The following is a 111,215-nucleotide window of genomic DNA, read 5'->3' as shown; positions in this document are numbered from 1 at the left end:
TTGAGTTGCCTTAGCGACTCAAGGGAAGCGAATCTTACGCTTTCCTGTGTTTTTGTCAACACTTAATTTTAAACTTTATAAAAATCTAAACCTAAGTTTCACTCGACTCACTAATGTGGTTTGCTTGGCTCGCTAAGCGTTGCCTGCTCTGCCGTCTCAGTGGGGTCGCATTATAGGGAGATCCAAAAACAGATCAACCCTTTTTTGAAGAAAACTTGAAAAAATATGCTGTTCGCACGTATTTTAATCGAAACGATTACTTTAAACACTAAAAAGGCCCGCAAGGGCCTTTTTACTTAATGAACGACTAGCTTCCAACCAAGTTTACTTTGCTGTTTAGACTCTTGCTGTAGCTCACTAGCCATTAATGGATGTTCTTTTAACCAGTTATTTTCGAATGTTAGTGTTAAAACTTCATTTTTAGCAGTTAATTCAAAGTTTGGCAGGACATCATCTTGTCGTCTCATTGACAAAATAACAGATACCCGCAGTAATCTTACGATGTACTGCGCAAGAAGGTTGTTTGCACCTAACGTACTAAAGCTGTCTTTTGGTATATCAGAGCGATGCGCATCGGCTACTGCCACAATTAACCTGTGCTCTGATTGCGAAAAACCAGGCATGTCGGTATTTTCTAGAATATACGCTGTATGCTTATGATACTGCTTATACTCTATTAGTAAGCCGATTTCATGTAACTGCGCAACGGCTTTTAACAGGGGTAAGCCATTTAAGTGATTAATTGGCCAATCTTCATTAATGCTTTGTGCGAGTTCAATAGCTAAACTAGAAACTCGTGATGCTTGTTTTTGGTCAACATGGTAGCGACTCATAAACCCATCAACTGTTCGCTTTCTTATATCGCTATTATGAAACTCTGGCACCATGCTATATAAAACACCTTCACGAAGTGCACCGCCTGCAAGCCCCATTTTTTCAATATTTAATGATTCAAACAAAGCAATCAAAATAGCAAGACCCGATACAAAGACTAATCGACGGTCTTCGCTTAAACCTGGAAGGTCTAACGCAGCAATGGTTTTAAATGCAATTGATTGCTCTTTTATTGAATTTAGTTTTTCTAAAGTAAGAAGGTCATCAAGGTTTTGTGCCACCATTATTTCTTGAATAGCCTGCACTGTACCTGATGCGCCTGATGCAATTTGCCACCCTGCGGCTTTGTATTCAGGTGCTATATTATCGATAACAGCTCGAGCGGCCTTTATAGCGGTATTGAAATTACTATGTGTTAATAAGCAATCTTTAAAATAACGCTCAAGGTAAGTAACACACCCCATGTTGAGGCTCTTGTATAAAAGGGCATCAAATTCTTTACCAATCACTACTTCGGTACTTGCACCACCAATGTCAATAACGAGCTGTTTGCCGGTACATGCTGAAGTGTGCGCTACACCTTTGTATATGGTACGCGCCTCTAGTTCACCACTAATAACGTTGATTTTATGGCCAAGAATTTTTTCAGCTTGCGCTTTAAACACTTCAGCATTAGTTGCCAAGCGTAATGTAGCTGTAGCTACTATGGTAATATTTTGATTTGGAATATCTTGTAAACGCTCAGCAAAAAGCGCGAGGCATTCCCAGCCTCGCTGCATAGCCTCGGTGCTTAATACATTATCTTTATCAAGCCCGGCGGCTAGCCTAACCTTGCGTTTTACGCGACCAATCGTTTGTAAACCGCCAGCCACTGATTTGGCAATAAGCATATGAAAGCTATTTGATCCCAAATCAATAACTGCGTATACATTTTTTTGCGGTATAAGTTGCCCCACCGTTCAAAAACCTCTAGTTACTACTACTTATGCAAACGGTTTATTACGACCGTCCTTTTTGGTAACTATTATTTGGGCGACGTCCGTTGTTATTACTACGATTACGAGGACCATTTGAATAGTTGCGCTTTCTTTGAATAATAGGCTTAGTTAGGTCGTCTAACAAAGCGGCTTTATCGTAATGAGATAAAGGAATGCTGTGCTCTATATATTCTTCAATTTCATGTAGGTTATAAGCATATTGTTCACATGCAAAGCTTATTGCATGCCCTGATGCACCCGCACGACCTGTTCTACCAATGCGGTGAACATAATCTTCACAGTCATCAGGTAAGTCAAAGTTAAATACATGACTTACTTCTGGTATATGCAAACCACGCGCGGCAACATCGGTTGCAACTAAAAAGTCTAATTCGCCTTTGCTAAATTGCGCTAAGATGCTTTGACGTTTTTTCTGATTTACATCACCTGTTAGCATACCAACACGATGGCCATCAGCTTTTAACCACGCATACACGGTTTCACAACTGTGCTTAGTGTTTGCAAATACAATGGCTTTATCTGGCCATTCTTCTTCGATCAAAGTTAATAAAAGCTTAATTTTATCTTCTTGCGATGGGTGAAACAGCTCTTCTTTTATGCGTTTACCAGTTTTTACGTCAGGCTCAATTTGTACATGTTCTGGGTTGGTCATGTGTTCAAACGCAAGCTCTTGTACGCGGTACGATAAAGTCGCAGAAAATAATAAGTTTAATCTCTTTGATGTATCTGGCATACGATCAAACATATAACGTATATCTTTTATGAAGCCTAAATCGAACATACGATCGGCTTCGTCAAGCACGACAACCTCTATTTCATTAAGGGTGTAACAGCCTTGCTTGTACAAATCGATTAAACGACCTGTCGTACCAATTAAAATATCTACGCCTTTTTCTAATTGTGCACGTTGTTTTTCGTAATCTTCGCCACCATATACTAAACCTAAGTTAAGATTACAGTGTGGCGCTAAAATTTTTGCATCTTTGTGTATCTGAATCGCAAGCTCCCGAGTAGGGGCCATGATCAGGGCTCTTGGATGTTTACTAGGTGCTTTGCTAGATTGTAATAACCGATGGCACGTGGCAGTTAAAAATGCCAACGTTTTGCCAGTACCCGTTTGTGCTTGGCCCGCAATATCGCGTCCGTCACAAATAAAAGGTAGGCATTTTGCTTGAATAGGTGTGCAGTATTCAAACCCATTCTCGGTTAGACCGGCAACCACTTCCGGTGCGATAGCAAAGTCTGAAAACTTTTTATCGGTTAAATGTGTCTTAGTCATAGCGTTTAAGCATAACGTTTAAACTTGCAATAAGAAACAAGAGTGTTTAAATACGCACTAAATATTTCGCCTAACTAAATCGGAGAGCGCAATGAGCGAGAAAATAATCCAAATTACTGACGATAGCTTTGAAGCTGACGTATTACAATCAGACAAGCCTGTACTAGTAGACTTCTGGGCTGAATGGTGCGGACCTTGTAAAATGATCGCCCCTATTCTTAACGAAGTTGCTGATGAATACGACGGTCGTGTTGCTGTTGCTAAACTTAATATTGACCAAAATGCTGGCACTCCGCCTAAATTTGGTATTCGTGGCATCCCTACTTTGCTTCTTTTTAAAGATGGCCAAGTTGCTGCAACTAAAGTTGGTGCACTTTCAAAAACACAACTTATCGAGTTTTTAGATAACAACATCTAATAGACTAGAACTAAAAAAAGGGCTTTTGCCCTTTTTTTGAATTTATTTTGTATAAACACTGGACGCTATGCCAGTGAACTGCTAGTTTATAAAGCCAACTAATCCTTAGTTATATTCAACCAACCTCACTCAACGATCAAAGCGACTTTGAGTATGACAATTGTAATAAAGAACCCACCAATATGCATTTACGCGAATTAAAAGACAAGTCTATAAAAGAACTTGTAAACTTAGCTGAGTCCATGGGGCTCGAAAACGTAGCCCGCTTAAGAAAGCAAGATATCATTTTTACCATATTAAAATCCCATGCCAAAGGCGGAGAAAATATCTTCGGCGGCGGTGTGCTTGAGATTTTGCAAGATGGTTTTGGCTTTTTAAGATCATCAGAAGCTTCTTACTTAGCTGGCCCAGATGACATTTATGTATCACCGAGCCAAATTCGCCGTTTCAGTATGCGTACTGGCGACTCAATTTCAGGCCTTATTCGTCCACCAAAAGACGGCGAACGTTACTTTGCATTACTTAAAGTAAACGAAGTTAACTTTGATAAACCTGAAAATTCTCGTACTAAAATTCTTTTTGAAAACTTAACCCCATTACATGCAAACGAACGTTTCCGCATGGAACGTGGTAACGGTAGTAAAGAAGACATTACTGCTCGTGTACTTGATTTAGCATCACCAATTGGCCGCGGTCAACGTGGTTTATTAGTAGCACCGCCAAAAGCGGGTAAAACAATGCTACTGCAAAACATTGCACAATCAATCACACATAACCATCCTGACGTTACATTAATGGTTTTACTTATTGATGAACGCCCGGAAGAAGTAACTGAAATGCAACGCCTTGTTAAAGGTGAGGTAATTGCATCAACGTTTGACGAACCTGCGTCTCGTCACGTCCAAGTTGCCGAAATGGTTATCGAAAAAGCAAAACGTTTAGTTGAGCATAAAAAAGACGTTGTTATTTTACTTGATTCAATCACGCGTTTAGCGCGTGCTTATAACACGGTGATCCCTTCATCAGGTAAAGTACTTACCGGTGGTGTTGATGCTAATGCACTTCACAAACCTAAGCGTTTCTTTGGTGCAGCACGTAATGTTGAAGAAGGTGGTAGCTTAACAATTATAGCCACTGCGCTTATCGATACTGGCTCAAAAATGGATGAAGTAATCTACGAAGAGTTTAAAGGTACTGGTAACATGGAATTACACCTTAACCGTAAAATTGCGGAAAGACGTGTATTCCCAGCTATCGACTTTAACCGCTCTGGTACTCGCCGTGAAGAACTACTTACTAAGCCAGATGAGCTTCAAAAGCTATGGATTTTACGTAAAATCGTTCATGAAATGTCAGAGATTGACGCCATGGAATTTTTAATCGATAAACTATCAATGAGTAAAACCAATGATGAGTTTTTTGATTCGATGAAACGTCAATAAACGCATTTAAGTAATACAAAAAAAGCGCCCTGGGCGCTTTTTTTATATTTGTTATAATGTGTACTTACGTTTCATTATATTTGTGTAATACAGCCTGGAGCTCTGACACAAGCTGATTAATATATTTCATATCTTTTTCGCCTTTTTGCAATAAGGCGCTGTCTAAATTTTTCGCAGCTGAAGCTATTTCCTCTAAGGCAAACATTTGTGCCGCACCTAATATTCGGTGGCTATCTTTTTGCAAAGCGTCAAAGTCTTCACTTAAAAAATGCTGTGTAATGTTGTCGCTTTCTAAGCTGAAACTTTGTTTAAAGCTTATTACTAAGTCACTGATATCTATGTCACTTGATACATTAGGTCCGTCTGAATGCACTTGGTCTAAATTTTCTGACAAGGTTTTATAAAATAAGTCTTTATCCAATGGCTTTGCAAGGTAACCAGTAAACCCTAATGTAAGGTAGTCGTCTATTTCGTGACTCATTGCGTTTGCAGTGAGCGCAAATATTGGCCGTTGAAAACCACATTTTTTCAATAACTCAAAGGCAGCTCGCCCATCCATTATTGGCATTTGAATATCAAGAAGTACAAGGTCTGGGTATATTTGTAAGCATTGCTCTACAGCTTGCTCGCCGTTTTCGACTGCAATTACATCAAGCCCTAAAGAGCGCAAATAACGGCTAATGAATCTGCGGTTATCTGCGTGATCCTCTGCAAGAAGCACAGTACCGCTTAGCTGCTTTTTATTTTGCTCTATTTGCCCAATATCACTGTGTTCACTGGATACTTGCGCACAAGGTAAAAAGAACGAGAATTGACTTCCTTTTTTATATTCACTTTGTACGCTTATATATCCGCCCATCATAGAAGCGAGCTGCTGCGATAAACTAAGCCCTAAACCTGTACCACCAAACCGCCGACTAATGCTGTTATCTGCTTGGCTAAAGTATTCAAAAATGAGTTTTAATTGTGAGGAGTTCATACCTATACCGGTATCTTTAACAATAAAAACAATACCTTGCTCTGATTTATTTAATACAATTACCACCTGTCCTGATTGAGTGAACTTGATTGCATTAGCACACAAATTGATAAGAATTTGTTTTACTCGCATTAAATCAAGGCGGGTGTAAAACTCATCGCCCACCTTATTTTCAAGCACAAGCCGAAGGGTTTTTGCTTTTGCCTGAGGACTGAACATAGCGTGCACATCATTTACCAGTTGCACCATGTCGAAACACGAAACATTAAGCTCTAATCTATTCGCCTCTATTTTACTTAAATCGAGTACATCGTTTATCAAGCTTTTTAGATGATTACTGTGCCGCTGAATAATAGCTAACTCATCTTTTAGCTGTTCAGGCTCGTATAAACCATTCATTAAGTCGTCTGTTTGTCCGAGAATCGCCGTTAATGGTGTTCTTATTTCATGGCTAACATTAGCCAAAAATTGACTTTTAACATCATTAGCTGCTCTCAACTCTTGGGCAACACCTTGAAGCTCTGCTGTGCGTTGCGCCACCTGTTCAGCTAAATATTGTTTTGCCCGTTTTTCTGCGCCGCGTCGATATAAAGCAACCCCTGTCACTATGACTAAAAATAACAGTACAAAAATAAACACCGTTAACTGCGAACGCTGCTTCATTTTTAACTCTTGTAATTTACGGTCTTGTTTCAGCTCTTTAATTTCTTGATTCAATTGTGTGGCTTTAAATTGTTTTTCTAGCACGGCTAAGGCTTTAACAATAGAGTCACTTCTTAATTTGCGTAGTTCGTTATTGTACTTTTCATGCAACTGCATTGCATTTTCGTAGTTCCCCCTACTTGCCTCAATCAAAGCATGGGTGCCAAGTCCATCTCGCATAATGCGATCATTACTATGCTCTTTGAGTAATTCAAAAACGCGTTCAATATTCGTTTTTGCCTCATCTAACATTCCCCTTACAAGCTGGACTTTTGCGAGAGTTTGCAGTGCAGTGAGCTCTAAGTTTTTATTATCAATTTTAAGTGAGTACTCTATCGCTAATTGCGCTTGCTCATACGCTAATTCCACTTTATTAAGAATAATATTAACGTTTGCAATGTTAGTGTACTGAGTCGCTAACTTATTCATATTGTTGACGGATAGGTAATAGCGGGTTGCTAATTGGTAGTAATGCATCGCTAAATCTAGCTGGTTGCTTTCAAAATAAACCACCCCCATATTATTATGCACCATAGCAATACCCAAATTATCATCTAACTTGCGAAAAATTTTTAACACGTCTTGATAAATACTCATGGCATTTTCATAACGAGATAAGCGTATATACACGCCCGCTATGTTAATTAAAATATCGCCTTTATCCTGTTCACTACCCACTTTTTCGTAAATCTCTTTTGCTTTTAGGTAGTAATCAAGCGTTGCTACTAATTTATGCATATTAAAATAAGCTAAACCAATATTATTCAATAAGTTTGCTTGCTCTAATGGTTGGTTATTAATTTTTGCAATATCAAGTGCGCGGGTATATTGAGTAATTGCTTGTTTAAACAAGCCTTGATAAAAAAGTGCAACACCTTGCATTTTAATCGCACGAAAGTGCTCGCTAGGAAAAAGTGATCCAGAAGTTTCTTGCTCTAATAATTTAAAGTAATTAAAAGCATCACTATAGTGGCCGCTCGACAGCGCAGTATCGGCAAGGCCTGCATATATTTCAGCACGACTTTGAGCTGTAATACGTTGGTTATTAAGTAAGGCGTTACCCAATTCAAGCTTTGCATCCCATTGTTGTTGTTGTTTAAACTCTTCTAATAATGGTTCTGATTGTTGAGCATAACTTGGCAAATAGAACAAACTGCATACAATGAATAAGAGGCACTTGAGCTTGCCATGCATAATTTTAATCCTTCAAATTGTTACGTGTAACAATGTAATCTGTACTGAAGATACACTAAATACTAGGACCTAAACAATGCTTAACCCACTGATTGACCGAATATTTGACTTAATATTAACCCAAAAAGTGTGGCAAGTTCATATCCTAGCAGCTGAGCTTATTAATTGTGGTACAATTAAGCCACTTGATAAAAACCCTGAACGTGATTTATTTAAGCGTAATTTTTTAATTATGAATGCATTGTATCAACTACAGGAACAACTTCACCCTAAAAGTCTCTTAATATCAACACTTCATATAGAGTTCATTGAAACGGATATAGAAAACCCAGCAACGCTTAAATCTAACTTAAAAGATTATTATTTAGACTGGGGGAATTACGAAGCAAGCGAAGAGCAAATTAATGAGCTACTCACAAGTTTTTGGCAAAAGTTTAAGAGGGTAAATAGCGCGCCAGCTTTAACAGAAGATCACTTTGACACACTTTTGGCAAAGTGGCAGCTAACAAATGATTTTTCACTTAAAGAATTACAAAAACGTTGGCGACAGCTTGCACTGGCGAACCACCCAGACAAACCTACTGGCTGCGAGAATGCATTTAAGCAAATAAAAGTAGAGTACGAGCAGCTTAAACCGGCTGCTCGCTCATAACTTGATTAACGCGTTAGGCGACGAGCACGAATTTTGCGCCCTTTTATATTACCTTCGGTTAATTTACGAAGTGCCGGTTTAGACGCATTACGTTCAACAGCTACAAATGCGACGTTATCAAGAACATTGATTTTACCTACTTGACGCCCAGCAATACCGTCTTTACCCGTTAACGCACCTAAAATATCACCAGCACGCACTTTTTGCTTTTTACCTGAGTCTATCATCAGAGTGACCATGTCTGGTTTATACGGTGGTTTATCCAACAAATTATATGAAGGCATTGGTTCAGGCTCAAAGTCGCGTTCATAATGATCACCAATTTGCGCTACTTTAAATTGCTCCGCATCACCATAAATTGAGCAAGCAATCCCTTTTTTACCCGCGCGACCCGTTCGCCCGACACGGTGAACGTGTGTTTGCGGGTCATGCGCTAAATGGTAGTTGATTACCATATCCATATCGTCAATATCTAAACCACGTGCTGCAACGTCTGTCGCAACTAAAATAGACGCACTTTTATTAGCAAAATGAATCAGAGTGCGCTCTCGGTCACGTTGTTCTAAATCACCATGCAATGCCACAGCGCTGAAGCCTTCATCGGCTAAATCGTCGCACACTTGCTGCGTTTCTACCTTGGTATTACAAAACACAACACAGCTTTGTGGTGTAAATTTAAGTAATAGTAATTTAAGTGTTGGATAGCGCTGTTTGTTATTATCCATTTTGTAGAAGTACTGTTTTATTGTGCTTTTTTCTTGCTCTTCTTCTACTTTAATCATTTCAGGGTTACTAAGTACACGCTTTGCTATCGCTTCGATTGCGCGTGGAAAAGTAGCACTAAATAAAAGCGTTTGGCGGTTTTGTGGAATGCATTCAATAATCGCATCAAGGGTATCTTGAAAACCCATATCAAGCATTTGATCGGCTTCGTCTAGTACTAATGTTTCTACATCATCTAACCGTAATGTCCCTTTGCGAATATGGTCATCTACACGCCCTGGTGTACCAACAATGATATGTGCACCGTGTTCAAGCGACCCAATTTGTGGGCCAATTGATACACCACCACATAGCGTTAATATTTTAATATTATGAATACCGCGAGCAAGTTTACGCATTTCAACAGCTACTTGTTCGGCAAGCTCACGTGTTGGGCATAATACTAACGATTGAATACGAAAACGTTTTACGTTTAATTTAGCAAGCACACCTAAACTGAACGCAGCCGTTTTACCTGAACCCGTTTTTGCCTGAGCAATGATGTCTTTACCTTCAAGTACAGGAGGCAAACTTTGTGCCTGTACAGGTGTCATGTGGGCGTAGCCAAGCGTCGATAAATTATCAACAAGTCCAGCTGGTAAAGCCAAAGATGAAAAAGCAGTTGAAGTCACAGTAAATTCCATAGCAGTAAAAATAACGCGGGAAAAGTCCCACTAAATATGTCGCTAATAATAGCAGAATTCGTTATTGGCAACCATTAGCAAACACATTATAAAATATTGTTAATAAAAACATATTGCAAATGATATTTATTTTCATTAAGATTGCGCTTCACTTTTTATTTAAATACTGAGCTGGAAGCATCAAATGAAACTGAGTTCCCTTTACATCGCACTATTGGCAACAATAACAACAAATACATATGCAAATTCTACCGACCTTGAACATATAGAAGTCAAAGGAAGTTACTTTAATGACTACAAAGTAGATAACGCAAATGGTGCAATGAGAACGTCAACTTCATTACTCGATACAGCTCAATCAGTGACTGTAATTGGCGACATTATTATCAACGAACAACTTGCAACAACATTAGGTGAAGTACTTTCAAACGATGCAAGCTTAACGGCCGGTTCAAAACAACGTAACCGTGAAGTATTTAACTTACGTGGATTCGAACTCAGCTCATCAACCGGTTATTTACGCGACGGGCATCAGCATTGGTCGCACTATCAACAACCCATTGAAATTTTACAACAAGTAGAGGTTATTAAAGGCCCATCAAGCATTTTATATGGTCAATCAGGTCCTGGTGGCCTAATTAATATGGTCACTAAAAAGCCGACAGCACACACATTATTTAATGCCAGTGCCGATGTAGATCAGCATGGTTCAACACGCTTTATGATAGATGCTGCAGGCGCTTTAACGGATGCAGAAGATTTACGTGCACGCGGTATTTTAGTTAAGCAAGATGTTGATTACTGGCGCGAATACCAAAACGGTGAAAACCGCGAGCGTGACCGCTTTTTAGGTGCGTTGATTGTTGATTACGATATTAGCGACAATGCTCTTGTTCGAGTTCATTATGACCGCACAGACGACGAAGCAGGTTTAGACACAGGTGCATGGATAGACGACAACGCCAACGTTATTGGCGACGATAAAACTATTCGCGATATGTCTTGGGCGTTTACCGACATAACGGTAGAAAATGCGGGCATTGATTTTCAAGTATTTTTAAACGATAACTGGCAAGTAAAGCTGGGTTATAACGAACAAACATTTGAACGCCAACGTTTTGAGTCAGCTCCACGTAAGCCGAGTAATTTTGTTGAAGGCGACAGCTATGAGTCTCGCCCTTACGACCGATTTGACGACTGGCAATTTAAAACCGCATTTATCGACTTTATCGGTGAATTTGAAACAGCAGGCGTTCATCATCAATTACTCATTGGTGCTAACTCGCTTGATTATTATTATGGACAGCGTCGCACCTCAGCTGATTCATTTAATTTTATATCTGGTCAAACAGAGCCAAGTCGCCCAACTGTCAGCTATAAAACAGATGATACTATCAGCGAAACAGAATACGACTACTACGGTATTTATGTTCAAGACTTAATCACGTTTTCGCCACAGTGGCAGCTATCGCTTGGTGGCCGCTACGATAAACAAACACGTGAAGATGCCAATAATGAATCGTTTGTGCCAAAAATAGGTGTGCTTTATCATCCTAATGCATCAGCGACGGTATACGCGAGTTACTCTGAAGGTTTTGAACCTCAAGGCAGTGATACTCTTGTAAACGAAGACGATATAAATAATGGGATGAAGCTAGATGCCGTTACCTCTGAGCAAAAAGAAATTGGTATTAAGTGGCAGTTATTTGATGATCGCTTAATGCTAAGTGGTGCGCTTTTCGATATAAGTAAAAATGGCACACTAGTTACAGAAACGCTTGAAGTACCAGTGGGTGATCTAACTTCTGAAACAAACCAAATTGGTGAACAACGCCATAAAGGGATTGAACTAACAGCACAAGGTGCGGCAACCGACCGTTTATTTATAATGGCATCGACTATGTACCTAGATGCAAATTACGAACGTGACGAAGAGTTAGAAGGTAAGCGCCCTACCGATGCCCCTAAATGGTCTGCATCACTTTGGACTCGTTACGAATTTAACGACGCGATTGCATTTAATGCCGGTGCATTTTACGAAGGTGAGCGTTTTGCAGATAGTGACAACACGATTATTAAAGATGCCTACACACGCGTAGATGTAGGTGCAACTTACAAACTTAAAGTAAGCAAAACCGATGTTAACTTACGCCTAAACATAGAAAACTTATTTGACGAAGAATACCTAGCCGGTGGTGGAACAAATAACGTAACAATAGGTGAAGGCACTAACGTAAGACTAGCTGCACAGTTTAGCTTTTAATTAAGCGCTTTAATTACCAGCCCGCGCTTAAAATACGCGGGCTTTTTTGATCACTTAAAGCAGCTCATTCATCTCATCTATTTTTTTACGTCTTTATTACATGTTTTAATAGCCGCAATCATAAATAAGGCTAATTACCATGAAAAATCTCATCACCGCACTACTCCTTACCAGTAGTATGGCAGCTACTGCCAGCAGCAACGAATTTACAAGCAATCAATTACAACAAGTAGATAAAGTGCGTACCACAGCCCTTAATAGCCACTTAAGCTATGAGCTATTAGAGTCACTAACAACCGAAGTTGGCCCGCGTTTACCTGGCACCGAAAACGATAAAAAAGCCGTTGCTTGGGCGCAAGCTAAATTTAAAGAACTGGGCTTTGATAAAGTATGGCTTGAAGAAGCGACCTTTCCAGAATGGCGCCGCTACAGCGAAAGTGGAAAAATATTAACACCTAGCGAACAACCCCTTCATTTAACTGCACTAGGTAATAGCATAAGCACACCTAAAGGAGGTATCAGCGCACCGATTAAATTATTCGAAACACTTGATGAACTAAAAGCAGCACCGGCTAATAGTTTAAAAGGCAAAATTGCTTACATTAACTACAGAATGAATCGCGATATAGACGGCAATGGTTATGGACCCGCTGTAAAAGCACGTGCCACCGGAGCAATTGAAGCATCTAAAAAAGGGGCTGTTGCCTACATGATGCGGTCAGTAAGTACAGGTCATCACCGTTTTGCCCACACCGGCGGAAGCTATTATAAAGAAGGCGTTAAAAAAATACCTAACGTAACCATTGCTAACCCCGATGCCGATCAAATTGCTCGCTTAGTCGCTTTAGGCAAAGATGTATCGGTCAATATAAATGTACAAACCGAAAACCTTGGCGAAGGCACTAGTTACAATGTTATAGGCCAATTTAACGGTACCGAAAACCCAGAGCAATACGTATTAATTGGCGGGCATTTAGACTCATGGGATTTAGGCACAGGCGCACTTGATGACGGTGCCGGCGTTGCATTGACTATGGCGGCTGCTAAACATATTAGCGATGTAAAACGCCCTAAACGCAGTATTCGCGTTGTCCTTTTTGCCGCTGAAGAGCTTGGTTTATGGGGTGCAAAAGCGTACTTTGCGAAACATAAAAACAATTTACACAATATTGTCGCTGCTGCAGAGTCTGATTTTGGCGCTGATGTAGTTTACGGTTTTGAATCAAATGTAGATGCAGCGTCACTGCCTGTAGTACGTGCTATCGCAAAAGAGCTTGCCCCTTTAAATGTTGAGTACATTGGTAAAAACCAAGCTAACGGCGGACCTGATCTCATTCCATTTAAAAATGCGGTGTCGGCACCTATTTTTGAGCTGGCCCAAGATGGTACAGACTACTTTGATTATCACCACACCGCTGACGACACGCTTGATAAAGTAACGCCAGCAAAGCTTCGTCAAAATACAGCAACCTATGCGGTATTTGCGCTTATGGCAGCAGACGCAAAAACAACAATTAAACCAAAAATAACAACAAAAGAGTAACAGACATACTTACTTACAGTTTGTTGCTTTAAAAAATATGCCCCTTGTTTTACTTTAATAGAAATTAAAACTCGGGGCATTATTGCATGCTGCTTTTCAACACCGGTCAGTCTTTTCCTCATTTTTCACAAACGCAGTCCTGCCCAAGCTGCCAAAGCGATAGCTATCACTTAGTAAACCATAGCCGCTACTTACGTTTTACGATTATTCCTATCGTACCATTAAAGCTAAATTACAAGCGCGAATGCTACCAATGTGGCCATAACGAAGCCATTAATATAAAAAAACTCCCCTTAATTGAAAAACTAAGCCTGCCAAAATACGGGATTGGCTTAATTTTATTATTGTGGGTAATAGTGTATTTTTTCCAACAATACACCGACAACCAAGCAATCAAATACAACTACTTAAGTAACCCACAGGCATTTGATACATATTTAGTTCACGCTGATAAATTTACTCACGAACCATGGACGCTAACAAATTTAAAAGTGGCCCAAGTACTCAGCTTTGACGAGCAATTTATTACTTTTCAAGTAAGCAATTACAGCTATAAACGCAACCGAGGCATAACCACGGCAATGCGCACCAGTTTATTAGTACAACGCGATTATTTTTCAACAAGCACAATTACCTTACCCCGTGATGAGGTAAAGCGCTTATATAATAATGACGTGATTTACGATGTGCTGCGCCCACACGCTAATAGCTTGTATGGTGGGTTTGTGATGTTTCCGCCTAAACCTAAGCCTTTATACAAAGGTTTAAAGCTAGATAAAAACAACCAGCAAGGCATTATGTACTTTAAAGATGGGCAATTTGAAGAAGCCTTAGAAAGCTTTAAACTTGCTGCAGAGTCAGGCTCTCAATGGGGGCAGCTTAACCTTGCACAAATGTACCGAGACGGCCAAGGTGCAGACAAAAACACACAACAAGCTATTTACTGGTATAAAAAAGCAATTGCTCAAGGTAATAGTAAAGCAACCTACGAACTTGAGCAGTTGTGTAAATTTATAACATGTGAATCAATTATGTAGGGCAGAAAGCACGGCTCTACTTATTTGTTTTAAATAACCTTGTATAAACCACATTGCAAAGCACAATAACTAGCCCTGCAACAACCCCTAGCACTCCATCAAAGACTAGCGGGGCTAATAGCTCACCTATATTGCCTAGTATTGACTGCGCATAACTAATCACATTAAGTTGTGCATGATGTAATAACTCAATACCATGAGATAAAATACCGCCTCCCACCAAAAACATGGCCACAGTACCTGCAAAAGCTAAAAACTGCATAAGTCGTGGTGCTGCCGCAAGCAAGCTTTTACCCAGAAACTCTTTAACCGCACTGCCAGACACTTTAGATTGATTTACCAAATACAAGCCTGCATCGTCAAGTTTTACAATTGCAGCTACAAGTCCATAAACACCAATAGTCATAACAATCGCTATTACACAAAGAACTAAGGATTGATTGAGTAATGTTTGGCCCGCGACAGTACCAAGCGTAATAACAATGATCTCGGCCGATAGAATAAAGTCTGTCCGTATCGCACCTTTTATTTTTTGTTTTTCATATTCAACTAAATCAAGTGTTTTTTCGCCATCTGCAATCTCATCATGATGAGGTAAAAATCGCGCAAATATTTTTTCAGCTCCTTCAAAACATAAAAACAACCCACCTAAAATTAAAAGTGGTGTAATGAGCCATGGAAGCCAAACACTGATCATCAACGCCGCAGGAACAAGGATTGCTTTATTTAAAAATGATCCTTTTGCTACCGCCCATACAACGGGCAGCTCTCTGTCGGCTGACACACCCATTACTTGCTGTGCATTCAGCGCTAAATCGTCTCCTAAAACACCTGCTGTTTTTTTTGTCGCTATTTTACTCATGGTTGCAATGTCATCGAGTAAAGCCGTTATGTCATCTAATAATGTTAAAAGGTTAGTGCCTGCCATTTTGCTTCCTTGGGTCTGTTGTTCTTTCAATGTTAAATTTGCAGCAGCCTGTTTGGTATTTAGGCAAGGCAGAGCCGATGCAGTGTGGTTATTCCCCATAAATTGGCGATAACGTAGCATTAATACCAAACAGGCGCTGCCCGATGGGTTCTTCCTAGGGGCTACTTACTTTTTGTTGCTCGGCTTTTACTTAGTCCACTAGGTTACAAACCTCGCGCCACGATTAAATAGCCCCTAGTTTGAACAAATTTCAATCCGAAAAGATCAACAGACCCTAGCTTATAAATAATTTAATCAACATAACGTAAAGCGCGCCTTTCACCAACGGTTAATTTTGCCCTGTTATTCTTAAGTAAAATAGCGGGTAAAATATATTAAGGAAGGGAAAATGAAAGCAACACTTGTTTTAATGGCTTGCTTACTCAGTTTAATTGGATGTAGTAAAAAAACAACAAGCACACACTACGTATGTAATAACAAGAAAGCAGTACTGAGTACGTTAAAAAACCAAGAAGCAGAGCTCACCTTCAATAATAAAATATACAACCTTTCTCATGAAGAAAGCGCGTCTGGAAATAAGTATATAAATAAAAAAGTACTTTTTTGGGGAAAAGGCGCTGAAGCGATGCTTATAATTTTAGGCAAAAAATATCACTGCACCTTAAAACAACAAGCTACTAACAACAAATTAAAAAACTTGCTACACTAAAAAAAGTCTTAATTTTGTTGATGAAGTTATGCGTTCTATTGCCATTAAACATAAAATAATTTTAGCCTTTTGTGCTATAGGTCTATTAATGCTTATCAGTAGCTTATTTTTTTACTGGTCCTTAAATAAAATAAGCACGACTACCTCACGAATAGAGAACCTTGCTGTTCCAGCTCAACAAGTCAGTAAAGACTTAAGATTATCGCTTCTCTCTATAACCAAATTCAATGCACTAGCTTATAGTCAAACAAAACCTGATTTATTACTGACCAATAAAAAAGAAGCGCTTAGCGAGCAACAAGAATTCAGTAATATGCTCAATGCACTTAAGCCACAATTGACAGGTCAGCAAAACATGCAAACTTTGCTAGTTGACGCTTCAAAAAACTTTGAGCAACTAAGCAAAACAAGCGCAAACATGTTTAATGCCAAAGAACAGCGTTTTACGGCGCAGTCGGCTGCTACCTCACTAATTAAAGAGTTTGGTGATGAGCTAAGTAACCTCAGTAATGCCTTACTCGATATAGAACTCATAGAGATAAATGCAAAGCAGCAGTCGTTACTAAACTCTGTATTTGGCACAGCAACACGCATTGACGACTTACTCTTTAATTTAAGCAACAATATTAAAAGTATTACGCAAACGACCAGTGTCAGCGACTTAAACGTCCACCAACAAGATACCCAATTTTTACTTGATAATATCCAGCCAAACTTTGTGTATTTAGAGCAGCAAGCCACTCCCTTAGGTGAGCGTTTAAACGCGGCTCAATTTACCGAGCAATTTAATAACTTAAGAACACGATTGAATGGGCCCGACGGTATTTACGCCCAGCAAAATAAAGCGCTTGAAAACACCCAAATGGCACAGCAAAGTTTTGAGCGTTTTCAACAAGAGTTTATAGACACAGAAAGCCAATTATTACAGCTTAATAAACTGGCTGACGAGCGTTTTAAAACTCTGCAAAGCAGTGCTAAGTCGGCAATTAATATGGGTTCTAGCTCTGTCATTATAATTGCGATTGTACTTATTGGTTTACTTATTGTTATTTCAATTTTTACAACTAATGCCATGCTAAAACCACTTAAAAAAGTAAATAGCGATTTAGCACGTATTGCCTCAGGTGATTTTTCTAAACGCAGCCAACCGCGTAGCAAAGATGAATTTGGCACTTTACTTAACAACATCAATAAGCTCAGCGATGATTTGACCCACCTTATAAAAGCGATTAGTAATGATGCTCACGAGCTTGATAAATCGGCCATTCAAACAAGTGAAAAGGGCCAACAGATGACCATTGTTGCTCAGCAGCAATTAGAACGAAGCGCACAAGCCACAGAGCTTGCGCATAGCATGCTAAACAATTCGCAAGCGGTCTATGAGCAGGCCGATAATGCATCTAACGAAATTACCAACGCCTCTCAGTTTGCTAACGACGTAAACCAAATAGCCAACGACAACAGTTTAAGTATTGAAGCACTCTTAAATCGATTAGATAAAGCGGTAAGTAGCACAGAAGAGCTGGCCGAATTTACAGATTTAATTGGCGCAATTGTAAATACTATTAGCAGCATTGCAGAGCAAACTAATCTACTTGCATTAAATGCAGCTATAGAAGCGGCAAGAGCCGGAGAAAATGGCCGAGGCTTCGCTGTGGTTGCTGACGAGGTTCGCTCATTAGCGGCACGTACACAGAGCTCCACAAGCGAAATTCACACCATGATCCAAACGCTGCAGCAACACACAAAAACAACGCAGAAAGAAATTAACGATGGCCAACAACAAGCTAAACAGTGTGTTGAAAACAGTGCTGAACTAAATAAAGCGGTTGAGCGTATAAAAGGGACGTTACTGTCAATTAACCAAATGAGTGAGCAAATTGCTACAGCTTCTCATGAACAGTTAACAAACAGTGATGATATTCAAAAAATAATGGCTAAGGTGACCGAACATGCCACTTTAAATGCCAATAACGCAACCACCCTAGCAAGCGAAAGTGAAGACGTAAATCAACTTGCACACTCTTTAACAAGTGCCGTAGAGCGCTTTAAGTTTTAAGTGCAGGTGTAATGACTTGCTTTGCATGAAATGGGTATAATAGTTCAACTCTTTTGCTTAATAGCGGCCCATAATGAAATATAAAGATCTGCGCGATTTTATCAATTTACTTGAAAAAAAAGGTGAGCTTAAACGCATCACCCAAGAAATTGACCCGTATCTTGAAATGACCGAAATTTCTGACCGCACACTGCGTGCAAAAGGTCCTGCCTTATTATTCGAAAACCCAAAAGGGCACAGCATGCCGGTGCTTACCAATTTATTTGGAACACCGAAGCGAGTGGCTATGGGTATGGGCCAAACAGACGTAAATGAACTTCGTGAGGTGGGTAAACTACTCGCGTTTTTAAAAGAGCCCGAGCCCCCAAAAGGCATTAAAGAAGCACTTGGATCTATTCCTGTATTTAAAAAAGTGCTGAACATGCCCGCTAAAGAAATCAAAAAAGCATCTTGTCAGCAAGTGATTTTACAAGGTGATGACGTCGACTTAACAAAACTACCTATTCAACACTGCTGGCCAGGTGATGCAGCCCCTTTGATTACATGGGGTTTAACCGTCACAAAAGGGCCATACAAGAAACGTCAAAATCTGGGTATTTATCGCCAACAATTATTAGGTAAAAATAAAATAATTATGCGCTGGTTGTCGCACCGCGGCGGCGCGCTCGACTTTCAAGAGTGGTGTAAAGAAAACCCTGGTCAGCCTTATCCAGTATCGGTGGCGTTAGGCGCCGATCCAGCGACCATTTTAGGTGCAGTAACTCCTGTACCAGATACGCTTAGCGAATATGCATTTGCAGGGCTATTGCGTGGAAGCCGAACTGAAGTGGTAAAGTCAATTTCAAACGACTTACAAGTGCCTGCCAGTGCCGAAATCGTACTTGAAGGCCATATTATGCCTGGCGAAATGGCGCCAGAAGGCCCCTATGGCGACCATACAGGTTACTACAACGAAGTTGATGACTTCCCTGTTATGACCGTAACTCACATTACACACCGTAAAGATCCTATTTATCACAGCACATTTACTGGCCGTCCGCCTGATGAACCCGCTATTTTAGGTGTTGCACTTAATGAAGTATTTGTACCAATATTACAAAAACAGTTTCCCGAAATTGTGGACTTTTATTTGCCGCCTGAAGGTTGCTCGTACCGCATGGCGGTAGTCACAATGAAAAAACAATACCCTGGTCACGCTAAGCGCGTAATGATGGGAGTATGGTCGTTTTTGCGCCAGTTTATGTATACCAAGTTCGTAATTGTGTGCGATGACGATATAAATGCTCGCGACTGGGAAGATGTTATTTGGGCCATCACAACGCGCATGGATCCAGCGCGTGATACAACGTTGATTGAAAACACTCCAATAGATTACCTAGATTTTGCCTCTCCGGTATCGGGCCTTGGATCTAAAATGGGTATGGACGCGACTAATAAATGGGTAGGCGAAACCGACCGTGAATGGGGTGAACCAATAGTAATGGATAAAGCCACCAAAGAACGTGTTGACGATATTTGGGATAGCCTTAAAATTCTTTAGCAACTAAACAAACCCAGCGATGGTCAATAATTTATTCACCATCGTTCGGGTAAGCTATAAACAGGCTATAAAATAATCCTATAGGTATGCTAGAATCGATCCATTCAATTGCGTATCTGCTATCAAAAGCGCTGCTAAAAGGTAAAAAATGCAAACATTAAAAGCTGAAGTTGTAGCTATCAGCCCACTAACAGAATTTGTTAACAAAGTAACTTTAAAGCCACAAGAGCCTGTGACCTTTGAAGCGGGCCAATACATGCAACTGGTGTTAAGTGAAAAAGACAAACGCGCTTTTTCTATTGCTAGCCGGCCATCACAATGTGATGAAATAGAGCTGCACATTGGTGCCTCTGGTGCAGACTCATACGCAATGCAATCGCTTGAACATTTACGTAATGCGCATTCAAACAAAACAATGGTTGATATAGAGGCTGGATTAGGTGTTTCCCAACTTCGTTTGCAATGTAACCGACCTATTATTTTACTTGCAGGTGGCACTGGCTTTTCGTATGTAAAATCAATGGCTGATCACCTAGCTGAAATAAACTGTGATCGCCCTGTGCTATTTTACTGGGGTGTTAAAGAAGAGTCGGCATTATATGCACATGAAGAAATGAAATTATGGGCAGAAAGCCACGAGCATTTTGAATTTATTCCTGTCGTCGAAAACCCATCAGCTAATTGGCAAGGTCACACGGGTTTTGTGCACAAAGCAGTAATGCAAGACATCGTATCACTAGAACCTTACGACATTTACATGGCAGGTCGTTTTGACATGATAGGGATTGTACGTGATGATTTTATAGCTCATGGCGCTATTCGTGAAAACATGTACGCCGATGCATTTGCATTTATAAAGTAAACTCATCGCATCATTTAATGATAAGCACCTATGGGTGCTTTTTTTTATGACTTTAAAGTTTTAATAGCTTAAACCTATCAAACACATCAATATAAACAATTTCCTAAAATCCAATCTATAAACCATACTTTGTACAGAACATCAGCGGGAGAGACCCAAATGCTAAATACAAAAGTAAAAGATTTTATGCAACGCAAGTTGCCAAACATAACACCAGACACTGAAATGACAACTGCCATAGCCGAGTTACAAAAATTTAAATTACTTGGTGCGCCTGTATTCGATAACGAAAAATGCCTAGTCGGATTTATTTCAGAACAAGAGCTATTAAAGCCTTTAATGCAAAGTAGTTATTTTTGCGAAGGGGTTGTAAAAGTGTCGCAGCTTATGCAGACCAATGTAGTCACAGTGAGTAGCGATTTAAACATTATTGAACTAGCTGAACAAATGCAGCCAGGTAAGCCAAAAAACTACCCTGTAGTAGAAGGCGTAAAAGTGGTGGGGATGATAAATCGTGCCGACGTACTCAAAGCGCTTTACGATAACTACCTTAGCTGCCAAGAGCACTAATTTAAAACCTGAGCGTTAGTAAATCTCTTAACTATCGCTCAAGTTAAATCTATAAATATGCAGCTTTAAAGCCGCATATTTATTTGCATTACTTAACGTGCACTCACTTGTGCTAGTAGTGCTTTTTTATCGCCGTCACTTAAAAATGCAATTTCTAAGGCATTAGCTTGGGCTTTTTCTATATCAGCCTGAGATAGGCCTGCTTTGGGTGCTGCAATGGTATATTCATGCTCTATTTCAATACCTTCAACAGCCGGGTCATCTGTATTAAGACAAGCAAGAATACCATGATCTAAAAACTGTTTAAGTGGATGCGTAGCTAGGTCGGTAACTGTACTGGTTTGAATATTACTGGTTAAACACGATTCAATACCAATGCGGTTATCACGCAGGTAATCCATTAATCCTGGATCTTCAATTGCTTTTACACCATGGCCAATTCTACTTGCACCTAATTCATTAATTGCTTGCCAAATACTTGGAGCGCCAAGTGCTTCGCCAGCATGAATTGTTGACGCTAAATACGCATCACGCACTTGCTTAAAGTGCTCAATAAATAATTCACCCGGAAAGCCAATTTCATCGCCCGCTAAATCAACCGCCACTAAGTCATTTTTAAACGCAAGTAATGCATCAAGCTCATACTGGCACGTTTTAACACCATAAGTACGCGACAAAATACCAATTAAGTTTGCTTTAATATTGGTATTCTTTGTTGCTGATTTAATACCATCAACCACAGCTTCTACAACACCTTGTGGGTGTAAACCTTGGCTTTGCGACATGTAGTAAGGGCTAAAACGAAGTTCAACGTAGTCAAGGCCTTGCGCTTGCGCATCTTCAATATTTTCAATAGCAATACGGCGGCATGCATCGTAATCGCCAAGTACCGTTACGCCCCAGTCTAGCTTTTGTAAAAAAGCCACTAGGTTTGGCTCTGGATCTATAACTTGAACATGAGGAATTAATTGTTCAACGTTATCTGCGGGTAAATCAATATTAAACTGACGACCAAGTTCTAGTATGGTTTGCGCGCGAACATTACCATCTAAATGACGGTGAATATCTAGCAAAGGTAGTTTTCTATTGATCATAGTAGCACCCAGTTTAATTAAATTTTTGCGCATAATACGCAGATAGAGGTATTTTTCAAGTCTATACGCTTTGTAATATTATTAAGCGGTCATATGTCTGCTTTTTGTGCAAAATATTCACGCACTTAACAATAATCTGTATAAAAATAGTATCGCCTTACTTTTTTATTGTTTCGCTAAATTTAAAAAATACCTATAAAAAAGCACAGGTAAAGCATTTATAAAACGCCTATAACCTGTGCCTAAAATATATAACTAATCAGCTAGTAAACTTATTTGTTATATAAAACGAGTGCCTTTTCAGCCTGTGCCGTGTTTTTATAACTCAAGGCTGCTTGGTCTGCAAATTGGTGTTTATTATCACCATTAAGCGCTTTATCAAATACACGTGCCGCTAAGTCATAATCACTTTGTGCATTAGCAAGACATGCCAGCGACAACAGCAGCGCTGTATTGGTGTCGTCTTTTTTAAGGCGATCTTGGATACTGGCTTGTAACTTGTGCGCTTCACCATGGTTTGCATTATTTAAAATAGCAGCAAGCTCATCATGTTGGCTGGCTTGCTTAACCATTTTAGTTAAATCGCCCTCAATAACGGCAAGCTGACCTGTTGCAGCCATTTGAGTTAAATATGCAGTCTGTGCATGAGTGTGTAGTTTTCGTGGTAATTGTTTGTATTTATTTGTTAATTCATCAGCTGATTGGGCCGTAAAATAGGCAGAAAATACACGCGTCCACTGCTCACTAGAAAACACTTTTTTACGCAGTAGCTTGGGTAAAAACTCTTCAAGTGCACTAAAGTGCTGCTGTTGTACTAATACCTCAGTGTACAGTTTAAGTTCAAGGGCGGTGGCTTTTTTAGCTTCTGCATTCACACGCAACTGCGATTCAATCGCACTGCTATCGCCACTTGCCAACCATAGCTTTGCTACTTTTAATTGCTGCTCTGGGCTTATTTCAAATAATCGCTCAAGCGCTTTATCTGCCTCGTTGTTAGCAAGTGCTGCTTTAGCTAAAAGCGCTAAACGAATATCGTCAAATTTTTCTGGCACACTGTTACCAGAAAGTGCGCGCTCTACCTGTTCGTAATCGTCGTTTATAGCACTGAAAAGGGCTTGTTCAATTGCGGCGAATTTACGCTCTTCACTGCGGGCAAAAAAACCATGCTTGGTATTTCTATAAATTGATAATAAATAACGTATTAGTTTGTAACTAAAATATAAAACTGCCGCAGACAATGCAGCCATAATACAAAACGAAACAATGGTGCCTTCAATGGTCGTATTATTGAACGAAATTAGCACATAACCTTTTTCGTCAAGTACAAAAGGGGTAACCGCAATTACAACAACAACAGCTACAATTAAAATAATTAGCCCTATCATTGCGCCCACTCCTTAACCATTTGTGTGCTTTGCAGTGTGACCTCTTGGCTGAAATTAAGTGGTTCTTTTTCTAATTTAGATAGCGTATTTAGTGTTGATTTAGTCGCTGCATCATCTTGCTTAAAGTATTCACCAATTAAGCGCTTTGCTTCGCTTAATGCATTAAAATATATACTGGCTTGTTTACTTAGTAGCGCATCTTGCGCCTGCGCTATATTAAGCTTAATTCGCTGGTTAATTAAATTGCGCTCTTGATCAGTTAGTAATGGTTCAACAGCTATACCTTCATGGCGCCTAATTTTAATAAAACTATCAACAATTTTATTCCAACTGTTACTGATATTTTGCTGCCAATCGTTAATATCTTCGCTGAGTGCATTTTCATCAACTTCCCGTGGTTCCTCTGGTAAATTGACCGCGTTAAACACCAGTTCATCAATTCGGTTAAGAACACTATTTAGCTGCAAATAAATAGCCTCGGTAGCAACCGGTTTTAAACTATCAAGCGTTTGTATGTCTTGCATAATAGATTGGCGAAGTTCAATTGTACCAGGGTGCTCACTTAACAGTCCGTCTAAACGCTTTAGTACAGCGCTTGCGCCTTGGTAGTCTTTTTCTGCCCACAGTTTAAATTCAGCCATACGCTGCAAACTAGTTACTTCTTGTGGGTTTAAAGATGAGCCTTGTTGCTGCGCTTTTTGTAGTGCGTTTTTTAATGCTTGCTCATTTTCAAGAGTGCTTTGCGCTAACGCCTCAGATACTTTTTCTTCGCTATTAAATAGCGCTTGTTGCAAGCTCACTTGAGAAGACTTAAGAACCGCTAGCTCTTGCTGAAGTAGCTTATTTTGCTCGCTAAGTTCGTTAACAAATGTATTTTGCGCTTTACCTGCATTTAGCTTTTGATAAAACTCGTAACCAACTCCAGAGGCCACAACCAACGATATTAACAATGCAAGAGAAGCCACTTTACTAACTTTTTGTTTGTCATTTGCTGGTTTGTTTTTTACGCTTGCTGGCTCATTTTTAATTGATGCTGAACTCGAAGCTGTTGATGTTGTGTTTTCTGTTGTTATTGACTTAGGTTGTTCACTCATGCTGCTACCTTGCTGATTAATACAGGTAAACATAGCGTTATCGCTAGCCCCTGCTGCAATATGTATATTTGCCAAACTTACGTGTTGTTGCTGTAAATATGCGGCTATACGCTCGCTGGCAACATAAAAGTGGCACTGTTGTAACCATTGTAATTGTTGTGCAGCAAGGGGGGTAAATATGGCATCAACTGCTGCATTACTTGTTATGACTATACCGTGTACATTGTTGCTTTTCCAGTGGTCAGTCCAGTTACTAGTTAAATCGGATACTGGCTCACGTTCATAAACAACACAATTATTTAAAAACGCACCGCGCTCTTTTAGGACCTTGGCTATATCGGGTCGACCACCTTGCCCTTTGACCAATACAATATTGCTGCCATCAACCTGAGCCAACGACTTAAGAGCCAATACCCCTTCAGAATCGAACTGTTTAGGAGTTGCTGCACGCACACCAAATAATTCATATATTGTATCGGCAGTTTGCTGCCCTACAGCATAAAACTGCGCTTTAATGTTTATATCGGGCTTTAATTGTGCCAGTGCTTTAACAGCATCCTGAGAGATAAAAATAATTTTATCTGCATTAATAAGTGGGCTTAGTTGAGTACTAGAAGGCGTTAAATAGTTAATATTTAAAACAGGAAACAACGACGTCTGATAACCCGCTTGCTCAAGTTGTTCTGCAAGGGCTACGCCTTTTCCTTCGGGCCGAGTTATCAGAATATGTGTCATTTATGCGTCTCTGTATACGTCAGCTAAAATTTTATCTGCGCCTTGAGCAAGTAATTTTTCAGCCAGCTCTATTCCGAGTTTTTCGGCATCGTTAATATTACCCGCAACTTCGTCACGTAAAATTTCGCTGCCATCAATTGCGCCTACAAGCCCTCGTAAATGAACCTGCTCGCCATCAACTAACGCATAAGCGCCAATTGGTACTTGGCAACCGCCTTCTAAACGACGGTTCATGGCACGCTCTGCGTTAACACGAATACGCGTGTGTGCGTGTTCAAGCGGTGCTAATAACGCTTTAGTTACGTCATCTTCAATTCGACACTCAATACCTACAGCACCTTGGCCATTTGCAGGCAACGATACTTCTGGTTCAATGTAATCCGCAATACGCTCGCCCATCTCTAAACGAATAAGCCCTGCCGCTGCTAAAATAATGGCATCGTATTGCCCATCATCTAATTTAGCTAGGCGTGTATTCACGTTTCCGCGTAAATCACGGATTTCTAAGTCAGGTCTTAGCGCTCTAATTTGGCACTGACGACGTAAGCTAGATGTACCTACAATGGCCCCCTTCGGTAACTCATTTAAGTTGGCAAAGTTATTTGATACAAATGCATCACGAGGATCTTCACGCTCGCAAATGGTATGAAGCGCTAGTCCTTCCGGAAATTCAACAGGCACGTCTTTCATTGAGTGCACAGCAATATCAGCTCGGCCATCTAACATGGCTTGCTCAAGCTCTTTTACAAATAACCCTTTGCCGCCTATTTTGGCCAATGGCGTATCTAAAATAATATCCCCTTGTGTCGACATAGGGACTAACTCAACACGTACATCATCATGAAAATGCTCTAGCTGAGCTTTTACAAACTCAGCTTGCCATAACGCTAGGGCGCTTTTGCGAGTTGCTATACGTACTAATTTTGTTTTTTCTGTCATAGGGGTATCCAATTAATTACTGCGGTTAGCATTATTTAGTTAGCTAACACTCTAAATTCTTTTTGGGCAATTAAATTACCTTGCTCGTCAACAACGTCTACACGCCAATGGCCTGTTTGCGTGTTCATAATATTTTTTGTTGAATAAGTTCTGTAACGCGGCGAAGTAACATTAAGTGTAATTTCGGCCATTGTCTCACTTTCAAAATACCAAATATGTTTAACTTGCTGACCTTGAAGCCCTTTTAGTTCACTAAAAAACGATAATGTTCCTTCAAATTGACTCATACGCACATCTGCCGCAAACACATTTACAGGCTCTCGCTTTTCAACACTGCGAGTCAGAACCGCACGGCTTATTTTACCAGTATCAATTTGGGCCCCTAATGCAACACTTGCAATATGCGCATTGTCAGGAAATCTATCTGTACCAAATAAGGTAACATCATCGCTTTGCGGAGCGTCTAGTAAGGTGTCTATATCCGCAGATTGCTCGGGTAAAGGGTTAACTTCGCTTTGTGCATCGCTGTTTTGTGTTGATGAAATTATTTCGCTGTTAGATGTGTTAGCCAACTCAGCAGCTTGCAGAGCTACTATTACATTATCTAACTCAGGCTGAACGGTCACTGGCTCTGGGTTACTTTTGTTTGAGATATCGATGTTAACAACATCTTCAGCAGAGACCATTTGCTTTGCAGTTAACCCGTCAGTATTGGCAGCACTTATTTGCGACTGGCTATTGGGTTCATCGTGTATTGGGCTTTCAATGACCTCATTACTTTGTGTGCTATTAGAAATTAAAAGCTCTGTTTGTTCATTGGGGTGAGCGCCTTGATCTGCATTTACTGAGCTGGTTAAACCATATATCACGGCCGCAGATGTCATTACTATCAACATAGCCAAACTCACAATACGACGCCAATGCCATTCATAACTTACCGTAGGTAGGCTGTTTTGTGGCTCGCGTTTTACATTTGCTTTAATAACTATTTTTTGACTCATATTGACCTCAGCGGCTCCAAAATTAGCTTAAACGGGCAATTAACCAGTGGCGAATAGCGTGTAACTCTTCTGCACATACTTGATGTGCCATTGGGTATTCTTGCCAGCTTACATCCATGTTATGTGCTGTTAATACATCAAATGCACTTTTACCCGCACTCATTGGTACCACGTTATCTTGGCTACCATGTGCCATAAATACATTTAAATCGGTATGCTTTGCTTCATCTGTGAATTTATGCGGCGCGCACATGTAAGTAGACAATGCCATAACACCCGCTAGCTTTTGCTCAAAACGTGGTGCTAAATGAAGCGACACAACACCGCCTTGTGAAAAACCTGCCAAAATAATTTTGTTAGCTGGTATTCCGTTTGCTATTTCTGTATTTATAAGGGCTTCTACCTTTTCGGCAGACTCTCTAACACCTTCTTCATCGGCACGTTTATCAAGCTCAATTGACTTAATATCGTACCAAGAGCGCATTTCCATACCGCCATTTATGGTGACCGGTTGCACAGGTGCATGAGGAAAAACAAAACGCACACCTAACTCATCTGGTAAGTTTAATTGCGGCGCTACAGGGGCAAACCCATCACCCGAATCACCCAACCCATGTAACCAAATAACGGTAGCTTTATGAGCGCTCTGTGCAGGGTATTGAACAAATTCTAAACTCATAGTGACGATTGCCATTTAATTTCTTGGCCAGCTTGGCGAGTTGACGCTTCGTTAATGAACTCCCAAAACTCTGCACCAGAGCGGTTATCAATCCATTGACCGTCACGCATTTCAAAATGATGACCATTAAATTTAGTTGCTACCCACACTTGATGAAGAGGCGCTTGCTTATTGATCACAATTTTACTTTTATCAGGAAAAATAATTTCTAAAATACCTTGCGCTGATTCGTAATCTAAATCGGCTTCACAATCATCAACTTGCTCTTCAATTGTGAACATAAGAGCTTCGGCTAATTGGTGATATTCGTGTTCAGTCATTGTTGATTCCTTTGCAGGCGAGCCGCCTAATATTGGGTACGTAATTGCGTTAAAAACATGCAGCTAGTGTAACAGGAATAAAATCATCCGCGAATAGCTGCATTTTTTAGATATTCTGTTACTCTGCGATTATAAAGCCAGCAACAATATTAATCTAATGAAAGCGACACATACCTTACAATTAAAAAAACTATTAATTAGCACGGCCCTATTTGGCGCATTAGCTGGCTGCGGACAAAGCGGCCCGTTATATTTGCCTGAACAACAGGCCCAGCAAAACCAACCAGAAAACACGATGACGCCTAACACGCAGGCCAAGCAACCCACTACCCCAGTAAAGCAGGAGCAATAAATGGATTTTTTTAACTATAAAAACAACCAATTGTTTGCTGAAGATGTGAGTATTGCCGCAATTGCTCAGCAATATGGTACGCCTTGCTATGTGTATTCTCGCGCAACATTTGAGCGCCACTACCTTGCGTTTGCTAATGCGACTAAAAGCCATAAAAGCTTGGTATGCTATGCCGTTAAAGCAAACTCTAATATTGCCGTATTAAATATTTTAGCGCGCTTAGGTTCGGGTTTTGACATTGTTTCAAAAGGTGAGCTAGCGCGTGTAATTAAAGCCGGAGGAGACGCCGGTAAGGTGGTCTTTTCAGGCGTTGCTAAAACCGCTGACGAAATAGCGTACGCATTAAAATTAGGGATTAAATGCTTTAACGTTGAATCAGCCTCTGAATTAGAGCGTATTTCAGAGGTTGCGTGCGAGCTTAACTTAGTGGCGCCAATTTCTATTCGCGTAAATCCCGATATAGATGCTAAAACGCACCCTTATATCTCCACAGGTCTGAAAGAAAACAAATTTGGCATTGATATTCAAACCGCTGTAAGTGTTTATCAACAAGCTGATGCTTTACCAGGCTTAAACGTAATAGGCGTAGATTGCCATATCGGTTCGCAGTTAACCGAAGTAAAACCATTTTTAGAAGCGCTAGACAAACTCCTTGCGTTAATAGATGAGCTAAAAAATGTCGGGATAGAATTAAGCCATTTAGATATAGGTGGTGGGTTAGGTGTCCCTTACGACAACGAACAACCACCTCATCCTAGTGAATACGCTGAGCAAGTAACCGCTCGCCTAGAAAACTACCGCCATTTAGAACTTATTTTTGAACCAGGTCGTGCGATTGCAGCAAACGCAGGGGTATTAATTACGCAGGTTGAGTTTATTAAACAAAACCAAAGTAAGTTTTTTGCCATTGTTGATGCTGGCATGAACGACATGCTTCGCCCTTCTCTTTATCAAGCGTGGCAAAAAATTATTCCTGTGTCGGTTCGTGATGACGATACGCCAACTCACAACTTTGATATTGTTGGGCCCGTATGCGAAACCGGTGACTTTTTAGGAAAAGACCGAGAACTAGCGCTTAAACAAGGCGATTTACTCGCGCAGCGCAGTGCTGGGGCATATGGCTTTACAATGAGTTCAAACTATAACTCTCGCCCACGCGTAGCTGAAATAATGGTAGACGGTCAGCAGCACCATCTTATCCGCGAACGTGAAACCATTGAGAGTCTTTATCAAGGTGAGAAAATTTTACCATAAACGTTTTTGCCAACTAGCTGCTCTGTGGCATGATTACCACAGAGCAAACACGAATTAGAGCGCTATGTTAGTTAATTTTTCCAAAATGCACGGCTTAGGCAACGACTTTGTTGTTATTGATAATATTACACAAAATGTATTTTTATCACGAGATCAAATTAAAAAGCTGGCTGATCGCCACTTTGGCATTGGCTTTGACCAATTACTCATGGTTGAAGCGCCATACTCCCCCGATCTCGATTTTCATTATCGTATTTTCAATGCCGATGGTACCGAAGTAGAACAATGCGGGAATGGCGCACGTTGCTTTGCACGTTTTGTTCGTATGAAAGGCCTGACTAACAAACACAAAATTAGCGTATCAACCAAATCGGGTAATTTAACGCTATACATAGAAAAAGACGGCCAAGTCACGGTTAACATGGGGCACCCTAATTTCGAGCCAAGCAAAATACCGCTTAAAGCCAGCAAACGTGAACTCACCTACATTATAAGGGCAGAAGAACACACCGTATTTAGTGGCGCAGTCTCTATGGGGAACCCACACTGTGTACTTGAAGTTGACGATATTACGACAGCGCAGGTCGATGTATTAGGTCCACTGCTTGAAAACCACGAACGTTTTCCACAGCGCGCTAACATTGGGTTTATGCAAGTTATATCGCAAGAGCATATAAAGCTAAGAGTATGGGAGCGCGGCGTAAATGAAACACTCGCATGCGGCACTGGCGCGTGTGCAGCTATGGTCATTGGGCATATGCAAAGTAAGCTTTCAAGCGCAGTACAAGTCGACCTCCCTGGTGGCACTCTTCAAATACGCTGGAGTGGAGAAGGTCATCCGGTACGAATGACAGGCCCCGCTGAGCACGTGTTCGACGGACAAGTTGCATTATGAGTAAGCTGAGCGAGGAGCAAGTTACTAGCTACTTACTCGCAAACCCTGACTTTTTAGTTAAACACCCAGATGTGTTTGCTCAGCTAGAGCTTCAACAGCAAGCGCAAGGGGCAACGTCACTCGTGCATATTCAACAGCGCCAATTGCGTGAGCACAATACACGTTTAAAAAAGCAAATCGACACCATGAGTAAACACGCTGTTCAAAATGAGCGAGTGTACTGTTTACTTAGCCAATGCCATCGCCAACTTTGGCGCCATGATGACTTTGATGCAATCGCTAAAAACTTACACGCTATTGTGTGCTCAAATGACGACATAAGTGACTTCAAATTATTAAAATACACTCCTGACTTTGACGAGCTCATAGAACATCGCCTCAGCGGTTCTGGGTATTATTTAGGGCGTATTACAACGCAAGAGCGTGCATTACTTTTTAGAGATGACACGCAATCTGCGGCTATTTATTTAATTGGCGATGCAAAGCAGCCTAGTGCCATACTGGCATTTGGCAGCAACAACGTGAACCATTTTGAACCCGCACAAGACAACCTATTTATGTTGGATTTTATTAGCGCCCTGCAACTAAGGTTACAAAAACTCGCATGAGTGTTGATGCGCCTAATATAAGCGAATTAAGTGACAACTGGCGCACACCCATTACGCTATTTAGCGACTACCTAAAATTTGAAAAACAATATTCAGCGCACACCGTCAATCAATATGTCAGCCAACTTGGCTTTGCAGCGCTTTATTTCAATAAATTATGCGATGACTGGTTTGGCGTACAAGCAGAGCATATTCGCCGCTACAGTATGGCTTTACGCGCCAAACAATTAAGTGGCCGAACCATTAGCTTAAAATTAAGCTGTATACGGAGTTTATATAAGTTTTTAAAAGCCAAAAATATTGCACAGCAATCGCATTATCATAACCCTGCGACCGGCATTAAAGGGCCTAAATTTGCCAAGCCTTTACCTAAAAATCTTGATGTTGATCAAATGGCGCGGTTGCTCGAAATACCCGACGACGACCCTTTAGCAGTCAGAGATAAAGCCATGATGGAACTTATGTACTCATCAGGTTTACGTATTAGCGAGTTAGTTGGCGCTAACATGCAAGATATTAATGCCAAAAGTGGTGAAATATTAGTGCGTGGTAAAGGTAACAAAGAACGCCTTATTCCCGTGGGAACGAAGGCATTAGAAGCATTAAAAAAATGGTTAACCGTGCGGCCTCAATTTGCAAAACAAGACGAGCCCGGCGTATTTTTAAGTAGCCAAAAAAATCGTATCTCAATTCGCCAAGTGCGTTTGCGTATGCAAGAGTGGGGAATAAAGCAAGGGATTAGCTCACAGGTGCATCCGCATAAGTTACGCCATTCATTTGCATCACATATTTTAGAATCGTCGGGTGATTTACGCGCTGTACAAGAACTGCTTGGCCACAGCAGCTTGTCGGCCACACAAGTGTATACCCATTTAGATTTTCAGCATTTAGCCAAGGTGTACGACAACACACACCCGCGCGCTAAAAAACAAACTGATTAGGAAATTACAATGATCCGATTTAATCGTGCAATACGCCCTTTTTCTGTCATGAGCTTTGATTTAGACGACACCTTATACAACAACCACCCGATTATAAAAGCAGCTGTTAACGCCCAACAAAATTACTTAAATGCATTACCACGCTACCAAGAACAAGGCCCACAATACTGGCAACAATGCCGAAAACTTGCCGCTCAACAACAACCCGAGCTTAAAGATAATGTAACGCAGTGGCGCAAGCATACATTGCGTTTAGCTCTATCTAAGTTGGGATTTACTGAACAAGAAGTAGAACTGCACGCTAGTAGTGCCTATAACGCTTTTGCCGATGCACGCAGTAACATTGTAGTCAGCGACGACGTATTAGCGCTACTTGATAACTTAGCGCAACATTTTACCTTAATCGCCATAACCAATGGCAATGTTGAAATAGAACGCTTTAATTTACACAATAAGTTTGAGCTAGTCCTACAAGCGGGCATGCATGGTAAAGCTAAACCTCATAGCACCTTATTTGACAAAGCAGCTGCGCACTTAAAAGTCGCCAAAAGCGACATACTCCATATTGGTGACAGCCTAGATACCGACGTACAAGGCGCCAATAACGCAGGTTGTCAATCAGTGTGGTTAAACGATCAAGGCGCTAAGTATACGTACAAGGGGCTGGCCGATGTTGAAATTGAGAATATTCACGCATTAACGCATTTTATTCGTTCATAAAATGCGTTAAGTAAATTAGCCTTACCCATTAAATTTAGGGAACAATGATGACTTTAAACGAATACCTTAAATCACTTGCTGAAAACCCAAAAAACATTCAATTTACCGATACAATGGCGGTGATCGAAGCCAATTACGGTTTTACTGCTTGCGCCTTTAATAACCACGGGTTACTGAGCTCAGCAAGTGAAAATAACGGTTCATGTAAAATTTTTGCTTTTGCCAAACTCAATGGGCTTAGCAAGCAAAACACATTAGATTGCTTTGGTAAGTTTTATCGCGAAGAAGTACTACAAAACCCTAACGGTGACGATCATATGAACATTCGCACGTTTATGTTATCGCCAGAGGCGACCCCATTTTTGGGCGTTACATTTGAAGGCGAGCCGTTAACAGCCAAATAACTAGGGGCTAAATAAAAAATTTGAATACAGGAATCAATTAAAGTAATTTTTCCATAAAGTAGCGGGTGCCGCAAAGTGGGTAATTATCAAGTTGATACTTCACACTGTATCCGCGTTTTTCATAAAAAGGTTTGGCTTGAAAATCAAGTGTATCAAGCTGAGCTTTTTTGGCGCCAAGCAATATTGCAGCTTGCTCTAGTTCAGCGAGTAACTGTCCAGCAAGGCCTTTATTGCGCACTCTTTCACTGCACCAAAGCCAGTTTATAATTAGCCAATTACCAAATACGCAACCACTAATACCAGCCACCAATTCGTTACTATCGTCAACAAATTTATAGCCGAGTGGCACTCTTTGCGCATCGAAATGCTGGGCATTAAATTCAACCATTTCACTACGTAACGTTGAGTTTAACGCATCACTATTGTCTGCTTGTAATTGGTACATATTGCGCTTCTTAAAAAGCAGATACTAACAAACTCATACCGTCAAAACAGGTTATTTTTACCAAAGGGAACTTCAAGCAGATTACTTGAGGTTTTTTCTGGTTGACCACACATTTCGTCATAAGCACTTGTATGGCGGAGCATCATTTGTGCGTACGCTATTTTTTCAAATCGCTTTTGCACATGTAGCGGGCTTACTGCTCTTACAAACTCGCCATCTTCTTCTGTTACGTAATATTCAACGTTATTAATAATCACAGACACCTGGTAAAGCGCCATTTCTAGTGAGTGAACAACTACTTTTTGTAGTGGCTCATGATTTTTTAGTTCAGAAAATTTCATACCCATTTTGTTCACCTAAATTAAATATTGCTATATCGATACGCAGCTTTGCTATAATCGCGATCAGTTTTTTATTGCCAACCAACGAGTATATTTTATGAGCACCAAAATCCGACTGGCTAAATACATTGCTCATGCCGGTGTGTGCTCACGTAAACAGGCATCGCGTTTAATTGATGAAGGGGTGGTAACAGTAAATAATCGCCCTGCTAATCATATTGATCACGTTAATGAGCAAGACGAAGTAATAGTTAATGACCAAGTAGTTAAAGGCGCGGCCGACTTGGTTTATTTTGCGTACCACAAGCCTGTAGGTATTGACTGTAAATTAAATAAAAATGACCCTACAAGCCTTATTCACCATTTGCCTACACTTACCCGTGTTTACCCTATTGGCCGATTAGATAAAGACTCTCGGGGCCTGCTTATTTTGACCAACGATGGCGATTTTTGTAACCAGCTAATCCATCCTAACTTCCACCAGCCTAAGCATTATATAGTCACAGTAAATAAACCTATAAATAACGCGTTTTGTGAAGAAATGGCCGCAGGCGTCCCTGTTGATAAACAAGTAACCTTACCGTGTGAAGTAACTAAAATAGCTGACAACCAATTTAGTATTATTTTAAAACAAGGGCTTAACAGGCAAATACGTAAAATGGCGCATTACTGCGGCTTTAAAGTAACTGATTTATTTAGAGTGCAATTTAGCGATCTACCCCTTTCAAAACTAAACCTTTCTGAAAACCACTACATACAAATTAATAAAACTGATATTTCAAAAATCTAACCTTCGTTTAAGTAGCACACAAAAAAATTAAAAAATAACCTTGCAAAAACAGATTACAGGCGTAGTCTTAAATTAAAGATTACATTTGTAGGCAATAAAATGATTGAGTTATCAAAAGCAGAATTTGAAGTACTTGACGCACTTTGGATTAATTACCCTGCCACCGCCAGCCAAATTATTGAGCGCTTAAGCGATGACAAACAATGGCACGAAAAAACCATTAAAACCTTACTCGGTCGATTAGTTAAAAAAGGTGCACTGTCGTTTGAAAAAGACGGTCGCCAATATATTTATACCCCCTGCATGGAGCGCGTCGACTACACTTTAAAAGAAAGCCAAAACTTTATTGAGCGCTTTTTTAGTGGCCGCATAGCGCCGCTGGTAAGCGGGTTTGCTAAATCGGAGCAGCTTTCTCAGCAAGATATAAATGAGCTTAAAAAAGTCATTGATGACTGGGAAAAAAACCAAAAGTAAGGACTGGCTATGGATATTCAAACACTATTTAACTGGTTGCTAGAGCAGCAATTATTGCTCAGCATAATGCTTGGTGGCTTTATTGTATGTGAGCGTTTTAGTTTAAGGCTGCTTGGCCCATGCTTTGTGTATAAATTAGTATGGCTGATTCCAGCTTCATTACTGGCTACAAACTTACCGAGCTCCATTAAACCACTGCAAAATAGTGCTATTAGCCATTATTTGATCACGCCTAACCAGTCGCTTATTAATAATTTAAGCCTAAATTGGGCTGTGCTTTATGTATTAGTTACTCTACTACTTTTGACCATTGCGTTTATTGTTCACACTCGCTTTATTAAAAATCTACAGATCAATTATTTAATTGATAGCGAACACGCTATCACTTCACACATTAAAACCTATACCAGTAACCACATTGCGTCGCCAATGGTAGTGGGAATTTTTCAAAGCAAGCTCATACTGCCCAGCAATTATAAAAGCCAGTTTGATAAAGCCACTTTGGCGCTTATTTTAGAGCATGAATCTGTGCACATAAAACGCAAAGATAACCTAATAAATGCCCTGCTGTTACTGGCTACTATTTTATTATGGTTTAACCCGCTCGCGTGGATGGCATACGCAAGCTGTAGGCGCTTACAAGAGCTCACGTGTGATGAACGGGTACTTGCCAATAAAACCACACACCAACACATTTTATACAGCAGAGCCTTAGTTAACTGCGCGGCAACAACGCCCACAGGCCTAATGGCCTATTCACACTACGGAGATAAAAAAACCATGTTACAACGACTTACCAATATAAAGCACAGTGGCAATCGCTCTCGCTTTGCCAAAGGTGGCTTACTGCTTGTTGCAGCAAGCATGTTAAGTACGCTCGCTATTGCAAAGCAACCGCAAGTAGAAGGTGCTAAAAGCGATCACATTTCACCAATAATTCGAATTGAGCCACGCTACCCTGCCCAAGCAGCTAAGCAAGGCATTAGCGGCTCGGTAGTATTAAAATACGATATTGCCGCCAATGGCAGAACAAAAAACATTAGCGTAATTCAATCTAGGCCGTCAGACGTTTTTGATAAATCAGCTAAAGAAGCCTTGGCAAAGTGGGAATATAAAATGTCTGAGGCAGGCTTTGATGATGTACTCGTACAGCTAGATTTTGCTATAAACAGCGAGGTTGCACATACCGATTTAATCGAGCGAATTAAAGTATCGCATTAATGCTATCGAATTATGCCATTAAGTAATGCAAGAGCACAAAGCAAGCGCCCTTTTAGGCCGCTTGCTTTGTGGTTTTAACAATAAAATTAGATACTCACTACAATCATGGCAATGGTAGTGCCTAAGCCAATAAACCATACAAGCGAACGTATAATATCCAGGTTCAACCAATAAAAAATACAATACAAAGTACGCGAAACTATATGAGTAACTGCCAAAGTTTCGGTTACTGCATTTACCGAGTTAGTACCCAATACCACTGCTATAGCAACGGCAAAAACAGTAAGTGATTCAAAACAATTTTGATGAGCAGCGAGCGCCCGCGCACCAAAACCCGTTAGTTTTGCTTGCTGGGAACGAGGGTGTTTATTGTCGTACCGGCCAAGCTTTGCCATCGCAACGGCCACAGGTACTTTTGCAAAATAAGGCATTAATACAGCTAATAATGCACACACCACTAATGTTGTCATAGTTTATTCTCTTATTATAAAACCTGATTATTTAGCAATACATATTACACACATAAAAAAAGCCGCCCAAACGTTTTATGACAAACGCTGGCGGCTAAACAATAACATCACACTTACTATAGCTAAGTTTACTCATAAAACAGTGCGGCATAATGTCGCAGATGATGAATATTCACTATCACCCTTAATGCATCGCATTAATAACTAAAGATTGTTAACTTAAAGGCATTATTTTTAATCGACGAATACCATGACTTGGATCTTTTTCACTTTTTTAGCTGCCTTTATGCAAGCCTGGCGAAATGCCCTGCAAAGTAAATTAAGTAACAATGTAAGTGTTGCTGGCGTTACCCTTTCACGTTTTATTTTAGCGGGCCCCATTGCTGCCGTGTATTTATATGGCCTTTATCAATATCAAGATACCGCCATGCCTACGTTTAATAATGCCTTTTGGGGATTTATTATTGGTGCAAGCGTTATGCAAATACTTGCCACGGGTTTAATGGTAAAGCTATTTAAAATGAACAATTACGCCGTAGGTGCAGGGCTTGCAAAAAGTGAAGCGTTAGTCGCGGCTATTTTAGGCGTATTATTTTTTGGCTCTGCGCTCAGTGTACTTGGCTGGTTAGGAGTATTTTTAGGCGCTATTGCGGTGCTTTTACTTAGCGGTATAACCAGCGTAAAACACTTTGATGCTAAAACAGCGTTACTTGGCCTAGCCTGCGGCACAAGCTTTGCCCTTACCTCGCTTTGGGTACGTGAAGCGAGTTTAAATTCGGGGTTGTTATTTCCGCACTCGGCTGCATGGGTTTTACTGTTTGTAATAAGCTTGCAAACGCTTATATTACTTGGCTATTTATTACTAAAAGAGCCACATACTCTGAGTAAACTTTGGCAATATAAAGGCACCACTACAGCAATTAGTACTTTTAGTTGTGTCGGTTCTATTGGCTGGTTTAGTGCTATGAGCTTACAACATGTTGCTTACGTTAAGACGCTTGGTCAGGTAGAAGTGTTTTTTACTATGCTAATTGCCGTACTTTGGCTAAAGCAACCACTCAAAAAACAAGACACCGCTGGCTTAATACTTATAGCCATTGCCGCTATTTTAGTGATGCTGCCAAATTGAGAACATAAAAAACGCAGGCTTTTAAACCTGCGCTACTATAAAGCTGCTTATAACTTTTAAAGCGAGTGTTAAGCGCTATTTTTAAGAACTTATTTTTAGCGTTATCACACCGCAAATAATCATGAGTACACCTGCAATGCGGCCAAACGTGGCTGCATCACCGTAAAATAATATACCCACTAAAAACGTACCCGCAGCACCTATTCCGGTCCATACTGCGTAGGAAGTACCCATTGATATTTGCTTTTGTGCAAGCCACAACATAAAGCCACTGGCTGCTATAAACGCCACAGCCATTGCAATACCCTGCCAGCGAGTGTCGGGTTGTTGTGAAATTTTTAAACCAATTGGCCAGCCTACTTCAAGCAGGCCTGCAATGACTAAATAAACCCATGCCATTAAACATCTCTCTTTTTCAAAATTACGTCGTATAAATCTTCACGGCGATCTTTTAAATTACGCACCGTCCCTTCGCTATGAAGGATTTTTAGCTTATCCATATCAAGGTCGCTAAATAATAACATTTCGGTATTCGGTGTGGCTTCATTGAGTGTTGCATCGTGCGGAAAAGAAAAATCAGACGGCGTCAATACTGCCGATTGCGAGTACTGTACGTCTAAGCTTTCTACCTCAGGTAAGTTACCTACTGAGCCTGCAATAACCACATAACATTCGTTTTCGATTGCGCGCGCTTGCGCACAATGGCGAACCCGTAAATAACTATTTTTAGTGTCGGTCCAAAACGGAACAAACAGTATATCAAGCCCTTGCTTAGCTAGTATGCGCGAAAGCTCTGGGAACTCTACATCGTAACAAATTTGAATACCTACACGCCCAGCATCGGTATCAAACACGGCAATTTTGTCGCCGCCTTGAATAACCCAATCATTTTGCTCATGCGGGGTTATGTGTATTTTGCGCTGCTCGTCTATTTTACCGCTTCGGTGGCATAAGTAACTTACGTTATAAATTTTATCGTCTTCGGCAAGCGGCATAGAGCCGGTAATAATATTGGCGTTATATTCTATTGCCATACGCGACATCGCGTTTTTAAACGTCTCTGTATATTCCGCTAAATAGCGGATGGCTTCGGTTTGATTATTTTGATCGCCTAAGCCCATAAGTGGCGCGTTAAAAAACTCAGGAAATAATATAAAATCGCTTTTGTAGTCAGATACCGTATCTACAAAGTATTCAACCTGCTTTAGCATTTCTTCAACCGACTCTACACAACGCATTTGCCATTGCACTGCGCCTATACGCACTATCGATTTAGTTGACTCGAGCACCGTATCGGTTGGCTCATACATTATGTTATTCCACTCAAGTAAGGTGGCGTAACCTACAGACTCTTGATCCTCCGGCAGGTACTTTTTAAGTAACCGCTTTACCTGAAAGTCGTTAGAAAGCTGAAAGCTTAAAATGGGGTCGTAAAGCTCTTTTTGGTCAACCTTTTCAATGTATTCCATTGGCGTCATTTCACTGCTGTGATTGTAATAACGTGGAATACGCCCACCGGCTAAAATAGCGCGTAAGTTATATTGGCGGCACAATTCTTTACGGGCATCATAAAGCCGACGCCCTAAACGCATGCCCCGGTGAGTTTCGCTAATAGCAACATCTAAGCCATATAAAGCATCGCCATCGGTATCGCTAAATACGCGGTCATGGCCATCGGCTATGTCTTCGTAGGTATGTGGGTTTGAAAAACGCGTGTAATCTACTTGCACGCTCAGCGCTAAGCCCACCAGCACGCCATCATCTACTATGCCTATTTGCCCTTCAGGGAACTGGTCTATTAATCTAAAAATGGTATGGCTTGGCCATGCGCCACCTAAGTCTGGATAGGCTTGATCCATTAGCGTTTTTATTTGTGGATACTGCTCTTTGGTCAAGTTACAAATTTCTAGGTGGGTTTTTTCTGCCGACATACACAACTCCTTGGGGCATGGGAACAAAAAAGCTGAGCAAATGCTCAGCTTAATAAACTATATTATGCGTGCTAACTCACTTTACAAGTTACTTTAAGCTACGATAAAACAATGTGGTTACTCGCTCTTTTGGTAGCCAATTTGCGTATTTAAGACCCAGTTCTGATAGTGGGTCAGCGTCAAGCACTTGCTGTAAACTCGCATCGTTTTGCATTGCCTTAAGCATAACACCTTTGGCCTTTTGCACCAGCTTACGATACGTTATCAGCCCTGAACGGTCACTTACTGGACCATGCCCCGGAATAACTTGAGTATTATCGTCAATTTGGTTAATAACATCGTCAACCGCCGCTAATACTCCATCAACACTGCCACCGCTATCTACATCAACAAACGGCAAGCTGCCAAAGTTAAAATAAATATCGCCCATGTGCACTATGTTGTCGTTACTAAAAAATATAACTGAGTCACCATCGGTATGGGCATGCGCATAATGCACAACATGTGCGTGTTCGTTATTAAAATGAAGTTTTAAATCGTGGCCAAAACTAATACGTGGCAGGTAATCTGAGTTTGCACCGTGTTTTTCTTCTAATCGCTTATGTACGTTGTCGTGCGCAATGACATGTGCACCCGCTTTAGCAAAGTTTTCGTTACCGCCGGTGTGGTCGCCATGATGATGTGTATTAATTACAAACTCGGCGCTACCGGGTTTTAAATCACTAATGGTTTTTTTAATATCATCTGAGAGCTTAGCAAATTGGTCGTCAATAATATAAATACCGTCATCACCAACACTTGCAGCAATGTTGCCACCTTGACCAAATAATACATAGACGCTTTCACTGAGTTTTTCTGCGGTGACGGGGTTGTCGTCTGCATGAGCCGATGTGTTCAGTAGCAAACTGGTCATTAACGCGGGTAGTAATTTTTTCATTTTAGTTCTCCATTGTTAGAGTTATATAGAACGTTATTACTTGCATTTTGGCTCACACTATTTTGGTGAGATAACTATTTGATGCGCTAGCGTTTGTGGCAATAGCGGAGTTTGCTTACCTTCAATATAGTCGCTAAAACCAGCTCTATAAAACTCTGATAGCGGATGTCCCGACTGCCCACCCGGCACACTTAAAATAGCGTGCTCTAAATGCCCAGGTTGAGCAATAAAACGCTGTGATGCACCAAAATCTCGTCCTTGTACCGCAGGCATGTAAGTATCACCAAACCCTGCAGCAGTTGGCATGTTAAGTAACTTTGCCAATAGCGGGATTTGTTTTGCAAAAGGATGCTCTATAACCAGCTCGTTTACTTTACCCCACTGCCATTGCTTTATATTAGTGCCAAATTGCGCGCTCAACTTATCTGTAGCTTTATCAAAAGCACCCACTAATTGTTCATCCCAACTATTAAATTGAAAATTAACCCAAGATGCAGGTTTATTGTTAATAAGTTGCCAAAGCGCAGGCTCTAACCCTCGTTTTATAGGTTTAAGTGTACCTTTGTGCTCATTAAGAGTGACTTCAATATTGTTAAACACGAGGTTAATAACTTCGTCGCGATAGCGTTTAACCAAGGTATAACCTACCGAAGAAGCACATGCGCATTGCTGCCAGTTTTCAAGCTCTGTTATATACTGCGCATTTTTAACCTTATTGGTGTTTAACTGCTTGAGTAACAGCTCATGCCATGGCATTAAAAAACGGGCTTGGTTATCAAGCTGTAGCGCGTAAAAGTCAGACTCTGCAAATGTGTTTTTTTCAAATAAGCGGTCTCTAATTTGACTTGAACGTGCACCTAATGCATAGCCGCCATTACCAAAGCGTGCATTATCGCTGGCGGATACAACCCGAGAATTCCCCGTCCATAATCGCCCACTGGACGGGTTTTTAACAAATGGGCGATTAATTTCGTTTTGCTCAAAAAGTGCCGAATACTGCGTTGCATTTACACTTAACTCACTCGCAGTTGTTCGTGCCGGAATACCGCCTATATTTTTCCATGCCGCATTGCCTAGGCTATCAACGACCATTAAATTCTGTACCGGAATACCAATATCACTTGCAAGAGCAAGCGCATCGTCTACAGTATCTGCCTGCTCAAGCTTTAATAGTTGCATGTTGACTGCATAAGGTTGATGCGCCGCCCAACTAAGTGCATAAGGCTTTTCGTTAATGTATTTTACTGGACCGTATTCGCTCATTATTAACGAGTAAGGTTCAGCGCTTCCTTCTGATAATAAAATAGGCTCATCAACAAGCCATGTTTTGCTATCGTTATTAAGCGCTATCCAATCAGCGGTATCTAAATAACCGTTAGTAAACCCCCATGCAATTTTATTATTTGTTCCCACCACTATGGCTGGAGTACCCGGAAGTGATACACCCGTTATCTGCATTGGCTTGTTATTTAACATATAATTGAGTTGTGCTCGGTACCAAATAACCGGTACTGCCATTGATAAGTGCATATCGTCAGACACCATTCCTGCGCCGGTTTTTGTAAGCTCTCCGGTGACTGCCCAATTATTACTACCAAGCTCTTGAGGGGCTTCAATGTGGGTTGCAACATGAGCCGTTTGCGTTGCGAGAACCGGCAGTTCACCTACAAACGGGGCTAATTTGCTACCATCAAGCGCTGCTTGGTATTGACTAGGTTGCGTTAAAAAATCAACCATATTCTTGCTGTATATTTGCTCTAGCTGAATCAAAGTTTGATCGCGATTAAATGTCATGCTTTGTAAATCTAAGTACATGCTAAATATCACTAATAAGCTATCTTCACTTTGCCAAGGTTTTTGCGCCCCGCCCGTTAGTAGGTATTCAAAGCTTGCATACCCTACTTGTGCCAGCCCTTCGTTCACGCCTTGTGCGTAGCTTTTTAATAATCGCTTATCGGTTTCAGGAAGAGTTTGTAAAATAGCGCGGCTACGCTTACGCAGTTGATGGAAGCGCATTTTTTTATCAAGCCCAAGGGCCGCTTTGCCAAATAATTCACTTAGCTCACCTGCGGCGTTGCGCCTTAATAAATCCATTTGAAAGAATCGGTCCTGTCCGTGCGCATAACCTAATCCGTAAGCGGCATCGTTGCGGTTTTTAGCGTTGATAACAGCTTGGCCCAATGTATCGCGAGAAATTTTAACAGGTTCATTTACTGCCATACTGCGTCCGTTGCCATCAAGTGCTGGTAAACTCAAGCTAAGTACCCCATACACCACAGCGGTGCCACCCAGCCCTAAAATTACAATTAATAACAACAAGCGTTTGATTAGTTTATACATTGAGTTGCCCTTCCCCCCTTTACGTTGCCTATATAATAACCACAGTTTTATTAAATAATCATGATCTTGCTCGCAAAGGATGAAATAAACATCAAAATCCACGATAATGTCACTTCCACACATCGTGCAGAACTAGTTGAGATCAATATGACTGAAAAAACGTTTATCAAAGGTAAAGACCGCGATCTAGAATCGTCAATCTCTACCATGCAAAACAAGCTTAAAGCCCTGAAAATTAATGTTGAAGAAGCGCTTTGGCTTAACCCTGTAGCTAACTGTTATTCGGTTCATATAAAAGATAGCGACTGCGGTGTTATGTTTACTAATGGTAAAGGTGCAACCGATAAAGCCTCTATTGCCTCTGCGCTAGGTGAATACTTTGAGCGTTTAAGCTGTAACTACTTTTTTGCCGACTTTTACTTAGGTGAAGAATTTGCCAACGGCGAGTTTACCCATTATCCAAACGAAAAATGGTTTAAAGTAGAAGGTGAGGAAGTGCCTGAGGGCATAATGGACGAAAGCCTGTGGGATTACTTTGACCCAGAGCGCGAACTTAACGCATCACACCTTTTTGATTTTAACTCAGGTAATAACGAGCGCGGCATTTGTACATTGCCATACACGCGCCAACGCGATAACCAAGACGTGTACATCCCGGTAAACGTGATTGGTAATATTTTTGTATCTAACGGTATGAGCGCGGGTAACACCAAATTTGAAGCGCGAGTACAAGGTTTATCAGAAGTATTTGAACGCGCAATAAAAAACCGCATCATCGCTGAAGGCATTTGTTTGCCTATCGTGCCTGAAGAGGTTGTTAAGCAATACCCACAAATTCACGAAGCATGTGAAGAGCTACGCAGCCATGGTTTTCATTTACGTATTGCCGATGCATCACTAGGCGGTAAATACCCAGTAATGAGCGTAACGCTGATTAACCCAACAGATGGCTCTGTGTTTGCCTCGTTTGGTGCTCACCCTTCATTTGAAGTAGCCCTTGAGCGTACCGTTACCGAGTTACTACAAGGTCGCCGCCTTGATCAGCTTGATGTATTCCAGCCAGCCACGTTTGATAACGACGAAGTAGCAACGCCTGAAAACATTGAACTGCACTTTATTGATTCTAGCGGTTTAATATCGCATGACTTTTTCCGTGCAAATCCCGATTTTGACTTTGTACACTGGGACTTTAGCGGTACAACAGAGCAAGAATACAACTTCTGTACTGACCTAATTCATAGCATGAACCACGACATTTACATCATGGATTACACGCACCTAAACGTGTATGCATGTCGTATTTTAGTACCTGGCATGTCAGACATTTACCCAGTAGATGAGCTTATTTGGCGTAACAACAACGAAGGCGCTAAATTCCGTGAAGCATTCCTATCGCTTGATCAGTACGATGCTGAGCAATGGATGGACATTTACGACAGCCTAGAAGAAGCTGGCCACAGCGATATTATTCGCGCAGCAGAGTTTATTGGCCTTGCAACCGATGCAGATACACCTTGGCATACGCTACGTATTGGTGAGCTTAAAGCGCATCTCTGTTTAGCCGCAGGCAGCGAAGAAGCAATTGATTGGGTTGATTGGATACTGCATACAGGCCAAGTAAACGAAGAGGCAATGCGCCATTTCCGCTGCTTAAAAGCCATTCTTGAAATTAAATACGATGACGAGCGTGAATACGCCGACTACCAAGATGCACTTGGTTTAATGTTTGGCAGCGACAACGTAACGCTTGCGATTGAAATTGCCGAAGGCCGTACATTATTTAACGGTTTAACCTTCCCTGGTTTGTCGCTTAATGGCTTTAAAAAGCATGCAGCACTCCTAGATGGCTACCGTAAACTACATGTAGCTAAACAAAACCATTGGGCACGTGAAGTAAGCGACTCATAGTTTTAAACTGCTATTTATAAAAATAAAATGGCGCTTATGTTTAAGCGTCATTTTAATTTGTACAATAAATAGCTATAGTTGAGTAGCCTAACCCAAGCCAATGTAGCTAATGCCGCCAACTAATAATAAAAAAACGAATATTCATAACTACAAACGAACCTTCTGGTTATCGATGACACTACTACTGCTTATTAGTGTTGTACTAGAGCGCATTAATTACAATCGCGTGAAAGACGCTCATCGCCTACAAATCCTCTTTGAAGTAAGCACCTACAGAGCACAGTTAGAAGCCATTTTAATTTCTAACATTCAATTAGTCCGTGGTTTAGGCGTTGCGGTTTCTGCAGAGCCTAACTTAAATCAAGAACGCTTTGCACAAATTGCAGCCCCTCTTTTTAATACATCAAAAGAACTTCGAAATATTGGCGGTGCACCCAATATGATTATAAAAATGACCTACCCTATTAAAGGCAACGAAGGTGCGCTGGGCCTTAACTTACTGACCAATAAAAACCAACGCGCTGATGCAATAAAAGCACGCGATACCAATACAATTATAATGGCAGGCCCATTAACACTTGTGCAAGGTGGAGAAGCACTCATAGCGCGTGTGCCTGTATATACTCCGCCAGAGAATACGTTTTGGGGATTACTATCGGTTGTTTTAGATATCAATAAAATTTATAAAAACGCCGGTATTTTAGATCTAGAAGACAATTATAACGTTGCACTTCAAGGCCGAAATGGGCTGGGTGATAAAGGCGAGTTTTTTTTTGGTGACGCCACAATACTGAGTCGAAACCCTCTCGCATTTTCGCTAAACTTTCAAGGCGGTAACTGGCAGCTATATGTTGCACCAAAGCAGGGCTGGAGCCCACCCAACTCAGCAATTTGGCCATTACGTTTAGCAATTATCATTATTTGTGCCTTACTTACATGGGCATTTTGGTTTTTTTTAAAAATGCTTGAGCGCCAGCAAAAAAATGAAAAAATGCTAGAAACCATGAGCGATTTGGCGCAAATAGGTGCGTGGTCGTTTAATTTAGAAACGAAAAAAGTTTATTGGTCAGATATGACTAAAAAACTGTTTAAATACCCACTCAATACCCAGCCACAATGGCCTGAAGATTTAAGCTATTTTAAAGAAGGTGAAAGCAGAGAAACCATCAAACCTCTACTCGAACGTGCTATTAAATATGGCCATAGTTATGAAGTTGAACTAGAGGTAATAAACGCTGAAGGGGAAGCTGTATGGGTACTTGTTAATGCAGAAGCTGAACATAAAAATGGTCGATGCGTGCGCATCTTTGGTTCGCTACAAAATATTGATACCCGTAAAAAAATTGAATTAGAAAATAGCTTTACGGCACTACACAATGAAACGTTAGCCTCATTAACGGTTAATAAGCTAATTTTAAACGGTAAACTTAGCCAATCAAAAGATATACTCACTGAAGCTATTTGCCACGCTTTAAAAATTGAACGCGCTAGCATTCGTTTTTATAACGAAGATCACACACAGTTAATTCCGTTCGCACTACATAATAAGTTAACACAAGCCGAAAACGTTGAACTAACTTGGCTTAGAAAACATCTTCCTGACTTTTTTAATATGCTTGATAACCAAGCTGTATTTAATATTCCCGACGTTATTCATAATTCAGCGCTATCTCCTTTGTCGCCATATTACTTATTGCCATTGGGAATAAAATCGATGCTGTGCGTAACAATCCCTGCCGGCAACGGGGTATTAGGAATAATATGTGCTGAGCAATGCAAAACCACACGCTTGTGGACAAAAAACGAAGAAAGTTTTTTAATCACAGTGGCTACGCTTATAGGCAGTTTACATTCAAGCCAGCAACGCATAGAAGCAGAACAGGAATTAGTAGAAGCTAAGGAATTAGCCGAACAAGCGGTGGCAGCAAAAAGTGAATTTTTAGCAACTATGAGCCACGAAATTCGCACTCCTATAAATGGGGTGCTAGGCATGCTAAATATAATTAAACAAACGAGCTTAAATCAACAACAGGCGCATCATATAGAGCTTGCGCAATCATCTGCCGAATCATTGCTTAATATTATTAATGACATACTAGACTTTTCTAAAATGGAAGCAGGTAAACTTAACATTGATAGTATTCAATTTAACCTCCCTAAATTATTAGGTGAAGTGGTTGAATCGTTTGCACTAAAAGTGGAGCAAAACAATACAAAACTAATTTTAGACGCAACTCAGATTACAGTAAGTGAAATAATTAGTGATCCGAATAGGCTTAGGCAAATTCTTAATAATCTGATTGGTAATGCTGTTAAATTTACTAAAAACGGTGACGTCATTATTATAGCCAGGGTGGACGACTCCACCGATGGCTCATTTCTAGAGTGCTCAATAATTGATACCGGTATTGGCATCAATAAAAATCAACAATCACTGCTGTTTAACTCATTTACACAGGCTGACGCTTCAACTACGCGCCAATTTGGCGGCACAGGCCTTGGCTTAACTATAGTAAAACAACTGTGTGAATTAATGGGTGGAAGTGTCAGTGTTAACAGTGTTGAAGGCGAGGGCAGTACGTTTTCATTTAATATAAAAATACAACCTAGATTAAGTAAAGAGCAGGATTTACCAAGCCATCTAATAAACAATAAGCGTATTTTAATTATTGATGAATGCCACTTAAATACCAGTATTGCCACTAAACAGCTGCTGATTTGGGGTGCTCATGTCGAGTTTATAAATGACTACGGTGAAGTACTAACACACTTAGCGGATACGACTCATTTATACGATGCAATTTTAGTTGATTATCACTTTTTCTCTATTGCTGCTAAAGCGCAAACAACCGCCTTACAAAACTTCATTTACAAATCTAAATGTAAGTCGGTGATTATGGCGCCAATGAGTTACTCGCAAAAAAATTCAACGCTTGCAATGAACGTTGACTGCATGATTTTTAAACCTTTAACACCATCGGATTTATTCGACTCACTTACTAATGAAAAGTTTTTAGAGCAGCAATTAAATCAGGCGCAACTCACTAATACGCTTACAAAAGCCCCTATTACAGACTCATCAGAACCCGTTTTATTATTAGTAGAAGATAATAAAATAAACCAAGTTGTGGCCTCTGCACTACTAAAAGAAGCGGGTGTGACCTTTGATATTGCCGAAAATGGCGAGGAAGCAATTAGTAAACTAAACGCCAAACAAAATAACCCGTATAAACTTATTTTAATGGATTGCCAAATGCCAATAATGGATGGTTACCAAGCCACGCAAGCAATTAGGCAAGGCGAAGCAGGTGAAATATACAGTCGCGTTTCAATTATTGCTTTAACGGCTAATGCCATGCAAGGCGATAGAGAAAAATGTATTGCTGCAGGTATGGATGACTATTTAACTAAACCGCTTGATATGGCCGCCTTAAAACCTAAGTTGCAGCACTGGCTTGACAGTTAAATAAGGCTTACCACTAGTTAGAATTAATAATTAATATTTTTAAGGGTACTTATGCAGTTATCACCAAATCAACAACGTGTTATTGGTTGCCTTCTAGAAAAACAAAGCACTACGCCAGAGCATTACCCTTTATCACTCAATGGGCTAGCCAATGCATGTAATCAAAAATCGAATCGCGATCCTGTTCTTAATTTAACAGAAAGTGATGTTCAAAATGCGCTAGATGAACTTATAGATATACGCCTAGTTACTGTTGATGAAGCGCCTTCAGGGCGGGTAAATAAGTACGACCACCGCTTTTGTAATACCGAATTTAGTAGCTTACAGTTTTCAGCACAACAACGTGCCGTTATTTGCCTATTGCTGTTACGCGGTGCCCAAACACCCGGCGAATTAAGAACTCGCAGCGCTCGCCTCGCTGATTTTAATAATGTAGATGAGGTTGAAAACGCCCTAAATAAACTAATTGAAAACGAGCAAGTCGCCAAACTACCGCGCGAAGCAGGTAAACGTGAAAGCCGATATATTCATTTATTTGGTGAGCAACAAATTACACCTGATAGCGATACCATTAATTTACCCAGCGAAGCGATTAAAGATAAAGAGTTAAACGATTTATTACGCGAAGTAGAAGAGCTAAAAGCAGAACTTAACCAGATAAAAGCACATTTAGGGCTTTAAATAAGTAAAACTAAATCACATAATAAGTTTATTGCGTATCACATTTAAAATATTACAAGGAGCCGGCAATGCGCGCCGAAATAATGACTGAAATGAAAGTTCAGCCAACCATTGATGTAAACGCTGAGATATCTCGTCGAGTTAACTTTATAAAAGCACGTTTAGTTGCGGCTCACTCACGATCGCTTGTGCTTGGTATTAGTGGCGGGGTTGATTCTTCAACTTGCGGCCGTTTATGCCAATTAGCTGTTAACGAATTAAATGAAGAACACAGCACTAATAAATACCAATTTATTGCTGTGCGCTTACCTTACGGTGTTCAAGCTGATGAAGACGAAGCGCAAATGGCGGTTGATTTTATTCAGCCAAGTAAGCGCATGACCGTTAACATTCAGCCTGCTGCCGATGCATTGCATGAGCAAGTGTTAATGGCAATGACTAGCAGCGGTGACGCATTACCAGAACAAGCACAAATAGATTTTATTAAAGGTAACGTTAAAGCGCGCCAACGCATGATTTCCCAATACGAAATTGCCGGTTTTAGTCAAGGTTTAGTGGTTGGCACCGACCATAGCGCTGAAAATATTACAGGCTTTTACACTAAATTTGGCGATGGTGCATGTGATTTGGCGCCTCTTTTTGGCTTATCTAAGCGCCAAGTTCGCGCACTAGCGACTGCTTTAGGCGCGCCAGTATTGCTTGTTGAAAAAGCCCCTACAGCCGATTTAGAAAGCGACCGACCAGGCCTCACCGACGAAGAAGCGCTTGGTTTAAGTTACAATCAAATTGATGACTTTTTAGAGGGCAAACCTGTCTCTGAAGAGGTAGAACAAAAGTTAATTGGCATTTATCTGCGTACGCAACATAAGCGCCAGCCAATACCAACAATTTACGATTGATATAAGTGATATAAAAAGCAATTAACCGTATTGGGTTTATTTGCTTTTTTGATCGCCCTATTCAAATATTACGTACACATTACGCTCAACGTATTAATATTTATTAAAAACTTACCAAAGAGAACACCGCATTATATGACATCGCCCATTTTAATCACTGGCGCTGGCCAACGAATCGGCCTAGCCCTTGCTAAGCACTACCTTACTCAAGGGCAAGAAGTCATTATTACTTACCGTACTCGCCATAATGCTGTAGAAAAACTAGCGCAGCAAGGGGTGACCTGTATTCATGCCGATTTTAGTACTGATGCGGGAATTAATGAGTTTATTAATACATTGAAAGCCCATACCCAGTCTTTAAAGGCTGTTATACACAACGCATCTAGCTGGGACTGTGAAGCAAATAACCCAGACCACGCTAAGCTTTTTGATAACATGATGCGCATACATGCCAAAACACCTTACTTAATTAATATGCAGTGCGCTGACTTACTTTTAGCGTACCAGCAAGCTAGTGGCACCGCCGCAGATATTGTGCACCTTACTGACTATGTAGTTGAAACAGGTAGCCCTAAGCATTTGGCATACGCGGCAAGCAAGGGCGCACTTGATAATCTAACGAAATCGTTTAGTGCTAAATATGCACCCAATATAAAAGTAAATGCGGTTGCGCCTTCGCTTATTATTTTTAACGAGCACGACGACGAACAATACCGCGCTAAAACACTCAAAAAATCATTGATGGGCATCGAACCTGGGTGCCAAGAAATTGTAAACAGCATTGATTTACTCTTACAAAGTCAGTACATAACAGGGCGCTCTATTCCTGTTGATGGCGGACGTCATTTAAAGTAAAAAACACTGAGACACCTATGCATAACGAATTAAAAGACAGCTACCAAAAAATTATAACCGCCGTAGGCGAAGACGCTGAACGTGAAGGTCTATTAGACACACCAAAACGTGCGGCAAAAGCAATGGAATACCTAACACAAGGTTATCGCCAAACGCTTGATGAAATTACCAATAATGCAGTATTTACCTCTGATGCCGACGACATGGTATTAGTACAAGACATAGAACTTTACTCTATGTGTGAGCACCACTTACTGCCATTTATTGGTCGCTGCCATATTGCTTATATTCCAAATGGCAAAGTGCTGGGGTTATCTAAATTTGCGCGTATTGTTGATATGTTTTCGCGTCGCTTTCAAATACAAGAACAGTTAACACATCAAATTGCCAAAGCCGTTGAAGAAGTAACCGGCGCAAAAGGCGTAGGTGTTATTGTTGAAGCTAAGCACATGTGTATGATGATGCGTGGTGTAGAAAAGCAAAACTCAAGCATGCGTACATCGGTAATGCTGGGTAACTTTAGAAGCGACCCTAAAACACGCAACGAATTTTTGCAGCTTATTAAAGGGTAATCTATGGCCAACGCAATTATTAATGTTACTAACTTACGCTTGCGTACATTTATTGGTTTTAATCCTGAAGAGCGTGAAAAAAAGCAAGACGTAGTCATTAATTTAGAGATTCACTACCCTGCGGATAACGCATGTAAAACCGATGAAGTAGACCAAGCACTTAACTATAAAGTGATCACCAAAGAGGTAATTAGTTTAGTTGAGCAAGGGCACTTTTTATTACTAGAAAAGCTCGTAGCTGAAATTCTTGCGGTTTGTCATTCTCATCCAAGTGTAAATTACGCTAAAGCCCGTGTAGATAAACCGCATGCGCTTCGCTTCGCGGACTCTGTATCACTAACACTTGATTGGACAAAGTAGCGTGCGTATAGCTTAAATAAGAGCTTCTATCCCCACGGCAAGGGCAATAACCGCTAAGTAGCGTGCGCCTTTGCCAAGTGTTACTAAAACCAAAAACACGCTAAACTTTACTTTAAAAATACCACCAATGACTGTTAGTGGATCGCCAACAATAGGCAGCCATGCAAACAATAAGCTGTACACGCCGTATTTATTAAACTGATTTTGCGCCTTTTCAAGCCCTTGCTCTGATACCGGAAACCACTTTTTATGTTTAAAGCGTAATACTTGCGTACCTAGCCAATAATTCACACAACTGCCTAACACATTACCCAGCGTAGCTGTGCACCATAAAAGCCAGATGTTTGCGTTTGATTGGGTAATCATCGTTATTAAAACGACTTCTGAGGAGCTTGGTAATAAAGTGGCCGAAATAAACGCACTAATAAACAAAGTAAAATAAAGCATAATGCCCTTAGGCTAAACGTAATAACCCAGCTTATAGCTGGGTTTGCAGAATAATAGCTAACGCTTTATTTTATCAAATTTAAACTCAGTGGGTAATTAAACTCTTTCCCTTCGTTTGCTTTTATACTCGCTAAAACCACCATCACAAAAGCAAATATAGCCACAATAGGAAGTAAAATTACACCGATCACAACAAACATCAACACAAAACAAATAATATAGGCAATGGCCATGGTTATCTGAAAATTAAGCGCTTTTTTACCGTGCTCATTGACCATTTGCATTTCATCTTTTTTAATTAACCAAATAATTAATGGCCCTATTATTGAACCAAACGGCACTATAAAACCAGCAAATGCGCTTAAATGGCACAACATTGCCCATGTACGCTCATCTTTATTTACTACTTTAACCTGTTGATTTTCTTCCATAACACAATCCTTTAATTTTTATAATGCGGTTTAATTATACACAGGTATATAAATTTCTGGCGTATTTATTTACAAAAATCACAGCCTAAATGTCTGTGATAAAAAAGTGATAAGTTTGTGAGAGTTTCTGGAGACGATTATTCAATACTTATCTCGAATCATCACTTACAGGAAATAAAAAATGAAAGCTTCAACATTTACACTTGCAACTCTTTTAGCGGTAGCTAGCCAGTCAACCATGGCTGCAGAGTTAGACTTAACAATAACTAACCTAACCCAAGGCATTCACTTCACTCCGCTACTAGTTACAGCACACAACAGTGAAGATAAGCTTTTTGAAGTTGCAACTGAAGCTTCTACCGCATTACAAACAATGGCTGAAGGTGGCAATATTGCTGAGCTAATGGCACAAGCCACTGCAGCAGGTAGCGATATGGCTGCAAACCCAGCAGAAGGTTTATTAGCGCCATCGTCATCAACCATGACAACACTAATAACGACTGACGGTAACGATTACTTATCGGTGACCGCTATGTTACTACCTACAAACGATGGCTTTGTTGGCCTTGATAGCTGGAAAATACCAACCGAAGCAGGCACCTACACGGTTTATTTAAATGCATACGATGCGGGCACTGAGCAAAATAACGAGCTAGTGGTTGAAGGTTCTGGTGCACCGGGCACGCCAGGTATTCCTGCAGCACCAGGTGATAATGCGGGTACAGGTGGCGCAGGCTTAACAAGTACCGATAGCAACATTAACGTGCATATTCACCCAGGCACATTAGGTGACGACGATTTAACCGCTGGTAATAGCGATTTAAGTAATACGGTTCACAGATGGTTAAACCCAGTGGCTAAGCTAACCGTTACGGTTAAGTAGGAGCGTAATCATGGCATCTTTAAATAACTTTAAAAAAAGCATCGTGGTTGTTGCACTAGCAGCTTCACTTGCAGCCTGTGGCGACAACGATAGTAACGATCCTGTTCAGGTTGTTACACCGCCAACACCTGAGCCTGTAAGCTATACATTTGATGTAACAGTAAGCAACTTAACTGCAGGGCAGCCACTATCGCCAATTGCTGTTATTGCACATACAGAAGGCACACTTTGGCAAATTGGCAGTGCGGCATCGGTTGCATTAGAAACCATGGCTGAAGGAGGCGACAACAGCCAACTGCTTGCATTAGAAAACGCCATTGCCAACGCATCAAGCGAAGGTCCTGTTGGACCTGGTGCTAATACCACGATCACATTAACCACAGACTCACTTGAAGCACTTAAGCTGTCGCTTGCCACTATGATGGTGAATACAAATGATGGGTTTACCGGTCTTAGTGCTTTAGACGTATCTTCATTAGCCGTGGGCGACTCTTTAACTCGCACCACCGTTGCTTATGATGCAGGTACTGAAGCAAATACAGAAGCAGCTGGTACGATACCCGGTCCTGCTGATGGCGGAGAAGGTTTTAATGAAGCCCGTGATGATGTTAATTTTGTAGCAAGACACCCAGGTGTCGTTACAAATGAAGATGGTTTATCTAGTTCAGTGCTTAGCCCTGAACATAAATTTGATAACCCATTAGCAAAAGTGGTTATTACCCGCACTCAGTAATTCGTTTATCAATATCAACCTCGATATACCAGCTTGTAATGGGGAAGTTGGGGAGCATGGAAGCCCCCTTTTTACGAGGATAAACGATGCGTCATGAAAAATTACTCATAGTTGAAGACGACAGAGAAATTGGTAAATTAATTACCACACAGCTTACACCGCTAAATCTACATGTGGATCATGTTGTCAGTGCTGAACTGGCTTTAAAGAAAATAGCTAAGCACCCCTACGGGCTTATTTTACTGGATATAAACCTTCCGCAAATGGATGGATTGAGTTTATGTCGTAAAATAAAAGAACATTACCCAGCCACTTCAGTCATTTTACTCACCGCACTAAGTAGCGACATGGACAGAGTTATTGGCCTAGAAATGGGCGCAGACGACTATATTTGTAAACCCTTTTTTGCACGTGAACTACAAGCCAGAGTAAAAACCCAACTTCGACACAGAGCACAGTTACTTGCGAGCCAAAATACCGATGAACCCTCTGTTGTAAGTGAACAAACCCTTAAAGTTGGCTCATTAAACATTGCGTTTGACTCCCATCAAGTGTATTTGGCCGAACAGGCAATTAACCTAACTGCCACCGAGTTTGATTTGCTGGTGTATTTTGCACGCCATCCTAACCATGTATTTAGTCGCCAGCAACTACTCGATAAAGTATGGGGGTACCAGCACAGCGGTTACGAACATACCGTTAATTCGCATATTAATCGGTTGCGGGCAAAGCTTGAATTGCACCAATCGACACCTATTATAGAAACCGTTTGGGGTGTGGGATACAAACTCAATCCAAGCCAACTTAATTAAGACTTTTATTATGAAACTCTCTTTGTACCAAAAATTAGCAGTGTCGTTAGCCGTTATTTTTTGTTTTATTTGCGCGCTGGTTTATAGCTGGAGTAAACAGCTAGAACTCAACTCTAAACATCATGGCGAACAAAATTTACATTTAGCGCTGGCTGAGCATTTAGTACAAGACAATCCATTGATAAAAGAGGGTGTATACGATTACGAAGCCCTTGAAAACCTATTTCATACTTTAATGTTACTCGGCCCCGCCTTTGAATTTTACTTTGTAGACGAAAACGGAAAAATATTAACTTACTCCGCAGAGCCCGGAAAAGTGAAGCGTACACATATTAATTTAACGCCTTTAAAGCACCTTATAGCCAACCCAAGTGCTACACCGGTTTATGGCGACAACCCAAGAAACCCTGATCAACAAAAAATATTTTCTGTGGCGCCTGTTTTTAATAACAACACATTGCAAGGGTATTTATACGTAATTATTGGTGGTGAGGCATACGACACCTCACTCAATAATATAAAAAGTAACGACTCGTTATTCGTGGCTGCCATATGGCTAGGCTCAGCGCTCGTTTTTTTATTTATTGCGATGCTTATTTTACTGCGATTTTTTACAAATCCTATTCAACGTCTTGCAAAAGATGTGAGCAATATTGAGGCTGCTAATTATAGCCTAACCGATACAAAGCTGAGTATCTATTCAACTCAAAAAAGTAATGAAGTCCACAGCTTAAGCCGAACTATTCAAGCAATGCTCACACGTATAAACGAGCAATTTAAAGCACTAGAACAAGGCGATAAACAACGCAAAGAGCTACTTACTCACTTATCTCACGACTTACGTACGCCACTGGCTTCGTTACAAGGTTTTTTAGAGGTATTAAATCAATCAGGTGACAAATTAAGTGCGCAAGAGCAGCAAGAGTACTTGCTAGTATCATTGAATAACTGTGGCCAACTCAAGCAACTAATAGAGCAAATTTTTGAACTCGCACACCTAGAAAATGGCGAAATAAGTATCAACAAAGAAACATTTAACCTAGGAGAGCTCATTTACGATTGTATTGCTAAGTTTAGTTTGGCCGTAGAGAAAAAAGGCATTAATTTATCGGTTGAGCCAGAAATTTGTGACTTTCCTGTCATTGCCGACATAGCCAAGCTTGAGCGTGTTTTAAGTAACTTAATCGATAACGCCATTAGGCATACCCCGCGTGATGGTAGTATTGATGTACGTGTAAAACGCGGTGACCATAATCAATTATTTGTGCAGGTTTCGGACACCGGCGTGGGTATTAAACACGAGGAGTTACAAGCTATCTTTGATCCCCACTACCAAGCTAGTAATTCTAATAAAGCGGACCGCCAACAAGGTGGGTTAGGGCTTGCTATTTGCCGCGGGCTATTAAAGCTCATGGACAGTGAAATAAACGTTCAAAGTGAAATAGGTAAAGGCACTATGTTTAGCTTTAATTTGCCACAAAAAAAGGCGTAACTTAACGTTACGCCTTGGCTCATTACTTAGTTGAATTTGGGTGTGGCTATTTTTTTATACCGGCTAAATCAAGCATAAATGCATAATTTAACGCAGCATCTTCTAAGCGTTTAAAACGGCCAGAAGCACCGCCGTGCCCGGCTTCCATGTCTATTTTAAATAGTAGCTTATTATCATCTGTTTTGTAGTCACGCAGCTTCGCAACCCATTTTGCTGGCTCAAAATATTGAACCTGTGAATCGTGTAAGCCTGTAGTTACTAACATATTAGGGTAGTCTTGCTTACTGACTTGATCGTACGGTGAATAAGACAACATATAATCGTAATATTCTTTTTCGTTAGGGTTACCCCACTCGCCATACTCGTTCGTTGTAAGCGGAATAGTTTCATCCAGCATAGTGGTCACCACATCAACAAACGCAACCTGTGCAACCATGCCTTTATAAAGCTCAGGCGCTTGGTTAGCCACTGCCCCCATTAATAGTCCACCCGCACTGCCGCCTTGTGCAAATATGCTGTCTTTTGCACCATACTTTTGCTCAACTAATGACTTAGTTACATCTACAAAGTCGTTAAACGTGTTCTTTTTGGTAAGTAGCTTACCCGCTTCGTACCAAGGACGCCCTAACATTTGCGAGCCTCGTACGTGAGCAATTGCAAATACAAAACCACGGTCAAGTAACGTTAGTCGTGCAGAAGAAAAGCTCGGATCCATGGTTGCACCATACGAACCATAGCCGTATTGCAATAATGGGTTAGTACCATCTTTTTTAAATAGCTCTTTTCGATACACTAAACTCACCGGTACTTTTACGCCATCGCGTGCTGTAACAAAAATACGCTCAGACGCGTAGTTATCTGCGTTAAAGTCACCTAATACGGTTTGTTGCTTCAATAATGTTTTTTCGCCAGTGGCTAAATTAACATCATAAGATGAACCCGGCGTCGTCATACTGGTGTAATACACACGCAGCATATCACTGTTCAATTCGTTATTACCGTACGCATTAATGGTGTACGCACTGTCGTTAAAGCTTAGTGGTAACTCTTTGCCTGATGTTAAATTACGCGCAATCAGTGTTGATTGGCCCATTTCACGTTGTTGATATACCAAGTAGTCATCAAATAACTCAACGTCTTCGAGTTTAATATCCTCGCGAGCAGGGATCACACTTTGCCAATTTGCTTTATCACCGGCTTTATCAATATCAACTTTCATAAGCTGAAAGTTAACCGCATTTAAATTAGTCACAATGTAATAAGTATTGCCTAATTTTGAAATGCTGTATTCAAGGTTGGCTTCACGCTCAATTAAACGCTTAGGCTTAGCGTCTACATCATTTGCACTCAGCACTGACAAACCCGATGCATCGGTACTGCTATGCCAAATATAAATTTCTGAGCCGTCTTTGCTCTTGCTCATACCGGTGTAATAGCTTGTGTCTGTTTCTTCGTAAACAAGCTCATCATCGCTTTGTGGTGTACCAAGCGTATGGCGATAAACTTGGTAACCGAGTAAGGTTTGCGCGTCTTTTTTGATGTAATACACCGTTTTATTGTCGTTCGCCCACACAACATAACCACTGGTGCCTTCAAGCGTGTCTTCTAATAATTTACCAGTGCTTAAATCTTTAATTTTTATGTTGTAAACACGGCGACTCACCGTATCTTCACCATATGCCATTAAGTTGTCATTTGGGCTTACATTTAGGCCGCTAACCGCAAAATAGTCATGGCCTTTAGCTAGTTCATTTACGTCTAAAATAACTTCCTGATCGGTGCCTGCAAAATCACTACTGCGTAAATAAGTAGCATACTCGTTATCGCCGCGAGTTTGCGACGAGTAATAGTACTCTCCGTCCTTTACTGGAACTGAGTCATCATCTTTTTGAATTCGCCCTTTAAGCTCTTCAAATAAACTACTTTGCAGTGTTTTAGTATGGGCGAGCATAGCCTCAGAGTAGGCATTTTCTGCTTCTAAGTAGCTAATGATTTCAGGTGCTTTTCGTTCGTCATCTCTAAGCCAGTAGTAATTATCAATACGTGTATCACCATGAATGGTCATTTCATGGGGTACTTTTTTAGCAATAGGTGCAACCGCGGTTACTACTTGAGCTGACTCAACTTGAACCGTGTTTTTATGAGTTTCTTCGGGGGCTTTATTACAACCACTTAGAATAGCAAGCGAGAGTGCAGCAAGTGCAAAGGGAGTACGTGTCATCAGGCAAAATCCTTATTATTTTTGTTACCTAAATATACCTAAAATTAATACCTTTTGTGATCTAGTTTGTGAAGCTATGTAAAAAGGGAGCCGAAGCTCCCTTTATTTAGTACTTAAGCGTTTTTAAGCTTACTTTTGCTTGCGACGACGCATAAATGCGAACGGTGCAACTAAAAGAGTTAACCAAGCTAATGAACCTGAAGAACTTTTCTTCTCTGGCTCTGGAGTAACAACGGCCGGAGGTACTACTGCAGTTACATTAACAGTTACAGTTACAGGCTCAGAAACATTGCCTCGAATATCAATCGCAACAACTTCCATTTCAGCAGTGGTATCACCTGCTAACATATTGGTGTCAGCAACAACAATTTGGCCTTGCTCATCAACACCTAAACCTATATTGGTGTTTGATTGAACGTAGTACTCAGAAACCGCTAAATCAAACTCAGCTTCTTCAATTGTAAGCGCGCCAACTACTGTACCATCGGCTGCATCTTCAGAAACTGAGAATTCACCACCCACTAAGATAGGCGCCTCAATAGCTGGTAATGTAAGCTCTTCACTTGTCATTGCTTTAATGATGTTAGTGCCAGCACCTTGAGATAAAACAAATGGACCACTTGCAGATACCATTGCTTTTTCACCAGGTAGAAGTGATGCAACAGCTTCGCCAGTTTCAAGCGAAGTCATTTGAACTTCTGGTTGAACACCAAATACAACTGAACCAGTTACACTGTCTGTCTCAGAGAACACACCTGATTGGTAGCTTGGGTAACCCACTGATACTCTGAAGTTCATTGGCTGACCAAGTAACGACCCATCGATGTTCATTAGCTCAGAACAACCAGTAAATGTGATTGTATCTTCACCTGCTGAATGAAGAAGTGGTGTACCCCACGCCCAACCATCGTTGCCAGCGCCGTCAGTAGTACCGATCAATGTACGGCTACGACCTGGTGACGCAGTTGAGCGACCACGGTCATTTAGGTTTTGTAAGAACTGATCAGCAACACCATCATTATCTGTATCGATTTCAACTCTGTAACCTGCTTGGAATGTATGCGTTAGCGGGTCACGTAATTGAATTGATGAAGTGATGTAAATACCTGAATCACAGAAGTCTGCACCAAATGCAGAGAATGTGCTCGACAGAATGTTATACTCTGCCTCTTCCATTGTTTTCTCTGTACCTACTGCAATAATGCTTTCAGCCTGAGGAGTGATTTCAGTCTGGCCAGTATTTTCAAGTACTAATGATACTTTATTGTCAATCAGCTCGGCAGTATAACTTATCTCTGTTGCTGCTTTTGGCATTGCATGATACACAACGTGTAAATCGTGGGTTGTATCTGTTGACGCATCATCAAATACTAACGCACCATCAAACTCAATCGATGTTAGTGCAGCACTACGAGCAGCAATATCATCAGCACTAAATGGATTCTCTAATTCCCATGCAGGTAGTTTACTTGGGTCAACCATCATTGTGATGTCAAAGTTTACAGCTTGCCCAGCAGGGATTGTTACTGACTCTGGGAAATCCCAGCTAACAGCTTCAGTTTCTACGTCGCTTTGGTAACGTGCTTCAGTACGAAGGTTGTATGTTTTCGCTTCAGCAGAGAAGTTTTTCACAGTGACTGTTTTAGTAATAGAACCGGCTTCTGCAAGGCTCACTAAACCATAAGAAAGCGCAGCTTGTTTTGTATCAAACTCGGCATTGTGTACCCATGCTGCAACAGGTAAGTTAACAGCTTTAGTCACATCTACTAAACCAGCACCTATCATACTAATAGGCGCAAGCTCTGAATCAGGATTGATAGCAAGAGGTTCGTTAGTTACTTCAAGGTTTGCCGCGTTCATAATCGTTGCTTTAATTTCAAACGCATTACGATTTGGGTGAGCTTCACGGATCATAGCAACCGCACCGGCTGTAATTGGACCTGAGAACGAGGTACCCGACACAGGGTTAGTGCCAGTTTGAGTTCCTGCTGCTGCTACGTCAATACTTGTACCTGGCGCTGTAATTTCTGGTTTAAGTAAACCATCCATTGAAGGGCCGCGTGATGAGAATGTTGCCACAGCACCCGCTGTTGTTTTAATCTCAACACTAATATCAAATGTTGCAGGGCCGCCAGCTTCTAGCTGTGCTTTTAGTGCAGCACCCGCTGCAAAATTAATCCCAACGTTTTTAATAGTTACGGCAGCATCAAAACCACCCATTGGGGCTGGTGTGCCGTCGTCAATGTTATTTGCAATAAATACAAACTCAGCACCTTTAGCTTGTGCGTTTAGTACTTTTTGTGTGAATGCACAGGCACCACGGTCTATAAGTACCGCTTTGCCTGTAAAGTCAACATCTTCTGCAAAAGCATCACAGCCGTTTTGATTTGCTGTAGGGTATACTAAATCAATATCAGCACCTGATAGGGTAAAGCCTTCTTGTGGGCCAAAACCTGACGCTTGAATATCGCCTTCAACGCCTGCAACTGTTCCACTTGCAATACCAACTTCTGTTGTTGGGTGTGTCATTGCACCAACAGACAGGGCGTTAGGGGTTGTACTTGGACCACCAACACGGAATGGGTTGTCACCATCGTTACCTGCAGAAATTACCATGTTAACACCCAATTCAACAGCACGTTGTACTAGGTATTGTGTACCACCACCAGTGTAAGTGTCACCAAATTCACCACCAAGAGACATGTTCATTACGTCAACACGATCTGAAATATCCCCATCACCGTTAGGATCCATTGCAGCCTCTAATGCAGCTGCTTGTGCTGCACTTGGACAACCACCACCACATACAGAATATGCGTATAGCTCAACCTCTGGTGCAATACCGTTTACAGAGTTTGCAGATGATGTACCGTGATTTGTTGGATCACCTGTTGACGGTGAATTTGCAGCGTCATTTTCAATTGGATCTGCATCATCACGAATGAAGTCATAACCACCTTGTACAATGCCTTGTGGCCATGTAACCGTTGTAGGATCTTCTTGTGCTGCTAGGTATGCTTCAACAGTACCTGCACCGCCAAATGCTGCGTGAGTATAGTCAATACCTGTATCTAGTACTGCAACGCGCTGGCCTTTACCGCTTACAATACCATCAGTAATTAATGGTTTAGCGTTGATATAATCAGAGCTTGCTGCAACGTGAAGTTCACGGTCAAACATTGGTAATACTTTTGCAACGCGATCATCTTTTGCAATCTGCTTTAAAGCTTCAGGTGTTGCTTGAACTATTAACGTTGGAGCAAGAATTTTTGTTTTGCCAATTACTTTTGCATCAAAATCTAAGTTGCTCAACTCTTCAGTCATTATGTCTTGAAGCTGCTCAACCTGAGCTGTTATTTCACGACTACTTGAAGCCTGATAAGTTCCAGCGGTTACTGCATCCACAGATGTTGCTGCTTTAAGAACAATCATATGAGCTGAAGGCTCTTTTTTGTCTGCTGCAACTTCAACCACTTGCTCTACTTTTTTGTAGTTAACATTTGCTTTTGGTAATTCAGCGGCACTTGCAAGTGTTGCCACAAATGCGCTAGAAACAGCCGTCGCTATCGCTGTCTTTTTTATTATATTGTTACTCATGAGTTCCCCTAGGATATTTTATGTATTATTGTAGTCACATTAATAAAGCAAATTACAATGTATGAACGAATATAAAACGTTCATTACCCACCAAGCAACACTTTGGTTACAAATAAGCATAAAGCATACAAAGAACACAAACAAAAAAACACCAAGCCACTGATATATATACACAAAAATACATTTCACTTTTGTGAATGTTTGTAAACAAAAACTACATTATCACTAGGTACTTTATGAATAATGATGTAATCAACATTTTAACTATGGCTAAAGTAATACAAACAGCCGTTGCACCCGTGTTTTTAATAACGGGTATTGCTGCAACCCTTGGCGTTTTATCAAACCGCTTGGCTCGTATTACGGACCGTGCGAGGCAATTAGAGCGCAAGTTAAAAGTAAGCACCGATGAAGATTTTAATAAATCACTCGCAACAGAACTTCGCGCTCTATTAAAGCGATCCCGCTGTATACACATAGCTTTTAGTTTAAGTGTTTTGAGCGCTTTGCTTGTATGCGCAGTGGTTATGCTATTATTTTTGTCGCATATTCAATCAATAAACTTAGGCGTTACTATCGCTAGTTGTTTTGTGGCCGCTATGGCGTTGTTAATATGTGCGTTTATGTCGTTATTAGGTGAAGTTTTCTTAGCAACTCGCAGTATGCGACGAGGGATGATATTTGCTGATATTGATATGAACGATTAACTTTTAGTTAATTTTTCTGTATTAGCTTGAATAAAACCAATAGCTAAGATACAAAGCGATAGTCAAAAAATAGTTAACAGGGGCAATAATATGAAATTTAAAAAGATTCTAGCGGGTGCATTACTAACAACATGCGCGCTAAGTGTATCTGCAAACTCTGCGTTTAAAGAGCCAAGCGACGCGATTGAATACCGTCAAAGTGCATTCTCTATGCTATCAGTTCAAATTGGTGATATGGGCGCAATGCTTAAGGGCAAGGTTCCGTTTGACGCTGAGCAATTCAAAATGCGTGCTAATAATGCTGCAGCGCTTTCAAAAATGCCATGGGAAGCGTTTTATGCAGGAACAGACAAAGGCGATACATCGGCACTTGCTGCTGTGTGGTCTGAAAATACGGTATTTGTTGAAAAAGCCAATGCGTTTGCGGCAAACGCAGACAAACTTGCTCTAGCTGCTCAATCTGGTGACAAAGCAGCTATTGGTAAAGCCTTTGGTGCATGGGCTAAAGGTTGTAAAGATTGCCACAAGCAATTTAAAGACTAATTAAAAATTAATAAAAACAAAAAAGGACCAAGTGTTAACACTCAGTCCTTTTTTTATTGTTTAGCAAAAATTAGCTATCAACTGACACTTCTACACTTCCTCGTTTAAAAATACGTCGGTAAGTGTTTTTAAATAATGCCCCAATATCACCTAATATAATGTACAAACAAGGTACAAGAATAAGCGTAATTAGGGTTGCAAACATAACTGCAAACCCCAGCGCAACCGCCATAGGTATTACAAACTTAGCCTGTAGGCTCGTTTCAAACATAATAGGCAGTACACCTGCAAACGTAGTGATTGAGGTGAGCAATATTGCTCTAAAACGCGCACAGCCGGCTTCAATTACGGCGTTTCTAACGCTAACCCCTTGCTTTCGCACCTGGTTTACATAATCAGTCATAACCAAGGAGTCATTAATTACAACACCCGCCGCAGCAATAAGACCAAAACCAGACATTAAGCTCATATCAAGGTCAAACCAATAGTGCCCCCAAATAGCCCCCGTTAAGCTAAACGGAATAACCGACATAACAATAAGCGGTTGTGAATAGCTTTTTAGCGGTACAGCGAGCAGTATGTAAACTAATATCATGCCTCCTGCAAAAAACAACATTTGCTCATTGGCTTGCGCCTGTTGCTCTTCAATGGCACCACCAAGTTCTGATTTAACGCTTGGGTATTCTTCTTTAAGCTGTGGTAATAAGTTATCTTTTACCTGTTTAACCACTTCGCCCGGTTCAATTTGCTCTTCATCAATACTGCCGTACACATAAACAGTTCTGTACCCACCTTCACGGCGAATGTAGCTAATACCAGGTGTTTCGGTTAGCTCAACCACATCACCCAATAACACTTCGCGCCCAGTTGGCGTGGTCACCACAGTATGTTTGAGCGATGAAAATGCTTCGCGTGTGAGTTTAGGGTAACGAACCATCACTCGGACTTCTTCACCATTTCTAATTACGCGTTGTGCTTCGCCACCATAAAAGCTGGCTCCCACTTGATTGGCAATACTGGCAAGATCTAACCCCAAGTCAAATGCAACGGGTTTTAAACTCATTTGCACTTCTTTACTGGCTGGGTCTATGGTTGAGCTTATATCAAACAACCCTTCTTGCTGTTGAAGCAATTGAATAAAACGGCGCCCAGCTTCGTTTAATGTATCAATGTCAGACCCAAATAGTAGATAACCAAACTCTCCTCCACCGTTGCCGCCACCGCCGCCTACGTCGTCTTGGATAGTTAACGATTTAACACCTGCAATAGTAGGCATGGCCTCACGCCATCGGCGCGACAATTCAAACGCATCGTAAGGGCGTAAGTCTTCATCAACTAATGGGGCTAATAATTGCGCTTCAGTACGGCCTTGGTTAAACACGAGTAAGTCGCGGATAATTTTTTGACCTGTTTGACGCTCTGTTTCATTGTCTACCTCAAGCACCATCGCTTCTATTTCACGAATAGCATTAATAGTTTGAATGTCGGATACGTTGTCATTCATTTCAATATTAATTTGTGGGAAATCATGTGGAACTTTAGGTGAAGGAATAGTGCGCACCTGATTTGAAGCAATTAATGCAAAAGTAACGACTAATAAAGCAATAAAACTAAATAAAACAGTCCAACGCCATTCAACACACTTGGAAACAAACCGTTTATATGGGCCATTTACAAAACCAAAAAAGTGGGTATTAAATCTATCTCGCCAGCCACCTTTTTTTATAGGGGTAAAGTGTGTGTGTGCAATATGCGCAGGTAGTATGAGTTTCGATTCAATTAAGCTAAATACCAAACACAGCATTACAACAACAGCAATACCGTAAAAAAAGGCACTTTCAGGCCCGCTCGAAAGCGTAAACGGCGCAAATACGGCAATGGTAGTAAGTACACCAAACGTCGCTGGGGTCGCTACACGCTTTGCACCACGTACAACGTTATCGACACCGCCGCCACTTTTTTCAACTTCGCTGTATGCGGCTTCGCCGATGACTATGGCGTCATCCACCACAATCCCTAGCACCATGATAAACGCAAATAACGAGATAATATTTATGCTAATACCAAATAATGGCATCACCATCATCGCGCCTAAAAAGCATACCGGTAAACCTATCATTACCCACAATGCCAACTTAAAGCGTAAGAATAGCGACAACATAATTGCGACTAAAATCGCACCTTGAAGAAGGTTTAATTTCATCATATCTAAGCGTGCATTTAGGTAGTACGTCATATCCATTAAAGGTTCTATACGCACACCCGGTGGGAGCTCTTTATTTTTTTGATCAATATACGCTTTAACCGACTCAGCTACCGGAATAATATTTTGTGATTGCGTTGCTTTTACTGATAAATAAACAGCATTTTCACCATTAAACTTAAAATAACGCTCACCTTCAGTAAATTGATCTTTAATTGTAGCAATATCTTGCAGCAAAACTTTGGCACCATACTCGCCAATTTTTACCGGAATTTGTCTAAATTCTTCGCCTGAATAAAACTGGTTTTCAACACGAACTGAAATAACACCCGCATCCGTTTTTAACTGACCTGCCGAAAAGTTAGCAGAGTAACGACGCACAGCATTCATAACATCTGAAATTGTTAAATTGTACTGGCGTAATGTATCTGGATCGATTTCAATCGCTATTTCATCAAGCGGTACATCATTGACCACAAGCGATACATTCGATAATTGCAGCAATTCATCTTCGATATTGTTTGCTATCGGCTTAAGCTCAAATAAAGGCAAGTCAGCAACCAGTGTCATGCCTATTACATCTTGTCTAAATTCAATCTGACTTATGGTGACCGGTTCCATCCCAGCTGGAAAAGTAGCTATACCGTCAACACGCAATTTTACTTTATCAAGCACATCGGTGAGCTCTGCGTCTGTATGAATTTCAAGACTTGCAGAGCCGCCGTTTCTAAATGCGCGATACACGCCTTTTTTTATTTCGGTAATATCTTTAAGTGATTCTTCAATTTTTATAAGAATACTTTCTTCAATTTCCTGAGGAGAGGCACCTGGGTAATTAGCGTTTACGTTAATATAGTTAATTTCTATATTAGGAAACATTTGTCGCTGAATCGTTTTGTAGCTTAAAAAGCCCATAACAATAATAAACAACATCATTAAGTTTGCAGCAACCGAGTTATTAGCAAAATAAGCTATTAACCCTGTTTGTTTTGTTTGTGTTGATTCACTCATTGTATTACACCTTAAAGCTGTTGCGTATTTGAGGTGCTCACATCAGAGCTTTCAGGTGCCGGTTGCGCACCTGCTATTTTAACTTCCATTCCCTTTTGAGGGTATTCTGGTAACGTAACCACCAGCTTATCGTCAGCTTTTAGGCCACTACTAATATAGAAGTACTCGCCTTCTTCTCGTATTACCGTTACTTTTCTTGGTTCAAGGGTTTGGTTTTCACCAACGACCCAAACGGTTTGGTTGTTAACAAGCGCCTGGGGTAAACGATAGATATTATTTAATGTCGTACCGGCAAAATTAACCTGTACGTAACTACCAAACTTAATTGCTGGCTGCTTATTTTTAAGGCCATACGGGTCTTCAATTCGCACCACTAAACTGCTCATACGTGTTGCGTTATCTACAATGCCTAAATCGCGGTCAATAACGCCTTCACGGGTAAAGCTATTAAGGCCTTTTTGAATAACGGTTGCAGTAATCCCTTTAATACGCTCAGGCAAAAACACACTATCAAAGCCTGCAATAGGAATAATAACTTCAGCCGTTTCTATATTGTTTAACTCAGCAACTTGAGAGCCCATTGTCACGTATTGACCCACACCTACATTACGGCTCACAATAATTGCATCGTAAGGTGCTTTAACATCACAGTTTTCTAAATCGCGCTGCGCACGTTTTAATGCTGCTTGTGCTGATTTAACATTTGCTTGCGCACTAAGCACTTGAGGCTTACGTAAAAATAAATCGGTACGCGCTTTACTTGGAAAGCGTTTTGCTTCGTCTTCAGCTACTTTTGCTTGCGCTTGTTCTTCAATTAAACCCGCTTGGGCGCGAGCAAGTTCAGCTTCAGCCACGAGCACTGCAGCTTCGTAGTTATCTTTTTCAATCGAAAATAAGGTTTCACCACGCGCTACAACCCCACCGGCAACAAAGCTCGGATGCCAACTCAGTACCTCTCCCGATACCTGTGCAGACAGTTGTGTATTTTCCAGCGGCTTTACTTCACCATAGCTGTTAATTATAACCTGATGGTCGTTAGCCGAAACCGGCTCAACTTGAACGGTTGGTCGCGTATCAACTAACGCCTTTTTTTCTTGCTCACTGGCAAGCGCGTTTATTGCTTTAAAACCAACAACACCTATAGCAAGCGCAACAAATGGAAAAACCCATCTAAGTGAATTTGTTTGCATATCCTAATTACCCTAAATTTCTATTAACGCCATAATAACAGAGCTTAATTAAACAATTACGTGACATTTGTAAGCAACTGTTACAAATGTGCATTAATTATACTTCTCATAATGAATTGTTTAATTATAAATTAGATTATATAGCCATAAAATTATATTTTGTTACAAACTTTTACTATTTAAAATCAATACATTAAATAAAAAAGGTATTATTTCATCGATTTGTTGTACGAAACAAATTGAAATTACGTACAGTAAAAATAAATTAACAAACGAAAAGATGACATTATGAAACTAACCACCCTAACTCTTGCGCTCAGTATTGCCCTAAGCGGCCATGCTTTTGCCGATGACAAAAAAGACGAAAAAAAACCAAAAACATTAAGTGAAATGATCAAAGGACAAACCGAATTTGCCGGTGTATTTAACCTGTATCAGGACGAAAAAACGGGTAAGCACTTAATGGTCATTAACGAATCACAGCTTGATACTCCTTTCGTTTATTTTGCTCATACTGTTGATGGGGTGACTGATGCAGGACACTTTCGTGGATCGTACCGTGAAACCAAACTCATTGAGTTTAGAAAGTACTTCGACCGTATCGATATTATAAGTAAAACACCTCGTTATAAATTTGACGAGAACAGTGCCATTTCAAAAGCCAGCAATGCAAACATTAGTGAAGCCGTGCTTGCGAGTATTAAAATAGAAAAAGAAGAAGACGGTAAAATTGCATTTAACGTCAATAAGTTATTTTTAAGTGAAGCACTTCATAAAGTATCTCCAACTATTAACCCTGCAGATAAAAATGCTAAAAAACGTTTTAAAGTAGGCAAACTAGACAGCAAAAAGTCGCGCATAATTAAACAGCGTCCTTACCCTAATAATTTAGACGTTGTCGTAGATTACGTATTTACCAATGCAAGTCCAACCGTTCGTGGCTCTGGCGCAATAAGTGACCCGCGTAGTGTTTCGGTGAAGGTTCAACATTCATTTGTAGCACTTCCAAAAAACAACTACCAGCCTCGTTTAGACGATGCGCGTATTGGCTATTTCACAAATCAGTTTGATCAAATGACGTCAACTGATTGGACGCCTTACGAAGATGTAATTAAGCGCTGGGATTTACAAAAGAAAGATCCAAGCGCTGCACTTTCAGAGCCTGTAAAACCAATTACATGGTGGATAGAAAACACCACACCAATAGAGTGGCGCGATACAATAAAAGACGCCGTACTTGCATGGAATAGCTCTTTTGAAAAAGCAGGCTTTAAAAATGCCTTAGAAGTAAAAGTACAACCTGATGATGCCGACTGGGATGCAGGCGACATTAATTACAATGTACTGCGTTGGACCTCATCACCTAAGCCTCCCTTTGGTGGCTACGGGCCTGCATTAGCAAACCCGCTAACAGGAGAAATACTGGGCTCAGACATCATGCTTGAGTTTGTATTTATGAAAAATCGCTGGATTTACGACACCCTTTATACTCAAGGCGCTATGAGCCACGGCAATAATACACATACTGGTGAATTAAACTGCTCATTAGGTCATGAAATTCAACAAAACCTTATGCTTGCAAAAGGCTTAGCTGCTGGCGACAGCATTGAAGAAAACGAAATGATACGCCAAGGGTTAACACAGCTTATTCTGCATGAAGTAGGCCATACATTGGGCCTTAACCACAACATGAAATCATCTATTTTGTGGGATGAAAAAGAAGTCCACGATAAGAGTAAAACTCAAGGTATCGTAACGGGCTCAGTAATGGATTATGCACCAGCTAATATTGCGCCAATTGGCATGCAGCAAGGTGATATTTTTCAAACTAAACCAGGTCCTTACGATGACTGGGCTATTAACTACGGGTACAGTGCAGCACTGGCTGATGCATCTGCCGAGCAAGCTCGTCTGAATAAAATTCTTGCGCGCTCTAGTGAGCATGCATTAGCGTTTGGTAACGATGCTGACGACATGCGTGCGCCGGGCCGTCATATCGATCCCCGTGTTATGATTGGTGACTTATCATCAAACCCAGCAGCCTATGGTGCAGACCGTATGGCACTTATTAATAAACTGTTTACTGAGCTTAAAGATAAAGCCACTGTTGAAGGCGACTCTTACCAGCAACTTGTCACCTCAGCCAATAGCTTATTTGGCCAATACAGATCGCAGGCAGGTATTGTGTCTCGTCAAATTGGTGGGGTGTATGTAGAGCGCGCCGTTGTAGGTGATGCAAACGCCGACAAACCTTTCACCCCAGTGCCACTTGAAAAACAAACCCAAGCCATGGAAATTTTAGCCGAATACGTGTTTGCACCTGATGTATTACAAAGCATGCAACCGCTTTATAATTTCATGCAGCAACAGCGCCGCGGGTTTAATCACTATGGTAAAAATGAAGACCCTAAACCTCATAAAATGATTTTAGGAATGCAAAAGTCTGTGCTTGCACAACTATTGCATCCGGCGGTTTTACTGCGTATTTCAGATACCGCGCTATACGGAAACGAATATAGCTTAAATCAATTTATGGGGGATTTAACAGCGAGTATCTTTGTTAAAGACGCAGAAGCCAGCTCAATCAGTCATAACCTACAAATTGAATATGTAAACCAACTGATCGCCATTGCAGGTTTAGGCAAACCAAGTAAGTTTGATAACCTCGCTAAAACGGCTGCGTTATATCAGCTAACCGAAATAGCGGATACAAGCCTGTCATGGGGCGCAGATACCGCAGCTAAAGCACATAAAAAGTACATTGATCGCTTAATTGCAAAAGCACTAGAAGCGTAAATAGTTGTAACAAAAAAAGGCCGCATTGATTGTGGCCTTTTTTATAAACTTAACTCAAATCACCATTAAAGGTAAATTGTGCCTTCCATATCAGATAATAGCCCCAGTTAGGGCTATTGATAAATTCAAATGTTCTCTACTTTGGCATTGTTGTTGTATCTTTTGGTATTCTTACCGTTGTTACTTGGACGTCTAGTAAGTTACCATCTGCATCTCTGTAAGTAGTAATATAAACAACGACTATTTCTGTTGGAGTTTCGTAAGAGGTTGATGTTGTTCCAACACCTGGAACGGATGATAGTGTATTTATCATTCCATTGTTGTTTATTATTCTCTTAGCATTGATCGGTATGTCATCTACAGGGATTACTTTTTCTATATCTCCGTTCGAGTTTTTAGCTACTACATGCCAACCAGCATTAAGTTTAATAATTTCAGTACACTCATATGAGCAATTTATAGTTTTATTTTTTATATGATTTTCAACAGTTGCTGATGATACTGTGTGAGATAAGAATATAGATAGCGCAATACATATGGGTAAAAAAGTTTTCATTAAATAGTTCCTTAATTTTGAAAGTGAAATCCATTCACAAGATTAGCAGTCAATTATTGTAAATCAAGTTTAATAATACAGCTCATGCTGTGCGTGTAACTTTTCCGTGTGCAATTTTATTTAACCTTTGAATTATAAGGTCTCTAGGTTGATCTCACAGTGTAACCTAGAGCCCTTGTAACGCGATATTATTGTTGTAAAGCTACGCTATTGCTAATGAGGTAGTGATGTTTTGCTAATGCACCCTTTTACACTCCAAACTTAATAGGCACGCCGTCGACAGTCGCGTGCAAAGGATTTAACCCTTTTTAAATCTTCTCTTAACTGCATTTCGGATAAGTGCGACTCTCTTCGTTTTCTTCAGGGGCTCAAAAAAAAGTGATATTTTTAATTTTTTTGCGCCCGTTGGAGCTAATTAATTCTGATAGCCTAAATCTAGGCCAGGAATAAGCCAGGCTAAAAAGAGAGGAGCCAATATGAAAATTGAAGTCGATTATAACGTTAAATTAAAGGGTAAATTCGTTATTGATTTAACATTAGTGTTAGCGGTTATTCAGTTTGTGGTGAGTGCGTTTAATTGACAAGGTGACAAATCGCCGTGAGTCGGTAAAAGCTACATATCACCCCAGTGGTTGAGGTGTATGGCAGGATAGGCCTTTCAGGCCAAAATGTGATACACCCCAACTTATTATAAAAAATAACTAATTTTAGCGGCTAAAATAAAATATAAATAACGTACATATATCGAGTTTATCGTGTTTCATATGGTGTAAATAATGGTTAAGTTAAGGGCAGGACAGGTGAAGTAGGCCTACTTCAAAATAGTTAATTCGCCTGTGGCTCAAACAAGTTTCACCGGTGAAACTTTAGGAGATTTAAACATGACAGAAGAACACGACATCGATACGCTGTGTGATGCAATCAATCAGGATTTAAGTAGTGAGCGTGTGCGTCATTTTTATGCGCAACTGCAGGGAGAGAATAATAGTCCACAGGAAGGCGAAGCGGTTGAAGCATGGCTGGCCGAGCAAATACCCTTGAACGTGCCTATATGGGTATCAAAAAAAACAGACGTCTGAGGGGCACAGCTAACGCGCGTTGCTTGTTTGGCACGTAAAGCCGTTCAGAAACCGCCTGAGAGCGATTCTAAGCCGTTTTATGTGCTTGGTTAGTGGATTTGCGCGAAAGGTCTATAAAGGCGTATTAAAAACGCTATTTAGCGCGTATATGGCGAAGAAAAGGTGTTTAACATAATGCCCGATATCGGCTATCGCGACCTTTTTGGTGGTTCAGGTGGATTTCGACTCCAAACGCGCCTTTTTGGCTGTCTTGCTGTGTGCTGTCATTTGGCGTAACCTAAGCCCTAATAAAACAAAACCCCGATATTCATTACCAACTTGGCGGGCGGATATGAATAATCAGGGTTCGAGATAAATCTCAGAGAGAATGATAACACATGGATCATACTTCACAAGCCAAAACCGCCATAAGCGCGGTGGAAATTGAATAGCAACGCCCAACAGCTCTCACTCTTTGAGCAGCGTTTACCCAAAAAACCGTACCATACCGATGAGTTCGCGAATGGCTTAGCGATTGCGCGTGCCCAGAACGCGATTAAATCACGCTACATCCAAGCGAATGGCCCGACGCATAAATACTGGTTAGTGTTTGACGTAGACAAACCGAATGCATCCTTAGATTGGTATGATTCAGATGCACCCGCACCTAATATCATTGCAACCAATCGTGAAAATGGCCATGCACATTTGATTTATGGCCTTGAAGTCTCTATTCGAACTGCGCCAGATGGCCGCAGTGCGCCACTTCGCTACGCAGCAGCCGTAGAAAGTGCGCTGAGAGAAAAACTCGGTGCCGATATAGGTTACGCTGGCCTTATTTGTAAGAACCCTTTAAATCCACATTGGCAGGTCTCTACATGGGAGTCGTGCTTATATAATTTGGATTGGCTCGCTGATTATGTCGATTTGAGCGCCTACAGTGGTCGTAAACGACTCCCTGACTACGGGTTAGGGCGTAACTGTAACTTATTCGATTATCTTAGTACGTGGGCTTACAAGGCGATTAGGCAGGGGTGGCCGGTTAAATACCTAACTGCATGACCTGTTAATGTTACCGTTGACTCCCCTACCTCGCACTGTAAATGCCCACCTCGGCTAGATGCCTGATAGGCAGTTAATTGTGTTTTACCTAACAATTGTGCCCAGTATGGAGCAAGCCCTGTATGAATAGAGCCCGTAACATAATCTTCATCACCGCCGCTGGCTGGCCAAAAATAACGAGAAATAAAGTCGTATTCATCACTAGGTGCTGTTGCAACTACATCGTGTGGCCCTAACATCTTTAATACTGCAGAGTCAGTAGTTAAGTTCTCTACCTGTTTAGCCGATTCATAAACTGCAAAGTAAGCTTGGCGATTTTTAAGTACCTTAACAGGTTGTATAGACAAGCCATTTAACAATGCCTGTGGCGGGTTTTTAACCTCTACTGGTGCTTGCTTAGGGAATGTCATAGCAAAGCTGCCATCATTGTTTTTATTAACAATAAGCTCGCCTACTGCATCAGCTATAAACCGGATTTGCGATACATCATGTTCTTCACATAAAACATATGCAGCAGCCAAAGTGGCATGGCCACAAAAGTCTATTTCCATTAACGGTGAGAACCAACGAATAGCAAAACGGCCATCGGTTTGCTTACAGGTAAACGCAGTTTCAGATACGTTGTTTTCAGCGCCTATATTTAGCATTAGGTCATCATTCAACCACGACTCAAGTGGGATAACAGCTGCATAATTGCCTTTAAATAAAGCGTGTGTAAACGCATCAATTTGGTGAATAGTTAATTGCATTAGCTTCCCTTGTATTTTAAATACACGCCGAAGGTAGTAAATCTTTTGGCACTGAGGTTTTATTTTCACCAATCGCTTTCATACCTGTGACTGGCTGATCAAAGCCGCACAACCAAGAAATTGGGCTCAAAGGGCTACCTTCAACAACAGCTGGTCTAAACGTCAATGTTGTATTTTGTAAAGGCCGAGATGCTTTGTTACCTAAAGTAATATGTATAGCACCGTTTTTAATAGTAATTCCCGTTACCCTATTCCCTATTAAGTATTGACTAGCAGGCACACCCGCTTCTTCATTATTATTAGGAAAACGTTTATTCTCGAGGTAAAACACAGTTACGTCTTCTCTTATTGCAGCCGCCATAGCAAGGGGATCAACAAGCTCTGCCTTTTGCATGTATTTACTGTATTGAGGCAATGCTACAGCAGCCAAAATACCAATAATTGATACAACCACCATTAACTCTATGAGCGTAAATCCTTTTGCTTTCATAATACTTCTCCATACATAAATAGTGGTTTATAGGCCGCTGAAATAAACAAATAAATAGAGACAACAATCACTGCACCATAAACGATTATAAGTTTATTAATAAAGTATTTTGCGCGCTGATTAAACTGTTTTAACTGCTGCTGTAACAGTACTTCAAACTCATTTTGAGCATTTAACCCCAGCGCTTCACACTCATATAAATGCTTTGTTTCTGTGGTTGTAACACCTGAATTTACTGAGCTTAATGGAAAGAATAAAATAGCAATTAGTGTTTCGTAGTTTTTGACTAGTTTTCGTGGGAAAAACACTTTAAACAAGCCTGAAAACGGCTTTAACTCACTCAATATACTGGCGTTTTTGAGCTTTAAAATTACGCTGAGTATAAAACTAAGCAGCAAAAATAATGATATGATCGGAACATACCAATAGCGAAAATAGCTATCAAAGATATTGTGATCATGTTGTTGATTCATGCTGTACATGTCTACAAATGCAGGGACAACAAAAAGTTGGTAAAGAAGAGAAGATAAACAAAAAAACGCAAAAACAAACGTCAAATAAACAAGCCAGCCTTTATGCTCAAATTTAAAATCGTTGATTAATTTGGGTAAACACTGGTAATAAGTTGCACTTTTTTGTGCGGCTACTTCGTCTTGCGACACAACACCCGCAACTAGCATTTTTGCAAGTTCACTATCGTCGTTATCGCCTTGATATATATTCAGACTCGCCTTTTCACTTAGTCTTAGCTTATCGCTTTTGCTTAACTGTGCTGAACTATTTATTCGGCATAAATAGCCAAATTGCTCCCAATTCATACTCTATCCTTTGAATAACGATAAAGTAACATGCCATATATTTACCTAAATATAAATGAAAACATTAAGCCATTATCGGTCGCATTTTATAATATTGCATACAACCAAATTGCACGGCATTAGTCAGCAACAACATGATAAACATAAGTAAGTGTGAAGTACTTGGTGTGGTATTTGTTAACTCAACAACTAAGCCGCAAATGCCCGCTATAAATTGCAAACTAAAATAACGAGCACTTAAGTTACTTACATCACCTGTGCGCAACGTTTTATAGGTTTGTGGCATTACGCGCACTGAGCTCATCACCAGCCCTACGTAAGTAAGTGAATTAAGCACCCATGCGGTATCAAAGTTTGGGCTTAATAACAGCGAAAACGGCATAAGCGAAAAACCAAGCATGAGCAACAACTGAAGACGCTCTTGCTTTGCGGCGTTGTAACGGGCAAAAAAGTACAAGATCAAGCCGCTTAATACGCCTGTTACAAAAAAAGGTAAAGCAATAAAGTATCGCTCAAAATAAATGTTATACGTTATGAAATAGAGACTTTGTGCGACTCCAAATGTCATCATCAGCAAAGATAAACCAGAAACACTTCTGTTTTTTCTAATTTTATTTAGCAATGGTAAAAAGCTAAAAAGTAAAATAAATGAAGACAAAATAGGCAAATAGTGCGCCAAAACAACCTCGCTGTTACATAACGATTACTTTAATTACTTAATAAAAACATTTATTAAACATCTGTTTTAAAAGGCTTTTACTGTGAGCGCGGCATTGTAGAGTGAAGTTAATTTAACTCAACTAAACAGCAAAAACCCTTTTTAGTAACTGGAAACTTATATTTACAAAATATGTTATGTAATGTGCACAGTTTATCAGTTTTCCGAATTCTTGTACTGCCACTATTAAATGCAAATAACAATTGATATCATTTGTATATAAATAATTTAAATAACGACAACCCATGAGAAAAACACTTTTTAAAATTCATAGCTGGATTGCTCTCATTGCAATTATTCCATTAATTGTAATAAGTATTACTGGCAGTGTGCTTGTATTTAAAAGCGAGATAGATGGCTTACTTATGCCCGAAAGTCATTTTGTGATTAGCACTCAACCTGAACGTTTAGATATGGATAAGCTAATTTCTATCACGCAGAACGCTTACCCTGAGTATGTCATTGGTAGCTGGGAAATTTTTAACGACGATACAGCTGATCGGGTTTACTTAATCGAGCGCGAGTCGCAAGTTTGGTATAAATTTCATTTAAATCAATATACTGGTGATGTTTTGTCAGCCCCAGTGGGAACGAGCCATTATTTTACAGATTGGTTTTTAGAACTCCATTACACCTTTTTACTCAATGATTTAAAAAGCTTACCAGGCCAAACAGGCACCGTTTTGGGGTTCTTTTTTGCTTTATTTTTATTGGTGCTCGGAATAACCGGCCTTATTATTTACCGAAAGTTTTGGCAACGCCTATTTACCGTGCGTTGGCGCGCAACATTACAAATCGTATTAAGTGATATTCATAAAATGACTGGTGTTATTGGTTCACCTATTTTAATTGTTTTAGCTATAACCGGTGGTTATTTTAATGGTGCCGTTTGGTATCACGAAGTACTTGAACACGCTGAAGAAGAACATTATGCCCTAACCAAAAACCTGTATAGCAAAAATGTTTCCTTCCAAGATATTTTAGATGACAGCAAGCAACAAATAGCCACGTTCAACAGCACTTACTTGGTTATGCCATTAGAGCCTGATGACAACATTACTGTATTTGGTGAAGTAAATTCTAATAACCCACTGGCAAGTGAATACGCTAATACCGTTTCGTATAACAAAATCACTGGTGAGCATATTGCCAATTGGGATATACGCCAAGTAGGTCTTGGCTGGAAAGTATTAGACAGTTTTCGTAAGCTTCACTTTGGATATTTTGGTGGCCTAATAAGTAAAATACTGTGGAGTTTTATAGGGCTAAGTCCACTATGGCTAAGCGCTACTGGCTTTTATTTATGGTTCACACGCCGCAAACGTAAAAAACAATCGCAAATAAATCGTCATAATAAACAACGAACAATAACCGCTTGATTAAAAAGTCACCTCAATGTAATGTGAAAAATCACATTGAGGTGGCTTATGAAATCTATAGTATTAGTTACGTTATTTTTGGTATTTTTAAGTGCATGTAAAAGCACGCCAACAACGCCTACAGTTGAGCAACCCCAGCTTACTGCCCTTATTAATCACACCCGCTTTAAACAAATAGACACTCCGACCGAGGTGAATATTTTTGAATTGCCAAACGCCGAAAAAAAACGCTTTTTAGCTTATGCCGACCAGCAGCAACTAAACGGTGTTAGAACCGATCGTATTATTTACAACTATTTAGAAAACCAACTTAGCGATTTTAGTTATCATGGTGACACATTAACTTCTTCGCAAACTCTGACTCGCGCACACGGCAACTGTATTAGTTTAGCGGTTCTTACACAAAGTTATGCAAATGCGCTGGGGCTAGAAACCAGCTTTCAAGAAGTTACTAGTGAACCTGTGTACGCAAAAGAAAGTGGAATGGTCTATGTAGCTAATCATTTTAGAACCATGGTATATGCACCAAAAGTTGAGAAAAAAGATAACGTTATTCAAGTTTTTCGCCCAGGTACGCTTATCGATTATTTTCCTACACGCGGTAGTTTTTATTCTGGCAGCGCCAGCTACAACGACTTAGTGGCTAAATTTTATGGCAACTTAGCAGCTAAAGCATTTGCTGAAGAAAATCTTAACGCTGCTTATTCTTTTATTTTACAAGCCAATAAATTTACCCCGAATCATCCTGAGCTTTTTAACATGGCGGGTATGTTACATCGCCGTGTGGGAGATTTAAAAAACGCAGAAGTAATTTACGAAACAGCAATAAACAATAATTTATCGAGCGTCAATTTGGTTAATAACTATCAATTATTAGCTAAACAACTTGGTAAAACTGTACTTGCAGAGCAACTAAGCAGCCAATTAAATTACAAAGAAAGAGACCCTTATGAACTACTTGCTCTAGCAAAAAACGAATTACAAACCGGTTATATTAATCGAGCAAAAGACCACTTAGAGCTCGCTTTATTTAAAGCCCCCTATATTTCTGAGCTATACCTAGAACTTGCTAAAGTTCGCTACCATCAAGGTAAAACTGAGCGTTCAAAGCGACTTCTCAAAAAAGCAATTGAATACGAACGAGACGATAAAAAGTTAGACGTATATCAAGCCAAGTTGTTGTCGCTGCAATATAAAGATTAGGGTGAATTGAACTGTGGTCAATCGGTTTACAATCCACAGTTCAAGTAAACTCATTCATCCTAGTTAAAGCGAATAATAGAAGCTTAGCCATGCACGCATTTCATCGTCAAAGCTGCTGCCCTCAACCCGCGACACACCCACATTAAATGTTAAATCGTTAACACCCGCAGGTCCCATGCCAAAGCTAAAATCACCTTGGTATTTTAAACCGTAACTTTGTGCATAAACGCTGTCATCTAATTGATGTTGAGTGTAATAAAGCCATGGCATACCCTCTTTATAAGTAACTCCACCGCCATACCCTTGGTAACGATCGGCAGTTGCACTGTAAAAATGCAGGTCAGCTGCCAGCACAAATTCACTACTGTAGTTTTGATTAATAAGGTTTGAACTAAACCCGCCTAGCGCAAGGCGTGCATCGTCTCGCTGCCTTTGTGTAAAGTTAATGTACAAAGGAGCGTTAAATACCTTACCAAATACACTGGCATCTAGGTCATAACCCTGCCAATTGTTTTCACCTCTTCCTTCGTACCAACGGGCATTAACACGTTGCCCTATAGCAAACGTTTGGCGGTCATATTGCCAACTTTGAGCAAAACCTAAACGCGCCCAACGGGTATGGCTTTGTTTATAATCGGTATAGTTATAAGCCAGCTCGGGCGTTAGACTTAATTGTCCAAACTTAAGTGGATAGCTCATTGCTACAAACCCACCACGCGCATCTCTTTTTGTATTTAAATTGCTGGGGCTTACAGCTTGATATTGACGAGAAGTATCTAAGTTGTAGTCATACAAAGCGAGTTTAAACTTAACATCAAGCGCATTATATTTAGCATTTACAAACCCGCCATGTAATGCGCTATCGTTTAAATCAATACTATAACCCGCTTGCAGGTCTAGCTGCTTTAATAAGTCACTGCTTTTAATACCCAGACTTAATAAGCTGGTCGATGCAGAATAATACTGAGAACCCAACGCAAAGGTTGCGTGCTGATCAAGTACTGCATAATCGCGCTGTTCGCCAACGTCTTGGGTGTATACTTTAGCCTCTGGCAACGTATGCTCGTTAACCATTAATAGCGGGGCTTTGCTATTAATAGCTAAATCGGTCACCTTGGTGTTAATACTAGTATTTGCTAGGCTTTTTATATCAGGGCCGTCGGCATGAATCGACAAATAAAGCAGTGTCTCATCTTGCATTTCTATGGGGTGAGCAACCGCTTCTTGCCCTTGTGTTAATCGCTTAAGGGTATTGCTGGCTATATGATAGTTATAAATATCAGTCGTATTATTTAACCCCGCAACAAAGTAAATTGATTCGCCATTAATGCTAAAACTAGGTTGGGTTAAATATTGATATCCGTTTGGCATAGGCACCGACTGGCTAACCCCCCTGTCAACATCTTGTATATACATTTGCCAGTTTTCGTTTAAAGAAGCTGATAAATAAACTAATTTTTTATTATTAGGACTAAGCGTGGGGTAATCGTATGCGGTATTTAAACTTTTTTTAAATAAAGGCGTTATGGCACCGGTGTCTATATCTACTTTTACTAATTCAGAATACCCATCACGTATTTGCTCTGCATACATAACTTTACCGTTGCTTGTTGCACTAAAGCGCCTGATACCTGCAAGCTCGGTTAGCTTTTCTACGTTGCCGGTTTCAATGTTATAGCTAAATATATCAGACACCCGATTATAAATGCCCGACTCTTCAGTGCTATAGGCATTAAAATACAGTGTCGTGCTATTTATCCATTGAGAGTTAGCTATACCAGCCCGGTTTATTTGATTAAGTATTTGTTTTTGTTCACGCTTAAATACACTCGGCGGCGTATCAGGTATATCGAGCGGATCTTGTTCAATTAGCGTTTTTTGCGCTTTTTCAAAGCTATTCATCGCTTTGGTGTTATCTTCGGTGCTATAAATAACCAGCTTAGTATCACGCTTTTCATTACGCTCAACTATCGCAAGCTTACTGCCATCATGAGAAAGTGCTGGATTACTAGCGTATAAATCAAGCTCAAGCCATAACTCACTATTAAGTGGTTGCTCCTCTTGCTCTTGCTGCATGGCCTTATACGTATATTCAGCAATAAAACGACGATACAACTTGGCTGCGCTTTGGCCAAACACACCTTCAAACGCTTCATCAAAGTCACGTAACTTAACCGCCTGCATTCGAGTCCATACACTATCAAGAATTTGCTCTGAAAATGTTTGCTCTAACCAATATAAAAACCGGCTGCCCATCAAATAAGCCATTGAGCCCCCCATAAAACCACTATCACTACTCAATTGGCCATAGGTTGGTAACGCACCTTGCTGGGCAAATTCACGCAATATCGACTCAGAGTAATTATCAAATAATCGCCCTCGTCCGGTCATTTTAGATTCAATTAATGTTGCGTATCCTTCAGCAACCCAACGCGGTGTATCACTGTAGGTTAAGTCGTAAATATCCCATAAACCGCGCACTTTTTGTTGCCAGTGGTTACGTGTAGGCTGCGCTAAATGCACTAAATGAATATATTCATGCAACACCAGTAATTGCTGCCAGCCGGGGCTATTCGAAATCACCGTGTCAGACTGCGGTGGCGTAGTAAAAAGTGCCATCACAGGGTTGTTCGATGTAGGCAAGGCGAATCCGTTCGCTGCATTTAAGGGGTCAAACACGACAACGTCGACTACTTTATCGAGTGCACGATTTTGCTGCTCAAGCACTTTGGTGCGTATTATTTCAAGTTCAACAGCGGTCGATTTAGCAAAATCAATATGCTCAATGCTGTAGTGCACATTAAAATGTTCGGTATGAATGGTTTGCCAGTCGGCAGCGAATGCGGGGGTAGTAAGCAACAAAGCAGAGGCAATGAGTGACTTTTTCACAATAATCCCTTAAGTAGTATCTTTAATAATGCTTAGAGTATTATTAAACTAACTGGGTTTGCAGTAAAAAAGTGTAATAAAGCATGTGCAAATGTGTTTTTGCACATACTTTATAGTTTGCAGAAGTTACATCCAACTACGAGTATCTGATTCAGCCTGCTTAAGCGTAAAATCAATCACAAAATCAGCATCTTGCTCTTTTATGTATGGCATAAACGCAAAGCCGTGAGCAAGTTGTATATACAGGCTTTTCAGTCCTGATCTTCGCATTAAATAGGTACTTTCGCTGCTAGCACTTTGTACTTTATAAAGTTCAAACACGCGGTAATGTACGCCAATCATGCCCTTGCGTACAACCATGTAAAATCGGCCATTATCTTCATGTAAATAGTAGCCATAACGCTGATACGACAGAGTAACCAAGCCCGCAAATACACCAAGTACACCCAAGCTAATAAAGTAATTTAGCTCATTAAAATAACAAAAAACAGCCACAAGTAAGCTAGGTAATAATGCATACAAAACTAAGTTTTTATACCAAAGAGCGCGCTCTGCCTGCTTAAATGCCAGTGCGCTATTGTTAAACCACGGGTAAATCCACTGGCATACACTGTTAACTTGCTCGTTATTTAATACAGGTAGTACTAAGGTTTGTTTATTTTTTTTAGCGGCCATGCCCGCCATTGCACCACCGCTACTCGCTTGTAAAAATTCAACGGTAAAGCGCTTGAGTAATCGGGCAATAATATTTTGTTTTATGACAATCGACTGCACTTTATCTAAGCTCATAGATAACTGATGGCGCTCTAATAAACCGGCAATGCGTTTAAACTTTTTACCTTTAAAATAAAGCTGATAATTATAAAAGCGGATCAGCGACATCCCTACCGACAGCAAAACAGCAATAAGTACCACAAATACAAATAATGTGAATATGGCAAATAACGCCGCACTGGCTACAAGGCCAAGTTCTTGCTCATAAAAGCCTTCTACTTTTGTGATTAACTGCTTTTCAAGCACATCGGCCACCACATTTATGAGCGGTGCAATGGCTGCTAACGCTAAAATAGCCATATTCGACATTAAACCAAACTTAGCTATTTCTTTGTTAGAAATAAACAAACTACTTTGCTCTGCAGCCTCATCGGTTTCTACTTCCGTATCTGGCTCAAGCTGCTGTTGGGCCTTGTAGGCAAATATTTGCTTTCGCATTTGCTCTGCATAACTTTGGGTTACTCCAGGCAATACAGCTTCTTGAGCCGCACTACCTGCCGCATCAAAAATACAATTAACCAGCGTTACTGGTTTAAAGTAAAAAGGCTCAGCAATATTTACATTTTGAACTCGCTCAAATTTAAGCGTTAAACGTTCTTTTTTAAAAACGCCTTTATTAAGCAGTATTTCGTTATCGCTTGAAATACAAAACCTAAAGTTTCTGTAATATAAAATAGAGTATAAAAGCAACGCACTTACAGCCACTGCTGCTGCAATTTGCCCCCAAAAAAGTTTATTTTCTACTTGTGTAACAAATACAAAACCAAGCGGTAATAAGTTAAATATGCCGTCGCGCACAAAACGCACACCAAAATGGACAACAAAATACACAAGCGCCCAAGGCGATACTTTTTGCCACAGTTGCGCGTGAGCAGCATCCGTTTTTTGTGTGGGGTGAAGTGTTAAATCACTCATCGGCTGGTACAGCCTGTGTAGACGTGTGTTCTTGGCGGTAATCTTGAACAAACTGGCGCATATTTTTACAATCAGTGTGCGTAAGCCCACTTACTTGCAAATCGGCACTCATGCCACCGGCGCTATACAGTTTTAAACTAGCTAAACCCAGCTTTCGCTCAATAGGTCCACGATGTATTTCAATGTGCTGCACGCGTGCTAACGGTAAAATAGTAACCCGCTGCCAAATAATTCCTTTTTTAAATGCAATGTCGTGCTGGCGCATAGCCACCCCCTGCAATTTAATACTCGCAACGCTGTAAAGCATAGAGATGAGTATTAAAATAGGCATACCAATTAATAAATACGTTTGCATATTATTGGCGAAGTTTTCGTTGAAGTAACAAATAGCGGCTAATATTGCGCTAAAAGGAATATAAAATACTAACCAGTTAAGCTGAGCATGGAGCGGTGCTTTATCGGCAAGCGCTTTAAACTCAATGCTTTTGTGTTGTGGTAAACCCGTTATTTGCTGATTATTAAACACACTATTTCCTATATTGTTTTTTATTATTTTAAAATTTAAGAATCCTAATCAAGCATATCTTATTATGCCCATTCTATAGATGTTACCAACGTATGGCTTTGCTGTGGTTCAAGGGTAACCGCATCATCTAATACATTAGCGGCTTCTAGGCATAACATGGTTTTGTATTCATCGTCAGCAAAATTAGACAAGCGCTTTGATTTTTCAATCCACGGATTCCAAAGCACACACGAACTAGAGTTTGCTCGCCCAACCTTGATAACGCCTTCGGGTGTATTAATGTATTGCACAGGTGCAGCTTGGGTGTAAACCATATCGGTTTCACGTTCAAAGACAACAACCGCTTGTTGCGTAAAAGGCCCTTCAGCAAATTCAATATATTGCGCGCCTTGCAAGCCTTCAACGTGTGTATTAGTAATATCTGATGTTGGGAAATATGTGTGCAGCGCTTGTGTATAGCTAAACGCCTTGCTGCCTAAATTTGTTGTGGTTAATTTTACTTCAAGAGAATCACTTAAAACAAATTCCACTTTTAATGCCGACTCGTGCGGCCAATATTCAGAGTTAATAAGCTTCACAGGGAGCTTTAAACTAACCGTAATACACTCGTCAGATTCATGCACCTCGTCGGCTCGCCATACACTAGTGCGAGCAAAACCATGTGCGGGCCAGCCAGTATTTACATGCGCGCCAAACCATGGCCAACAAATAGGAATACCACCGCGAATACTCGTGCCTTCTGAGAACGTTTCATTACCCGACACCCAAATAAGAGGTTGCTTACCCTTCGGTGTAAATTGCGTAATTTGGCCACCTTGCAAAAATATTTTTGCATTGCATAAATCACTTTCAACGTTAATAAACTCAAGACCTGTTTCGGTGTGTTCAATACTCACTGATGGCGATAACTTCATGCCTTTCCCTTTAATGTTAATAATCACAACGTTCAATACTCTTACATATAACGTAAAGTATAAACCAATCAAATAAATTTTTGCTCACTAAGGTAATCATTGTGAGCATATTGATAGTTGTATATCATAAGCTTACTTAATCTACACTTTGATTAATTGCATACCAAACACATAAAATACACTTTAAAAAAAGACAATTTTAGCGGTGTACCTATTACTTAAAACAGCGCTAAAACGCTTAATTAAACGCCCCACCTATTAAAAACACTTAATTAAAGTGCACTTGCTTTAAGGTAAATTAGTTTCTACTCTAATTAATAAAGACGAGTAACTGCAGTAAAAAATTAAATTTTTAATTTGAATTCAATTTATTTGATGTGTAACATTTCGCGATTATGGCAAAGCATTGCTTTTCGACGAGATAAACACATGCAAAAATATGACGAGTTACTGGTATCTTTACGTAAAGTGATCNCGAGCGATTGATTTACATTCTAAGCAACTTAATAAAACAGCCGGTTTAACTGGCCCACAGTTGCTTATAATGCACGAAGTGTCTCAAACTGATGGCATCACTGCTAGCCGCATTGCGCAAAATGTAAATTTAAGTCCAGCAACCGTAACTAATATTCTCGACAGAATTGAAAGCAGAGAGCTGGTTACGCGCGTTCGAAGCCAAATGGATAAACGTCGAGTGAGCTTACACCTCACTGAAAAAGGGAAAGAATTACTACTTAAAGCCCCTCAACCATTACAAGAACACTTTATAGAAAAGTTTTCTGGTTTGGCCGAATGGGAGCAGTCTTTATTACTTTCCTCTATGCAGCGCATTGCAGCCATGATGGATGCAGACAAATTAGACGCCTCACCACTACTTGAAGTGGGTGCACTAACACAAGCGCCTAAAGAATAAAAAACGAACAATAAAAATATAAAGGTTTTGTACTAAGCTCTTAACCCAAGGTGTTATTAATATCTTGGGTTTTAATTTTTAACCAAACAAAAAGAAGCAGCTAATATGACCAAACTCTCAAAATTATCGCTCGCATTTATTTTAGGTAGTGTTTCGAGTACTTCTTACGCCACTGATATCGATACGCTTCAAAGTCAATTAAAACAACTACAGCAGCAAATGAAGCTGCTTGAACAAAAACTAGTTGAAGAAAAATCTAAACAGCAAAAAATCAACGAACAACACCAAGAGCAAGTTGCACTTATCGAGAAAAAAGCTGACCAAAACGTTGTGGTGGCAGAAGCGCCGAAAGAAAAAAGCAGCGGCATAAAGGTAGGCGGTGCTATTCGTACTAACTTTAGTTATGCATCGTATGATGACGATAACGAAGATCGCGGCGGCGACTTTGATTTTGACGTTTTTAGACTTAATTTTTCTGGTGATGTAGGCGACGTTATTCTTAACGCAGAAATTCGCTTTTTTGATTACATGACCGCAGTAAAATATGCTTATGCTGCCTACGACTTTGCAGACGATTGGCAAGTACAAGCAGGTATTACCAAAGTACCTTTTGGTAACTGGCCTTATAATTCACATAACTGGTTTTTTAACACCACCTATTACATCGGTTTAGAAGATGATCACGATTTAGGCATTATGTTTAAACGTAAAATTGCAGATAACTGGCAACTAGATCTTGGCTTTTTCAAAAACGATGAGCTTGGTGGCGTAGATGGCTACGTTGACAACCGCAGCGATCGCTATTCATACGATGTAGTTGGCGTAAGAGCCGCCGAAGATGGTATTTACGCAGAGCCTGCAACGCAAATAGGCGAATACAACACGTTCTCGGGTCGTTACGGTTACCACTTTGAACACGAGGGCGGCACAACCGAGTTAGGTTTTTCTGCGTTATCTGGCGGGTTGCATGATGGTAATGACCGCGCAGGCGACTATTATGCATGGGCTATGCACCTAAATAGCAATATTGATGCATGGAACTTTCAACTTCAACATGGTGAATACAACTACGACATAGATAATATTGATCGTATGGCCGTAGGTGCTTACTCTTTTTACGACAGTATTGCCGCAGAAGCAACCATGACCAATGCAAACATCGCTTACAGCATGCCAGTAGAATGGGGTCCGGTGACAGACCTACAATTTTATAACGATTACGGTGTTATTTACGATAAATCTGACAACAGCGCAGATACGTGGATGAACGTGACCGGTGTTTCGGTAGCGGCTGGAGGCTTGTTTACTTACTTTGATTTAGTGCACGCCAAAAACCAACCTTTCGTTGGTGGATCGATTGCCGGTGACAGTAGCGAAACAGAAAGACGCTTTAATATAAATATTGGTTATTATTTTTAATAACCAAGTCTACAAAAAAGGACATACTGGGTATGTCCTTTTTTATTGAAATAGCGTTTTAGTTTTATAATACATGTAAAATTGGCCTACACTTTAAATTAGTCGCCACTCACTATAGCGTCGTCAATGAATATAAAATCGTCACTTATTTGTTATAAAAACGTAGGGTTAAAAATGCTAGGCTTAACCTTAGTGGCGCTAGGCATTGTGGGAATTATGCTACCAGTCATGCCTACCACTATATTTTTTATTTTGGCGCTAACCTGCTTTACTCGATCGTCCCCCGCGCTCGCACACTGGTTACTTAACCACCCTCGTTATGGCATAACCCTGCAACAATGGCAGGCTCACAAAGTGGTGCCAACCAAAGCGAAGTGCTATGCCGCTATCGGTATGCTTATTGGATTTATATTTTTACTGCACTCTACAGCGCCTATTTGGGTTGTATACCTTGTAGCAGCAATAGAAATTACAGTCATGATTTACCTTATTTTAAGACCCTCACAACCCCCTAAGCAATAAACCTCGTTTAAACGCACGAACTAGGTCAAAAAACGTCTTTGACCTGAACTCGGGATAATAAACCTGTCTCTAGCCGCTATTTTCAGCGCTAACTACGTTGAATATACTTGCAATAGGCCAGCTATAGACGCGTAAATTTGCCTTATTTTCATTGAAAATCTCTGGCTAGAAAAAACAAATTTAAGTACCACTATAATTCAATATTTTAGTAAGTCTCTTAACTAGGGTTCAGGTTATTTAAAGTAATAATGTAAAGTTACGTAAGTAAATTTGTAATAAGTAATGCAAATCATTATCATGTGACAAATTTCATTACATTAAATTATTTATGCCGTTTATTAATAAGCGAGCTTTGTATAGTACAAGCCGTGCCCTACATATTTATATTTCTACCGCTTTGTTTTTTTTACTCATTCTATTTTGCGTTAGTGGCATTGTACTTAACCATGTTGACTGGCTTAAAAACGATAAAAGTAATGGGCAAGTAACCGCAACTATTCCAGCTGAGCTTGTAACAAAGGCAAACTCGCAGCTAAACACATTACCTACGCTTTACCCAGAAATAGAAGCCTATTTAGCAACGCAGTATGCACTTACTAAAGTGAAAAGTATTGAGTGGGAAAAAGAAGATGCACTTGTCATGCTCGACTACCCCCTTCCGGCGGGTTTTGCTTACGCTGAGCTTGACTTTACAACTGGCGAGCTAAACCTCGAGTACCAAACAGGTGGGTTTTTAAGCCTAATAGGCGATTTGCATAAAGGCCGACATAGCGGTGCAGTGTGGAGCTGGGTAATTGATATTTCAGCGGTATTGATGATTATTTTTGCCATCACCGGCATGATTATTTTATTTCAAAACAGAAAAAAACGCTTAGCAGGTATATGGATAACCGTTTTAGGCATCGCCACGCCTATGGTTATTTACTTGTGCTGGGTACCTCAAATTAAAGGAGTGTCTTAATGTTAAAAGTAAGTACTGTAGTTAGCGCAGCATTATTAATGGTTGCCGCGTTATTTCAAACAACGGCTCAGGCACAAGCGCCAAAGCTAGAAATTGAACTCACCCTACCCGATCTTGACGTACAACCTTACCACCGACCGTACGTTGCCGTATGGCTAGAAACACCAGAGCGCAAGCACGTAACAACGCTTGCACTATGGGTTCAAAAAGCAGAATGGTTTAAAGACTTACGCCAATGGTGGCGTAAAGCAGGCAAAACCGACATTAACTTTGACGGCATAAGTGGCGCAACTAGGCGACCTGGTACTTATACAATTGACTGGCAAGGTAAAGATTTAGACGGCAATGCCGTAGCGCCGGGTAAATACCTATTAAATATTGAAGTAGTTCGTGAAGAAGGCGGCCGTGATTACCAACGCCTTGAACTCGATTTAACAAACCCAGGTAAAATTACCATCGATGGGAAAAAAGAGTTTTCTACCAGTTTTGTTACCGTAAACGCTAAGTAGTAGCTATTTATAATTCGAATTTAAAGGAAAGAAAAATGAAAATTAATTTATTAAAAACAGCATTAATTGGCGCACTTAGTTTATCAGCGCTGGTATCTACATCAGCCAGCGCACATGGCCGTTGGTTATTGCCATCACACACCTCACTTTCTGGCGATAAAGCGCATTACGTAATGATTGATGCCAGCATTTCTAACGAAATGTTTGCACCCGACAAAGCCTTTAAGCCAAAAGAAAAAGACGCCCAATGGGACGACACATTACTAATGGCACTTATGCCAAATGGCGAGCCTGTTAGCGACACTATTCGTGCTTATTACTTAAAACGTAAAAGTTCAGCAGCAATAAGCTTAACTGAGCAAGGCACCTACCACATTGCAATGACACAAAAGCCAATGTACATGACCTTCTATAAAGACGAAGAAGGTAAGCGTAACCGTGTATTTGGTAAAAAAACAGACGCTAAATTACCTAACAACGCTCAAGGCGTGCGCACCACTAAAGTTATTTCAACAGTCGATACCTTTGTAAGCCGCAACGGTACATCTAAGCCAGCACTGTTAGGTTTAGGCTTAGAGCTAAGCGGCCCTACACACCCAAATGACTTATTTGTTGGTGAGAAAGCACGTTTTCAATTACTACAAGACGGAAAACCAGTAGGCGAAGGCATTGAAGTTAATATTTTAAGAGGCGATACTCGCTACCGTAACGAACGTGGCGAAGTAAAAGTAATCACCGATAAAAACGGCTTTTTTACAACAACATGGAACGCACCTGGTGTTTATTTAATAGAAACCGCAACCGAAGTTGATGTGAAGGAAAAAGGCGTAGATTCAGGTCGTTATGCTTTATTTACAACGCTTGAAGTAGCGCCTGAGTAAGTATTTAGGCATTCATTTAAACATATTTTTAAGCCAAGTTTTTAACTTGGCTTTTTTTCTGCCTATCACTTTTTTTGCAATCTCTCTTTTACTTTTATTGATTTCGTCACCATTCACTACAAGATTACAACAGTAACGATCTAATCGTCTATAACGTACGTAAACAGTGGCCTTACTTATTAAAAACGTGAATAACATAGATGGTTTTTATCTTTGCACGTAGTTGAGCGCTTCTATATGATTCGCTCCTTTTTCAAACTCACCAAAACAACGACGTTCTTAAGGAACATTCATGACTTTTAAGCGTTTATCAGCCAATAAATTAGCACTTAGCTTGGCCGTAACCTCTGCACTTAGCAGCTCTTTCGTTACAGCTAATGCGGCAGAACAAGATACCCAAGCACAAGAGAATATAGAAGTAATCTCAGTAACAGGGACTCGCCGTAGTTTGCGAAGTATTGCTGAAAGCTCAGTGCCAGTAGATATTATTACTAGCAGCGACATGGCAAGCACAGGTCAACTTGAAATCAGCCAGGTTCTTGCTAACCAAGTACCCAGCTTTAACTTTCCAAGCGCCACTTTAGGTGATGGAACAGATCACGCAAAACCTGCTGTACTGCGCGGCTTAGCGCCCGATCACACTTTAGTGCTTATCAATGGTAAACGTCGTCACTCTGGCGCGCTTTTAAACTTAGCGGGTGTTGTAGGCAGGGGCTCTACCGCGGTAGATTTAAACATGATCCCTACATCAGCCATTAAGCGCGTAGAAGTACTACGCGATGGTGCCGCAGCGCAATACGGCTCAGATGCCATTGCCGGGGTGATTAATATTGTTTTAAAAGACGCCTCTGAAGGCGGCAGTGTAAGCGTAACCTATGGTGAATACGACACACAAATGGCGGGCGCACCTAACTTAGAAAGCACCTACGCAGATGCAAACGGCGATCTTGCATTTAACCTAGGTGATGACCGCGAAATTAGCGATGGCACAACACGCACTATTAGCGCTAACTCTGGATTTGCATTATCAGACAGCGGTTTTGTAAACGTATCGATTGAATACCGCGATAACAGCCCAACACAACGCTCTGGCTTTGACCCTCGTGAACAATACAGCCGCCTTGACGATGGCAGTCTAGACCCGCGCGAATTTACTATTGATCGTTACAACCATCGTTTTGGTAAAGCAGACTTAGAAGATTACGCTTTATTTTACAATATGGGTTACGAGCTAGATAACAGCCTAAACCTGTATTCTTTTGGTAGCTACTCAAAACGAGAAGGTAACTCAGGTGGTTTTTACCGTCGTTCACAAGACAGCCGTAACGTATTAGCACTTTACCCAGATGGCTTTTTACCGCAAATTGAAACCGATGTTGAAGACTACTCATTAGCCCTAGGCTTAGAAGGTGAAACGGGTGACTGGACATGGGATGTAAGTACCAACTACGGTCGAAACGATTTTGCACTAGGTGTTGTAAATAGCTTAAATACGTCTCTGGGCGCCACCAGCCCCACCGAATTTGATAACGGCGCATTAGTTTATGACCAATTTATAGTCAATGGTGATGCCAGCACAACCCTTGATTTAGGGTTACCTGACGACGTATTTTTTACTCTAGGTGCTGAATACCGCCACGAAAGCTATAAAATAGAACAAGGTGAAGAAGCCTCATACATTACTGCCCTTGATAGCAATGGCAACCCAATTGCAGCCGGTGGCGCACAAGTGCTTTCGGGTTTTGGCCCAGAAAGCGTAACCGATGAAAGCCGCCATAACGTTGCACTATTTGTTGAGTTTGACACCTACCTAACTGAAAATTGGAACATGGTTTTAGCAAGCCGCTACGAAGATTACAGCGACTTTGGTAACACTTTTACCTCAAAGCTTGCAACACGTTACAGCGTTAACGAAAACCTGTCGCTACGTGGGGCAATTAGCACAGGTTTCCGTGCGCCATCGCTTGCACAGAGCTCGTACCGTCAAATTTCTACTGTACTTGAGAACAACCAAGCGTTTGAAGTGGGCTTATTCCCAACAGATGCACCAGCAGCACAAGCCCTTGGCGCAAAACAATTAGACGCTGAAGACTCAGTTAATTTAACAGCTGGTTTTGTATACACCCAAGGTAACTTTAGCTTAACGGTTGATGCCTACCGTATTGATATTGATGACCGTATTGTGCTCTCGGAAAACTTAAGCGGTGCCGCAGTACAACAAATTTTAGCGGATGCTGGTGAGTTAAATACCGAAAGCGTACGATACTTTACCAACGCCATCGACTCGCGCACACAAGGCGTAGACATTGTTGCAACTTACCTACTACAGCTAGATAACTTTGGCGACGTGCGCTTAAACGCAGCGGCTAACTTTAACGACACCGAAGTAACACACGTTGACGATAACCCTGAGCAATTAAACTCATTAGGTGACGACTATGTTGTATTTGCACGTCGTGAAGTGGGTCGTTTTGAGCAAGGCACACCAGACAACAAATGGAACCTATCGGCAGTGTGGAACTTTAACGAATGGCAAACAACTTTGCGTGCAACACGTTATGGTGAAGTTGCCGATATTTCTACTACCGCCGATCGTGATGAATACCTAGACGCTAAATGGATAACCGATTTAGAAGTTGCGTATCGCCCTAATGATGAATGGAAATTTGCACTCGGTGCCAACAACTTATTTGACCAATACCCGCAAGCCACGGTCGATAATATTGGTTACTCTACCTTTAGCCAAATATTTCCGTACACACCGTATGCACCATACAGTTTAGATGGCCGCTTTTTATACGGTAACATTACCTACAGTTTTTAATTAAAACTGACGTTTAAAACGAAAAGGATGCTTTATGCATCCTTTTTATTAATAATTAGTAATTTTAACCACTAATTAGTCTTTTAATTTTCAACAAAAAACTAAATTCATTATAAAACAAACACTTAAATTTAGGCCCCATTTTTGCTCTAGTCTTGTTATATTAACTAATACTGTCACATTAAAAGGACTAACCATGAGCTCATCAACTGTATCTACCATTGCTAAACCACTTTCACTAATTAGTGGTATTTTATTATTAAGTGGCTGCGTGTTTCATATTTCGCCAAGCGTTGCGTCGGTAAAACAAACACAACAACTAACATTACCTAGCAATAACCTTGAATACCTAGACGTACTTAGCGGCGCGGGTTCACTTAAAATAACAGGTTCATCAACAGCAACCAGTATTAGTGTTAACGCCACTATTTATACAGCCGACATAGACGATGAATACGAACTCACCCTTGATCAAAGTGGCACTAAAGCAAAGCTTGTTGCACAAAACAAAAGCAATAATGGAGTTAGCTTTTACAGCGGTCAATCGCCAAGTATTGATTTAGTGGTCACCGTACCTAACAACCTTATGCTAGATATTGATGACGGCTCGGGCGACATCACTATTAACGCCATGAAAAATAATATTGATGTAAAAGATGGCTCTGGCAGCTTATCAATCAATGGCGCTAAAAACCTAAACATAGACGACGGCTCGGGCGATATTTCGCTTCAAAGCATCACTGGTAACCTAGACCTTAACGATGGTTCGGGCAGCATTACTATTAATAACGTCAATGGCAATGCAAATATTGATGATGGCTCAGGCGATATGAGTGTAAGCAATGTACGTGGTACATTAACCGTTGAAGACGGCTCGGGCAGCATAACAATACAACATATTAATGGCGCTGTAGACGTTGAAGATAACTCGGGCGACTTAACCATTGAACATGTTGATGCAAGCGTTACCATTGAAGATGGTTCGGGTAGTATTCGCGTTAATCATGCTAAAGGGTTAACAATTACAGAAGCGGGCTCGGGCGATGTAAGTATTGATAATATTAACGGCCCTGTAAAATTCGACCAATAAACGCGAGTATATCAACCTCAGGTTTAAATAACCTGAACTGTGAATAATAAAATGCACTTAGCCTTGGCTTAAGTGCATTTCTTTTTGAAAGCCATTTTATAGCCCGCTAATAACCAACTAACTCTGCATAACCTTTACCTTTAAAACCGCCTTGGGTTTTAATTCGCCCCTCCCAGTAGGGAATGCTCAATTGATTTCGTGAATCGGGGTTACGTGCTTCGATTATAATAGGTTCAAACCCTTTAACCTTGAGGTGCCATTTAACTGGGTAGGTTTTACTACTTTGCGCCGATTGGGTTGTGAGCTCTGATGTTTTTAATACCTGTAAAGTCACGTCGTTATTTGCAATGGCGCGCACTTGTCCATTTTGTGTAATGTGCGATGCACTACAGTAATCATAACTTTGTTGACCATTACGAATACAAAATGCCATTAAGCCCCCCTGTTTTTTATCATCAGCCTGAATGCTAAACCAGTCCCAACCATTTTGGGTAGGATCGATTAGCGCCGAAGACCACTCTCTGTCTAACCAAGCATCTCCAGTTACTTTAAAAGTTTTACCCGCAAATGTGATATCGCCTTTAGCGTGTAAAAACGGATAGCTGTAATAGTAAGAGGCATGCCCCTGGTGGGTTTTTTGGCTGTAACCTTGCTCGCCATGTTTTACAAGCGGGCTATTAGCCAGCACAAGGTTAGCACTGTAATTTTCCTGCTGCGCCTTTAAGCTAAGCGGTAAAAATGTTACCTCCTTACTTGCTAGCTGCCAATCATCTAGGCGAGCTTCAAATGGCTGCGCTGTTATATTTACTTGTCCCGANCCATACTTTTCGAACGCTTGATGCTGTGAATCGGTTTGTATTGCAAAGTGAGCAAAGTAAAGCTGCCCATTCCACCAAGGTGATGGTTCTGTTTGTGTGTTTTGCTCATCAACCGAGAGCCTAAATAAAGTCCATTGCACACCAAAGGTATCGCCATTATCTGCTTTTAAATTAGCAGTTACGTACCACCATTCAATTCCTTGCTGATGATGCGCCCCATGATCGCGTGGAAAGCTCAGCCCTTGTTTTTTGTTTACAGGTTCACCATATTGTTGCGCAAACCCGCTATGCATTTTTTTATTTTGATTTACTTGCTCTACTTCGGGCTGACATGCGCTTAATGCGCTAATAAAAATAAAGGTAACGGATGCTTTTAGTCTATTCATGTAAGTCCTAGTGCTTGGCAACATTATCGGCAACGGCGCTTCGCGTTAATTTTATTAGCGGTAACGCGCTCACAAATAAAGCTAACATAAACATAAGCACCGTAAAGCCACCTAACTGTAGCCAATTAACGGTCATGGCCATGGTCCAACCAAAGGCAATTGGCATGACGTAAGTTAATAGTACCCATCCAAGGCTAAGCCCCAGTGGTATAGCTAATAACAAGGTGGTTAAAATAATAAGTGCAGCTTGCAGTACTTTTGCCCCCAATAATTGCTGCTGGGTGACACCCAGCGTTTGCAATACCGCCATGGGCTGTAATTGCCCCCGCCCTAAAGTTAAAAAGCTCACCCACATGCCAAATAATGCAATCAGCATAATGAAAATATTAAGCGCCTGAGTAACATAAAAAGTTTTACCAAATAACTGTTTTGCAAAGCGTTTAAACTGCTGATTAGCAATGACTTGTTGGCTATCTAATTGGTGCTGCTTTTGAATATATTCGGCCATGGCGTCAACGTCAGTATTAGGCTTTAACCAAAGCGATAAACCATACTCAGTGTAGTTTAAGCTGCTACTCAATAATGCTGCTGTAGTGACTACTACATTTAACCCTTGCTCGCCGTAATCAAAATAGGCAGCGCGTACTTGGCACGTTAGTGTATTAATATGCTGTTTTAGGGTTATTACATCACCGACTGTAAGCGAATACTGCAGCAAGGCGGGTTCGTTCACTAAGCAACCCACCACCCCGTTTTTGTTTTTTTCAAATACTGCAGATGTAGGTGCTTTATTGTTTAACAAAGTAAGGTGTTGGTTATTGCTGGCCGTTGCACCAAATGCCATAACATCAACAGCTATCGTATTTTTAGGTGTGTTAAGCTCACTGTTAGCTGACCAATATACGCCTACTTTTTCAACCTCTGGGAGTTCACGCAATTTAGCCCCTAACGCTTGAATGTTTTGATCGGGCCTTACGTATAAATCGGCGCTTAGGCGTTTTTCAAGGTGTGTATCTAAGGTGTCGCTAAAACTGCCAACCATAATTTGCATACCTACGGCGGCCCCCATCGCCATTAAAATAGCGAGCACCGAGCTTAGTAATGCGGGTAATTGCACTAGGCTGTCGGCTTTTAACCACTGAATAATAGGGTTTTGTGTTGGCCATGGCAGTTTAAAAACGCCTTTAACTACCGGTGGCGTAATTACAAAAAAGAGGAGTAGCACACAAACACACAGCAATAAGGCACTTATTTTGGTATTTGCCGTTAACGCTAAGTAGCTGGCTGAAAAAATAGCTAACGCAAACATTAGCCATTTAATACGCGTTAAAAAAGCACTTAATCGAGCCGATTGACTGGCTAAAAACCCCAACAAAACAACAATATTAAGTGTAAAACCGCTGGCAATCATGCTGCTATCAAGGCTTACTACAAAGCTTCTATCTAGCTGGTAAAGCCCTCGAAGAGTCGCCGATACATCCATAACTAAGGCATTTGCCAGTGCCGCGCCTAATAACGCACCTAATAACGCAGCAAAAAAACTAAGCACCGATAATTCAATAACCAGCGCTTTAATTAACACCGACCTTTGACAACCCAGCACCCACATTTGCTGCTGCAAGTGAGCGCGCGCATTGTACGCCAGCTTAATTGCATTAAAACTTAAAAACGCACCCACCACATAACCTAACAAAGCCAGCGCTTGTAAATTAAAGAAAAAAGCCTCAGAGAGCGCATCAAAAGCCTGCTCTTGCGCAGCTTCAAGGCGTGCTTGATCGCCTATCAATACGTTTAATTGGGCTGCTTGTTTGTTATTTAAGCCACTTACTTCAAAGTAACTAATTACCCCATTTGCGCGCAGTAGTTTATCAGCAAGGCTAATATCCACCAGCATGGTCATGCCTAAACCTTGTAACTCGCTTACCGCTAACGTGCGTGTGGCATCGCCCATGTTTATATTAATACGGCTATTTTTTAAATTTAGCCGCTGCATTAATTTAGGATCGATATAAACAGTATTTAGTAGCTGTTCAAACCCAGAATAACGATTGTTGGTTGTTGATGCTGAGCCGCTGGTATTTTGTGTAAGCCACTGTAATAAATTGACGCCCCTAAGCGCGAGTTTTTGCTGCGTATCGGTTTCAATTACGCCTTCTAAAACCGGTTGAACCTGCGTAAAGCCAGCTGCCCTAATACGCGACCACATACTGTTGGGCAACCTGTTTTCACCTAGCACAGGGCGTACAAAATGCGTCACGGGGTTTGCAATTAATGCTGTGGTTTGTTGATAGCGTTTACCGGCCTCTAAATTTAAGCCCTGTATTGCAGTAAGTAGCGCCGCGCCTAAACTAAAACCAATAAAAAACAGTAATAACAGCCCAACATGACGGCGATAAAACCGCATATACGTTATTAAAATAAGTTTAAGTTCAGCCATTAATTTGGCCATCTTTTAAAAACAATTGCGTAGCAAATTGGTCGGCCAATCGCTGACTATGCGTGACCATAATTAGTATTATTTGCTCTTCTTCACATAAGCTTTTTAATAGCGTAACTATATCGAGTGAGCGAGCGGCATCAAGGTTACCCGTAGGTTCATCAGCCAATAGTAGCTTGGGTTTATTTAATAGCGCACGACCTATGCCTACTCGTTGCTGCTCGCCACCAGAGAGTTGCTCAGGCATTGCTGTAAGCTTGCCTTCTAAACCCAGTTTTTTAGCCATTGTATTTACTTCATCGTCGCTAGGCGATAACCCATTAAGCCTTGCTTGAAAACACATATTGTCTTTCACATTTAACGGGCTGAGTAATTGATAGTGCTGAAAAATAATCCCTATTTTACGCCGATAAAGAGCAAGCTCACTAGCACTCAGTTCACTAATTTTTTGCTCATTAACCGTAATAGTTCCTCCATCAGGAGACAGTAGACCGGCTAATAAATTTAATAATGTTGTTTTACCCGAGCCACTATCACCGAGTAAGGCAATGTGCGCAGCAGGTGAAATAGTTAACGATAAATCATTAATTATTTGTCGTTTCAAGCCACCATCTTGGCGTGTAAAAAACACATTATTTAGCGAAATCATAAAATGTAGCTCGTCCTAGTAGCAAAGTTTTTAGTTTTGTTTTAAACGTTACAGTAACAGCAATTCGGTCATTTAAGTGCTTTATTTAAGCACATTGCAATAAATTTTATCATTCAGTTAAAGCAATTTGACTGAGTAACTTATTGTATTTTATACGTACCTAAGCCATGCTAATTGTCTAAACTTTAATAAGGTAAGCATGTGTTAGAAATAGCGTTAATATACTTAGCTGCGGCTATTGTGGCAGTTCCTATTGCCAAGCGAGTTGGTCTTGGTTCGGTACTGGGTTACTTAATTGCCGGCATACTCATTGGCCCCTTTGCATTAGGGGTGGTGGGAGATCAAACCGATGTAATGCATTTCGCTGAGTTTGGCGTAGTAATGATGCTATTTTTAGTTGGCCTTGAACTACAACCCTCTCGCTTATGGAAACTTCGCCACTCTATTTTAGGGCTCGGTGGCCTACAAGTAGTGCTAACTGCCGCCGTTATTTTTACATTTTGTTATTGGGTGTTTACCATGCAGTGGCAAACAGCCCTCGCTATTGGATTAATGCTTGCGTTGTCGTCAACCGCTATTGTGCTGCAAAGCCTTGAGGAAAAAGGCTGGCTAAAGCGCGAAGCCGGCCAAAATGCATTCTCGGTGTTATTATTTCAAGACATTGCCATTATTCCAATTTTGGCGCTGTTGCCATTACTCGCCTTTGCCCCACCAAGTAGCTCTAAAGAAATAAGCCATTCTATCATTGCCAACTGGCCTGTGTGGCAACAAGTCGCTGTATCGATAGGTGTGATTGCTGCCATTATTGCCGGTGGTAAATACGTATCGGCCCCGTTATTTAGGTACATAGCTAAAACTCACATGCGTGAAATATTCACTATTTTTGCGCTATTTTTAGTGGTGGCTATTGCCCTTGTTATGCAAAGTATTGGGCTTTCACCTGCATTAGGTACATTTTTAGCGGGTGTAGTCCTTGCCGAAAGTGAATTTAGACACGAGCTCGAAGCCGATATAGAACCTTTTAAAGGGCTACTTTTGGGGTTGTTTTTTATAACCGTGGGCGCCTCTATCAACTTTGAGTTATTGGCTAATGAGTTTTCAACTGTTATCGCACTTGTTGCGTTACTTATTGTGGTAAAAGCCTGTATTTTATATGCCCTTGCCATCACCTTTAATATTAGTAAAAAACAGCGATTACTGTTTGCATTAGCCCTTGCACAAGGCGGCGAATTTGCTTTTGTATTGTTAAGCGTAACCACAACACTGGCTATTTTAACGCCAGCACAAACAGGCTTAGTGACCCTTGTTGTTGCTGTATCAATGTTAGTGGCTCCGCTATTGTTAATGGTGTACGAACAACTCGAAAAACGCAGCCATACCAGTGCACCAGAGTTCGACAAGCCAGAGCAAATTAGCACAGCTAAGCACGTTATTATTGCGGGCTACGGACGTTTTGGACAAATTATGGGGCGTTTATTGCACGCCCAAGGCTACGAAATAACGGTACTCGATCACAGTCCTAGCCAAATAGAATTACTACGCCGCTTTGGTAATACCGTATTTTATGGTGACGCCGCCCGCCAAGAACTCCTTGAAGCCGCAGGCGCACACACCGCACAAATGCTGGTTGTTGCCATTGATGATCCAGACAAAACCATTGAAATAATTGAGCTTGCCCACAAAAACTACCCACAATTAAAAATTGTTGCCCGCGCAATAGACCGTCGCCACGCATACAAATTACTTAATTTAAAAGTAGATGCGTTTAACCGCGAAACCGTCGACTCAGCTATTAACTTAGCCGTAGAAGCACTCGAACTACTTGGAAACAACAAACAAGACGCTGAGCGTGCTGGTAAGCTGTTTAGAGAACACGATCGCGCTGCGGTTGTGCAACTTGCTGAACTGTGGGGCGACGATGCAAGCTACGGCGTAGCTGTGCGCCAACGTATGGAAGATTTAAAACAGGTATTACAACAAGACAGGCAAGCACAAAGCGATTTAAATACCTGTGAACACGGCGACTGTGAAGACGGCCTTACAGAGCTCGCCGATAGGCCTAAGAAGCCTGATGATACTCATTTAGAGTAGTGTCTATAAATTGATATGTGCTATTAGCATGAGTTAATAGCACTTTTAATAAATACCGCACTCAAATAAGCTATCTAAAAAAATAGCCTTACTTTAGCTAATGTTCAAAACGCTTATATATTCCTAGCCAATCTGAGTGTTCAGGATATTTAATCTTATAAGCATTTATTTCAGCCTTAGAGGCGTATTGAAAATAGGTAGAGACATAGTCATTTATGTAGCTTTCGCCTTCCCCCATTCTCCAAAAAATTTCGCTTGGGTGGTAATCTGGAAATTTAATCCAAGGCGGTATTGGTGGGTTGTGCTTTAACTCATTCTCATAGCGCTCTTTTAGCATTTTCTCCCAAGCAGCTCTATGCTCAAGATACTTATCTCGTTGTTCATCGGTAGTGTTAGCTTGTTTTTCACTTCCTATTGATGAAATAGGTATAAGCATTAAAATAAGCGCTAAAGCTTTGCAAGTATTCATAAAGTAACGCATGACTAGATATGGGCTTTAATTAAAGCTTTTAGTTCTTCTTTTTCGGCTTCGCTTGTAAAAGCACTCGCGGGGATTATTAAAGCCAATAGCTTGTCTACAAATATATATAAGTCGCCTTTATTTTCTTCTATTGCTTCAACGGCTTGCCATTTATAAAAGTAACGTCCTAGATGATTAGTTTCGCAAATGCCATCAGCCTGAAACTCAATTGTTTTATTACCAATCATTACGCCATTTTCATTGGGGATTGATTGCTTTTTTAACTTATGATTATTGTATAAAAATACAATAATCAATATTAAAAATGGCACTGCTACAATTAACCCACTTGGCCAATGAAAGTCAGAAAGGCGAATAGACTCAACCTGAAAAAAAGTCATAAAAACAACGGTTAGCACAAACCATGCAATCACATTTTTTATAAACCCTAAACTTTTATTATCTTTAGGCGCACACAACTTTTTTATTATAAAATCAGCATAGTCGGTATAATTCTTTTTAGTAACAGTAAAAGATTTGAGCATTGTCATGTCCATATAGAACGCCTTTTAGCGCATAATTAGGTTGTGTGTTTAAGTTAATTACTAACTACAAGCGTGTATCAAGCTTAACTAACTCACCTGATAGTACATCAAAAATATAATAAAGTGTTTCACTCTCCGCCTTGGTATAAATTAAGGCCGTATTATTACTAATTAACTGATAGCCCTCAATATTATCCATAATGGATTTCAAGCCAGAGCCGTCGTATTCAGAAACTAACAACTCTTTTTGGTCTTCACTATTTAAAAAGCCATCTTTGTTTGTATCGTTTTGTACAACTGAGTAAATATTTTTACTTAAAACGCTTTGGTAACTGGTTTCTTTTAATTGAACCGGAGAAAAGCCTACGATCAATCCGTTATTCTTGAATAACACTTTGTTTTTCTGGCCAGCTTTAGTAAACATTAAATTTACTGCATTACGACTCAAACTCAGTGCTGAGGAAACAATAATCTCAGCATTAGCGCTGTAAGGTTTTTGATTTACTATTTTGTCAGATGTGATTTCTAAAATGTGAACATCTTTGATTTGACCAATATAATTTTTTTGTAACTTTGGTTCTTCATCAAGGGCTGCACTATGTTCTATCACCTGAACCTTAGGCGCAGAATAGCCACTTTTAAAAAGATCACTAATAAGGCTCTTACCAATAGCCAAAATTACAACTAACGCAGCAATAAATAGTAATACCTGGTTAGATTTCTCAATAAAATTCATAATACGAATTCTCAACGCAAACTCCTTATAGGCAACTGTTTCAACTTTGGTAATTAGTTTTTTACCCATTTAATATTGGTTTTTTTAATACCTAAACCTTGCTTGAACCTCTCAGGAAACTCTAATGAGGGCTTACCAGCCCATCCTCTCTCAAGGTATAAATTGTAGCCGTCATCATTTTTTTCATATTTAACAGCGGACAACCAAATACCATCCCAATCACCTAAAAAATCCAGTTCGGCTAAAGTGTTTGGATATACGCCATTGCGGGTTTTATGTAGTTCAATGAGAGAAATAGCAGATACAAAGTTTTGCGTACCAAACCTTTCATCGGCTCCAGGTACTTCAAAATCACAACCAGATAGTAATAAAACAAATAAAAGACTAAACATATACTTTGCCATTAAAAATAACTCCTAACTTTGTTCAAACATTGCGAACAATTAAAGCGCCTTAAAAAAACTCAACCAAGCTACTTCAAACTTTCTGAGCGACGTTGCAAAAAAACAGAACAATAATTTTTATTTTAACGGCGGTGGGATTGCTATGATCGCTTCTGGCCGATTTGCTCTGAGCAACTCTTTCAAATTTAACTGTATTCTTTCACCACACATCACTATTCCTTTTTTGTCTTGTGTTGTTGAGTAACCGAGTACTATATTTAGTAAATCTAATTTTTCAGGATTAACTTGAAAAAAAACGTTGTAATAACCTTCATAACTATTAGCTTCAGTAAAGTTTAAGTCTGCTAAAAAAGTATCTTTTATCACTAGAGTGAATGACGTTAAATAATAATTGCTAAACATTTCAGGTACATATACATCATAGCCTGCAACGTTACCTACGCTATAGTCTTCATTTATTTTTGCAAAAGATGCGAGTTGACCTAGTTCATCATCACCGCAGGCGAATAATGAGTTAGTCCAGAAAAAACATATAACTAAAAGTGCTCGCATTTAAGTCCAATATAACAGCTTTGTTAAGAGGCATTTTTGCAAACGTCCCTATTGAGTGGACTTCTATTAGTATCAAATAGCGTAAGTTATTGCCAACTAAAAATATTTGACTGTAAGTGGCTACTTATTTACAAGAAGAGACGATTATTCGAGGTCTTATTTGGGCAGGGGTATTTTAAATGTACTTTATTTTACAGGGCGGTTAGTAGCTCACTATAGCTTGCTGATTTAAAGTAAATTAGATTTAATCTAAATACAGCAAGCTCGTTTTCACCATATAACGAAGCCTATGCCGCTAAAGTCCAGCTAAAACCTAGTGGTGGTGCCCACCTTGAATCGCTTCACCTTGCTGGTTGTAAAACCCTGTTGCACCGTGCTCTATAAAACCTAGGTTTATCATTTTTGCTAAAAACGGATCGTTTTCGTTATCGCCAATGTCGGCGTAATCGGTGGTTTGAAAGCGGTCCCACTGTGCAAATTGCGAAGTAACTTGCTGCTTGTTGTAGCTTACGTTATTTAAGCTTAGTAACATGATTGCTTGGTTTTTTGTGTTGTTTACACTAAAAGATTTAACAAGCTGGGTTTGGCTATAAAAAGCAAGTGTGTAGGTATTTTCACCCTCTTGGTAAGTGTAGTTTTTTACCTCATCACAGCCTGCGCCTTGCGTTTTTGTAAGGGTCATTTTTTCAATTAACTGATTATCCACCAGCTGATTTTTAGCACTCCAATTTTGTACACCGCGTACCTCTGATGGCTGATACTCAATGCCGCGTTGTTGGGCATTAAAATAACGTATTGGGCGAATTTGTTTATTGGCTAAATGCTGCCATAGTTCAGTGGTTACGTCGCTTTGATGTGCTACTTGCTGGTTATTACGCCAAAGTGTAAATAACTGGCTACTTTGCTTATTTTTATGGGTATTGGTAATTGTGTAGTCGGCTTTTAAATACTGGCTATTTAGATTGCACTGCGTGGCAAGTGCGCTGGTGCTTGTTAGTGTGGCAACCAACATGGTTGCGAGTAATGATAATGCTGTTTTCATGGTGCTCTCTATATTTAACGTCACTGTTATTGCCATAACATAACCACTAACAATGGCATTTTTATGACACAAAAAAGCCCGCAAAATAATGCGGGCTTTTAATGGGCTCTATTTACTGAGCCACTGTTTCATCGGCTGTTTTAACTAGGTCTGCGGCAAAGTCCATTACGTGGAATAAAAAACTTTGCTCGTTTGTGCCTGTTACTAAATGTGCGCCTGGGCCCATTGCGTAAACACCTACATCTTCACCCGCGTGGGTTTCTGAACTAAGTGGTACTAATGACTCTTGGTGGAAACCCGGAGTGGTTGTATCAACATTTGTTAAATCAACACGCCCTGTAACCGGTGCAGCTAAGTAAGAGACGTCGGCATTGGTTTCATCGCCTAAGTCTCTGTAGCCTAAACCATTGGTGTAACCTACTGTAGTATATGGCATGTCGTCGGCTGCAAGGCTTGGCTCGGTTTGACCTACTGCAACCACTTTACCTAATATTGGGTTACCACGTTTTGGGTAGCCTGCAATAGTAAATACATGGCTGTGATCGGCAGTTACCACAATTAAGGTTTCTTCTGGGTTAGTGTTGTCCATCGCGGCTTTAACGGCTTTAGCAAATTCAATAGTATCGTTAAGCGCGTTGTAGGCATTACCCGCATGGTGCGCGTGGTCAATACGACCCGCTTCTACCGATAAGAAAAAGCCCTTATCGTTGTTATTAAGCACGTTGATTGCTTTTTCGGTCATTTGTGAAAGCGACGGCTCGCCCGCTACATCATTTGCGCGGTCGGCTTCGTATTGCATGTGGGATTCGTTAAATAAACCAAATACCTTGGTAGCATCGTCGCTAATAGCATCAAACCCTGCTTGATCCATTACGTAGTTGCCATTAGGGTAAGTAGCTTGCCACTCGGTGACTAGGTTACGGCCATCGGTACGATCCCCTTCAACTGCGCTGATTGCATCACTTGAATTAGCCGCGGCATCTTTTGGTAAAAAGTGACGACGACCGCCACCCATTACTACGTCAATACCATCTACATCAATACCTGCAAAGCGTGCTTCTAGGTTAGCTTCAAAGTTAACAAGCTGCGATGCAATGTCTTCACATGCGTCTGAACCTGCTGGCATATCAGAGTTATCTTCCCAGTTACGATCAGCCGATTTAGCATACGTTGCCGCTGGCGTTGCATGGGTAATGCGCGCCGTTGAAATAAGGCCGGTTGCTTTGCCTGCAATTTCGGCAAGCTCAAGCGAGGTGACCAGCTCATTACCTGCAACGGTTGAACAAACACCGCGCTCAATGTCTTCGTCTACACCGATTACGCCAACATCAGTTTTAACACCTGACACCATCGCCGTCATTGTGCCTGCTGAATCAGGTGTTTGTGCATCTACGTTGTACGTTTTAACAAAGCCTGAGTAAGGCATGGTTTCAAAGCTAAGTTGATAGTCTTCACCCATACCGCCTTCAAGCTGGCCCGCTAAAATACGTGCAGCCGTAACGGTAGAAATACCCATACCGTCGCCGACAAATAAAATCACGTTTTTAGCTTTGCCCGACTCTGTAACCGCCTCGGTATTAGCTTGCTGCGTTGCTGTTAACTTAGTTTGCGCGTCGCTATACCATGCATTACCTGTAAGGTTAGCTAATTGCTCTGTAGTTAGCGACGTTGCCGGCGCATTACACACTAGGTTAGATGAGTTAACTTCGTCGCTATCAAGCACGCCATTTTCGTTTGTATCTACACCCACTTGGGTTTCTACACCGCCATTAATACATTGCGCTGAGCCCACGGCTATGGCGTTGTCTACTGCGATAATATTGTTATCACTTTTATCGTCATCACTTGAACAACCCGCTAGCGCGACCATTACTGCTAAAGAAAGTACTGTTAATTTTTTCATGTTCGCCGCCATTATTGCTGAGTTAATTCAAGAGCTTGGTTAATTAGATGAAATACAACGTTTTGCTCAATTACACCTTGAGCAAGTTGCGCACCCGGGCCTTTAGCGTGCAGTGAAATATCTTCACCAGCATGTGTTTCAGAACCGAGTGGCACGGTTGTTTCTTGGTGAAAACCTGGGGTTGTTGTATCAACACCATTTAACTCAACACGCCCTGCGACTGGGCCGCTTAAGTAGGTTGCATCAGCGTTTGTTTCATCACCTAGGTCTCTAAAACCTAAACCATTTGCATAACCTACTGTAGTGTATGGCATGTCATCGGCAGCAAGGCTTGGCGCTGTTTGGCCTACGGCTACTACTTGGCCTAAAATTGGGTTACCGCGTTTAGGGTAACCTGCAATAGTAAATACATGGCTGTGATCGGCAGTCACTAAAATAAGGGTTTCTTCTGGGTTGGTATTATCGATTGCCGCTTGCACTGCATTGGCAAATTCAATGGTGTCGTTAAGTGCGTTGTAAGCGTTACCCGCATGATGTGCGTGGTCAATTCGGCCCGACTCAACCGTTAAGAAAAAGCCATTATCGTTTTTACCCAGTACATCAATCGCTTTTGTGGTCATTTCGGTAAGTGACGGCTCGCCTGCCACGTCATTTGCGCGGTCAGCTTCGTATTGCATGTGCGATTCGTTAAATAAACCAAATACTTTAGTAGCGTCATCAGCAATGGCATCAAACCCTGCTTGGTCCATCACATACGTTGCATCTGGGTATTGTGCTTGCCACTCGGTAACTAGGTTACGCTCATCGGTGCGGTCGCCTTCAACAGCACTTACTGCGTCACTTGAATTAGCCGCAGCATCTTTTGGTAAAAAGTGACGACGACCGCCGCCCATTACAAAATCAAGGCCGTCTACGTCGGTGCCTAAAAAGCGCGCTTCTAGATTTTTTTCAAAATTAACTAGCTGTGAGGCAATATCTTCACAGCCTTCTGAGCCCTCTGGCATATCTGAAATATCTTCCCAGTTGCGGTCTGCCGATTTAGCATACGTTGCCGCTGGCGTTGCATGGGTAATACGCGCTGTAGAAATAACACCTGTTGCTAGGCCTTTAATTTCAGCCAGTTCTGTTGCCGTTAAAAGCTCGTTACCTGCAACCGTTGAACACACACCACGTTCAATGTCTTCGTCTACACCGATTACACCTACATCGGTTTTAACACCTGAGATCATTGCGGTCATTGTGCCTGCAGAATCGGGGGTTTGCGCATCTACGTTGTAGGTTTTAACTTGCGCAGAGTATGGAAATTTTTCAAAGCTTAAATAGCCTTCTTCACCTGGGTTACCTGCTCGTTGGCCTTTTAAAATACGTGCTGCCGTTAGGGTAGAAATACCCATGCCGTCACCCACAAATAAAATCACGTTTTTTGCTTTTGTAACTTGTGCACTTTGTGCCTGAGTATTTTTAGTAGCTAACGTAGTTTGTGCGTTTGTATACCAGTTATTATCTGTTTGGCTTTGTGGTAACACATTGGCATGGCTAGCGGCGCTTAACATAAATGTTAGCCCAACCGCCGCAGCGACTTTTTTAATTTTCATCCTTTATTATTCCCATTATGTAGTGGTTATTTTTGCTTGAAGCTAAAACCTCAAATAAGTAACCGCTGCACTATAGAAAATACATATGACTAATAAAGGACGTTTTAATGAAGAAAAAGTGACCAAAGATTGACAAAAATAAGACACAAAAAAGCGCAGCGGTTTAACGCTGCGCTTGTTGTTATACAAGGGAAAATATTTTTAATTATTAAAAGCGCGCCTTAAACGACACCCCAAAGTAGCGCTCTGCATCACGCGGGATTTGGTAACGGAAGTTATCGCCACTGTAGGTTGTTGCATAGCTTTCGTCAGTTAGGTTTTTAGCAATAAGCGATACTCTGAAGGCATCGTCTTGATGCTGATTGATGTACTAACAGGCCGTGGCTTCAAAGTCTGGCTTGCGTCATTCCAATGCATTTAAGAGGCTTCTTAACCAACCACTCACTGTTCATAAGATACTAGTTAAACTACTGTAATTCCCATATCAACGTAAATAAACTTAAGTTACCCACTAACTTACAATATACTCGCTGCTGATGTGGCCACCAGCGATACACCACTTAAGCCGAGCAATGTAATTGCCATTATATAAACCCATTTTGCATCGACGTAATGGGTTAATTTACGGGCAAAATGTGTAACTAAGAGCACAAGAGGTATTGCCGCTGCAATTAAAAACATAATGTCGGGCTCAGGTAAGGTACCAAATGTTGCAATACCTACACGCACAAAGCCGCTAATGGTAAATACAGCAAGTAATGTGCTGCGTATAGCCTCAATAGACCAACTTTGTTTATAGCACTGAAAAACCAACGGTGGTCCCGAGGTTGAAAACAGCCCGCCCAACAATCCACTTAAGCCGCCTGCGATTAAAAATGATCCACGCCCGCTTTTCTTATTTACTTTTGCACGGCCAACTAGCATTAAGCCACAACACAGCAAAATACTAACTCCTAAAATAAAGTTTAAAAGCTGCGTTAAATGCGCCGACATATACTCAAGTAAACCAAACCCTAGCAACATTAGCGGGATACCCGTATACAGCATGAGTTTTAGTTCAGGTACTTTTACTGCATTACGGTTTTTAACCACCACAGTGGTTGAGTTAACAAGCCCTAACAAACTTACTAAAAACGTGGTTGCTGTTAATGGCAATACATCTAAGAGCGTAAAACTGGCAACCACCAGCAACCCAAAACCAAACCCACTAAGCGTTTGCATTATGGTGGCAATGCCTAGACAAAGCGCCATAAGCAATATGAGTTCTAACGAGATACTGAGCACTTTAAATTTCCTAGATATGCGCTATTGTAGCGTAACGATTTGTTTTTAAGAACAAAGTAAATGTAAGCTGTATTGCAATTGCTCATAATTAATTGGGCTTACGCCAAGGTGCGCAAAAAGTACCACCTATGTTATAACTACAGGTGGATTAAATTTAACGGTAAATAACGATGAGTAACTCTTTGTTTGATCACAAATTAAGTGGCCCAAGCTTGGCTTTTCAACCGCTTTACTTACAAGTGGCTGATTATATTAAACAGCTCATTGTTGGAAGACGCTGGGTGCCTGGCGAAGCATTACCAAGCGAATTTCGCCTTGCTGAAGAATTTAATGTAAGCCAAGGCACTGTTCGTAAAGCACTTAATTTATTAACCGACGATAAAATAGTCACCCGCCGCCAAGGTGTTGGTACCTTTGTATCTGAGCATACCCCGCAAGACGCACTTTTTAGGTTTTTCCCACTGCAAGCCGACGGTAAAGGTACTGATTTACCCAAAGCAGAGCTGTTATCGGTTGAGCTTTGCCCTGCACCACTCGATGTAATTGAAGCCCTGCAACTTAATAAAAAAGACAAAGTCGCTAAGCTTGTGCGTAGGCGTATTATTGATAACGAATTTTGTATGAGCGAAACTATATACCTTCCACAAAGCTACTTTCCTAATATACATCAAAGTAGTGATATTCCGCATACATTGTACCATTACTATCAAACCAAATTTAATCAAACCGTACATAAAACCCAAGACAGTATTAAAGCGGTATTAGCGGATGAAACCGATGCAAAAATGCTCGCAATTAACACTGGCGATCCACTGTTACTGGTGTCGCGCATTACAGAATCGATTGAAGGTAAACGTATTGAATATCGCCAAAGCAAGTGCAGAAGCGATCATTACCACTACCAAATTGAACTTGATTAAAAAACCGCGCTTTAACCGCTAATAACTAGGGCCTTTTACCCTGTATGAATTAAAGTTTGTTGAATCTAACGGCGAGATTTAATGGCGTCGTGAGGTTTTTAACCTAGTAATATCGATAACTGATATTTAATTAATCTACTGACTCATACCCATATAATAAATAAGAACGGCGAAACTAAAGAGTAAACTACCCTAAGCTAAAAAATAAAATAACAATAAAGCTTGGTGTATTATCAAACATGCTGTTATCCTGCTCGGCATCGGGTTGATGAAAACCCAGTTTATTTGTAAGTACCTCGTTGATATTAGTAATAATCCTTCGCGTTATCCTCAGTTAAATGCACGTTTTCTTCCTGTTAAATTGCCTATTTAGGGTACACTTTTATTTATTTTTAGGATCTATTATGTCTAATACAACAACTGGTACAGTTAAATTTTTTAATGAAGCAAAAGGTTTTGGTTTTATCGAGCAAGAGTCTGGCCCTGATGTGTTTGCACATTT

General features: G+C 40.6%; 97 protein-coding genes and 1 pseudogene. 51 read left to right on the top strand and 47 right to left on the bottom strand.

Annotation, left to right across the window (positions count from 1 at the left end; genetic code table 11):
* Positions 1-296 precede the first annotated feature (296 nt).
* The gene (gppA, locus tag ATS71_RS04575; protein WP_058403740.1) at positions 297-1,790 is read right to left on the bottom strand and encodes a guanosine-5'-triphosphate,3'-diphosphate diphosphatase; all 1,494 of its coding nucleotides are present in this window, start codon (positions 1,788-1,790) and stop codon (positions 297-299) included.
* A 43-nt stretch (positions 1,791-1,833) separates the two neighbouring features.
* The gene (gene rhlB, locus ATS71_RS04570; protein ID WP_006792443.1) at positions 1,834-3,111 is read right to left on the bottom strand and encodes an ATP-dependent RNA helicase RhlB; all 1,278 of its coding nucleotides are present in this window, start codon (positions 3,109-3,111) and stop codon (positions 1,834-1,836) included.
* A 91-nt stretch (positions 3,112-3,202) separates the two neighbouring features.
* On the opposite strand from rhlB, the gene trxA reads away from it, so the two are divergent.
* Positions 3,203-3,529, top strand: a complete 327-nt coding sequence (gene trxA, locus ATS71_RS04565) for a thioredoxin TrxA (protein WP_006792444.1) — start codon at positions 3,203-3,205, stop codon at positions 3,527-3,529.
* 182 nt (positions 3,530-3,711) lie between these two features.
* Entirely contained in the window at positions 3,712-4,971 is a 1,260-nt protein-coding gene (rho, locus tag ATS71_RS04560) for a transcription termination factor Rho (protein ID WP_006792445.1), read from the top strand.
* Positions 4,972-5,035: 64 nt separating this feature from the next.
* Here the strand turns inward: rho and ATS71_RS04555 are convergent, their stop codons facing one another.
* On the bottom strand, positions 5,036-7,846 hold the full coding sequence (locus ATS71_RS04555; RefSeq protein ID WP_058403739.1) for a tetratricopeptide repeat-containing hybrid sensor histidine kinase/response regulator: 2,811 nt from the start codon (positions 7,844-7,846) through the stop codon (positions 5,036-5,038).
* 76 nt (positions 7,847-7,922) lie between these two features.
* Between ATS71_RS04555 and ATS71_RS04550 the strand changes: the two genes are divergently transcribed.
* Positions 7,923-8,498 carry a DNA-J related domain-containing protein gene (locus ATS71_RS04550; protein WP_058403738.1) on the top strand — a complete coding sequence of 192 codons (576 nt, stop codon included), beginning with the start codon at positions 7,923-7,925 and terminating at the stop codon, positions 8,496-8,498.
* A 5-nt stretch (positions 8,499-8,503) separates the two neighbouring features.
* Here ATS71_RS04550 and dbpA read toward each other — a convergent pair whose 3' ends face one another.
* Positions 8,504-9,892 (bottom strand): ATP-dependent RNA helicase DbpA, encoded by a 1,389-nt coding sequence (gene dbpA, locus ATS71_RS04545; protein ID WP_039038219.1) that lies wholly within the window; start codon positions 9,890-9,892, stop codon positions 8,504-8,506.
* Positions 9,893-10,088: 196 nt separating this feature from the next.
* Between dbpA and ATS71_RS04540 the strand changes: the two genes are divergently transcribed.
* The 3 genes from ATS71_RS04540 to ATS71_RS04530 all read left to right on the top strand — a co-directional run bounded on the left by ATS71_RS04540 (position 10,089) and on the right by ATS71_RS04530 (position 14,747).
* Positions 10,089-12,167 carry a TonB-dependent siderophore receptor gene (locus ATS71_RS04540; RefSeq protein WP_058403737.1) on the top strand — a complete coding sequence of 693 codons (2,079 nt, stop codon included), beginning with the start codon at positions 10,089-10,091 and terminating at the stop codon, positions 12,165-12,167.
* Positions 12,168-12,306: 139 nt separating this feature from the next.
* The gene (locus tag ATS71_RS04535) at positions 12,307-13,710 is read left to right on the top strand and encodes a M20/M25/M40 family metallo-hydrolase (RefSeq protein ID WP_058403736.1); all 1,404 of its coding nucleotides are present in this window, start codon (positions 12,307-12,309) and stop codon (positions 13,708-13,710) included.
* Between the two features lie 86 nt (positions 13,711-13,796).
* Complete coding sequence (locus ATS71_RS04530) at positions 13,797-14,747, top strand: tetratricopeptide repeat protein (protein WP_058403735.1); 951 nt, start codon at positions 13,797-13,799, stop codon at positions 14,745-14,747.
* A gap of 16 nt (positions 14,748-14,763) precedes the next feature.
* Here the strand turns inward: ATS71_RS04530 and ATS71_RS04525 are convergent, their stop codons facing one another.
* Complete coding sequence (locus ATS71_RS04525) at positions 14,764-15,675, bottom strand: DUF808 domain-containing protein (protein ID WP_058403749.1); 912 nt, start codon at positions 15,673-15,675, stop codon at positions 14,764-14,766.
* Between the two features lie 388 nt (positions 15,676-16,063).
* On the opposite strand from ATS71_RS04525, the gene ATS71_RS04520 reads away from it, so the two are divergent.
* The 5 genes from ATS71_RS04520 (at position 16,064) to ATS71_RS04500 (ending at position 21,415) form a co-directional block, all read left to right on the top strand.
* Positions 16,064-16,384 (top strand): MliC family protein, encoded by a 321-nt coding sequence (locus ATS71_RS04520; protein WP_058403734.1) that lies wholly within the window; start codon positions 16,064-16,066, stop codon positions 16,382-16,384.
* A 28-nt stretch (positions 16,385-16,412) separates the two neighbouring features.
* Positions 16,413-18,443, top strand: coding sequence for a methyl-accepting chemotaxis protein (locus tag ATS71_RS04515; RefSeq protein ID WP_058403733.1), 2,031 nt, complete (start codon positions 16,413-16,415; stop codon positions 18,441-18,443).
* Between the two features lie 73 nt (positions 18,444-18,516).
* The gene (ubiD, locus tag ATS71_RS04510) at positions 18,517-19,983 is read left to right on the top strand and encodes a 4-hydroxy-3-polyprenylbenzoate decarboxylase (RefSeq protein WP_058403732.1); all 1,467 of its coding nucleotides are present in this window, start codon (positions 18,517-18,519) and stop codon (positions 19,981-19,983) included.
* A 148-nt stretch (positions 19,984-20,131) separates the two neighbouring features.
* A complete protein-coding gene (gene fre, locus ATS71_RS04505; protein ID WP_058403731.1) occupies positions 20,132-20,845 on the top strand; it encodes an NAD(P)H-flavin reductase in 714 nt (237 codons plus the stop codon).
* 159 nt (positions 20,846-21,004) lie between these two features.
* Positions 21,005-21,415 (top strand): CBS domain-containing protein, encoded by a 411-nt coding sequence (locus tag ATS71_RS04500; protein ID WP_006792457.1) that lies wholly within the window; start codon positions 21,005-21,007, stop codon positions 21,413-21,415.
* Between the two features lie 92 nt (positions 21,416-21,507).
* On the opposite strand, the gene add is transcribed toward ATS71_RS04500, so the two are convergent.
* The 7 genes from add to cyaY form a co-directional block, all read right to left on the bottom strand.
* Positions 21,508-22,509, bottom strand: coding sequence for an adenosine deaminase (gene add, locus ATS71_RS04495; protein WP_058403748.1), 1,002 nt, complete (start codon positions 22,507-22,509; stop codon positions 21,508-21,510).
* Between the two features lie 272 nt (positions 22,510-22,781).
* Entirely contained in the window at positions 22,782-23,894 is a 1,113-nt protein-coding gene (locus ATS71_RS04490) for a heme biosynthesis HemY N-terminal domain-containing protein (protein WP_058403730.1), read from the bottom strand.
* Positions 23,891-25,723, bottom strand: coding sequence for a uroporphyrinogen-III synthase (locus ATS71_RS04485; protein WP_058403729.1), 1,833 nt, complete (start codon positions 25,721-25,723; stop codon positions 23,891-23,893). The genes ATS71_RS04490 and ATS71_RS04485 overlap by 4 nt, the downstream gene beginning before the upstream one ends.
* Positions 25,724-26,662: a hydroxymethylbilane synthase gene (gene hemC, locus ATS71_RS04480; RefSeq protein WP_058403728.1), complete on the bottom strand. Its 939-nt coding sequence runs from the start codon at positions 26,660-26,662 to the stop codon at positions 25,724-25,726.
* Positions 26,663-26,697: 35 nt separating this feature from the next.
* Entirely contained in the window at positions 26,698-27,663 is a 966-nt protein-coding gene (locus ATS71_RS04475; RefSeq protein WP_058403727.1) for a DUF2914 domain-containing protein, read from the bottom strand.
* Between the two features lie 22 nt (positions 27,664-27,685).
* Entirely contained in the window at positions 27,686-28,342 is a 657-nt protein-coding gene (locus ATS71_RS04470; protein WP_058403726.1) for an alpha/beta hydrolase, read from the bottom strand.
* The gene (gene cyaY / locus ATS71_RS04465; RefSeq protein ID WP_058403725.1) at positions 28,339-28,662 is read right to left on the bottom strand and encodes an iron donor protein CyaY; all 324 of its coding nucleotides are present in this window, start codon (positions 28,660-28,662) and stop codon (positions 28,339-28,341) included. Before cyaY ends, ATS71_RS04470 begins: the two co-directional genes overlap by 4 nt.
* Positions 28,663-28,819: 157 nt before the next feature.
* Between cyaY and lptM the strand changes: the two genes are divergently transcribed.
* From lptM to ATS71_RS04430, 7 genes are all read left to right on the top strand, one after another.
* Positions 28,820-29,014, top strand: a complete 195-nt coding sequence (gene lptM, locus ATS71_RS04460; RefSeq protein ID WP_058403724.1) for an LPS translocon maturation chaperone LptM — start codon at positions 28,820-28,822, stop codon at positions 29,012-29,014.
* Positions 29,015-30,268: a diaminopimelate decarboxylase gene (gene lysA, locus ATS71_RS04455; protein WP_058403723.1), complete on the top strand. Its 1,254-nt coding sequence runs from the start codon at positions 29,015-29,017 to the stop codon at positions 30,266-30,268.
* A 64-nt stretch (positions 30,269-30,332) separates the two neighbouring features.
* The gene (gene dapF / locus ATS71_RS04450) at positions 30,333-31,163 is read left to right on the top strand and encodes a diaminopimelate epimerase (RefSeq protein ID WP_010557932.1); all 831 of its coding nucleotides are present in this window, start codon (positions 30,333-30,335) and stop codon (positions 31,161-31,163) included.
* Positions 31,160-31,771: a DUF484 family protein gene (locus ATS71_RS04445; RefSeq protein WP_058403722.1), complete on the top strand. Its 612-nt coding sequence runs from the start codon at positions 31,160-31,162 to the stop codon at positions 31,769-31,771. Before dapF ends, ATS71_RS04445 begins: the two co-directional genes overlap by 4 nt.
* The gene (locus tag ATS71_RS04440; RefSeq protein ID WP_058403721.1) at positions 31,768-32,712 is read left to right on the top strand and encodes a tyrosine recombinase XerC; all 945 of its coding nucleotides are present in this window, start codon (positions 31,768-31,770) and stop codon (positions 32,710-32,712) included. The genes ATS71_RS04445 and ATS71_RS04440 overlap by 4 nt, the downstream gene beginning before the upstream one ends.
* A 9-nt stretch (positions 32,713-32,721) precedes the next feature.
* Positions 32,722-33,432, top strand: a complete 711-nt coding sequence (locus ATS71_RS04435) for an HAD-IA family hydrolase (protein WP_058403720.1) — start codon at positions 32,722-32,724, stop codon at positions 33,430-33,432.
* A 47-nt stretch (positions 33,433-33,479) separates the two neighbouring features.
* Positions 33,480-33,836 carry a HopJ type III effector protein gene (locus ATS71_RS04430; protein ID WP_058403719.1) on the top strand — a complete coding sequence of 119 codons (357 nt, stop codon included), beginning with the start codon at positions 33,480-33,482 and terminating at the stop codon, positions 33,834-33,836.
* A gap of 37 nt (positions 33,837-33,873) precedes the next feature.
* Here the strand turns inward: ATS71_RS04430 and ATS71_RS04425 are convergent, their stop codons facing one another.
* Together ATS71_RS04425 and ATS71_RS04420 are read right to left on the bottom strand one after the other, a co-directional pair.
* Entirely contained in the window at positions 33,874-34,281 is a 408-nt protein-coding gene (locus ATS71_RS04425) for a GNAT family N-acetyltransferase (RefSeq protein WP_058403718.1), read from the bottom strand.
* A gap of 41 nt (positions 34,282-34,322) precedes the next feature.
* Entirely contained in the window at positions 34,323-34,628 is a 306-nt protein-coding gene (locus ATS71_RS04420; protein WP_006792473.1) for a DUF6482 family protein, read from the bottom strand.
* Positions 34,629-34,719: 91 nt separating this feature from the next.
* On the opposite strand from ATS71_RS04420, the gene ATS71_RS04415 reads away from it, so the two are divergent.
* The 3 genes from ATS71_RS04415 to ATS71_RS04405 all read left to right on the top strand — a co-directional run bounded on the left by ATS71_RS04415 (position 34,720) and on the right by ATS71_RS04405 (position 37,107).
* Positions 34,720-35,412, top strand: a complete 693-nt coding sequence (locus ATS71_RS04415) for a pseudouridine synthase (protein ID WP_058403717.1) — start codon at positions 34,720-34,722, stop codon at positions 35,410-35,412.
* 99 nt (positions 35,413-35,511) lie between these two features.
* Entirely contained in the window at positions 35,512-35,886 is a 375-nt protein-coding gene (locus tag ATS71_RS04410; RefSeq protein WP_058403716.1) for a BlaI/MecI/CopY family transcriptional regulator, read from the top strand.
* A gap of 9 nt (positions 35,887-35,895) precedes the next feature.
* The gene (locus tag ATS71_RS04405) at positions 35,896-37,107 is read left to right on the top strand and encodes a M56 family metallopeptidase (RefSeq protein ID WP_058403715.1); all 1,212 of its coding nucleotides are present in this window, start codon (positions 35,896-35,898) and stop codon (positions 37,105-37,107) included.
* An 86-nt stretch (positions 37,108-37,193) separates the two neighbouring features.
* Here ATS71_RS04405 and ATS71_RS04400 read toward each other — a convergent pair whose 3' ends face one another.
* The gene (locus ATS71_RS04400) at positions 37,194-37,577 is read right to left on the bottom strand and encodes an MAPEG family protein (RefSeq protein ID WP_058403714.1); all 384 of its coding nucleotides are present in this window, start codon (positions 37,575-37,577) and stop codon (positions 37,194-37,196) included.
* A gap of 250 nt (positions 37,578-37,827) precedes the next feature.
* On the opposite strand from ATS71_RS04400, the gene ATS71_RS04395 reads away from it, so the two are divergent.
* Entirely contained in the window at positions 37,828-38,706 is an 879-nt protein-coding gene (locus ATS71_RS04395) for a DMT family transporter (RefSeq protein WP_171034598.1), read from the top strand.
* 81 nt (positions 38,707-38,787) lie between these two features.
* Here ATS71_RS04395 and ATS71_RS04390 read toward each other — a convergent pair whose 3' ends face one another.
* The 4 genes from ATS71_RS04390 to ATS71_RS04375 all read right to left on the bottom strand — a co-directional run bounded on the left by ATS71_RS04390 (position 38,788) and on the right by ATS71_RS04375 (position 43,914).
* Entirely contained in the window at positions 38,788-39,105 is a 318-nt protein-coding gene (locus tag ATS71_RS04390) for a DMT family transporter (protein ID WP_058403713.1), read from the bottom strand.
* The gene (locus ATS71_RS04385) at positions 39,105-40,637 is read right to left on the bottom strand and encodes a bifunctional GNAT family N-acetyltransferase/carbon-nitrogen hydrolase family protein (RefSeq protein WP_058403712.1); all 1,533 of its coding nucleotides are present in this window, start codon (positions 40,635-40,637) and stop codon (positions 39,105-39,107) included. Before ATS71_RS04385 ends, ATS71_RS04390 begins: the two co-directional genes overlap by 1 nt.
* Positions 40,638-40,725: 88 nt before the next feature.
* Positions 40,726-41,574, bottom strand: a complete 849-nt coding sequence (locus ATS71_RS04380) for an MBL fold metallo-hydrolase (protein ID WP_058403711.1) — start codon at positions 41,572-41,574, stop codon at positions 40,726-40,728.
* 57 nt (positions 41,575-41,631) lie between these two features.
* Positions 41,632-43,914 carry a penicillin acylase family protein gene (locus ATS71_RS04375; RefSeq protein ID WP_058403710.1) on the bottom strand — a complete coding sequence of 761 codons (2,283 nt, stop codon included), beginning with the start codon at positions 43,912-43,914 and terminating at the stop codon, positions 41,632-41,634.
* Positions 43,915-44,061: 147 nt separating this feature from the next.
* On the opposite strand from ATS71_RS04375, the gene ycaO reads away from it, so the two are divergent.
* The 7 genes from ycaO (at position 44,062) to folX (ending at position 52,655) form a co-directional block, all read left to right on the top strand.
* On the top strand, positions 44,062-45,822 hold the full coding sequence (gene ycaO, locus ATS71_RS04370; protein ID WP_058403709.1) for a 30S ribosomal protein S12 methylthiotransferase accessory factor YcaO: 1,761 nt from the start codon (positions 44,062-44,064) through the stop codon (positions 45,820-45,822).
* A gap of 109 nt (positions 45,823-45,931) precedes the next feature.
* Positions 45,932-49,288, top strand: a complete 3,357-nt coding sequence (locus ATS71_RS04365; protein WP_058403708.1) for an ATP-binding protein — start codon at positions 45,932-45,934, stop codon at positions 49,286-49,288.
* 51 nt (positions 49,289-49,339) lie between these two features.
* Positions 49,340-49,969, top strand: coding sequence for a YceH family protein (locus tag ATS71_RS04360; RefSeq protein WP_058403707.1), 630 nt, complete (start codon positions 49,340-49,342; stop codon positions 49,967-49,969).
* 68 nt (positions 49,970-50,037) lie between these two features.
* A complete protein-coding gene (gene nadE / locus ATS71_RS04355; RefSeq protein ID WP_058403706.1) occupies positions 50,038-50,868 on the top strand; it encodes an ammonia-dependent NAD(+) synthetase in 831 nt (276 codons plus the stop codon).
* 135 nt (positions 50,869-51,003) lie between these two features.
* The gene (gene folM, locus ATS71_RS04350; protein WP_058403746.1) at positions 51,004-51,723 is read left to right on the top strand and encodes a dihydromonapterin reductase; all 720 of its coding nucleotides are present in this window, start codon (positions 51,004-51,006) and stop codon (positions 51,721-51,723) included.
* A 17-nt stretch (positions 51,724-51,740) separates the two neighbouring features.
* Positions 51,741-52,295 carry a GTP cyclohydrolase I FolE gene (gene folE / locus ATS71_RS04345; RefSeq protein WP_010557916.1) on the top strand — a complete coding sequence of 185 codons (555 nt, stop codon included), beginning with the start codon at positions 51,741-51,743 and terminating at the stop codon, positions 52,293-52,295.
* A gap of 3 nt (positions 52,296-52,298) precedes the next feature.
* Complete coding sequence (folX, locus tag ATS71_RS04340) at positions 52,299-52,655, top strand: dihydroneopterin triphosphate 2'-epimerase (protein ID WP_008129424.1); 357 nt, start codon at positions 52,299-52,301, stop codon at positions 52,653-52,655.
* 12 nt (positions 52,656-52,667) lie between these two features.
* On the opposite strand, the gene ATS71_RS04335 is transcribed toward folX, so the two are convergent.
* Complete coding sequence (locus tag ATS71_RS04335; protein WP_058403705.1) at positions 52,668-53,102, bottom strand: YqaA family protein; 435 nt, start codon at positions 53,100-53,102, stop codon at positions 52,668-52,670.
* A gap of 65 nt (positions 53,103-53,167) precedes the next feature.
* Positions 53,168-53,533 carry a DUF4870 domain-containing protein gene (locus ATS71_RS04330; protein ID WP_058403704.1) on the bottom strand — a complete coding sequence of 122 codons (366 nt, stop codon included), beginning with the start codon at positions 53,531-53,533 and terminating at the stop codon, positions 53,168-53,170.
* A gap of 181 nt (positions 53,534-53,714) precedes the next feature.
* Between ATS71_RS04330 and ATS71_RS04325 the strand changes: the two genes are divergently transcribed.
* From ATS71_RS04325 to ATS71_RS04310, 4 genes are all read left to right on the top strand, one after another.
* The gene (locus tag ATS71_RS04325; RefSeq protein ID WP_058403703.1) at positions 53,715-54,416 is read left to right on the top strand and encodes a spondin domain-containing protein; all 702 of its coding nucleotides are present in this window, start codon (positions 53,715-53,717) and stop codon (positions 54,414-54,416) included.
* A 10-nt stretch (positions 54,417-54,426) separates the two neighbouring features.
* Positions 54,427-55,149 (top strand): spondin domain-containing protein, encoded by a 723-nt coding sequence (locus ATS71_RS04320; RefSeq protein ID WP_058403702.1) that lies wholly within the window; start codon positions 54,427-54,429, stop codon positions 55,147-55,149.
* An 86-nt stretch (positions 55,150-55,235) separates the two neighbouring features.
* Complete coding sequence (locus ATS71_RS04315) at positions 55,236-55,961, top strand: response regulator transcription factor (RefSeq protein WP_058403701.1); 726 nt, start codon at positions 55,236-55,238, stop codon at positions 55,959-55,961.
* A gap of 10 nt (positions 55,962-55,971) precedes the next feature.
* Complete coding sequence (locus tag ATS71_RS04310) at positions 55,972-57,453, top strand: sensor histidine kinase (RefSeq protein ID WP_058403700.1); 1,482 nt, start codon at positions 55,972-55,974, stop codon at positions 57,451-57,453.
* Positions 57,454-57,499: 46 nt separating this feature from the next.
* Here the strand turns inward: ATS71_RS04310 and ATS71_RS04305 are convergent, their stop codons facing one another.
* A complete protein-coding gene (locus tag ATS71_RS04305; RefSeq protein ID WP_058403699.1) occupies positions 57,500-59,674 on the bottom strand; it encodes a S9 family peptidase in 2,175 nt (724 codons plus the stop codon).
* Positions 59,675-59,803: 129 nt separating this feature from the next.
* Positions 59,804-63,271: a S8 family serine peptidase gene (locus ATS71_RS04300; protein WP_058403698.1), complete on the bottom strand. Its 3,468-nt coding sequence runs from the start codon at positions 63,269-63,271 to the stop codon at positions 59,804-59,806.
* Positions 63,272-63,507: 236 nt separating this feature from the next.
* Here ATS71_RS04300 and ATS71_RS04295 point away from each other — a divergent pair, with 236 nt between their 5' ends.
* A complete protein-coding gene (locus ATS71_RS04295) occupies positions 63,508-63,978 on the top strand; it encodes a DUF2721 domain-containing protein (RefSeq protein WP_006792500.1) in 471 nt (156 codons plus the stop codon).
* A gap of 90 nt (positions 63,979-64,068) precedes the next feature.
* Positions 64,069-64,521, top strand: a complete 453-nt coding sequence (locus ATS71_RS04290) for a c-type cytochrome (RefSeq protein ID WP_058403697.1) — start codon at positions 64,069-64,071, stop codon at positions 64,519-64,521.
* 70 nt (positions 64,522-64,591) lie between these two features.
* Here the strand turns inward: ATS71_RS04290 and ATS71_RS04285 are convergent, their stop codons facing one another.
* Both ATS71_RS04285 and ATS71_RS04280 read right to left on the bottom strand, forming a co-directional pair.
* Positions 64,592-67,735 (bottom strand): efflux RND transporter permease subunit, encoded by a 3,144-nt coding sequence (locus tag ATS71_RS04285; protein ID WP_058403696.1) that lies wholly within the window; start codon positions 67,733-67,735, stop codon positions 64,592-64,594.
* Between the two features lie 11 nt (positions 67,736-67,746).
* Positions 67,747-68,925, bottom strand: coding sequence for an efflux RND transporter periplasmic adaptor subunit (locus tag ATS71_RS04280; RefSeq protein WP_058403695.1), 1,179 nt, complete (start codon positions 68,923-68,925; stop codon positions 67,747-67,749).
* Between the two features lie 288 nt (positions 68,926-69,213).
* Between ATS71_RS04280 and ATS71_RS04275 the strand changes: the two genes are divergently transcribed.
* Complete coding sequence (locus ATS71_RS04275) at positions 69,214-71,721, top strand: zinc-dependent metalloprotease (protein ID WP_058403694.1); 2,508 nt, start codon at positions 69,214-69,216, stop codon at positions 71,719-71,721.
* A gap of 136 nt (positions 71,722-71,857) precedes the next feature.
* Here ATS71_RS04275 and ATS71_RS04270 read toward each other — a convergent pair whose 3' ends face one another.
* Positions 71,858-72,277 carry a hypothetical protein gene (locus ATS71_RS04270; RefSeq protein ID WP_058403693.1) on the bottom strand — a complete coding sequence of 140 codons (420 nt, stop codon included), beginning with the start codon at positions 72,275-72,277 and terminating at the stop codon, positions 71,858-71,860.
* A gap of 881 nt (positions 72,278-73,158) precedes the next feature.
* On the opposite strand from ATS71_RS04270, the gene ATS71_RS04265 reads away from it, so the two are divergent.
* Both ATS71_RS04265 and ATS71_RS04260 read left to right on the top strand, forming a co-directional pair.
* Entirely contained in the window at positions 73,159-73,356 is a 198-nt protein-coding gene (locus ATS71_RS04265) for a hypothetical protein (protein WP_058403692.1), read from the top strand.
* Between the two features lie 423 nt (positions 73,357-73,779).
* A complete protein-coding gene (locus ATS71_RS04260) occupies positions 73,780-74,397 on the top strand; it encodes a replication initiation protein (RefSeq protein WP_201020855.1) in 618 nt (205 codons plus the stop codon).
* On the opposite strand, the gene ATS71_RS04255 is transcribed toward ATS71_RS04260, so the two are convergent.
* From ATS71_RS04255 to ATS71_RS04240, 4 genes are all read right to left on the bottom strand, one after another.
* Entirely contained in the window at positions 74,349-75,146 is a 798-nt protein-coding gene (locus ATS71_RS04255) for a PhzF family phenazine biosynthesis protein (RefSeq protein WP_058403691.1), read from the bottom strand. The two genes, ATS71_RS04260 and ATS71_RS04255, sit on opposite strands and share 49 nt — an antisense overlap.
* Positions 75,147-75,162: 16 nt before the next feature.
* Positions 75,163-75,636: a pilin gene (locus ATS71_RS04250; protein ID WP_058403690.1), complete on the bottom strand. Its 474-nt coding sequence runs from the start codon at positions 75,634-75,636 to the stop codon at positions 75,163-75,165.
* On the bottom strand, positions 75,633-76,454 hold the full coding sequence (locus tag ATS71_RS04245; protein ID WP_058403689.1) for a hypothetical protein: 822 nt from the start codon (positions 76,452-76,454) through the stop codon (positions 75,633-75,635). Before ATS71_RS04245 ends, ATS71_RS04250 begins: the two co-directional genes overlap by 4 nt.
* A 64-nt stretch (positions 76,455-76,518) precedes the next feature.
* Positions 76,519-77,133, bottom strand: coding sequence for a SemiSWEET family transporter (locus tag ATS71_RS04240; protein ID WP_058403688.1), 615 nt, complete (start codon positions 77,131-77,133; stop codon positions 76,519-76,521).
* 284 nt (positions 77,134-77,417) lie between these two features.
* On the opposite strand from ATS71_RS04240, the gene ATS71_RS04235 reads away from it, so the two are divergent.
* Together ATS71_RS04235 and ATS71_RS04230 are read left to right on the top strand one after the other, a co-directional pair.
* Positions 77,418-78,551 (top strand): PepSY-associated TM helix domain-containing protein, encoded by a 1,134-nt coding sequence (locus tag ATS71_RS04235; RefSeq protein WP_058403687.1) that lies wholly within the window; start codon positions 77,418-77,420, stop codon positions 78,549-78,551.
* Between the two features lie 48 nt (positions 78,552-78,599).
* Positions 78,600-79,754 (top strand): tetratricopeptide repeat protein, encoded by a 1,155-nt coding sequence (locus ATS71_RS04230; protein ID WP_058403686.1) that lies wholly within the window; start codon positions 78,600-78,602, stop codon positions 79,752-79,754.
* A gap of 63 nt (positions 79,755-79,817) precedes the next feature.
* Here ATS71_RS04230 and ATS71_RS04225 read toward each other — a convergent pair whose 3' ends face one another.
* The 4 genes from ATS71_RS04225 to ATS71_RS04210 form a co-directional block, all read right to left on the bottom strand.
* Positions 79,818-82,643, bottom strand: coding sequence for a TolB family protein (locus ATS71_RS04225; protein WP_058403685.1), 2,826 nt, complete (start codon positions 82,641-82,643; stop codon positions 79,818-79,820).
* A 126-nt stretch (positions 82,644-82,769) separates the two neighbouring features.
* Complete coding sequence (locus ATS71_RS04220; RefSeq protein ID WP_058403684.1) at positions 82,770-84,332, bottom strand: PH domain-containing protein; 1,563 nt, start codon at positions 84,330-84,332, stop codon at positions 82,770-82,772.
* Positions 84,325-84,858, bottom strand: a complete 534-nt coding sequence (locus tag ATS71_RS04215; RefSeq protein ID WP_058403683.1) for a PH domain-containing protein — start codon at positions 84,856-84,858, stop codon at positions 84,325-84,327. Before ATS71_RS04215 ends, ATS71_RS04220 begins: the two co-directional genes overlap by 8 nt.
* 62 nt (positions 84,859-84,920) lie before the next feature.
* The gene (locus ATS71_RS04210) at positions 84,921-85,772 is read right to left on the bottom strand and encodes a D-hexose-6-phosphate mutarotase (protein WP_058403682.1); all 852 of its coding nucleotides are present in this window, start codon (positions 85,770-85,772) and stop codon (positions 84,921-84,923) included.
* 475 nt (positions 85,773-86,247) lie between these two features.
* Here ATS71_RS04210 and ATS71_RS04205 point away from each other — a divergent pair.
* From ATS71_RS04205 to ATS71_RS04165, 8 genes are all read left to right on the top strand, one after another.
* On the top strand, positions 86,248-86,685 hold a 438-nt coding region (locus ATS71_RS04205; RefSeq protein ID WP_235591408.1), incomplete at its 5' end, for a MarR family winged helix-turn-helix transcriptional regulator.
* Positions 86,686-86,790: 105 nt separating this feature from the next.
* Positions 86,791-88,104, top strand: a complete 1,314-nt coding sequence (locus ATS71_RS04200; protein WP_058403681.1) for a porin — start codon at positions 86,791-86,793, stop codon at positions 88,102-88,104.
* A gap of 126 nt (positions 88,105-88,230) precedes the next feature.
* A complete protein-coding gene (locus tag ATS71_RS04195; RefSeq protein ID WP_058403680.1) occupies positions 88,231-88,626 on the top strand; it encodes a YbaN family protein in 396 nt (131 codons plus the stop codon).
* A 328-nt stretch (positions 88,627-88,954) separates the two neighbouring features.
* Positions 88,955-89,587, top strand: coding sequence for a PepSY-associated TM helix domain-containing protein (locus ATS71_RS04190; RefSeq protein ID WP_058403679.1), 633 nt, complete (start codon positions 88,955-88,957; stop codon positions 89,585-89,587).
* On the top strand, positions 89,587-90,096 hold the full coding sequence (locus tag ATS71_RS04185; protein ID WP_058403678.1) for a DUF2271 domain-containing protein: 510 nt from the start codon (positions 89,587-89,589) through the stop codon (positions 90,094-90,096). Before ATS71_RS04190 ends, ATS71_RS04185 begins: the two co-directional genes overlap by 1 nt.
* A 35-nt stretch (positions 90,097-90,131) precedes the next feature.
* Positions 90,132-90,977 (top strand): DUF4198 domain-containing protein, encoded by an 846-nt coding sequence (locus tag ATS71_RS04180; protein ID WP_058403677.1) that lies wholly within the window; start codon positions 90,132-90,134, stop codon positions 90,975-90,977.
* Positions 90,978-91,269: 292 nt separating this feature from the next.
* Positions 91,270-93,801 (top strand): TonB-dependent receptor plug domain-containing protein, encoded by a 2,532-nt coding sequence (locus ATS71_RS04170; protein WP_058403675.1) that lies wholly within the window; start codon positions 91,270-91,272, stop codon positions 93,799-93,801.
* A 196-nt stretch (positions 93,802-93,997) separates the two neighbouring features.
* A complete protein-coding gene (locus ATS71_RS04165) occupies positions 93,998-94,891 on the top strand; it encodes a DUF4097 family beta strand repeat protein (protein WP_058403674.1) in 894 nt (297 codons plus the stop codon).
* A gap of 106 nt (positions 94,892-94,997) precedes the next feature.
* On the opposite strand, the pseudogene ATS71_RS18795 reads toward ATS71_RS04165, so the two are convergent.
* From ATS71_RS18795 to ATS71_RS04150, 4 genes and pseudogenes are all read right to left on the bottom strand, one after another.
* Positions 94,998-95,708: pseudogene (locus tag ATS71_RS18795) on the bottom strand (lipocalin family protein); the annotation flags it as partial.
* A gap of 1 nt (position 95,709) precedes the next feature.
* Positions 95,710-96,095 (bottom strand): lipocalin-like domain-containing protein (locus tag ATS71_RS18790; RefSeq protein ID WP_442960119.1); only part of this gene is annotated, 386 nt, incomplete at its 3' end.
* 7 nt (positions 96,096-96,102) lie between these two features.
* Entirely contained in the window at positions 96,103-98,532 is a 2,430-nt protein-coding gene (locus ATS71_RS04155) for an FtsX-like permease family protein (RefSeq protein WP_058403745.1), read from the bottom strand.
* On the bottom strand, positions 98,525-99,181 hold the full coding sequence (locus ATS71_RS04150) for an ABC transporter ATP-binding protein (protein WP_058403672.1): 657 nt from the start codon (positions 99,179-99,181) through the stop codon (positions 98,525-98,527). Before ATS71_RS04150 ends, ATS71_RS04155 begins: the two co-directional genes overlap by 8 nt.
* Positions 99,182-99,382: 201 nt before the next feature.
* Here ATS71_RS04150 and ATS71_RS04145 point away from each other — a divergent pair, with 201 nt between their 5' ends.
* Positions 99,383-101,272, top strand: a complete 1,890-nt coding sequence (locus ATS71_RS04145) for a monovalent cation:proton antiporter-2 (CPA2) family protein (protein WP_058403671.1) — start codon at positions 99,383-99,385, stop codon at positions 101,270-101,272.
* 97 nt (positions 101,273-101,369) lie between these two features.
* Here the strand turns inward: ATS71_RS04145 and ATS71_RS04140 are convergent, their stop codons facing one another.
* From ATS71_RS04140 to ATS71_RS04100, 9 genes are all read right to left on the bottom strand, one after another.
* Positions 101,370-101,741: a hypothetical protein gene (locus ATS71_RS04140; RefSeq protein WP_082653589.1), complete on the bottom strand. Its 372-nt coding sequence runs from the start codon at positions 101,739-101,741 to the stop codon at positions 101,370-101,372.
* Positions 101,742-101,755: 14 nt separating this feature from the next.
* Complete coding sequence (locus tag ATS71_RS04135; RefSeq protein WP_058403744.1) at positions 101,756-102,277, bottom strand: YcxB family protein; 522 nt, start codon at positions 102,275-102,277, stop codon at positions 101,756-101,758.
* Positions 102,278-102,341: 64 nt separating this feature from the next.
* Positions 102,342-103,082: a hypothetical protein gene (locus tag ATS71_RS04130; RefSeq protein WP_201020854.1), complete on the bottom strand. Its 741-nt coding sequence runs from the start codon at positions 103,080-103,082 to the stop codon at positions 102,342-102,344.
* Complete coding sequence (locus tag ATS71_RS04125; protein WP_058403669.1) at positions 103,067-103,417, bottom strand: hypothetical protein; 351 nt, start codon at positions 103,415-103,417, stop codon at positions 103,067-103,069. The genes ATS71_RS04130 and ATS71_RS04125 overlap by 16 nt, the downstream gene beginning before the upstream one ends.
* Before the next feature lie 117 nt (positions 103,418-103,534).
* Positions 103,535-103,969: a hypothetical protein gene (locus ATS71_RS04120; protein ID WP_058403668.1), complete on the bottom strand. Its 435-nt coding sequence runs from the start codon at positions 103,967-103,969 to the stop codon at positions 103,535-103,537.
* A gap of 313 nt (positions 103,970-104,282) precedes the next feature.
* A complete protein-coding gene (locus ATS71_RS04115) occupies positions 104,283-105,011 on the bottom strand; it encodes a hypothetical protein (protein ID WP_058403742.1) in 729 nt (242 codons plus the stop codon).
* A 112-nt stretch (positions 105,012-105,123) separates the two neighbouring features.
* Positions 105,124-106,914, bottom strand: a complete 1,791-nt coding sequence (locus tag ATS71_RS04110) for an alkaline phosphatase (RefSeq protein WP_058403667.1) — start codon at positions 106,912-106,914, stop codon at positions 105,124-105,126.
* Between the two features lie 11 nt (positions 106,915-106,925).
* Positions 106,926-108,509 (bottom strand): alkaline phosphatase, encoded by a 1,584-nt coding sequence (locus tag ATS71_RS04105; RefSeq protein WP_058403666.1) that lies wholly within the window; start codon positions 108,507-108,509, stop codon positions 106,926-106,928.
* A gap of 516 nt (positions 108,510-109,025) precedes the next feature.
* Positions 109,026-109,793, bottom strand: a complete 768-nt coding sequence (locus tag ATS71_RS04100) for a sulfite exporter TauE/SafE family protein (protein ID WP_235591406.1) — start codon at positions 109,791-109,793, stop codon at positions 109,026-109,028.
* 170 nt (positions 109,794-109,963) lie between these two features.
* Between ATS71_RS04100 and ATS71_RS04095 the strand changes: the two genes are divergently transcribed.
* Both ATS71_RS04095 and ATS71_RS04090 read left to right on the top strand, forming a co-directional pair.
* On the top strand, positions 109,964-110,713 hold the full coding sequence (locus tag ATS71_RS04095; RefSeq protein ID WP_058403665.1) for a GntR family transcriptional regulator: 750 nt from the start codon (positions 109,964-109,966) through the stop codon (positions 110,711-110,713).
* 404 nt (positions 110,714-111,117) lie between these two features.
* Positions 111,118-111,215 (top strand): cold-shock protein (locus tag ATS71_RS04090; RefSeq protein ID WP_160327099.1); only part of this gene is annotated, 98 nt, incomplete at its 3' end.

The organism is Pseudoalteromonas sp. H71, assembly GCF_001468485.1.
Lineage (GTDB): Bacteria > Pseudomonadota > Gammaproteobacteria > Enterobacterales > Alteromonadaceae > Pseudoalteromonas.
The sequence above is the reverse complement of the archived record's forward strand: the minus strand, read 5'-3'. Positions and strand labels throughout refer to the sequence as shown.

Excerpts from the sequence above, each read along its gene's own strand:
- ATS71_RS04220 (WP_058403684.1), bottom strand. The coding sequence starts at position 84,332 with ATGAGTGATTTAACACTTCACCCCACACAAAAAACGGATGCTGCTCAC.
- ATS71_RS04335 (WP_058403705.1), bottom strand. The coding sequence starts at position 53,102 with ATGCTTTATTTTACTTTGTTTATTAGTGCGTTTATTTCGGCCACTTTA.
- ATS71_RS04400 (WP_058403714.1), bottom strand. The coding sequence starts at position 37,577 with ATGACAACATTAGTGGTGTGTGCATTATTAGCTGTATTAATGCCTTAT.
- ATS71_RS04200 (WP_058403681.1), top strand. The coding sequence starts at position 86,791 with ATGACCAAACTCTCAAAATTATCGCTCGCATTTATTTTAGGTAGTGTT.
- ATS71_RS04300 (WP_058403698.1), bottom strand. The coding sequence starts at position 63,271 with ATGAGTAACAATATAATAAAAAAGACAGCGATAGCGACGGCTGTTTCT.
- rhlB (WP_006792443.1), bottom strand. The coding sequence starts at position 3,111 with ATGACTAAGACACATTTAACCGATAAAAAGTTTTCAGACTTTGCTATC.
- ATS71_RS04270 (WP_058403693.1), bottom strand. The coding sequence starts at position 72,277 with ATGAAAACTTTTTTACCCATATGTATTGCGCTATCTATATTCTTATCT.
- ATS71_RS04235 (WP_058403687.1), top strand. The coding sequence starts at position 77,418 with ATGAGAAAAACACTTTTTAAAATTCATAGCTGGATTGCTCTCATTGCA.
- ATS71_RS04380 (WP_058403711.1), bottom strand. The coding sequence starts at position 41,574 with ATGAAAAAATTACTACCCGCGTTAATGACCAGTTTGCTACTGAACACA.
- ATS71_RS04520 (WP_058403734.1), top strand. The coding sequence starts at position 16,064 with ATGAAAGCAACACTTGTTTTAATGGCTTGCTTACTCAGTTTAATTGGA.
- ATS71_RS04290 (WP_058403697.1), top strand. The coding sequence starts at position 64,069 with ATGAAATTTAAAAAGATTCTAGCGGGTGCATTACTAACAACATGCGCG.
- cyaY (WP_058403725.1), bottom strand. The coding sequence starts at position 28,662 with ATGACTGAACACGAATATCACCAATTAGCCGAAGCTCTTATGTTCACA.
- ATS71_RS04170 (WP_058403675.1), top strand. The coding sequence starts at position 91,270 with ATGACTTTTAAGCGTTTATCAGCCAATAAATTAGCACTTAGCTTGGCC.
- ATS71_RS04390 (WP_058403713.1), bottom strand. The coding sequence starts at position 39,105 with ATGGCATGGGTTTATTTAGTCATTGCAGGCCTGCTTGAAGTAGGCTGG.
- ATS71_RS04360 (WP_058403707.1), top strand. The coding sequence starts at position 49,340 with ATGCAGTTATCACCAAATCAACAACGTGTTATTGGTTGCCTTCTAGAA.
- dapF (WP_010557932.1), top strand. The coding sequence starts at position 30,333 with ATGTTAGTTAATTTTTCCAAAATGCACGGCTTAGGCAACGACTTTGTT.
- ATS71_RS04110 (WP_058403667.1), bottom strand. The coding sequence starts at position 106,914 with ATGAAAAAATTAACAGTACTTTCTTTAGCAGTAATGGTCGCGCTAGCG.
- ATS71_RS04325 (WP_058403703.1), top strand. The coding sequence starts at position 53,715 with ATGAAAGCTTCAACATTTACACTTGCAACTCTTTTAGCGGTAGCTAGC.
- ATS71_RS04165 (WP_058403674.1), top strand. The coding sequence starts at position 93,998 with ATGAGCTCATCAACTGTATCTACCATTGCTAAACCACTTTCACTAATT.
- ATS71_RS04120 (WP_058403668.1), bottom strand. The coding sequence starts at position 103,969 with ATGCGAGCACTTTTAGTTATATGTTTTTTCTGGACTAACTCATTATTC.
- lptM (WP_058403724.1), top strand. The coding sequence starts at position 28,820 with ATGAAAGCGACACATACCTTACAATTAAAAAAACTATTAATTAGCACG.
- folM (WP_058403746.1), top strand. The coding sequence starts at position 51,004 with ATGACATCGCCCATTTTAATCACTGGCGCTGGCCAACGAATCGGCCTA.
- ATS71_RS04135 (WP_058403744.1), bottom strand. The coding sequence starts at position 102,277 with ATGCTCAAATCTTTTACTGTTACTAAAAAGAATTATACCGACTATGCT.
- ATS71_RS04555 (WP_058403739.1), bottom strand. The coding sequence starts at position 7,846 with ATGCATGGCAAGCTCAAGTGCCTCTTATTCATTGTATGCAGTTTGTTC.
- ycaO (WP_058403709.1), top strand. The coding sequence starts at position 44,062 with ATGACTGAAAAAACGTTTATCAAAGGTAAAGACCGCGATCTAGAATCG.
- ATS71_RS04515 (WP_058403733.1), top strand. The coding sequence starts at position 16,413 with ATGCGTTCTATTGCCATTAAACATAAAATAATTTTAGCCTTTTGTGCT.
- hemC (WP_058403728.1), bottom strand. The coding sequence starts at position 26,662 with ATGACAGAAAAAACAAAATTAGTACGTATAGCAACTCGCAAAAGCGCC.
- ATS71_RS04245 (WP_058403689.1), bottom strand. The coding sequence starts at position 76,454 with ATGAATTGGGAGCAATTTGGCTATTTATGCCGAATAAATAGTTCAGCA.
- add (WP_058403748.1), bottom strand. The coding sequence starts at position 22,509 with ATGATCAATAGAAAACTACCTTTGCTAGATATTCACCGTCATTTAGAT.
- ATS71_RS04125 (WP_058403669.1), bottom strand. The coding sequence starts at position 103,417 with ATGGCAAAGTATATGTTTAGTCTTTTATTTGTTTTATTACTATCTGGT.
- nadE (WP_058403706.1), top strand. The coding sequence starts at position 50,038 with ATGCGCGCCGAAATAATGACTGAAATGAAAGTTCAGCCAACCATTGAT.
- ATS71_RS04105 (WP_058403666.1), bottom strand. The coding sequence starts at position 108,509 with ATGAAAATTAAAAAAGTCGCTGCGGCGGTTGGGCTAACATTTATGTTA.
- ATS71_RS04190 (WP_058403679.1), top strand. The coding sequence starts at position 88,955 with ATGCCGTTTATTAATAAGCGAGCTTTGTATAGTACAAGCCGTGCCCTA.
- rho (WP_006792445.1), top strand. The coding sequence starts at position 3,712 with ATGCATTTACGCGAATTAAAAGACAAGTCTATAAAAGAACTTGTAAAC.
- ATS71_RS04195 (WP_058403680.1), top strand. The coding sequence starts at position 88,231 with ATGAATATAAAATCGTCACTTATTTGTTATAAAAACGTAGGGTTAAAA.
- trxA (WP_006792444.1), top strand. The coding sequence starts at position 3,203 with ATGAGCGAGAAAATAATCCAAATTACTGACGATAGCTTTGAAGCTGAC.
- ATS71_RS04330 (WP_058403704.1), bottom strand. The coding sequence starts at position 53,533 with ATGGAAGAAAATCAACAGGTTAAAGTAGTAAATAAAGATGAGCGTACA.
- ATS71_RS04475 (WP_058403727.1), bottom strand. The coding sequence starts at position 27,663 with ATGAGTCAAAAAATAGTTATTAAAGCAAATGTAAAACGCGAGCCACAA.
- ATS71_RS04255 (WP_058403691.1), bottom strand. The coding sequence starts at position 75,146 with ATGCAATTAACTATTCACCAAATTGATGCGTTTACACACGCTTTATTT.
- ATS71_RS04295 (WP_006792500.1), top strand. The coding sequence starts at position 63,508 with ATGAATAATGATGTAATCAACATTTTAACTATGGCTAAAGTAATACAA.
- fre (WP_058403731.1), top strand. The coding sequence starts at position 20,132 with ATGCAAACATTAAAAGCTGAAGTTGTAGCTATCAGCCCACTAACAGAA.
- ATS71_RS04445 (WP_058403722.1), top strand. The coding sequence starts at position 31,160 with ATGAGTAAGCTGAGCGAGGAGCAAGTTACTAGCTACTTACTCGCAAAC.
- ATS71_RS04430 (WP_058403719.1), top strand. The coding sequence starts at position 33,480 with ATGACTTTAAACGAATACCTTAAATCACTTGCTGAAAACCCAAAAAAC.
- ATS71_RS04415 (WP_058403717.1), top strand. The coding sequence starts at position 34,720 with ATGAGCACCAAAATCCGACTGGCTAAATACATTGCTCATGCCGGTGTG.
- ATS71_RS04315 (WP_058403701.1), top strand. The coding sequence starts at position 55,236 with ATGCGTCATGAAAAATTACTCATAGTTGAAGACGACAGAGAAATTGGT.
- ATS71_RS04180 (WP_058403677.1), top strand. The coding sequence starts at position 90,132 with ATGAAAATTAATTTATTAAAAACAGCATTAATTGGCGCACTTAGTTTA.
- ATS71_RS04115 (WP_058403742.1), bottom strand. The coding sequence starts at position 105,011 with ATGAAAACAGCATTATCATTACTCGCAACCATGTTGGTTGCCACACTA.
- ATS71_RS04310 (WP_058403700.1), top strand. The coding sequence starts at position 55,972 with ATGAAACTCTCTTTGTACCAAAAATTAGCAGTGTCGTTAGCCGTTATT.
- ATS71_RS04320 (WP_058403702.1), top strand. The coding sequence starts at position 54,427 with ATGGCATCTTTAAATAACTTTAAAAAAAGCATCGTGGTTGTTGCACTA.
- ATS71_RS04250 (WP_058403690.1), bottom strand. The coding sequence starts at position 75,636 with ATGAAAGCAAAAGGATTTACGCTCATAGAGTTAATGGTGGTTGTATCA.
- ATS71_RS04365 (WP_058403708.1), top strand. The coding sequence starts at position 45,932 with ATGCCGCCAACTAATAATAAAAAAACGAATATTCATAACTACAAACGA.
- ATS71_RS04130 (WP_201020854.1), bottom strand. The coding sequence starts at position 103,082 with ATGGGTAAAAAACTAATTACCAAAGTTGAAACAGTTGCCTATAAGGAG.
- ATS71_RS04155 (WP_058403745.1), bottom strand. The coding sequence starts at position 98,532 with ATGGCTGAACTTAAACTTATTTTAATAACGTATATGCGGTTTTATCGC.
- ATS71_RS04185 (WP_058403678.1), top strand. The coding sequence starts at position 89,587 with ATGTTAAAAGTAAGTACTGTAGTTAGCGCAGCATTATTAATGGTTGCC.
- ATS71_RS04490 (WP_058403730.1), bottom strand. The coding sequence starts at position 23,894 with ATGATAGGGCTAATTATTTTAATTGTAGCTGTTGTTGTTGTAATTGCG.
- ATS71_RS04210 (WP_058403682.1), bottom strand. The coding sequence starts at position 85,772 with ATGAAGTTATCGCCATCAGTGAGTATTGAACACACCGAAACAGGTCTT.
- ubiD (WP_058403732.1), top strand. The coding sequence starts at position 18,517 with ATGAAATATAAAGATCTGCGCGATTTTATCAATTTACTTGAAAAAAAA.
- ATS71_RS04485 (WP_058403729.1), bottom strand. The coding sequence starts at position 25,723 with ATGACACATATTCTGATAACTCGGCCCGAAGGAAAAGGCGTAGCCCTT.
- ATS71_RS04420 (WP_006792473.1), bottom strand. The coding sequence starts at position 34,628 with ATGGGTATGAAATTTTCTGAACTAAAAAATCATGAGCCACTACAAAAA.
- ATS71_RS04395 (WP_171034598.1), top strand. The coding sequence starts at position 37,828 with ATGACTTGGATCTTTTTCACTTTTTTAGCTGCCTTTATGCAAGCCTGG.
- ATS71_RS04530 (WP_058403735.1), top strand. The coding sequence starts at position 13,797 with ATGCTGCTTTTCAACACCGGTCAGTCTTTTCCTCATTTTTCACAAACG.
- ATS71_RS04305 (WP_058403699.1), bottom strand. The coding sequence starts at position 59,674 with ATGACACGTACTCCCTTTGCACTTGCTGCACTCTCGCTTGCTATTCTA.
- ATS71_RS04375 (WP_058403710.1), bottom strand. The coding sequence starts at position 43,914 with ATGTATAAACTAATCAAACGCTTGTTGTTATTAATTGTAATTTTAGGG.
- ATS71_RS04150 (WP_058403672.1), bottom strand. The coding sequence starts at position 99,181 with ATGATTTCGCTAAATAATGTGTTTTTTACACGCCAAGATGGTGGCTTG.
- ATS71_RS04525 (WP_058403749.1), bottom strand. The coding sequence starts at position 15,675 with ATGGCAGGCACTAACCTTTTAACATTATTAGATGACATAACGGCTTTA.
- ATS71_RS04095 (WP_058403665.1), top strand. The coding sequence starts at position 109,964 with ATGAGTAACTCTTTGTTTGATCACAAATTAAGTGGCCCAAGCTTGGCT.
- folX (WP_008129424.1), top strand. The coding sequence starts at position 52,299 with ATGGCCAACGCAATTATTAATGTTACTAACTTACGCTTGCGTACATTT.
- ATS71_RS04440 (WP_058403721.1), top strand. The coding sequence starts at position 31,768 with ATGAGTGTTGATGCGCCTAATATAAGCGAATTAAGTGACAACTGGCGC.
- ATS71_RS04280 (WP_058403695.1), bottom strand. The coding sequence starts at position 68,925 with ATGCAAACAAATTCACTTAGATGGGTTTTTCCATTTGTTGCGCTTGCT.
- ATS71_RS04265 (WP_058403692.1), top strand. The coding sequence starts at position 73,159 with ATGACAGAAGAACACGACATCGATACGCTGTGTGATGCAATCAATCAG.
- ATS71_RS04540 (WP_058403737.1), top strand. The coding sequence starts at position 10,089 with ATGAAACTGAGTTCCCTTTACATCGCACTATTGGCAACAATAACAACA.
- ATS71_RS04550 (WP_058403738.1), top strand. The coding sequence starts at position 7,923 with ATGCTTAACCCACTGATTGACCGAATATTTGACTTAATATTAACCCAA.
- ATS71_RS04285 (WP_058403696.1), bottom strand. The coding sequence starts at position 67,735 with ATGAGTGAATCAACACAAACAAAACAAACAGGGTTAATAGCTTATTTT.
- ATS71_RS04535 (WP_058403736.1), top strand. The coding sequence starts at position 12,307 with ATGAAAAATCTCATCACCGCACTACTCCTTACCAGTAGTATGGCAGCT.
- lysA (WP_058403723.1), top strand. The coding sequence starts at position 29,015 with ATGGATTTTTTTAACTATAAAAACAACCAATTGTTTGCTGAAGATGTG.
- ATS71_RS04140 (WP_082653589.1), bottom strand. The coding sequence starts at position 101,741 with ATGAATACTTGCAAAGCTTTAGCGCTTATTTTAATGCTTATACCTATT.
- folE (WP_010557916.1), top strand. The coding sequence starts at position 51,741 with ATGCATAACGAATTAAAAGACAGCTACCAAAAAATTATAACCGCCGTA.
- ATS71_RS04470 (WP_058403726.1), bottom strand. The coding sequence starts at position 28,342 with ATGAGTTTAGAATTTGTTCAATACCCTGCACAGAGCGCTCATAAAGCT.
- ATS71_RS04425 (WP_058403718.1), bottom strand. The coding sequence starts at position 34,281 with ATGTACCAATTACAAGCAGACAATAGTGATGCGTTAAACTCAACGTTA.
- ATS71_RS04385 (WP_058403712.1), bottom strand. The coding sequence starts at position 40,637 with ATGTCGGCAGAAAAAACCCACCTAGAAATTTGTAACTTGACCAAAGAG.
- ATS71_RS04405 (WP_058403715.1), top strand. The coding sequence starts at position 35,896 with ATGGATATTCAAACACTATTTAACTGGTTGCTAGAGCAGCAATTATTG.
- ATS71_RS04410 (WP_058403716.1), top strand. The coding sequence starts at position 35,512 with ATGATTGAGTTATCAAAAGCAGAATTTGAAGTACTTGACGCACTTTGG.
- ATS71_RS04500 (WP_006792457.1), top strand. The coding sequence starts at position 21,005 with ATGCTAAATACAAAAGTAAAAGATTTTATGCAACGCAAGTTGCCAAAC.
- ATS71_RS04230 (WP_058403686.1), top strand. The coding sequence starts at position 78,600 with ATGAAATCTATAGTATTAGTTACGTTATTTTTGGTATTTTTAAGTGCA.
- ATS71_RS04275 (WP_058403694.1), top strand. The coding sequence starts at position 69,214 with ATGAAACTAACCACCCTAACTCTTGCGCTCAGTATTGCCCTAAGCGGC.
- ATS71_RS04435 (WP_058403720.1), top strand. The coding sequence starts at position 32,722 with ATGATCCGATTTAATCGTGCAATACGCCCTTTTTCTGTCATGAGCTTT.